76 protein-coding genes, 1 tRNA gene, 2 pseudogenes and 1 riboswitch are annotated in these 82896 nt (G+C 58.7%); of the genes and pseudogenes, 43 read left to right on the top strand and 36 right to left on the bottom strand.

Features of this window, described 5'->3' with window-relative positions:
• Positions 1–338, bottom strand: a pseudogene (locus BLR72_RS22625) (hypothetical protein); the annotation flags it as partial.
• Between the two features lie 426 nt (positions 339–764).
• Between BLR72_RS22625 and BLR72_RS18250 the strand changes: the two are divergent.
• The gene (locus BLR72_RS18250) at positions 765–2396 is read left to right on the top strand and encodes an alpha-D-glucose phosphate-specific phosphoglucomutase (protein ID WP_175492402.1); all 1632 of its coding nucleotides are present in this window, start codon (positions 765–767) and stop codon (positions 2394–2396) included.
• On the opposite strand, the gene BLR72_RS18245 is transcribed toward BLR72_RS18250, so the two are convergent.
• From BLR72_RS18245 to BLR72_RS18235, 3 genes are read right to left on the bottom strand one after another with little or no spacing between them, the layout of a single operon-like run.
• The gene (locus BLR72_RS18245; RefSeq protein ID WP_091950806.1) at positions 2397–3158 is read right to left on the bottom strand and encodes an RES family NAD+ phosphorylase; all 762 of its coding nucleotides are present in this window, start codon (positions 3156–3158) and stop codon (positions 2397–2399) included.
• Positions 3118–3501, bottom strand: a complete 384-nt coding sequence (locus tag BLR72_RS18240) for an MbcA/ParS/Xre antitoxin family protein (protein ID WP_091950804.1) — start codon at positions 3499–3501, stop codon at positions 3118–3120. The genes BLR72_RS18245 and BLR72_RS18240 overlap by 41 nt, the downstream gene beginning before the upstream one ends.
• A 53-nt stretch (positions 3502–3554) precedes the next feature.
• Positions 3555–4934 carry a cytochrome P450 gene (locus tag BLR72_RS18235; RefSeq protein ID WP_091950802.1) on the bottom strand — a complete coding sequence of 460 codons (1380 nt, stop codon included), beginning with the start codon at positions 4932–4934 and terminating at the stop codon, positions 3555–3557.
• Between the two features lie 218 nt (positions 4935–5152).
• On the opposite strand from BLR72_RS18235, the gene BLR72_RS18230 reads away from it, so the two are divergent.
• The 3 genes from BLR72_RS18230 to gyrB all read left to right on the top strand — a co-directional run bounded on the left by BLR72_RS18230 (position 5153) and on the right by gyrB (position 10030).
• A complete protein-coding gene (locus tag BLR72_RS18230; RefSeq protein WP_091950801.1) occupies positions 5153–6910 on the top strand; it encodes a S10 family serine carboxypeptidase-like protein in 1758 nt (585 codons plus the stop codon).
• Entirely contained in the window at positions 6907–7329 is a 423-nt protein-coding gene (locus tag BLR72_RS18225; RefSeq protein WP_091950798.1) for a hypothetical protein, read from the top strand. Before BLR72_RS18230 ends, BLR72_RS18225 begins: the two co-directional genes overlap by 4 nt.
• A gap of 259 nt (positions 7330–7588) precedes the next feature.
• On the top strand, positions 7589–10030 hold the full coding sequence (gyrB, locus tag BLR72_RS18220) for a DNA topoisomerase (ATP-hydrolyzing) subunit B (protein WP_036813457.1): 2442 nt from the start codon (positions 7589–7591) through the stop codon (positions 10028–10030).
• Here the strand turns inward: gyrB and BLR72_RS18215 are convergent, their stop codons facing one another.
• Together BLR72_RS18215 and BLR72_RS18210 are read right to left on the bottom strand one after the other, a co-directional pair.
• Positions 10031–10459, bottom strand: coding sequence for a type II toxin-antitoxin system VapC family toxin (locus BLR72_RS18215; RefSeq protein ID WP_091950796.1), 429 nt, complete (start codon positions 10457–10459; stop codon positions 10031–10033).
• Positions 10456–10695, bottom strand: coding sequence for a FitA-like ribbon-helix-helix domain-containing protein (locus BLR72_RS18210; RefSeq protein WP_027230583.1), 240 nt, complete (start codon positions 10693–10695; stop codon positions 10456–10458). Before BLR72_RS18210 ends, BLR72_RS18215 begins: the two co-directional genes overlap by 4 nt.
• Before the next feature lie 283 nt (positions 10696–10978).
• Between BLR72_RS18210 and BLR72_RS18205 the strand changes: the two genes are divergently transcribed.
• The 11 genes from BLR72_RS18205 (at position 10979) to thiD (ending at position 21855) form a co-directional block, all read left to right on the top strand.
• Positions 10979–12034: a dipeptidase gene (locus BLR72_RS18205; RefSeq protein ID WP_091950794.1), complete on the top strand. Its 1056-nt coding sequence runs from the start codon at positions 10979–10981 to the stop codon at positions 12032–12034.
• Positions 12035–12069: 35 nt separating this feature from the next.
• A complete protein-coding gene (locus BLR72_RS18200; protein ID WP_162737145.1) occupies positions 12070–13680 on the top strand; it encodes an ABC transporter substrate-binding protein in 1611 nt (536 codons plus the stop codon).
• Positions 13681–13702: 22 nt separating this feature from the next.
• On the top strand, positions 13703–14770 hold the full coding sequence (locus BLR72_RS18195) for an ABC transporter permease (protein ID WP_027230580.1): 1068 nt from the start codon (positions 13703–13705) through the stop codon (positions 14768–14770).
• Positions 14767–15699, top strand: coding sequence for a nickel transporter permease (nikC, locus tag BLR72_RS18190; protein WP_091950792.1), 933 nt, complete (start codon positions 14767–14769; stop codon positions 15697–15699). Before BLR72_RS18195 ends, nikC begins: the two co-directional genes overlap by 4 nt.
• Positions 15696–16529, top strand: a complete 834-nt coding sequence (locus BLR72_RS18185) for an ABC transporter ATP-binding protein (protein ID WP_091950790.1) — start codon at positions 15696–15698, stop codon at positions 16527–16529. The genes nikC and BLR72_RS18185 overlap by 4 nt, the downstream gene beginning before the upstream one ends.
• The gene (locus tag BLR72_RS18180; RefSeq protein ID WP_091950788.1) at positions 16526–17287 is read left to right on the top strand and encodes an ABC transporter ATP-binding protein; all 762 of its coding nucleotides are present in this window, start codon (positions 16526–16528) and stop codon (positions 17285–17287) included. The genes BLR72_RS18185 and BLR72_RS18180 overlap by 4 nt, the downstream gene beginning before the upstream one ends.
• A gap of 147 nt (positions 17288–17434) precedes the next feature.
• Positions 17435–18394, top strand: a complete 960-nt coding sequence (locus BLR72_RS18175; RefSeq protein ID WP_175492399.1) for a TadE/TadG family type IV pilus assembly protein — start codon at positions 17435–17437, stop codon at positions 18392–18394.
• 48 nt (positions 18395–18442) lie between these two features.
• Positions 18443–18545: riboswitch (TPP riboswitch) on the top strand.
• Between the two features lie 103 nt (positions 18546–18648).
• A complete protein-coding gene (locus BLR72_RS18170; protein ID WP_175492398.1) occupies positions 18649–19392 on the top strand; it encodes an ABC transporter permease in 744 nt (247 codons plus the stop codon).
• 32 nt (positions 19393–19424) lie between these two features.
• On the top strand, positions 19425–20387 hold the full coding sequence (locus BLR72_RS18165; RefSeq protein ID WP_091950784.1) for an ABC transporter substrate-binding protein: 963 nt from the start codon (positions 19425–19427) through the stop codon (positions 20385–20387).
• A 14-nt stretch (positions 20388–20401) separates the two neighbouring features.
• Positions 20402–21064, top strand: a complete 663-nt coding sequence (gene thiE / locus BLR72_RS18160) for a thiamine phosphate synthase (RefSeq protein WP_091950861.1) — start codon at positions 20402–20404, stop codon at positions 21062–21064.
• The gene (gene thiD / locus BLR72_RS18155; RefSeq protein WP_091950782.1) at positions 21061–21855 is read left to right on the top strand and encodes a bifunctional hydroxymethylpyrimidine kinase/phosphomethylpyrimidine kinase; all 795 of its coding nucleotides are present in this window, start codon (positions 21061–21063) and stop codon (positions 21853–21855) included. Before thiE ends, thiD begins: the two co-directional genes overlap by 4 nt.
• Before the next feature lie 202 nt (positions 21856–22057).
• Here the strand turns inward: thiD and BLR72_RS22745 are convergent.
• Positions 22058–22396, bottom strand: a pseudogene (locus BLR72_RS22745) (lytic transglycosylase domain-containing protein); the annotation flags it as partial.
• 379 nt (positions 22397–22775) lie between these two features.
• On the opposite strand from BLR72_RS22745, the gene BLR72_RS18145 reads away from it, so the two are divergent.
• From BLR72_RS18145 to BLR72_RS18115, 7 genes are all read left to right on the top strand, one after another.
• A complete protein-coding gene (locus tag BLR72_RS18145) occupies positions 22776–23528 on the top strand; it encodes a FadR/GntR family transcriptional regulator (RefSeq protein ID WP_091950778.1) in 753 nt (250 codons plus the stop codon).
• Positions 23529–23551: 23 nt separating this feature from the next.
• A complete protein-coding gene (locus BLR72_RS18140) occupies positions 23552–24529 on the top strand; it encodes a sialic acid TRAP transporter substrate-binding protein SiaP (RefSeq protein ID WP_027230570.1) in 978 nt (325 codons plus the stop codon).
• A 70-nt stretch (positions 24530–24599) separates the two neighbouring features.
• Positions 24600–25172 (top strand): TRAP transporter small permease, encoded by a 573-nt coding sequence (locus tag BLR72_RS18135; protein WP_091920240.1) that lies wholly within the window; start codon positions 24600–24602, stop codon positions 25170–25172.
• Between the two features lie 3 nt (positions 25173–25175).
• Positions 25176–26582 carry a TRAP transporter large permease gene (locus tag BLR72_RS18130; protein ID WP_091950776.1) on the top strand — a complete coding sequence of 469 codons (1407 nt, stop codon included), beginning with the start codon at positions 25176–25178 and terminating at the stop codon, positions 26580–26582.
• Positions 26579–27625, top strand: coding sequence for an L-idonate 5-dehydrogenase (locus tag BLR72_RS18125; protein WP_091950774.1), 1047 nt, complete (start codon positions 26579–26581; stop codon positions 27623–27625). Before BLR72_RS18130 ends, BLR72_RS18125 begins: the two co-directional genes overlap by 4 nt.
• A gap of 192 nt (positions 27626–27817) precedes the next feature.
• Positions 27818–28645, top strand: coding sequence for a D-alanyl-D-alanine carboxypeptidase family protein (locus BLR72_RS18120; RefSeq protein WP_051614826.1), 828 nt, complete (start codon positions 27818–27820; stop codon positions 28643–28645).
• Between the two features lie 286 nt (positions 28646–28931).
• Positions 28932–31871: a glycoside hydrolase family 2 protein gene (locus tag BLR72_RS18115; RefSeq protein WP_091950772.1), complete on the top strand. Its 2940-nt coding sequence runs from the start codon at positions 28932–28934 to the stop codon at positions 31869–31871.
• A gap of 95 nt (positions 31872–31966) precedes the next feature.
• Here the strand turns inward: BLR72_RS18115 and BLR72_RS18110 are convergent, their stop codons facing one another.
• Positions 31967–32791, bottom strand: a complete 825-nt coding sequence (locus tag BLR72_RS18110; RefSeq protein ID WP_091950771.1) for an aldo/keto reductase — start codon at positions 32789–32791, stop codon at positions 31967–31969.
• Between the two features lie 15 nt (positions 32792–32806).
• Positions 32807–33991 (bottom strand): MFS transporter, encoded by a 1185-nt coding sequence (locus tag BLR72_RS18105; RefSeq protein WP_027230565.1) that lies wholly within the window; start codon positions 33989–33991, stop codon positions 32807–32809.
• Positions 33992–34153: 162 nt separating this feature from the next.
• Between BLR72_RS18105 and BLR72_RS18100 the strand changes: the two genes are divergently transcribed.
• On the top strand, positions 34154–35092 hold the full coding sequence (locus BLR72_RS18100) for a LysR family transcriptional regulator (protein WP_091921482.1): 939 nt from the start codon (positions 34154–34156) through the stop codon (positions 35090–35092).
• Positions 35093–35106: 14 nt separating this feature from the next.
• Positions 35107–35973 carry a protein-L-isoaspartate O-methyltransferase family protein gene (locus BLR72_RS18095; protein WP_175492397.1) on the top strand — a complete coding sequence of 289 codons (867 nt, stop codon included), beginning with the start codon at positions 35107–35109 and terminating at the stop codon, positions 35971–35973.
• Here BLR72_RS18095 and BLR72_RS18090 read toward each other — a convergent pair.
• Entirely contained in the window at positions 35964–36851 is an 888-nt protein-coding gene (locus BLR72_RS18090; protein WP_091950767.1) for a DMT family transporter, read from the bottom strand. The genes BLR72_RS18095 and BLR72_RS18090 overlap by 10 nt on opposite strands.
• 6 nt (positions 36852–36857) lie before the next feature.
• Positions 36858–37274: a VOC family protein gene (locus tag BLR72_RS18085; protein WP_027230562.1), complete on the bottom strand. Its 417-nt coding sequence runs from the start codon at positions 37272–37274 to the stop codon at positions 36858–36860.
• Between the two features lie 164 nt (positions 37275–37438).
• On the opposite strand from BLR72_RS18085, the gene BLR72_RS18080 reads away from it, so the two are divergent.
• The gene (locus tag BLR72_RS18080; protein ID WP_091920228.1) at positions 37439–37600 is read left to right on the top strand and encodes a Thivi_2564 family membrane protein; all 162 of its coding nucleotides are present in this window, start codon (positions 37439–37441) and stop codon (positions 37598–37600) included.
• Here BLR72_RS18080 and BLR72_RS18075 read toward each other — a convergent pair.
• Positions 37597–38490, bottom strand: a complete 894-nt coding sequence (locus BLR72_RS18075) for a LysR substrate-binding domain-containing protein (RefSeq protein ID WP_091950766.1) — start codon at positions 38488–38490, stop codon at positions 37597–37599. The genes BLR72_RS18080 and BLR72_RS18075 overlap by 4 nt on opposite strands.
• Positions 38491–38612: 122 nt before the next feature.
• Between BLR72_RS18075 and BLR72_RS18070 the strand changes: the two genes are divergently transcribed.
• Positions 38613–38855: a hypothetical protein gene (locus BLR72_RS18070; protein WP_091950764.1), complete on the top strand. Its 243-nt coding sequence runs from the start codon at positions 38613–38615 to the stop codon at positions 38853–38855.
• Positions 38856–38858: 3 nt separating this feature from the next.
• Here BLR72_RS18070 and BLR72_RS18065 read toward each other — a convergent pair whose 3' ends face one another.
• The 3 genes from BLR72_RS18065 to BLR72_RS18055 are packed head-to-tail and all read right to left on the bottom strand — an operon-like array spanning position 38859 to position 39865.
• Positions 38859–39047 carry a hypothetical protein gene (locus BLR72_RS18065; protein ID WP_027230559.1) on the bottom strand — a complete coding sequence of 63 codons (189 nt, stop codon included), beginning with the start codon at positions 39045–39047 and terminating at the stop codon, positions 38859–38861.
• 45 nt (positions 39048–39092) lie between these two features.
• Entirely contained in the window at positions 39093–39494 is a 402-nt protein-coding gene (locus BLR72_RS18060; protein ID WP_027230558.1) for a (R)-mandelonitrile lyase, read from the bottom strand.
• Positions 39494–39865, bottom strand: a complete 372-nt coding sequence (locus BLR72_RS18055) for an ArsR/SmtB family transcription factor (RefSeq protein ID WP_051614635.1) — start codon at positions 39863–39865, stop codon at positions 39494–39496. The genes BLR72_RS18060 and BLR72_RS18055 overlap by 1 nt, the downstream gene beginning before the upstream one ends.
• A 121-nt stretch (positions 39866–39986) precedes the next feature.
• Here BLR72_RS18055 and BLR72_RS18050 point away from each other — a divergent pair, with 121 nt between their 5' ends.
• On the top strand, positions 39987–41171 hold the full coding sequence (locus BLR72_RS18050) for an MFS transporter (protein WP_091950762.1): 1185 nt from the start codon (positions 39987–39989) through the stop codon (positions 41169–41171).
• Positions 41172–41186: 15 nt separating this feature from the next.
• Here BLR72_RS18050 and BLR72_RS18045 read toward each other — a convergent pair whose 3' ends face one another.
• Positions 41187–41954 (bottom strand): helix-turn-helix domain-containing protein, encoded by a 768-nt coding sequence (locus BLR72_RS18045; RefSeq protein ID WP_162737147.1) that lies wholly within the window; start codon positions 41952–41954, stop codon positions 41187–41189.
• Positions 41955–42432: 478 nt separating this feature from the next.
• Here BLR72_RS18045 and BLR72_RS18040 point away from each other — a divergent pair, with 478 nt between their 5' ends.
• From BLR72_RS18040 to BLR72_RS18025, 4 genes are read left to right on the top strand one after another with little or no spacing between them, the layout of a single operon-like run.
• A complete protein-coding gene (locus BLR72_RS18040) occupies positions 42433–43605 on the top strand; it encodes an MraY family glycosyltransferase (protein WP_139202552.1) in 1173 nt (390 codons plus the stop codon).
• Between the two features lie 43 nt (positions 43606–43648).
• On the top strand, positions 43649–44461 hold the full coding sequence (locus BLR72_RS18035) for a glycosyltransferase (RefSeq protein WP_091950859.1): 813 nt from the start codon (positions 43649–43651) through the stop codon (positions 44459–44461).
• Positions 44458–45129, top strand: coding sequence for a YdcF family protein (locus BLR72_RS18030; RefSeq protein ID WP_175492396.1), 672 nt, complete (start codon positions 44458–44460; stop codon positions 45127–45129). The genes BLR72_RS18035 and BLR72_RS18030 overlap by 4 nt, the downstream gene beginning before the upstream one ends.
• Positions 45130–45189: 60 nt before the next feature.
• On the top strand, positions 45190–45780 hold the full coding sequence (locus BLR72_RS18025; protein ID WP_091950754.1) for an LbetaH domain-containing protein: 591 nt from the start codon (positions 45190–45192) through the stop codon (positions 45778–45780).
• A 25-nt stretch (positions 45781–45805) separates the two neighbouring features.
• On the opposite strand, the gene BLR72_RS18020 is transcribed toward BLR72_RS18025, so the two are convergent.
• The 3 genes from BLR72_RS18020 to BLR72_RS18010 are packed head-to-tail and all read right to left on the bottom strand — an operon-like array spanning position 45806 to position 49523.
• Positions 45806–47014, bottom strand: coding sequence for a glycosyltransferase (locus BLR72_RS18020; protein ID WP_091950752.1), 1209 nt, complete (start codon positions 47012–47014; stop codon positions 45806–45808).
• Positions 47011–48267 carry a glycosyltransferase family 4 protein gene (locus BLR72_RS18015; RefSeq protein WP_091950750.1) on the bottom strand — a complete coding sequence of 419 codons (1257 nt, stop codon included), beginning with the start codon at positions 48265–48267 and terminating at the stop codon, positions 47011–47013. The genes BLR72_RS18020 and BLR72_RS18015 overlap by 4 nt, the downstream gene beginning before the upstream one ends.
• On the bottom strand, positions 48264–49523 hold the full coding sequence (locus BLR72_RS18010; RefSeq protein ID WP_027230554.1) for a glycosyltransferase family 4 protein: 1260 nt from the start codon (positions 49521–49523) through the stop codon (positions 48264–48266). Before BLR72_RS18010 ends, BLR72_RS18015 begins: the two co-directional genes overlap by 4 nt.
• A gap of 371 nt (positions 49524–49894) precedes the next feature.
• On the opposite strand from BLR72_RS18010, the gene gmd reads away from it, so the two are divergent.
• Positions 49895–50965, top strand: coding sequence for a GDP-mannose 4,6-dehydratase (gene gmd / locus BLR72_RS18005; RefSeq protein ID WP_091950748.1), 1071 nt, complete (start codon positions 49895–49897; stop codon positions 50963–50965).
• Entirely contained in the window at positions 50958–51947 is a 990-nt protein-coding gene (locus BLR72_RS18000; RefSeq protein WP_091950746.1) for a GDP-L-fucose synthase family protein, read from the top strand. The genes gmd and BLR72_RS18000 overlap by 8 nt, the downstream gene beginning before the upstream one ends.
• A gap of 125 nt (positions 51948–52072) precedes the next feature.
• Here BLR72_RS18000 and BLR72_RS17995 read toward each other — a convergent pair whose 3' ends face one another.
• The 6 genes from BLR72_RS17995 to BLR72_RS17970 form a co-directional block, all read right to left on the bottom strand.
• On the bottom strand, positions 52073–53335 hold the full coding sequence (locus BLR72_RS17995) for a polysaccharide biosynthesis/export family protein (protein ID WP_091950745.1): 1263 nt from the start codon (positions 53333–53335) through the stop codon (positions 52073–52075).
• Positions 53336–53343: 8 nt separating this feature from the next.
• Positions 53344–55548, bottom strand: coding sequence for a GumC family protein (locus BLR72_RS17990; protein ID WP_091950744.1), 2205 nt, complete (start codon positions 55546–55548; stop codon positions 53344–53346).
• A 49-nt stretch (positions 55549–55597) separates the two neighbouring features.
• Positions 55598–56077: a response regulator transcription factor gene (locus BLR72_RS22740; RefSeq protein WP_228017261.1), complete on the bottom strand. Its 480-nt coding sequence runs from the start codon at positions 56075–56077 to the stop codon at positions 55598–55600.
• Between the two features lie 682 nt (positions 56078–56759).
• On the bottom strand, positions 56760–57419 hold the full coding sequence (locus BLR72_RS17980; RefSeq protein WP_091950742.1) for a PIG-L deacetylase family protein: 660 nt from the start codon (positions 57417–57419) through the stop codon (positions 56760–56762).
• Positions 57416–58228 (bottom strand): sugar phosphate nucleotidyltransferase, encoded by an 813-nt coding sequence (locus BLR72_RS17975; protein ID WP_091950741.1) that lies wholly within the window; start codon positions 58226–58228, stop codon positions 57416–57418. Before BLR72_RS17975 ends, BLR72_RS17980 begins: the two co-directional genes overlap by 4 nt.
• Complete coding sequence (locus BLR72_RS17970; protein ID WP_091950739.1) at positions 58225–59520, bottom strand: class I SAM-dependent methyltransferase; 1296 nt, start codon at positions 59518–59520, stop codon at positions 58225–58227. The genes BLR72_RS17975 and BLR72_RS17970 overlap by 4 nt, the downstream gene beginning before the upstream one ends.
• Positions 59521–59850: 330 nt before the next feature.
• On the opposite strand from BLR72_RS17970, the gene rfbC (BLR72_RS17965) reads away from it, so the two are divergent.
• Positions 59851–60390, top strand: a complete 540-nt coding sequence (gene rfbC / locus BLR72_RS17965) for a dTDP-4-dehydrorhamnose 3,5-epimerase (RefSeq protein ID WP_027230546.1) — start codon at positions 59851–59853, stop codon at positions 60388–60390.
• Positions 60391–60395: 5 nt separating this feature from the next.
• Here rfbC (BLR72_RS17965) and BLR72_RS17960 read toward each other — a convergent pair whose 3' ends face one another.
• The 5 genes from BLR72_RS17960 to BLR72_RS17940 all read right to left on the bottom strand — a co-directional run bounded on the left by BLR72_RS17960 (position 60396) and on the right by BLR72_RS17940 (position 66988).
• Complete coding sequence (locus BLR72_RS17960) at positions 60396–61697, bottom strand: DUF4910 domain-containing protein (protein WP_175492401.1); 1302 nt, start codon at positions 61695–61697, stop codon at positions 60396–60398.
• Positions 61698–61743: 46 nt separating this feature from the next.
• Positions 61744–62814: an NAD-dependent epimerase/dehydratase family protein gene (locus tag BLR72_RS17955; protein ID WP_027230544.1), complete on the bottom strand. Its 1071-nt coding sequence runs from the start codon at positions 62812–62814 to the stop codon at positions 61744–61746.
• A gap of 161 nt (positions 62815–62975) precedes the next feature.
• Complete coding sequence (locus BLR72_RS17950) at positions 62976–64304, bottom strand: glycoside hydrolase family 140 protein (RefSeq protein ID WP_175492395.1); 1329 nt, start codon at positions 64302–64304, stop codon at positions 62976–62978.
• Positions 64297–65667 (bottom strand): glutamate-1-semialdehyde 2,1-aminomutase, encoded by a 1371-nt coding sequence (locus tag BLR72_RS17945; RefSeq protein WP_091950733.1) that lies wholly within the window; start codon positions 65665–65667, stop codon positions 64297–64299. The genes BLR72_RS17950 and BLR72_RS17945 overlap by 8 nt, the downstream gene beginning before the upstream one ends.
• A 124-nt stretch (positions 65668–65791) precedes the next feature.
• On the bottom strand, positions 65792–66988 hold the full coding sequence (locus BLR72_RS17940; RefSeq protein ID WP_091950731.1) for a glycosyltransferase family 4 protein: 1197 nt from the start codon (positions 66986–66988) through the stop codon (positions 65792–65794).
• Positions 66989–67293: 305 nt separating this feature from the next.
• Here BLR72_RS17940 and BLR72_RS17935 point away from each other — a divergent pair, with 305 nt between their 5' ends.
• Positions 67294–68499 carry a polysaccharide pyruvyl transferase family protein gene (locus tag BLR72_RS17935; protein WP_091950729.1) on the top strand — a complete coding sequence of 402 codons (1206 nt, stop codon included), beginning with the start codon at positions 67294–67296 and terminating at the stop codon, positions 68497–68499.
• A 23-nt stretch (positions 68500–68522) separates the two neighbouring features.
• Here the strand turns inward: BLR72_RS17935 and BLR72_RS17930 are convergent, their stop codons facing one another.
• Both BLR72_RS17930 and BLR72_RS17925 read right to left on the bottom strand, forming a co-directional pair.
• A complete protein-coding gene (locus tag BLR72_RS17930; protein ID WP_091950727.1) occupies positions 68523–69518 on the bottom strand; it encodes a glycosyltransferase family A protein in 996 nt (331 codons plus the stop codon).
• A gap of 37 nt (positions 69519–69555) precedes the next feature.
• Positions 69556–71001 (bottom strand): oligosaccharide flippase family protein, encoded by a 1446-nt coding sequence (locus BLR72_RS17925; protein WP_280140139.1) that lies wholly within the window; start codon positions 70999–71001, stop codon positions 69556–69558.
• A 426-nt stretch (positions 71002–71427) separates the two neighbouring features.
• On the opposite strand from BLR72_RS17925, the gene BLR72_RS17920 reads away from it, so the two are divergent.
• Together BLR72_RS17920 and BLR72_RS17915 are read left to right on the top strand one after the other, a co-directional pair.
• Positions 71428–71727 (top strand): hypothetical protein, encoded by a 300-nt coding sequence (locus tag BLR72_RS17920; protein ID WP_027230538.1) that lies wholly within the window; start codon positions 71428–71430, stop codon positions 71725–71727.
• Positions 71728–71733: 6 nt separating this feature from the next.
• Positions 71734–72849 (top strand): NAD(P)/FAD-dependent oxidoreductase, encoded by a 1116-nt coding sequence (locus BLR72_RS17915; RefSeq protein ID WP_091950724.1) that lies wholly within the window; start codon positions 71734–71736, stop codon positions 72847–72849.
• Positions 72850–73463: 614 nt separating this feature from the next.
• On the opposite strand, the gene BLR72_RS17905 is transcribed toward BLR72_RS17915, so the two are convergent.
• Positions 73464–73537: transfer RNA gene (locus tag BLR72_RS17905), tRNA-Gln, on the bottom strand.
• 240 nt (positions 73538–73777) lie between these two features.
• On the opposite strand from BLR72_RS17905, the gene BLR72_RS17900 reads away from it, so the two are divergent.
• Entirely contained in the window at positions 73778–74692 is a 915-nt protein-coding gene (locus tag BLR72_RS17900) for a glycosyltransferase family 2 protein (protein WP_244506744.1), read from the top strand.
• Between the two features lie 17 nt (positions 74693–74709).
• Here BLR72_RS17900 and BLR72_RS17895 read toward each other — a convergent pair whose 3' ends face one another.
• Positions 74710–75456 carry an ABC transporter ATP-binding protein gene (locus tag BLR72_RS17895; protein ID WP_091950858.1) on the bottom strand — a complete coding sequence of 249 codons (747 nt, stop codon included), beginning with the start codon at positions 75454–75456 and terminating at the stop codon, positions 74710–74712.
• A 35-nt stretch (positions 75457–75491) separates the two neighbouring features.
• Entirely contained in the window at positions 75492–76301 is an 810-nt protein-coding gene (locus BLR72_RS17890) for an ABC transporter permease (protein WP_210183739.1), read from the bottom strand.
• Positions 76302–76558: 257 nt separating this feature from the next.
• Here BLR72_RS17890 and rfbA point away from each other — a divergent pair, with 257 nt between their 5' ends.
• The 5 genes from rfbA to BLR72_RS17865 all read left to right on the top strand — a co-directional run bounded on the left by rfbA (position 76559) and on the right by BLR72_RS17865 (position 81484).
• A complete protein-coding gene (rfbA, locus tag BLR72_RS17885) occupies positions 76559–77443 on the top strand; it encodes a glucose-1-phosphate thymidylyltransferase RfbA (RefSeq protein ID WP_027230532.1) in 885 nt (294 codons plus the stop codon).
• Positions 77436–77993, top strand: coding sequence for a dTDP-4-dehydrorhamnose 3,5-epimerase (gene rfbC / locus BLR72_RS17880; protein ID WP_091950718.1), 558 nt, complete (start codon positions 77436–77438; stop codon positions 77991–77993). Before rfbA ends, rfbC (BLR72_RS17880) begins: the two co-directional genes overlap by 8 nt.
• A gap of 13 nt (positions 77994–78006) precedes the next feature.
• Positions 78007–79077 (top strand): dTDP-glucose 4,6-dehydratase, encoded by a 1071-nt coding sequence (gene rfbB, locus BLR72_RS17875; RefSeq protein ID WP_091950716.1) that lies wholly within the window; start codon positions 78007–78009, stop codon positions 79075–79077.
• Positions 79074–79979, top strand: a complete 906-nt coding sequence (gene rfbD / locus BLR72_RS17870) for a dTDP-4-dehydrorhamnose reductase (protein WP_091950714.1) — start codon at positions 79074–79076, stop codon at positions 79977–79979. Before rfbB ends, rfbD begins: the two co-directional genes overlap by 4 nt.
• A 92-nt stretch (positions 79980–80071) precedes the next feature.
• Entirely contained in the window at positions 80072–81484 is a 1413-nt protein-coding gene (locus BLR72_RS17865) for a phosphomannomutase (RefSeq protein WP_091950712.1), read from the top strand.
• Positions 81485–81491: 7 nt separating this feature from the next.
• On the opposite strand, the gene BLR72_RS17860 is transcribed toward BLR72_RS17865, so the two are convergent.
• Positions 81492–82751 carry a hypothetical protein gene (locus BLR72_RS17860; protein ID WP_091950711.1) on the bottom strand — a complete coding sequence of 420 codons (1260 nt, stop codon included), beginning with the start codon at positions 82749–82751 and terminating at the stop codon, positions 81492–81494.
• Positions 82752–82896 lie beyond the last annotated feature (145 nt).

Genomic DNA, 82896 nt, shown 5'->3' with positions numbered 1-82896 from the left:
ATCAGGAAGTTCATGGAAAATTTGAGTTCGAAGATTCCCATGTTTAAGGAGAAAATATCATCGATCCTTTCTCTCTGGAGTCCTTCGGGCAATTGACCCTCAACCTCGTCCCAAATAATGCCCCCGGCCGGTCTGCCTAGCCCTGTCGATTTGGGATGACAGGCAGGCGGTTCATCACCTGATCCTGTTGCCGATTTCAGGAACGCCGCCGCACAGGGATCGCGTTGCCGTTGAAATCCCGGCGCTCGAACTTCGCCGCGCCGGGCTTGCGCGATCACAAACGCGGCTGGATCGCGCTTGACGAATATAACTACGACATAGTCGAGCGTTCGTTTCATTTCGATCCAGCGCAAAAGTCGCGCGGGCGGTTAGGCGAGAAATTCATGCGCGAGGTGCGCAGCGCCGTAAGAACCATGTTCGAGCAGAAGACCGGCCGGATCGATCGCACGCGCTAGCGCGCTTCGATAAAATTCGCTTCTCTTTGGAGATCGCCCCGGCACCCCGCGGGCGGCATCGAGCCGCCCCGCGCGGTGGTTGCTGCGAGGCACTCGACCGAAAAACGCTCCTGTCGCCGCTATCTTTTCACGTGGCCGGACGGACACGCTTAGCCAGTTTACCTCCCCGTTTGCGAAAATCGCCAAGCGCGCATGGCCTGTCAATTCAACGAAGGTCGTAAACATGCTCGGCTCATCTGAAAATCGTCATGTTGACCTGCTACGTCCCGCCCCAATAGATTGGGGCAGATGCGCAGAAACTGGAAGGTCATTATGTTCAAAACCATTGCCACCACACCATTCGACGACCAGAAGCCCGGAACGTCCGGCTTGCGCAAGAAAGTCCCGGTCTTCCAGCAGAAGAACTATGTTGAGAACTTCATCCAGTCGGTGTTCGATTCGCTTGAAGGATATAAGGGTGAGACGCTCGTCATTGGCGGCGACGGCCGCTACTACAACCGCGACGTGGTGCAGATTGCCTTGAAGATGGCGGCCGCCAATGGCTTTGGCCGCGTGCTCGTCGGGCAGGGCGGTATCCTCTCGACGCCCGCAGCATCGAACGTGATCCGTAAGTACAAGGCTTTTGGTGGCCTGGTTCTTTCGGCCAGCCACAATCCCGGAGGCCCGAACGAGGATTTCGGCATCAAGTACAATATAGGCAATGGCGGGCCGGCGCCGGAGAAGATCACCGAGGCGATTTTCGCGCGTTCGAAGGCGATCAATCAATATGTCATCGCGGAAGCTGCAGATATTGATATCGATACGATCGGCAAGCGCGAAATCGCCGGCATGCAGGTCGAAATCATCGATTCGGTTGCCGACTATGCGGCGCTTATGGAACAGTTGTTCGACTTTGATGCGATACGCGACCTCATCAAATCCGGTTTCACCTTCCGCTTCGATTCGATGCATGCGGTAACAGGCCCCTACGGCAAGGAGATTCTCGAGAAGCGCCTTGGCGCGCCGGAAGGCACATGCGTCAACTTCGTACCGCTGCCCGATTTCGGCGGGCATCATCCCGATCCCAATCTCGTCTACGCCAAGGATCTCTACGACCTTTTAATGTCGCCGGACGGCCCGGATTTCGGCGCCGCGTCCGACGGTGACGGCGACCGCAACCTGATCATCGGCAAGGGCATCTTCATCACTCCATCCGATTCGCTTGCGATGCTTGCGGCCAATGCTCACCTGGCCCCCGGTTACAAGGCCGGTCTCAAGGGCATCGCACGCTCGATGCCGACCAGCGGTGCCGCGGACCGCGTCGCCGAAAAGCTCGGCATCGGCATGTACGAAACGCCGACGGGCTGGAAGTTCTTCGGCAATCTGCTCGACGCCGATATGGCGACGATCTGCGGCGAGGAAAGCGCCGGCACTGGCTCGAACCATGTGCGCGAGAAGGACGGACTTTGGGCCGTGCTCCTCTGGCTCAACATACTTGCCGTGCGCCGCATGAGCGTCATTGACATTGCCCGCGAACATTGGGCGACCTACGGGCGCAATTATTATTCGCGTCACGACTATGAAGGCGTCGATACGGCTGGCGCCAACAAGATGATGGACGGTCTGCGCGGCAAACTCGCTTCGCTTCCCGGCACGAAGGTCCAGGGTCTGACAATCGCAACAGCCGACGACTTTGCCTATCACGACCCGGTCGACAAGTCGGTGAGCGTAAACCAGGGCATACGCGTACTCTTCGAAGGCGGCTCGCGCGTTGTCTTTCGCCTGTCAGGCACCGGCACGTCGGGCGCGACGGTCCGTGTCTACGTGGAACGCTATGAGCCAGATCCGAAGCGCCATGATCTTGAGACACAGAGCGCACTTGCCGACCTTATCCGCGCTGCGGAGGATCTTGCCGGGATCAAGGCTCACACGGGTCGCGACAAGCCGAGTGTGATCACTTGATTATTGCCACGCCGCGCCTTTAACGCGCGGATCGTCGCCAAAAGTCGCGAGAGTGAAGCCCAGCCGCAGGTCCGGCATGTCGCATATGGCATTTACGCCGTAGTCGGAGAAATGCAGCCGCCATGTCGTCTTGCGCACGGGGTTGGGCAGGGCGAAGCAGGCACAGGAGAGCAGGGCGAGATTGGCGCCGCCTTGCGGATCGCGGACGGACTGGTAGCGAATGAGATCGATGCCCGCCGCAAGCGCCGCATCGGCAAGGTCGAGGCAGGCGGAATAGTCGGTTGGATGCGTCCAGCGGCTTCGATGTTCGGCAAAGGGCGCGACCGTCAGATCGATGGCGTGGGTCGTGGCGTAGCGCGCTTCGAACGCGGTGAATTCGAGCGCATTGCGCGGCCAGGGTGTGCCCGGACTTTCGATGAAAAACAGCAGGCGGTAAAAAGCGGTTTCGGCAACCGCCGTTTCAACCATCTCGCTCGAATAGAAAACGCCCGGCGAATAGCCTTCGCGGCGAAAGCGAGAATTGCCTGGATAGCGCCCGTAGCGAAACGGGGTCGCAAGCAGATAGTCGAGATGAATGCAGGCGGGCGGCAGCGGCGGCTTGGTGGCTTCGAGTTCATCTTCAAGCAGGGCCTGCTCGTCGAGCGTATCGACAAGTTTCATCGTTGAAACGCGATGTTGCGCTTCGACCAGACGCCAGCAGCCGCCATGGCTGTCCCTAGCTTCAGATCGGAGCGCGTCGGGCGTCCAGATAGGCGAGGACATGGGTGAGGCCGTCAATGGTTTTGATCCGGTTGAGCGGCTTGCCGCCGAGCATCGTGTTGTCAGTTCGCATCCATGTGCGCGCCACCGCATCGTCGCCGCCGACGATAGCGTCGAGCGAACGGTAGAGGCGGATGAAAAGCAGCGCGAGTTCGTAACTCTTGCCGGTGAGCGGCGCGCCATCGAGGCTACGCTTCAAGCGCGATATGCTTGGCTCCGAAAGCCCGACAATATGGGCGAGTTCCTTTGCGGTGAGGCCCAGCAGTTCCGATGACCGCAACAGCGCCTTGGAAACGACGGCGGTTCGATCCGGGATTTCTGATAGCGGCTGAGCAGCGATTCCCATGAATATTCCTTTCAATGGAAAGAAATATATAGAATATTTCCTAGGAAATCAAGTTAGCGCCGCGCCTGCACTGTCATTGGCAACCCGCCATCGGGTTGCGTCGTCAATTTCTGCACGGGCCACGGCTTGTAGGCGCCGGCGACATCGAATCTGAAGCGGTGGAGCAGCGTCGCCAGCGCGATGATCGCCTCCTGCAGAGCGAAACTCGCGCCGATGCACACGCGCGGCCCGGCGCCGAACGGCAAATACTGGAAACGGTCGATCCTGTCGCGATTTTCCGGGTGAAAACGCGACGGCATGAACGCATCGGGATTATCCCAATAGAGCCGATGGCGATGGACCGTCCATGGCATAACCAGTACGGCTGCCCCCTTGGGCAGTTTCAGGTCCATATATTGATCGTCTTCGATTGGTTCGCGGTTGATCGAGGGAGCCGGGGGATAAAGCCGCATTGCTTCTTCGAAAGCGGCGCGGGTGAGCGGCAATGCATCGAGCCAGGCATGCGGCGGCGGCACGTCCGCCTGCGCCATAAAGGCGTCGATCTCGGATTCGATCAGATCGCGTTCCCACGGCGCCTTGGCGAGGAGATAGAGCGTCCAGCCCAGTGCGCGCGCCGTGGTTTCGTGCCCGGCGCCTATGAACGTAATGATATTGTCCTCGATCTCGGCGCGCGAAAGCCCCTTCGGGCCTTCTGCCCTCAGCAGCAGGGTCAGAAAATCGTTGGGAACCTTGTCGCCTTCCCGGTCCATGCGCTTGCGACGCATTTCCATGGTGTTGGCAACGATCTGCCGGAAAAAGGCGAGGGCGCGCCTGCCCCGGATTTGGGTGAAACGTGGCATCCAGTTCGGCGCCCCAAGCAGGTCGAGCGGATCGACGCGGCCCATGGTTTCAAACAGGCGGTCGACCTCGTGCGAAAACTGGTCCGGATCGCCCGCAATCTCGCCGGAGAACAGCGTCTCGGCCAAAATGTCATAGGTCAGCATGGTCATGTCGCGCGACACGTCCGTAGGACCGGAAAGGTTGTCGTAGCGCTTGGCGAAAGCCTCGCTCGTCCGCCTCATAGCCTCGGCAAAACCATTGATGTGGCGAGGCGTAAATACCGGTGCCATGGCCTTGCGAGAACGGCGCCACGTTTCGCCTTCCGCCGTCAGGAGACCATCGCGCAAGATGGGGCGGAGGATCCGCTGGCGAACCGCCGCCATCTTGTAGTTCTTGGCATTGTCGACGAGGACGTGGCGGATGAGGCCAGGATCATTGGCGATAATCGTGTGGGCGAAGGACCAGTCGATCGACACCCACGGCTCGTTATAGGAAGGCTCGCCCCACAGTTCGAGCGGGTTGCGATAAATCGTGCGAATAAGGCGCAAGGTGCCGACCGGCCCGGTACGCGGGACGGGCGCTGGCGGAACAAAGGCGCTGTGAACAGTATCCATATTAGCAGGCTCCTGCCGACCATGTGGGGATGTGGGTGCAGAAATGCCAATGGTTTCTTTTGGGGCGGCGCCAGCCATTTTGTGCTTGACGGCGCAAACTGGATAAGGTGTGCTCCGCCTCGAGCTTGCGACGTGATTTTAAATTCCGATTTCTACTACCTCTTTTTTTACCCGCCTGCACTGATATCGTTCCGGTCCATATTGTGAGGTTTTTGATTATGAATTTTCGCCTTTGCTGGCTTTTGCTGGCTGTTTTCCTGGCATCGTGCGACGGAGGTTCGGATTCCGACAGCGCCGATGTGACGCCGACCTTTAATCAACCTCAGCCGGTCAGGCCTCAGCAGGCGCCGATTGTTCCGACATCTCCGCCCCCATCTGTTTCCGTTAAACCGATAACGGCGGCAGATTATGGCCCCGATGGAAGAGTGGATGATTCGGGCGCTCGCGAGGTCTCAGCCAGCAGACCGCACACGATCGCCTTCAAGGGAACCTCCATTCCCTTCACGGCAACCGCCGGTCAGCTGATTGCATCCAAGCCTGGCTCGGGCCTGTTCAATGCTGAAGCGGTGATTTCCTATACGGCCTATACACGTGACGACCAAGCGCGGGATGCGCGCCCGATAACCTTCGTGTTCAACGGAGGGCCGGGCGGCTCATCCGCCGATCTGGATATTGGCTTCCTTGGGCCTATGCAAGAAGACGGGCCGGCCCCATCGGAGGACGTCATTGGGCCATTGAAGGACAATCCCAACACGATTTTGGACAAGACGGACCTCGTCTTCGTCGATCCGGTCGGGACCGGCAATTCCCTCGCCATCTGGCCGAACAGAAACAGTGACTTTTGGGGCGCCGATAGCGATGCCAAAGTCTTGCGGGATTTCATCACGCGCTATGTGAACGTGTACAACCGCCAGAACTCGCCCAAATATATTTACGGCGTCTCTTATGGCGGATTTCGGGCGCCAATCATGGCACGTCTGCTGCTGGAGAGCGGCACCAGCCAATACACGACCTTCACGACGAACAAAAATGTCCTTTCCGGGCTCGTCCTGAATTCCCCGAGTTTGAATCAAACGAGCGGTTGCTACCGGTTCTACACAAGCTGCGGCGGGGCGATCCCGACCTATGCGATGGTGGCGGACTTCCACAAGAAGTCTACAGCTCGTGGAAATCAGGGACTTGAGGTGTTTGCCACAAATGCGCGCGCCTTCGGATCCGAGTTCAGTAATCTTTACTACGAAGTCTTCAGCGGAACCGACGCGAAAGTGCCGGATAGAAAGCCTTGGGAAGACTACATCAAAAAGCCTGAGGGGATCAAATTCCTCGACAAACTATTCACCTATACCGGTGTGGGTAAAATGTACCAACCTGGCGACAGTTCAAAGAACAATCCTTGGATTGCGACGCCAAATATGGACCCGGACGAATTTACGCATAAATTTGCGCCCGAGACGGGAGACCTTTTGCTCGGCGATGGACGCTACTTTGATGAGCCGGAAGCCGTAGATCCGGCCTTTGATCGCACGAGCGATTACTTCGCCTGGCGAAAAGATTACCACGCCAAGTTCATCGGCTACGAATCTCAATCGCCTTATGTTGGCTTCAACGGTAAGATCATCGACATCTGGGATTATCGACCCGATCCTCAAACGATCGGAGACAACAAGGAACGGGCAGGTAATAGCGTTCCGGATTTGACATTCAGCATGACGCTCAATCCAGACTTGAAAGTCATGGTTCAGCACGGCTACTACGATCTGATTACGCCATTCAATCGGTCGGAAGTTGACCTTCAAATAGGCGGCCTCACCTACAAGGTGCCGGTCAAGGTTTACGAGGGTGGCCACGGAGTAGCGCCTTTTTACACCCGCTCTTATGCCACCCTGATGCAAGATCTGGACGCCTTCTACGATGGGCCGTCGGCGACAATGTTTGCCGCATCCAACCCGCCCGCATTTGAACAGGTGAAACAATGAAACGACATCATATCTGTGCGTCAATCCTGATTGGCGTCATTTGCAGCGCCTCGCTCGCCAGTGCGGGTGATTTCGACAGCGAGTCGCGGCAGCAGCGCGGCCTCATGAGAATGCAGCGTGGCTTCGCGCCGCGTAAGGCGCCATCGCGGATGGCAGCGGTCCCGTTGACCCGAGCAAGGGTCGCGACCGAAGTCGACCAGCGCACAGCCTCGCTCTTCGACCGGGCTGCTGATCCCGCGACCCACCTTGTCACGCAGGAATCCGCTTCAAACTCCGGGCTCGGCTTTTTTGTCGATCACTTCGCCGAGATTGACCGCGACCGGGACGGCAGCTTGAAGTTCAGCGAAGTCAAGAGCTTCCTCGATGCCCGTTCGCCTGTCGCAAAACCTGCGTCGGGATCGGTCCAGATCATCGAGTAGCGCGCATTGCGGCCTTAACTCTGTCTGGCGGATTGTTCTCAGCCCGCCGGATCAGGCGCACGCCCGGGTGCGGACCTCCGGTCGTATTTCTCGCCGGGATGAGCCAATTTGGCCATGATCCGTGGATATTCACACCCCTTAGAATTGGAAAAACGTGCGATAAGCACTATATCTAGGCCAAGGACCGGGCATGATTCGCCCGGTTCTGCTATAAATACGGCGCGCCGATCCTGGCGACCCGAGAAAAGATTGAATCTACATGAGCGATACACCGGAACTGACAGTTGAAACCTCGCCAGAATACGGTGCGGAGTCCATCAAGGTTCTCAAGGGATTGGATGCGGTTCGCAAGCGCCCGGGCATGTATATCGGCGATACGGACGACGGTTCCGGCCTTCACCACATGGTATACGAAGTCGTCGATAATGCCATCGACGAGGCACTTGCCGGCCACGCGACACGCGTCACCGTCACGCTCAATCCCGACGGTTCATGCACGGTGACGGATAATGGCCGTGGCATTCCGACGGACATGCACTCCGAGGGCGTCTCCGCCGCCGAAGTCATCATGACCCAGTTGCATGCCGGCGGCAAATTCGACCAGAATTCCTATAAGGTTTCGGGCGGTCTGCACGGCGTCGGCGTTTCGGTGGTCAATGCGCTTTCCGTCTGGCTGAAACTCAAGATTCGCCGCCAGGGCAAGATCCATGAAATGAGCTTCACCCATGGCGTGGCCGACGCCCCGCTCGTGGTGACAGGCGATGCCGGCGATGCTACCGGTACGGAAGTGACCTTCCTGCCGTCGACGGACACGTTCTCGATGGTCGAGTTCGATTTCAAGACGCTTGAGCATCGTTTGCGCGAGCTCGCTTTCCTGAATTCGGGCGTGCGCATTCTGCTCGCCGACCGCCGGCATGCAGATCCGGTCGAGCTCGAGCTCTTCTACGAAGGCGGACTTACCGCCTATGTGCGCTATCTCGACCGCACCAAGAAGGAACTTGTCGCAGATCCGATTTACATTCGCGGTGAGAAGGACGGTACGACGGTCGAAGTCGCCATGTGGTGGAACGACAGCTACCATGAGAATGTGCTGTGCTTCACCAACAATATTCCACAGCGCGATGGCGGCACGCATCTTGCCGGTTTCCGTGGTGCCCTGACCCGCCAGATGACCGGTTATGCCGACGCCTCGGGCCAGACCAAGAAGTCGAAGGTCACGCTGACCGGCGATGACTGCCGCGAAGGCCTGACCGCGGTCCTGTCGGTCAAGGTCCCCGATCCCAAGTTTTCGTCGCAGACCAAGGACAAGCTCGTCTCGTCAGAAGTGCGCCCGGTCGTTGAAAGTCTCGTCAACGAGGCGCTGTCGAACTGGCTTGAAGAGCACCCGGCCGAGGGCAAGGTGCTCGTCGAGAAGGTGATCCAGGCGGCTTCCGCACGCGAGGCGGCCCGCAAGGCCCGCGATATCACCCGCAAAAACTCCCTGAGCATCAGTTCGCTGCCCGGCAAGCTCGCCGATTGCCAGGAGCGCGACCCGGCCAAGTCCGAAATCTTCATCGTCGAGGGTGATTCCGCGGGCGGATCGGCCAAGGGCGGGCGGTCGCGCCAGAACCAGGCGATCCTGCCGCTGCGTGGCAAGATCCTGAATGTCGAGCGCGTGAAACTCGATCGGATGCTCTCTTCCGACCAGATCGGCACGCTGATCCTTGCGCTCGGCACCAGCATCGGCAAAGACGAGTTCAATCCGGACAAGCTGCGCTATCACAAGATCATCATCATGACCGACGCCGACGTCGATGGCGCCCACATCCGTACGCTGCTTTTGACATTCTTCTTCCGCCAGATGCCGGAACTGATCGAGCGGGGCCACGTCTATATCGCCCAGCCGCCGCTTTACAAGGTGACGCGCGGCAAGTCATCGCAATACATCAAGAACGAAACCGCCTTCGAGGAATATCTAATCGACTCGGGGCTCGACGAAACCTCGTTGGAGCTGGTTTCAGGGGAAGTGCGCACCACCAACGACCTGCGCGTTGTCATCAATGACGCGCTGGCAGTTCGCCATCTCTTGCAGGGTCTGAACACGCGTTACGACCGTGCGGTCGTCGAACAGGCAACCATCGCCGGCGCGCTCAATCCCGAAGCGATCTCCGATACCGTCAAGGCGCAGGAACTGGTCGCCGAAGTTGCCGCCCGGCTCGACCTCATCGCCGAGGAAACCGAAAAGGGCTGGACCGGCCGCCTTGCCACCCCTGATGATGGCGTTGACGGCTTCGTCTTCGAGCGGTCATTGCGCGGTGTCAAGGAAACCGTGACCCTCGATATGGCCCTGCTCGGCTCGGCCGATGCGCGCCAGCTCGATCGTTACGCCGCCCGCCTCCATGATATCTATTCGCAGCCGCCGGTGCTTCGCCGCAAGGAAAAGGCCGACGCGGTTGCCGGGCCGATGGCTCTCCTCGACGCCGTTTTCGCGGCCGGGCGCAAGGGCCTCTCGCTGCAGCGCTACAAGGGTCTTGGCGAAATGAACGCCGAGCAGCTCTGGGAGACGACGCTCGATCCGAACGCGCGCTCCCTGCTGCAGGTCAAGGTCAATGACGCCACCGACGCGGATAGCCTGTTCTCGCGGCTCATGGGCGATGATGTCGAGCCGCGGCGCGAATTCATTCAGGACAATGCGCTAAGTGTGGCGAACCTCGACGTCTAGTTAGGGCGTTTCTTTTTGCCATGGATTGATCACCGTGAGCCCGGCCGCGGTGAATGGCATTGTGTCTCTCGAGGCGATGGAATATCCGCGGCTCTTTGCGACCGCAGCTATTTGCCCGTCTGCGATTGAGATCGTCCGTCCGGTCGAACGCGCCTGGCGCACCAACGGGGCGTAGACCAAGGCCGCTTGCCGGTCAAAATCGAGGATCCGATCGCCGAAGAGGTACGAAATGAGTTCGCTCAGCGCGCGATCAAGGCCTTGTTTTCGCTTGCCTTTGGGCAAGAACTCAATCCCGAGGAGAAGCTCCGACAGGCTTGTTGTGGTGAGAAACAGCGTTTCGGCCCCTTGTTGGTCGAGCCATGACAATACCCCCGGGTCCGGGCTCCGTTTCAGCGGCTCGGAAATAACATTCGTTTCAAGGATGATCATTCAAAATCCGCAGGTTCTGCGGGTGTCTGATCCCGACCGGGTTCAAGGTCAAGCCCGCCATGGCGGCGGCCGAAAGCGGCAAGTTCCGAGCCTATCTTCAAGCGATCCTTCGGGCGTGTCGCCTCCTCCAGAATTTCGCGAATTTCGGCCTCCGTGCTCCGGCCATGTTTGGCGGCACGCAATTTGAGCGCACGATGCGTTTCTTCCGGCAAATTCCTGATGGTTACGGCAGCCATGATTTCTCCACTATGAGGCCAGGTGGATGATATCATATCGGGTGGGATGATAGCAAACGGCCGCCGGTGTGAATTCCGGGGGGGCGGCAATCGTCCACAACTTAACAGTGTGCAACAGGCGATCAGTTGTGAAGCGACTAAAGTCTTTTATACTTTTGTACAACAACGCTATTGCCTGTTCGCTGGCGTCATGATTTTTTGTCACTCGGCGACGTCGGTTCGGGATGGCGGGATGCTTGCCCGACGGAAATGTCGCTGTTTGCCAACCTGATCGGGAATTGAAATGCAGCCTGTCTTCGATGGTCACAACGATGTGCTTTACCGGTTGTGGAAACATTCGAGAGACGGCGCCGATCCCGTGGAAGAATTCATCAAGGGGACGACCTCCGGACACATCGACAAGCTAAGGGCACAGAAGGGCGGGCTCGCCGGCGGACTCTGCGCCATCTATGTTCCCTCGGGCGATCTCGCATTCAAGGCCCCCGATGCCAATGGGCATTACGCGACGCCCTTGGCCGCGCCGCTCGAGCGGGCTCCTTCATTGGATGTCGCGCTTGAAATGGCGTCCATCGCTTTGCGCCTGGAGCGTGGCGGCGGCTGGAAACTCTGCCGCACGACGGCCGAAATCGAAGCGTGCATGCGCGACGGCACCTTTGCTGCGGTCCTGCACATGGAAGGCTGCGAGGCGATAGGCGCTGATCTGGCGGCGCTTGACGTTTTCTATGCGGCGGGGCTGCGCACCCTTGGTCCGGTCTGGAGCCGCAACAATATCTTTGCCCATGGCGTGCCCTTCGCTTATCCGATGTCGCCAGACACCGGCCCCGGCCTTACCGCCGAGGGTGAGGCGTTGGTCCTGGCCTGCAACAGACTGGGTATTCTCATCGACCTTGCCCACATCACCGAAAAAGGCTTCTGGGATGTCGCTCGGATCAGCGATCAGCCGCTCGTTGCGAGCCATTCCAACGTGCATGCGCTGACCCCGGTCGCGCGCAATCTGACCGACAGGCAACTCGACGCTATTCGCGAGAGCAAGGGGCTGGTGGGCCTGAATTATGCGGTCGCCATGTTGCGGCCTGACGCGCGCGAAAATGCCGATACCCCACTTTCCGATATGATCCGCCACATCGATTACATGGTGAACCGCATGAGCATCGATTGCGTGGCGCTGGGCTCCGATTTTGACGGCGCCAAGATCCCCGGCGAGATCGGCGATGCGAGCGGCAACCAGAACCTCGTTGCTGCCCTGCGCGATGCCGGCTACGCAGGCGAGGATCTTGCCAAGATATGCCGCGACAACTGGCTGCGCGTGCTGCGTTCCGCCTGGCATGAAGAACAATAACAAGACGACATCGCTCTAGAACAGGGAACTGACCAATGCTGATGAATAAGATCGACTCCAAATTCCGCCTTCTGCTCGGGGGCGCTGCACTTTCCGCGATCCTGGTGTCCGGCGTGCCGGCATTTGCCGCAACGCCCGCCGATACGCTTGTCGAAGCATTCGCCATCGACGACGTGATCACACTCGATCCGGCTGAAGCCTTCGAGCTCACCACCGGCGAAATCAATGGCAATACCTATGACAAGCTCGTTCGGCTCGACATCAACGACCCTTCGAAGATCGTCGCCGATATTGCCGCAAGTTGGACAGTATCCGATGATGGCCTGACCTATACGTTCAAGATCAAGCCGGATCTGAAATTTGCCTCGGGCAATCCGATCACCGCCGAGGATGTCGCCTGGTCGTTCGAGCGCGCCGTCAAGCTCGACAAGAGCCCAGCGTTTATCCTTACGCAGTTTGGCCTGAAGCCGGACAATATCACGGAAAAAGCCAAGGCAACCGACCCGTCGACCTTCGTGTTCACGGTGGATCAGGCATATGCACCGAGCTTCGTTCTTAACTGTCTGACGGCCACGGTCGCTTCGGTGGTGGACAAGAAGCTCGTCTCCGAACATGTCGTCAATGACGATTTCGGCTATGCCTGGTTGAAGACCGCTTACGCTGGTTCCGGTCCGATGAAGATTCGCGACTGGCGCGCCAACGAAATCATCGTCCTCGAGCGCAATGACAATTATTACGGTACCAAGGCGCCGCTGAACCGCGTCATTTATCGTCACGTGAAGGAAAGCGCCGCGCAGCGCCTGTTGCTCGAAAAGGGTGATATCGACGTTGCTCGCAACCTCGAGCCGAACGATCTTGAACAGGTCGTCAAGAACGGCGAGATCACCACGACGAGCGCCCCGAAGGGCACGATCTATTACTTCAGCCTCAATCAGAAGAATCCGAACCTCGCCAAGCCGGAAGTGCTCGAAGCCCTGAAATATCTCGTAGATTACGATGCGATCGGCGAAAAGCTGATCAAGGGCATCGGCGAGATTCATCAGACCTTCCTGCCCAAGGGCATTCTCGGCGAACTCGACGAGAACCCCTACAAGCTCGACGTCGCCAAGGCCAAGGAGCTTCTGGAAAAGGCCGGGCTGAAGGACGGTTTCTCCTTCACAATGGATGTTCGCAACAACCAGCCGGTGACGGGCATCGCCGAATCCATTCAGCAGACGATGGCGCAGGCCGGCGTAAAGATGGAAATCATACCGGGTGACGGTAAGCAGACGCTTACAAAGTATCGCGCTCGTACCCACGACTCTTATATCGGTCAATGGGGCGTCGATTACTGGGATCCGAATTCGAATGCCGACACCTTCACCAACAACCCGAACAATTCGGATGAAGGCACCAACAAGACCCTCGCGTGGCGCAATGCCTGGGATGTGCCGGATCTGACCAAGGAAACCAAAGCTGCCCTGCTCGAACGCGACAATGCCAAGCGCGCTGCCATGTATCAGGATCTGCAGAAGAAAGTGCTGGCGACCAGCCCGTTCGTCCTGATCTTCCAGCAGACAGAAGTCTCGGCCCTGCGCTCGAACCTCAAAGGCTTCAAGCTCGGACCGTCGTTCGACACCAACTACGTCTTCAACGTATCAAAGTGATCGGGCCCCAAGGGCTGATGCAATGAGCAGTACCGACACACAAATGGAGTCCAGGCGTTCCGGCGCCTGGGCTGGTAATTTTCTCTGGGCAGTAGGACGTTTCCTGCTGATCGGAGTCATCACGTTTTTGGGCCTCCTTGCAGTCACCTTCTTTATTGGGCGGGTAATACCGATCGACCCGGCGCTGGCAATCGTCGGCGACCGTGCCCCCGCGCATGTGGTGGAACGGGTGCGGGAGGAGCTCGGGCTGAACCTACCGCTCTATGAGCAGTTCTTTCTCTACATAAAGGGCATATTGCAGGGCGATTTCGGCAATTCTGTCCTGACGACCAACCCCGTCATGACCGATATCAGGCGGGTTTTTCCGGCAACGATGGAACTTGCAACAATGGGCACGCTCATCGGTGCATGTATCGGCGTTCCGCTCGGCGTACTCGCCGCCGTCAAGCGTGGCAGCCTGATTGACCAGTTCGTCCGCATCATTGGCCTGATCGGCTATTCCGTGCCGATCTTCTGGCTCGGCCTTCTCGCATTGCTGGTTTTCTATGCCAAGCTTGGCTGGACCTCGGGTCCCGGCCGTATCGACGTGGTTTATGAATATACCTTCACGCCCATTACCGGCTTCTATCTGCTCGATGCAGTGATCCAGGGCAATTGGGAAGCCTTCCGCAACATCTTCAGTTTCATCATCCTGCCGGCATCCTTGCTCGGATATTTTTCGCTGGCCTATATCAGCCGCATGACCCGCAGCTTCATGCTGAATGAACTCGAGCAGGAATACATTGTTGCCGCACGCGCAAAAGGCCTTTCCGAAACGCGCATCATCTGGGGCCACGCCCTGCGCAATGCCGCCGTTCCGCTCGTCACCGTCATTGCGCTTTCGTATGCCGGCCTGCTCGAAGGCTCTGTCCTAACCGAGACCGTTTTCTCATGGCCGGGGCTCGGCATGTACATCACCAACTCCCTGCAGAACGCCGATATGAATGCGGTGCTCGGCGGAACCATCGTCATCGGCACGGTCTTCGTTGCCATCAATCTCCTGTCCGATCTGCTCTATCGGGCCCTCGACCCACGGACGCGCGCACGATGACAGACGCAATCAACACGTCGCGGCCCCTGACGCGCCGCGAATGGCTGATGAGCGACCGCCCGCAATCGCGGACGCAGGCGCGACTTGGCCGCGCCTATCTGGTCTGGAGCCGTTTCGCCAGCAACCGCCTTGCCGTTGTCGGGCTCGCCATCATCATCGCCTTGCTGCTGGTTGCTGCCTTTGCGCCGCTGCTGGCGCCGCATTCGCCCGTTGCCGGCGACCTGCGCAATGCGCGCCTGCTGCCGCCCGGTGGTGACTATCTGCTTGGTACTGACGATCAGGGCCGCGATATCCTCTCAAGGCTCATCTATGGCTCGCGCCTGACGCTTTATGTCGTCATTCTCGTTGCGATCATCGCGGCGCCAATTGGGCTGCTCGTCGGTACGATCGCCGGTTACGCCGGCGGTTGGGTCGATGCCGTGTTGATGCGCATTACCGATATTTTCCTAGCCTTCCCCAAGCTCATCCTGGCCCTGGCGTTCGTCGCTGCCCTCGGGCCGGGCATTGAGAATGCCGTTATCGCCATAGCGATAACCTCGTGGCCGCCCTATGCGCGCATTGCCCGCGCCGAGACGCTGACGGTGCGCAACTCCGATTACATCGCCGCCGTCCGGCTGATGGGAGCATCGCCGACGCGCATCGTGCTCCGGCACATCATGCCGCTCTGCCTGTCGTCGCTTATCGTCCGTGTGACGCTCGACATGGCAGGTATCATCCTGACCGCTGCTGGCCTCGGCTTTCTTGGGCTTGGCGCACAGCCGCCCTTGCCCGAGTGGGGTGCCATGATCGCATCGGGAAGGCGTTTTATCATGGACCAATGGTGGGTCGCCGCCATGCCGGGCTTTGCCATCCTCATCGTCAGCCTTGGTTTCAATCTTCTTGGCGACGGGCTGCGCGACGCGCTTGATCCGCGAGGCAACAACCAATGAGCACCATGCTGACGGTTGACGACCTCCGCGTCACGTTTCCGACCCGCACGGGCGCCGTCAACGCGGTGCGTGGCGTGTCCTTCACGCTTGGGCGCGAACGCCTCGGCATTGTCGGTGAATCAGGCTCCGGCAAGTCGCAGACCGGCCGCGCCATCATGGGCCTCACTCCTCCGCATGCAACCATCACCGCAAAGACGCTGAACTTCGACGGCATCGATCTGCTGGAGACGTCCGTCAAGGAACGGCGGGCGCTGCGCGGCAATCGTATCTCCATGATCTTGCAGGATCCGAAATATTCGCTCAATCCGGTCATGAGCATCGGCAGGCAAATCGTCGAAACGCTCCGGACCCACGAGAAGGTCAGCAAGCGCGAGGCGCGCCGACGCGCGCTCGATATGCTGGCCGCCGTCCAGATACGCGACCCCGAGCGCGTCTACGATCTCCATCCGCACGAAGTATCGGGCGGCATGGGGCAACGCGCGATGATCGCCATGATGCTGATCACCGGACCGGAACTGCTGATTGCGGACGAGCCGACCTCCGCGCTCGATGTTACGGTCCAGCTCGACGTGCTGGGCATTCTCGACAATCTGGTGCGCGACAGGGGCATGGGCCTCGTTTTCATCTCGCACGATCTGCGGCTGGTTTCGTCGTTCTGCGACAGGGTCATCGTCATGTATGCTGGCCGCATCGTCGAAGAAATTGCCGCGACGGACCTGCGCAATGCCAAGCACCCCTATACGCAGGGACTGCTGAACTGCATGCCTGAAATAGGTGCCGACCGGCATCCACTGCCGACGCTCGACCGCAAACCGGAGTGGGCAGCATGACGCCGGCGCTGAAGATCGACAATCTCGAAGTGATGTTCAATCGCTTTCGCGCGCTGCGCGGCGTCAGCCTCGAGGTGGTGCCCGGCGAGTCCTTCGGTCTCGTCGGCGAATCCGGTTCGGGCAAATCGACGCTGCTGCGCGCCGTGGCGGGTCTGGCACCCGTGACCGCGGGGACTATCGAGGTCAATGGCAATTTGCTTGGCGCATCGCGCACAAAGGCCTTTTACCGCGAAGTGCAAATGGTGTTCCAGGACCCCTATGGTTCGCTGCATCCGCGTCAGACCGTGGACCGATTGCTCCTTGAGCCGCTGGCCGTACATGGATTCGGCGATATCGAGCGGCGCATCTTGCGGGCGCTTGACGAGGTCGGGCTCGGTTCCAGTTTTCGTTTCCGCTACTCGCACCAGCTGTCAGGCGGCCAGCGCCAGCGTGTCGCCATCGCCCGCGCTCTGATTCTCGAACCATCGATCCTGTTGCTGGACGAGCCAACCTCTGCGCTCGACGCATCGGTGCAGGCGGAGGTGCTGAATCTTCTCGAGCAGATCCGCCGCGACCGCAAGCTGACATTCGTCATGGTCAGCCATGATCTCGCAGTCGTAACGCACATGTGCGACCGGCTGATGGTAATGCAGCACGGCGCGGAGGTTGAACGGCTCACCGCGTCGGAACTTGCCCGCCGCCATGTAACGCGGGACTACACGCGCAACCTCCTTGTCGCGAGCCAAGGTTTTGTCCGCCCTGTCGTTCAAAACGCCTAATGCAGCTTCATCGAACATTTACCATTTGCAGACGCATTTCTTCCCCGACGCCGGTTCCAGGGCAGATCGTGAAAATCTGAACGAATTTCATAAGCCGTCATTTACGCCGGACAACTGATGGTTGCGCTCATCGACTGGAGTGGGGCCATGAAGTATCTACGTCAATTCATAAAAGACCGCCGCGGCGCAACCGCGATTACATTCGGCTTGCTGCTTGTACCGCTCCTGGGGTTTGCCGGGCTCGCCGTGGATTATAGCCGCGCCAGCAATGACCGTTCGCGGCTGCAGAATGCGGCCGACGCCGCGGCGCTTGCGGCAGCCTCGGTTTTCACCGGGTCCAACAAAGCGGCCGCCGAGGCGAGGGCACGTGCCTTCCTCCAGGCCAATCTCGGCCTGCGCGCCGAAGATATCAATTTGAACTTCAGTACCGAAAATCAAAAGGTTTCCATCACCCTTGGCGGCCAGACCAGCACCCTGTTCATGCATGTTCTCAACAAGGACAACATGCCGATCAACGTCAACGCCACGGCGCTGGCGCCATTGAAGCCGACGACGGCCAAGATCACGATCGACAAGGTTACGGGCTACTGGTTCAAGAAAGTTTCGATCATCGTCGTGCGCAATGGCAAGGACGTTGTCGTCGGCACCATCAAATACACCGCGACCGACCATAACCTCTACAACGGTAACGGCGGCGGTAAAACAGACCCGGATATCAATGTTCCGATCACGTTCGACCTCGGTGATTACACCAAGCTGTACCTCAAGATGGAAATCAAGAATGATGGTTGCGACATCGGCTACAAGGACAAGAACGGCGGGAAATCGCGATACGTCGATTGCATTGCCACAAGCGAGTCCGGCTATTCGAAATACAATTCCACGCTGAAGACCGACGACCCGAACACGGTCAACCATCTGTTCGTGGACGGCGTGCAACTGCCGTTGGGATCGAAGCCCCCACTCGATGATCTGATGAATTGTGACAACACGCCCCATAGCCATGCGTGGGAAGACGGCGGCGGCTGGGCCAACCAGGACTTCTACTACAAGATCACGGCCGCCTGTAAATCGGTCGACGGCGAGAACGTTCGCCTGACCCACTAGGACCTGACGCGGCGCGATTGACTTTAATCTCGCGCCGCTCCATCATCGCTTCATTCCGAGGGGGGCACTGTACAGTGCTGAGATAGCGTCGAGCTGGACCCTTGAACCTGATCCGGGTCATGCCGGCGTAGGAACGGGAATTGAGCAAAGTTCGCGCCTTTTCAGCTTCACCTTCGCGCATGACCGGATCTCCAAAAGCAATGGAGTCCAGAGCGTGCCCTACATCCTGACATCTGAACTGCGGCGGTAGCTGCATGCGCCTCGTTATTCGCATGGTCGCGGCGCTTGCCGCCGTCTTTGCTTGCTGGCAAGTGGCGGTCTGGCTGTTCCAGCCTCCGCGATTCATTCTGCCTGGGCCAATTGCGGTGGTGTCGGCGCTTGTCGAACAGCGGCAATATCTTGGCGTCAACGCATCGATCACGCTCATCGAGGTCCTGCTTGGACTGGCATTCGGCGCGCTCGCCGGCATTATTATCGCGCTGCTTGTCGCCGCCATTCCCGCCTTTCGCCATGTCGTCTGGCCGCTTCTTCTTGTCTTGCAGGTATTCCCGGTATTCGCCATCGCGCCGCTGCTTGTCCTGTGGTTCGGCTTTGGACTTGCCTCCAAGGTGGTGATGGCAAGCCTCATCATCTTCTTTCCCGTCGCATCGGCCTTTGCCGATGGCCTGCAGCGAACCAACCGCGACCTCCTCGATGCGGCTTCGCTCACGCAAGCGACGCCGCTCGCAACCCTGCTTCTCGTTCGGGTTCCTAGCGCCTTGCCCTCGCTCGGATCGGGCCTGCGGGTCGCCGCCGTCTTTGCCCCGATCGGCGCCGTGATTGGCGAATGGGTCGGCTCGTCGCGCGGGCTCGGCTTTGTCATGCTGCAAGCCAATGCCCGCATGCAGACCGAAACCATGTTCGCGGCACTGATGATCCTCGCCGCCCTCACCGTGATCCTGCGCTTTCTCGTCGACGCCCTGACCCGCCGCCTTACCCCTTGGGCGCCGCAAACATGAGCAACTCCCATCATCGCAACAAAGGACGACTGATGTTCCGCACACGCTTATCGATCCTCGCCATATGCCTTGCGCTCTGCGCCGCAACCGCGCCCGCCAGTGCCGCCGACAAGTTGACGGTACTGCTCGAATGGTTCGTCAATCCGGACCACGCCCCTCTTATCATCGCCCGCGAGAAGGGATTCTTTGCCGATGCCGGCCTTGATGTGAATCTCATGCCGCCAGCAGACCCGGCCGCACCGCCACGCCTCGTTGCGGCAAAGCAAGCAGAGGTCGCCATCCACTACCAGCCTAATCTCTACCTCGACCATGACACCGGCCTGCCGCTGGTGCGCTTCGGGACGCTGGTGGAAACGCCACTCAACACGGTGATGACGCTGGCCGATGGTCCGATCAAAAGCCTCAAGGATTTGAAGGGCAAGAAAGTCGGCTTCTCGGTCTCCGGGTTCGAGGATGCGATGCTCGGCGCCATGCTCAAGTCCGAAGGCATGTCCATCAAGGACGTGGAACTGATCAACGTCAATTTCGCCCTGTCAGCCTCGCTGATCGCGGGGCAGGTCGATGCGACGGTCGGAGCCTACCGCAACTTCGAACTGACCCAGATGGCACAGGAGGGTCACAGCGGCCGCGCCTTCTTTCCCGAGGAGCACGGCGTGCCGGTCTATGACGAACTCATCTTCGTCACGCACCGGGATCTCGTCACCGACAATCGCCTGCCGCGCTTTCTCGGCGCTGTCGAAAAGGGGGCAATCTATCTGACCAATCACCCGGACGAGAGCTGGCAGATTTTCATCAAGGCCTACCCGGATCTCGACAATCCGCTGAACAGGCAGGCGTGGACGGACACGCTGCCACGCTTCGCCAAACGGCCGGCGGCTCTCGATCGCGGCCGCTACGAACGCCTCGGTGTCTTCCTGCACGAAGCAGGGCTGATCAAATCGATCCCCGCCGTCGGCGACCTCGCCGTCGAACTCTCCCAACCTCCTTCGCTCTGATGAAAGAGAAGATCATGCCAAAAGTAGATTTCCGGCTGAATGCCATTGTCGATGTCGACGCTATTGGCGGCGAGCAAGACCTTGGTGCTCTAGCGCTCGCTGCGGCGCGAGGCGGCGCCACGATCATCCAATATCGCGACAAGAATTCGCCAACACGAAAGATGGTGGAACGTGCCCATGCGATCCGGGCAGCGCTGGGCGGCAGCGGCGTTCCTTTCGTCGTCAACGACCGGGTCGACGTGGCGCTTGCCACGGGTGCCGACGGGGTCCATGTCGGGCGCGAGGACATGCTGGTCGCCGACGTCCGTCGTCTGCTTGGCCCGGATGCGATCATCGGTTTGACGGTGAAGAACGAATCCGATGCCGAAGCCGCCATCGCTGGCGATATCGACTATGCTTGCATCGGCGGGCTGTTCGAAACGCCGGCCAAGCACAATCCCGACGGTCCCATCGGCTTTGACGGCTATCAACGTCTGGCGCAGATCATTCGGGCGAAGAAGCCCGACCTGCCGATCGGCGCTATTGCCGGCCTCGATCTCGCGCGCGCTGCACCGGCCATCAAAGCCGGAGCCGATGGCATAGCGGTCATTTCGGCCATTTTTCGGCAGGTCGACCCGAAGGCCGCTGCGCAAATACTGCGCGAGGCAGTGGACAAGGCGCTCGAGGCACGGCGATGACCGCGATCGCATTGACCATTGCCGGTTCCGATAGCGGCGGCGGCGCAGGTGTCCAGGCGGACCTGAAGACCTTCTCGGCGCTTGGCGTCTACGGCGCGAGCGTCATCACAGCCATCACCGCCCAGAACACAAAGGGCGTGACAGCAATCGAAAATCTCTCGCCTTCGATCATAAGCGCGCAGATCGATGCCGTTCTGTCAGACATTGACGTGGCCGCGATCAAGATCGGCATGGTCTCCGCAGTGGCAGCGATCGAGAGCATTGTCAACGGCCTGCGCGGCTGGCACCGGGCGCTCGTTATCGACCCGGTGATGGTCGCGACCTCAGGTGATCGGCTACTCGAACCCGGAGCCATCGATGCGTTGCGGCAGGTGCTTCTCCCCAAGGCAACCCTCGTCACACCCAACCTTGCGGAATCAGCCCTGCTGACCGGGCGGCCCGTCGCAGGCGATGCGGCTGAAATGGTGCGCCAGGCCGAGCTTCTGCTGGCTGTCGGTGCTTCAACAGTCTTGATCAAGGGCGGCCATGGCAGCGGATCGGAAAGCAGCGATCTTCTGTGCGACGGAAAAACGCAAGAATGGTTTTCCAGCCCCCGCATTGCCACGGACAACGACCATGGAACCGGCTGCACGCTTGCCTCGGCCATCACGGCTGAACTGGCCAAGGGCGAGATTCTGGCCGATGCCGTGGCGCACGCCAAGGATTACGTGACGTCAGCGATGCTCGCGGGCAGTGAGCTCAAAGTGGGGCGGGGGCGCGGACCCGTGCACCATTTCCACCGGTGGTGGTAGGCACGATCGTGGAGGCCAGCAAATCCTGCCGCTCGAAGGGCAGCGGGATCACCGCCGGAAACACCACCTTGCCGTCGGCATAGGCAAGTTCCGTCGGCGTCATGAGGGCGCTCGTCGCCTGCGCGGCGGGGGCCGTGCTTGCTTCCGATGACGTCGCAACAAGAGCGGTCTGTACGGGCTCCGCCGAAGGTTCGAGCACGTCGAGCATGCCCTTCTGCTTGGCCTGATAGTAATACCCGCGTGAATAGAGGCGGACTGCCTGGTCCGGATTGCTGTCCGCCACCTTATAGGCGCCAGCGAGATACTTCACCCCGTATTTGAGGTTGGTCTCCGCATCGAGCAGATCCTTGGCGTTGCCATCATGGCCGAGGCCGCGTGCAGTCGCTGGGAGCAATTGCATAAGCCCCCAATAGGGCCCGTTGCGTGCCTGGGGGTTAAAACGGCTTTCACGCTTCACGACACGGCGAACAAGGGATTCCGGCACAGCATAGGCAACCGAGTATTTTGTGATCAGGCCATCGACGGATTTGTCGGATGTCTTGGCTGCAGGCCGTGAGTCAGTTGCGGCCACGCGTGGCGCAGCCTCTGGAACCGGGATCGATGCCGCGCTCGGCAGCTTGGGATCGGTTGTCGAGCAAGCACCCAGAACCAAGGTAAGGCTCAGGGCGGCGAAGGCGCGCGGCAATCGGTTTTGAGGCAGCATTGGTCACCGGTCGAAGAAGTCTGAGTATCGAGATTTCTCTTAGCTTGTTCGCGTGTGCCGACGGCAATCACTTTCCGATACAATGTGTAACAATTGCCTGAGATCGAGGCGCGAGTTGTGCCGGGTTGACTCCAACATATATATCAATGTATCAGTTAATGATTGGTAAGGCCAGTTTACCAGTCATGCGCGGAGAGGAGCCGTGCGGGGAGGTCCAATGTTCGCAGCGATCCAGCCGCGCCGCCTGTATCAGCAGGTCGCGGAACAGATCCGTGATTTGATCGAGTGCGGTTCGTTCGCAGTTGGCGAACGATTGCCCGGCGAACGCGAACTTGCCGAGGAACTTGGTGTTTCCCGCCCGACAATCCGCGAAGCGCTCATTGCGCTGGAAGTCGAAGGACTGATCCATATCCGCATGGGTTCGGGCGTTTACGTCACCAATCAACGCAAAGAAAAGCCTGTGCTCGCCCCCTCGGACGACCTCGAAGGTCCGTTCGAACTGCTGCGTGCGCGCTCGCTCATCGAATGTGCGATCGTCGAGGAAGCCGCCAAAGTGGTGACGCCGGTTCAGGTCGAAGCCATGGATGCCGTGCTGACCAGGATGGCGAAAACCTTCAATAATCCGCATGCTTCGATTGCGCTCGACCGGACGTTTCACACCACCATCGCCGGCATCATAGAGAATGCCGTGCTCGAGCGGTTCGTCGGACAGCTCTTCGATCAGCGCATGACACCGTTTTTTGAGCGGCTTGCGAGCTACTTCGAGAGCGCGGTTTCCTGGCGCGAGGCATTTGCCGAACACCGGGCAATTCGTGATGCGATCGCTTCGGGCGATCCTGCTCGCGCCAAGGCGGCGATGCAGTTCCATCTGCAACAATCACAATCGAGATTTTCCAGGAGCTTCGAGGACGAACTCGAAAGCGAGAAAGGTCATCCGCCGAAAGGCTCGACACGAAACACCACGATCTGATTTCAATCTGGGAGGAGAAGGACATGAAGATCAAGCTTATGGCCATTATGGGAGCGGTGGCCGCGCTCGCACTTTCGGCTGCTGCGGCACAGGCCCAGACCGCTCTGAAATGGGCGCACGTCTATGAAACTTCGGAGCCGTTCCACACGGAATCCGTCTGGGCCGCCGAAGAAATCAACAAGCGCACCAATGGGCGCTACAAGATCGATGTTTTCCCGGCTTCACAGCTCGGCAAGGAAGCGGACATCAACCAGGGCCTGAAGCTCGGCACCGTCGATATCATCATTTCGGGATCGAGCTTCGCAGCGCGCGATTTCAAGCCGATCGGCGTGACCTATTTCCCCTATATTTTCCGCGGTCCCGAGCATTTGATCGCCTATACGAAAAGTGACGTCTTCAAACGTCTCGCCGCTGGCTATGAGGAAAAGACCGGCAACCACATCGCCGCCGTCAGCTATTACGGCACCCGCCAGACCACGTCCAACAAGCCCATCAGCAAGTGTTCGGACATGCAGGGCCTGAAGATCCGCGTGCCGGACGTTCCCGCCTATCTTGCCATGCCGCGCGCCTGCGGCGCCAACACGACGCCGATCGCCTTCGCCGAAGTCTATCTCGCTCTGCAGAATGGCACGGTCGAGGCCCAGGAAAATCCGCTGACAACGATCGAAGCCAAGAAGTTCTACGAAGTGCAGAAGAATATCGTTCTGACCGGCCATATTGTCGACCATCTCAATACGGTCGTCTCAAAGCAGCTCTGGTCGAGCCTGTCCGACGAGGACAAGAAGATCTTCGGCGAGGTCATGCAGGAAGCGGCCGAGCGTACGACCAAGAATATCGAGGAGAAGGAAAAGGCGCTCGTTGCGACATTCAAGGAAAAGGGCATCAACGTGACCGAGGTCGACAAGGCCGACTTCGAAAAGACGGTGATGGAGAAGGTGAAGTTTGAGGACTTCGGCTACGAGAAGTCCGACTGGGAGGCCATTCGCGCCATCAAGGAATAATCCGCGGGGGGGCCGGGCGGCTGGTCCGCCCGGCATTCCATCACTTGGATGCGAAGACCGGAGAATGCCCATGGCAAAGGAAGTCCACACACAGGTTACGGCCGAGGAGATCGCCCATTCCTTCGAGGATGCGGCGCCGGTGGCCGACGTTTCGGATTATGCGATCGAAGACTGGCTGACGCTCGCCGTATTCTGGCTCATGACAGGCTGCGTGTTTCTGCAGTTCTTCACCCGCTACGTCCTTAACAACAGCTATGCCTGGACCGAGGAGATAGCCACCAACTGTCTCATCGCGGTCGTCTTCCTCGGCTCTGTCATGTGCGTGCGCCTGTCCCGCCACATCCAGGTCGACGTCCTCTATCACTATCTCCCGGCTTCCGTTGCCCGGGCCCTGTCGACTTTCGTCGACATCGTCCGCATCGGCTTTTTCGCCTATGCCGTGTGGCTGATGTGGCGTTACACGCAGATCGTTGCCGAGGAACGTATGGTCACCGTCGACCTGCCGCGCAATATGGTCTTTTACGCCGTATTCGTCGCATTCGTACTGATGCTCTTCCGCTCGGTTCAGGTTTTCATCGCCAATATGCGCCGCGGCTATTCGGTGCTCGAGCGGCCCGAGGAATTTCACAAGGTAGAGGATTGATCCATGTTGTTGCTCGTCGGAACCTTTCTCTTCCTTATGCTCGTCGGCGTGCCGGTGGCGATCTCCATGGCGGTCGCCTCGGTGCTTTATCTCGTCTTCTTTGGCGTGGCGCCCGACATCATCGTTGCGCAGCGCATGATTGCCGGCGTCGAGAGCTTTCCCTTGCTCGCCGTGCCGTTTTTCATCCTCGCAGGCAATCTGATGAATTCGGCAGGCGTTACCGGACGCATCTACTCTTTTGCGGTCGCGCTTGTCGGCTGGATGAAGGGAGGCCTGGCGCAGGTCAATATCATCGGCTCGGTCATTTTCTCAGGCATGTCCGGTACGGCTCTTGCCGACGCTGCGGGCATTGGCACCATCGAGATCAAGGCGATGAAGGATCACGGTTATCCGATTGAAGCGGCTGTCGGCGTGACCGCCGCCTCTGCGACCCTTGGCCCGATCTTTCCGCCGTCGCTGCCCTTCGTCATCTACGGCATGATGGCCAATGTGTCGATCGGCGCGCTGTTCATGGCCGGCATCGTGCCCGGCGTCGTCATGACAGTGCTGATGATGCTCACGGTCGCCATCTTCGCCTATGTCAAGCGCTGGGGCTCTGACGCGCCCTTCGAAATCAAGCAGCTTCTCGAAGCTTCGCTTGAGATCGTCGTCGTCTTCAGCGTACCGCTTGTCATCTATCTCCTGACCCTGACCGGGCTATCGGTCAACGTCTCCGTCGGCATCGCTCTCGTGCTGCTTCTAGCCGCCGACTGGTATTTCGACTTCTCGGCGGTCATGGCCCTGATGACCCCGGTCATCCTGATCGGCGGCATGACCATGGGCTGGTTCACGCCCACTGAGGCGGCTGTCGCTGCAGTGCTCTGGTCGCTGTTCCTCGGGCTCGTCCGCTACCGCACCATGACCCTGTCGAGCCTTGCCAAGGCAAGCTTCGACACCATCGAGACAACGGCATCGGTGCTCTTCATCGTTACGGCGGCGTCGGTATTCGCGTGGCTGTTGACCGTGAGCCAGGCAGCGCAGCTCCTGTCGACGGCGATCCTTTCCATCACGGAAAACAAGTGGGTGTTCCTCATCCTCGTCAACCTGTTGATGCTCTTCGTCGGGTGTTTCCTTGATACGATCGCAGCGATCACGATCCTTGTACCGATCCTTTTGCCGCTCGTTCTCAAGTTCGGAATCGACCCCGTGCATTTCGGCCTGATCATGACGCTCAACCTGATGATCGGACTTCTGCATCCGCCGCTCGGCATGGTATTGTTTGTCCTGTCGCGGGTAGCAAAACTTTCCGTCGAACGCACCACCATGGCGATACTGCCCTGGCTCGTGCCGCTCTTTATCGCCTTGATCGCCATAACCTTCATCCCGGCGATTACACTTTGGCTGCCAACACAATTGGGTCTGATCAGATGAGTATGAAAGGCATAGCTGCAACACTCTTCGGCGCGGAGGATCTTCGCGTCGTCGATATCGATCTTGGCGAGCTCGCACCGAACATGGTCCGGGTCAAGTTCGGCGCCGGCGGTATCTGCGGTTCGGACATGCACTATTACCGACACGCGCGGACCGGCGATTTCATCGTTACTTCGCCCCTGATCCTTGGCCATGAGATCGCCGGCGAAGTGATCGCCGTTGGCAGCGGTGTTGCTTCGGTGGCTGTCGGCGATCACGTCGCAGTCAACCCGTCGCGCTGGTGCGAGAAATGCGTCTACTGCCATGAGGGCCGACCCAACCTGTGCGAAAATATCTACTTCATGGGCTCGGCTTCGAAAACCCCGCACATGCAGGGTGGATTTGCCAGCGTTTTCGATGCGACGGCGGCACAATGCGTCAAGGTGCCAGCCGATTTGCCGTTTGAGGCCGGCGCCCTCGCGGAGCCGCTCGCCGTGTGCCTGCACGCGGTGCGGCGCGCCGGCCACGTCAAGGGTTTCTCGACCATCGTCTTTGGGGCAGGGCCGATCGGACTTCTGACAATGCTCGCCCTGAAACATGCCGAGGCGGGGTCGGTGACGATGGTCGATGTCGCGGCAGCGCCGCTGAAATTTGCCGAAAAACTCGGCGCCGACCAGATCGTCGACCTGTCGAAGGGCGAAGAACAGTTGGCGGCGCTGGCCAAGGCGACACCGTTCGATATCGCCTTCGAAATCTCCGGGACCGCCGCAGGGCTGGCCTCGGCGATCCGCACCGTGCGGCGCGGCGGAACCGTGGTCCAGGTCGGCAATCTTGCAGGCGGCACCATCCCCGTGCCTGCCAACGCGGTCATGGCCAAGGAACTTGATCTCGTCGGCACCTTCCGCTTCGGCGAAGAGTTCTTCGAGGCGGTCGAACTGATTGTCGAGGGCAAGATAGACGTGCTGCGGCTGGTGACGGCTCAATATCCGCTCAGCGGTGCTCCGGAGGCGTTTCTGACCGCGCTCGACCGCTCGCGCAGCGTGAAGGTCGTTTTGACCGCGTAGGCGGCAGCGGCGATTTGTGCCCATTGCGGCGCTTGGCGAAGCCGATGAAATCGGTTACCAAGCGCCGGTAACGCCGATTTATTAACGATCCCGCGATAGAATTCTGCTTCTGTCGCGAGTGGAACGATCCGGAAGACAAACGTGGGGCGAGTTCTTAGGGCTTTGTATTCGTTTTCGAAATCCGTGGCTTTGATGGGTGTGATCCTCGGTGTCGCAAGTGGTTGCACCACGGCAGCGACGCTTGATCCGACGCCATCCGCAGTGGCGGTCCTGCCGCTGAATTCCGAGAAATATGCTTCTGTCGTCGTCGATGGCAGTACCGGGGTCGTGCTTTATTCGGCGAACGCCGATCTGCCGCGCATTCCGGCATCATTGACCAAGATGATGACGCTCTACCTCACATTCGAAGCCCTGCAGTCCGGCCGCATCACGAAGTCGACGCTTATTCCGATGTCGGCTCATGCCGCCTCGCAGGCGCCCAGCAAGCTCGGCGTCCGCCCGGGTCAGGCCATCGATGTCGATACGGCGATCAAGGCGATCGTGGTAAAATCGGCCAACGACGTCGCGGTCGCGCTCGCCGAATATCTCGGCGGCAGCGAAGAGCAGTTTGCGGCGCTGATGACCGAGAAGGCGCGCCGCCTCGGCATGAAGGGCACCAACTTCCACAACGCCTCCGGCCTGCCTGATCCGCAGCAGATCACCACGGCGCGCGACATGGCCCTCCTCGGCCTTGCCTTGCGACGGCACTATCCGGGCCAGTACTATTACTTTGCCGTGCATGAATTCGCCTTCAACGGCAAACTGATCCGCGGGCACAACCGCGTCCTCGATCAGGTCAACGGCGCCGACGGCATCAAGACCGGCTATGTACGGGCTTCCGGCTTCAACATCGTCACCTCGGTCAGCGACAATGGGCGACAGCTCGTTGCCGTCGTGATGGGCGGCGATACGGCGCGAAGCCGCGACGCGCAGGTCGTGAACCTCGTGAACCAATACCTTCCCCAGGTGGCATCGCGATAAAATCGAGAGGTTAGCCGCCGCGACGAGACGGGATGGTCGCGAAATTCGAAATGGTGCTTTGCAATATATACCGGCAGTGAAAACCCAATGCATTAGTATTTTTCGAAACTGAACGCCATATTGCGTCGCAATATTATCTACCGTAAGATACAGCCAATAGAAATTGGTATTACTTTGAAATTTTGATACTTTAGTTTATTAGACTAAGTGTTTAATACATCAACATAGACTTGTGTATTTCTGCGTGACATCTTCTAAATCGATTAGATTTGGGAGGATTTTAGTCATGGATACGACCCGTAGACGTTTTTTGACGCAAGGCGCCATTCTGGTCGCCGGCGGTATTGTCAGTGCCTGCGATAAGGACAATGCCAAGCCCGTGGCAGAGACCACGTTCGAAACGCCAGCGGCGCCGCCGACCACGCCGCCTGTCACCCCAACTGTCGAATTGCCTATTGAGCTGCCACCTGTCGTGCCCGAGGCGCCGATGAAGTCCATGGCAGGCACGCGGGTTCTCAACGGGGGCTGGACTTTCCAGGATGCGAAGAATGTACCCGAGATCATCCCTGCGGGCGATATTTCAAAAGAGGACTATTCAGCGGAGAAATGGCAAACTGCGGCCGTGCCCGGGACAGTTCTCACCAGCATGGTGAACAATGGCGTCTATCCTGAGCCGCTCTATCGCCAGATCGTCACCAAGCTCATTCCAGATACGCTGAAAGACAGCGATTACTGGTATCGGGCCGCAATCGAAATTCCCGTTTTGGAAGCGGGTCAACGCTTCTGGCTACGGTTCGACGGGATCAACTATTTGGCCGACATCTGGCTCAACGGTCAAAGCGTGGGCCGTATCGAGGGCGCGTTCAAGCGCGGCTACTTCGATGTGACCGACATCATCAAGGACAAGCCGGGGCAGAACGCTTTTCTCGCTGTCAAAGTCTACAAGCTCGAGTTCACCGAAGGGCCATCGCTTCCGAGCTTCAAGAGCGGCGTGACCCGTGGCGGCCGCAATGGCGGCAGGACCGGAACAACCCTACGCAACGGGCCCACATTCTTCTGCGTCGCCGGATGGGATTGGGTGCCGACTATCCCCGATCGTTGCATAGGCATCTGGCAGCCCGTCTATAGTTTCACAACCGGCGCTTTGAGGATCACCGACGTGCGCATTGATCCGGTGATCGCTGATGACTTGACGATCGCCGATCTGGCTATAGACGTCACCTTAGTCAATCACGGCGGCTCGGAAAAAGCTGGCGTAATCGCGGGCAGGATAGGGGACATTGAGTTCAAACATGCGATCGAATTGCCCGCTGATGGGCAGGCAAAGACCGTAACCTTGACGTCGACCGATCTGCCGCAACTACTGCTCAAGAACCCAAAGCTCTGGTGGCCGAACGGCTATGGCGACCCCTATCTCTACCCTGTGTCGATCAGGGTGGATGTCGGCGACACAACCTCAGACGTCCGCGAGCTCAAGTACGGAATACGCAAGATTCAATACGTGCGTCCAAGAGGAGCCAACAACGATCTCGGGATCACGATCAACAACCTGCCAATTCTTGTCATGGGCGGCAATTGGGGTCTCGACGAGGCATTGAAGCGCGTACCGCGGGAGCGCGTATTCAACGCGGTCCGGCTGCACCGGGATGCAAACTTGAACCTGATCCGCAACTGGAACGGTCAAAGCACGAGTAAGGACTTCTTCGAGGCGTGCGACGAGTACGGAATACTCGTCTGGCAGGATTTCTTCTACTCGACGGAAGGCTATGGTTCTTCAGGCACATACAATGTCGATCGATATCTGGACAATGTCCGCGATGTCATTACCAATTACCGCAATCACGCCTCGATCCTGCTGTGGTGTGGCGGCAATGAAGGCAAGCCGGAAAATCAAAAGCTCGTCGATGGCCTGGACAAGCTCGTTGCCGAGCTTGACCCCAAGCGCGAATGCCTGACAAGTTCTGCAGGAGACACCAACGAACAATACGCAGGGTCCAAGCTGGATGGCTACAGTTCGGGTGGACCCTATCACTGGGTTGCTCCGAAATCGCACTTCAGTACGGTCACCAGCGATTCCTCCATGCCGTTTCACAATGAGATGGGCTCTTATTCCATCCCGACGCTCGAATTTGTCCAGTCGATGTTGCCCGAGCAATCCTGGCAATGCCCCGACGATTACTGGGCTGACCGGGACATCAATGCAAATGGCGGCAACGGTAACGGCTCGTCCGGAGGGGGAATCTTCGGTGCCACGGCGGGCCGCTATGGCAAGCTTGCAAACCTTGCCGACTTTGTCCGCAAGGCGCAATTGATGAACTACGAATGCATCAAGGCGATTTACGAAGCGCATGCCGTCAATTTCGGACCGATAACGCCGACCGTGACCTCTACGTCGATGGGCGTCATCAAGTGGATGAGTCACCCCGCCCAGCCAAGTTTCGTCTGGCAGATGTATAGCTACGATATGGAGCAGCATTCCTCCTTCTTTGCCGTTAAAAACGGCTCGAAGCGGGTCAATGTCGTCATGAATGCTTTGACGAGGATAGTCAACGTGGTCAACCAAAGCGCAGAGCGGGTGAAGGGCAGCGTCGATATCAGCGTATACAATCTCGATGGCAGTCTGGTGGTTCGCACTGTTCAAAACGTCAGTCCAGTTGCTGCCGCATCTGCGGCGAAGATTATCGATATCAGTGCCAAGATCGCAGCGGCCACCTCAGCTGTGTGTTTCGTATCACTGAAATTCTCAAATTCCGTTGGCCAGGTACTGGCGGAAAATTTCTACTGGTATCAAAAAAACAATGCCGACAAAGATTATACCAGCATGGAAACCATCCCGCTGGCGGCGCCCTCCATTGCTGCACGAAGGGTGGAGGAAAAGGATGGTAAGGCCAAGATAGCGGTTGCGGTCGAGAATGCCGGTACGGCCATTGCAGTCATGGTGCACTTGCAACTCTTTGACAGGAAAACCAACAAGCGCATTCTTCCGGCCTTTTTCAGCGATAACTACCTCAATCTTCTCCCTGGCGTGAAGCGTGAGGTGACAATCGAGGTGCCGCTGCAGGAGGGGGTTACGTACGACTTTGGCGTCCGTGTAGATGGGTTCAACTTTGGTCCCGATGCCAAGCTTGATGCGAGCGGTAGCGTTCCGGTGGTTCGCAATGAGAATGCGCTGGCAATCGCGCCTAGCCCGGGCATCACGTTCAACAACTGCGCGGCGCCTCAGTAACTACGGGCAGCCTGTACCTCAGACGCGAATGGCGGTCCCTTAGGGGCCGCCATTGGCTTATCCAAAGCATGAATGGGCGCAAAATGCGCGCCCGATCAATCCCATTTCGGCGCAAGATGACCGGGATTGACGATCCGCCCGTTCGGACGGGCCAGGGCATGCAGCGCTTGCATCTCGTCGTTTGAAAGCTCGAAGTCGAAGATGTCGAAATTGGCCTTTGCGCGTTCCGCGCTCACCGTTTTCGACAGTGCAACCACGCCTTGCTGCTGCACCAGCCAACGCAGCACCACCTGTGCCGCGCTCTTGCCGTGGGCGGCCGCGATCGCCTTGATTGCCGGGTCGTCGATGACCTTGCCGTCCGCCATGGCATAATAGGCGGTGATGCTCATGCCGGCCTTGCGCGCCGCGTCGAGCACGGCGCTTTGGTCGAGATAGGGATGGTATTCGACCTGGTTGGTGACGATCGGAGCCTTGCTGAGCTTGACTGCTTCAGCCATCAGCGCCGTGTTGAAATTGCTGACGCCGATGTGGCGAACCTTGCCCGCATCGCGCACTTCGTTGAGCGCGCCGATGCGCTCGGCAAGGGGCACATCGCTTTGCGGCCAGTGCAGGAGAAGAAGATCGACATAGTCAGTCTTCAGCTTCTTGAGGCTCTCATCCACCGACCTGACGAAGGCGTCGTGACGATACTTGTCCACCCACACCTTCGTGGTAAGGAACACATCGCCGCGAGCGACGTCCGAATTGGCAATGGCTTCGCCAACTTCGGCCTCGTTGCCGTAGATCTGTGCGGTATCGACGTGGCGGTAGCCGAGCTTCAATGCGGCCGGCACCATGCGCAGCACATCGCTGCCCGGCATGCGGAAGGTGCCGAAGCCGATTGCGGGGATTTCTGCGCCATTGGTATTAACGTTAAACATGGTTTTTCCTTTGACTTAGCAGGTGGCCAGTACTGCGGCCGAAGCGCGCCTATCGAGCATCTGGCTCCAGAGCGTCAGGCCGAGGGCTCCGACGACGAGAAGAGCACCGACCCATGGCGTTGCGCCAAGGCCGAGCGGGGAGGCGACAATGATGCCACCAAGGAATGCCCCGCCAGCTATGCCGAGGTTGAAGGCGGCAATATTGAGCGCCGAGGCGACATCGACTGTATCGGGCGTGTGGACCTTTGCAAGCTGTACTACGTAGAGTTGCAACCCCGGAACATTGGAGAAGGAGAGCGCGCCAAGGGCGGCGAGCGTCACCAGCGACCAGACCGGCGATACGGCAGTGATGGTGAAAAGGGCAAGCACGGCAGCCTGCAGGCCGAACATGACCACAAGCGCGCCGACTGGATTGCCATCGGCAATACGCCCGCCCACCATATTGCCCACCGCGATCGCGAGGCCATAGAGCACGAGAATGAGGCTAACAGTGGATTCGCCGAAGCCCGTGATCTGCTGCAGCACTGGAGCGAGAAATGTGAACATGACGAAGGTGCCACCATAGCCGAGTGCGGTCATGCCGAAGGCGAGCAGTAGACGGCCGTTCGCAAGAACACGCACCTGGTCGATCAGGCGGGCAGGTGCCGCCTTGGCGATCTGCGAAGGCAAGAGGATGGCAATCGCCGCGAAAGCGATGACGCCGAGGCCAGATACGGCCCAGAATGTGGCGCGCCAGCCAAGCTGCTGGCCGATGAAGGTGCCGAGCGGCACGCCGGTGACGATCGCGACGGTAAGGCCGAGAAACATCATGGCGATGGCAGAGGCGCGACGGTTGGGGGCAACGAGATCGGCGGCAATCGTCGCTCCTACGGAGAAGAAAACCCCGTGGGCAAAAGCGCTGAGCACGCGCGCGACGAGAAGCAGCTCATAGCTTGGCGCAAGTGCCGCAGCCGTGTTGCCGATGATGAAGAGCACCATCAGCCCGAGCAACAGCGGCTTACGCTCGATGCGGCCGGTAAGAGCGGTGAGGATCGGCGCGCCAAAGGTCACGCCGAGCGCGTAGACGCTGACAATAAGCCCCGCGAGCGGCAGGGAGATGTTGAGATCGTTGGCGACCGTGGGTAGTAGGCCAACGATGACGAACTCCGTCGTCCCGATGGCATAGGCGCTGATTGTCAACGCCAGAAGAGCAAGAGGCATTGTGCTGTCCTTTTCAAAACGGCGATCTTGGGAACCGGCCGCAAATTGAGTATGTCGAACCTGGAGTCCGTTGCGGTGAATATGGCTTGCGGCGATTACCTTGATAATCGGGGTGCAACGCGCAATACTTGTGACGCGGGTTCACAAATGGCGCGTTTCGAGATGGATAACCGGGCTGGAGAAATGGACGTGTTCGTTCAAGCCGTGGAGCTCAACAGCTTTTCTGCGGCGGGGCGACGCCTTGGTCTGTCACCGTCTGCCGTCAGCAAGATGATCAGCCGCATCGAGGAGAGGCTTGGCACGCGGCTTCTCGTCCGCTCGACACGCACCTTGCAACTCACGCCTGAAGGCGAGGTCTATCATCAGCGTGCCATGCGCATCGTCGCCGAGATCGAGGAGGCCGAGCGGGCGGTCGCCCATGGTGCATCGGCCAAGCCGCGCGGCCTGCTGCGCGTCAACTCGTCTGTGCCTGTTGGTGTCACCTGCGTTTTGCCGCTCGTGCCGAAGTTTCTCGAGCAATATCCCGATGTCAGGCTGGATGTTTCGCTGAGCGACGGCGTTGTCGACCTTATCGAGGAGCGGGCTGACATAGCGATCCGCGTCGGCCCCATGCGCAATTCGGCATTGAAGGCGCGCAAACTCTTCGAAAGCCGCGTCGTCGTTATCGCATCGCCGGATTATCTCGACAGGCATGGAGTGCCGGAGCGTCCAAGTGACCTGCAGCACCACAATTGCCTGAATTTCAACTTTCGCCGCACCTTGAACGAGTGGCCTTTTCGTAATCTGCAATCAAAGGAAACAGAACTCCTGGCCGTTTCTGGCAATTTCATCTCCAATAACGGTGAAACCGCCCAGCAGATGTGTGTCGCTGGACTTGGAATTGCGCGGCTCGGCCTGTTTCATGTGATCGATGACCTTCGAGCAGGCCGTCTGAAAGTGCTTCTCGAGCCATATAATCCCGGCGACCTTGAACTCATCCATGCGGTCTTCGTCGGCCATGAATATCTGGCGGCAAGAGTCCGCAGTTTCGTCGATTTTCTGGTAGAGAATATTGGACCGTGCGATGAACTCTCGGTTCCTGAAGCAGCGAAAGCTGGCTGATCGAAATCATGCCCATGACTGATTCCGAAGACTTGAAGCGCATAAGGCGAGCCTATGCCAGCAAGGTGCTGGCAAGCGTTGGCGTGGACAACGCGCGCATCGAGCGGGCCTTTGCCGAAGTGCCGCGGGAGGACTTTCTCGGTCCGGGTCCATGGCCGATCATCAGGTATGGACTGGGGTTTGGTCTCAGCCCCGATGACGATCCGGTTCACCTCTATACGGATGATCTCGTTGGCATAGCGCCAGAGCGGCACATCAACAATGGCGAACCGTCATTGCATGCCCACCTCCTCTGGCACGCAAACATCGCCGAAGGCGAGCGTGTCGTTCATATCGGCACCGGCACGGGCTATTATACCGCGATCATGGCGCATCTCGGGGGACCTTCAGGACATGTTCTCGGCATTGAGATCGAAGCGGATCTTGCGGTGCGCGCGAAGCAATATCTCGCCGGTTATCGCAATGTCGAAATCGTTCAGGGGGATGGCACGAAACGATCGTTCGAGCCCGCCGATGTGATCTACATCAATGCCGGCGCAACCAGGCTCGATGATGGCTGGCTCGATCGTCTCAACGACGGCGGCCGGCTTCTTCTGCCGCTCACGACCGACGATGGCTTCACGCTGATCGGCTGTGGCTCGCGTCCCCGCGGCGCCGTATTCCTTATTACCCGCCAGGGCGATGCGTACACTGCGCGGGCAATCTCGGGCGTAGCGATTTATCCCTGCGCAGGAATGCGGGACCCAGAGTCCGAAAGAGCCCTGGCCATCGCATTCGGCAATGGCGAGCTTAAGCGCGTGACGCGCCTCTACCGTTCAAACGATATACCCCCCGAGCGTTGCTGGCTCGAGGGAAAGGGCTGGTGTCTCTCCTATGATTGAGACAGTGAAACGGCATCCTTGTTGCGGACAGACGTTCGGTTCTTGAGATTGAGAAGATTGCCGCTGAGGATGAGGACTGCGCCGAGTGCGGTGAACATATCCACGCGCTCCGCATAGATCAGCCAGCCGAGAACGGCCATCAGGGGTACCCGCAGGAAGTCCATCGGTATCACCACCGTTGCGTCGGCATATTGCAGCGCCTTCGCCATGCAGAAGTGCGAAAACGTGCCGGTAAAGGCGATGATGACCACCCACGGCAGAACGTGCAAGGACGGCCACTGCCACACGTGCAGGGCGGGCAGGAGGCCGATCGCCGATTGGATGATCAGCATCCAGAAAATAATCTTCACGACGCTGTCCGTTCGCGTCAGTGATTTGACCATTGTAAAGGAAATGCCGAAGGTGAAAGCCGCGCCAAGCACGATCAGCTGTCCGGTTTCGACCGAACCGATGCCTGGGCGGACGATGATGACCACGCCGACGATGCCGAGGATGATGGTGAGGATGCGCCAAATATTGAGGCGCTCGCCGAGGAAGGCAACCGCCATCAGCGCGGTCCAGGCCGGCGTCGTGAACTCTATAGCGATGACCTGCGCCAGCGGAATCATCGACAGGGCCTGGAGCCAGGCGAATTGTCCGGCATAATGCGCGGCGTTGCGGCCGAGATGCTGCCAGATGCGGCTCGTCTTCATGGACCTGACGCCGCCCGAAGAACGGACGAGCGGATAAAGCATTGCAAGACCGATCAGCGAGCGCATCTCCATGATCTGGAAGACATTGAGCTCGCGAGAGGCTTCGCGGCCGGATATAGCCATCATGAGGATCGCCGTAAGCGATCCCATCATCCAGAGGGCAGCCTTCAGTGTGGATTGCGGCATGATGAATTATTGCTTGGCGTAAATTCCGGCGAAATCCGCAAAACCTTTGACTTCGATCGGATTGCCCGAAGGATCGCGGAAGAACATGGTCCATTGCTCACCCGACTCGCCCTTGAAGCGCACGGTCGGCGGCATAACGAACTCCACGTCGGCCTTGGCGAGGCGCGCGGCCAGATCGTTCCAGACATCAAGCGGCAGAATGACGCCGAGATGCGGCATCGGCACCATGTGGTCGCCTACCTTGCCCGTATTGGTGGTTTCGAACGGCTTGCCGAGGTGCAGCGAAATCTGATGGCCGAAAAAATCGAAATCGACCCACGTGTCAGTGCTTCGTCCTTCCTCGCAACCGAGGATTGATCCGTAAAAACGCCTCGCCTCGTCGAGATCGGTGACGTGGTAGGCAAGGTGAAACAACGAGCGCATGGGAAATCCTGATCAATGGCGGGGTGCGGCGGACGCTAACAGCAAAAAAGCAGCCAAACAAACCTATTCCGCTGCCAAGTCATGGATTTCATGGAACCAATATAGAAAGCAAGGAGTTATCTGAGGCTACACTCATATGGTTCCCCAAAAACAGGAAGTTTATAATGTCGATTTTGATCAGTCTCTTGATCACCGTTCTGGTGATCTTCCTCGTTCTTTACCTCATCCAGATGCTGCCGCTTGACGGGCGCGCGAAGCAGATCGCCCAGGTCATCGTCATTGTGATCGGCATCATTTCGCTGCTGAAGTATCTCGCGGTCTTCTAAGCCTCTTCAGCAACAGGCTCCAACTGGCCGAGAAGCCAGTCCCGGAAGGCGCGGATTTTGGGCACGTTGCGCCGCGCCTCCGGATAAACAAGCCAGTAATAGTGGTCGGCAGTGCCGACAATATTGAACGGCTGGATAAGCAGGCCTTGTGCAAGCTCGGTTTCGTAGAAGGCCGGGGTAAGAATGCCGACCCCTTGGCCGGCAATGACCGCTTTGCCTTCAAGGTGCTGATCGCCGAAACGGCTGCGGGGGTCGCCGCGCAGGTCGGGATTGGCAATTCCGGCGGCATTGAACCACAGGCGCCACCACGGATCGCCGGGATCGACGATCGTCAGCCTCAGAAGGTCCTCGGGTGATTTCACGCCCCCAATCGACGCGGCAAGCTTGGGACTGAGCATCGGCGTAAAATCGGCATCGAAAATACGGTGCGCGACGAGGCCCGGCCATTTTCCGCTGCCCGAACGTATGCCGATGTCGGCGTCTTGTCTTGAAAAATCAATGATTTCCCGGTTCGCCTGCAGGCGCACCGCCAGGTTTGGTTGCGCGAGTTGGAATGATCCAAGCCGTGGCACGAGCCAGTTCGCAGCGAATGTCGGGATCGTGCTGATGGTCAATACGCCGTCGGCATTCTTGCGCGTCGCGGCTATGGCCGCCCGCATCATGTCGAACGCGTCGCTGATGACCGGCGACAAGCGGGCGCCGACCTCTGTCAGGGTGACTTGGCGCGGGCGGCGAAGGAACAATTGCGCGCCGATGCGCTCTTCAAGGAGCTTGATCTGATAGCTGACCGCAGCTTGGGTCATGCCGAGTTCTTCCGCGGCCTTGGTGAAACTGCCGTGGCGGGCGGCGGCTTCAAACACCCGGATGGAGGCAAGCGGAGGTAGGTTCATTCACGTCTCACATAAGCACTGCTTATGCATGCTACTTGGCGTTTTGTTGGAAAACAAGGCGGAACGGGCGCATGTTCGTACCACCCAACTAAAATCGCCAGGATTGAATTGGAGTTGAGACCATGAACACTATCACAACCCACGCCGCTCGTACCGTCGGCCACTTGACGCTTCGCGGCCTTCTGAGCAAGCCCGGACGCCAAAACCCGGTCGAACGCCGCCCCGTCAGAATCGACGCCGAAGAGTTTTCCGATCACATGCTGCGCGATATCGGCGTGATTGACGGCCGTCCGGCCCGCGGCGAGCGCGCGGGCGAGGATGATCTTGGCGCGTTGCTGCGCGACGGGCCGAAGCGGTTTCTATAGAGTCTAGGAGTCGAAATCGGTTTCGAGCTGCTTTTCCAGTGCAACAAGGTCATCGGGCAAGGGCATGCCCATAGCCCGGAGCTCGTTGAGCTTTTCACGCAGGTTCTCGTGAATTTCATGGGCATCGGTGGGCCGCTGGACCATCGCTTCGAGCAAGAGGGCAATTTGCGCCTTGATGTCTTCGAATGCCATGTTGTGTCCTTTCACGCCGTACACTGAGTAGTTTATGATAACAGATTATTCCTGGCCGGAGTATTGGCTGTCGGAGACCTTTTCCATCCACTCCGCAGCCTTGCCTTCAAGCCTCTCCTGCATGGCAAGGTGCGCCATATAGGTATCGGGCGCGGCGCCATGCCAATGTTTTTCGGCCGGCGGAATCCACACCGTATCGCCGGCCCGGATTTCGCGGATCGGTTCGCCCCACACCTGTACGAGCCCTTTTCCCGAAACCACGTGCAGCGTTTGTCCTAGCGGATGGGTGTGCCAGGCGGTCCTGGCTCCGGGCTCGAAGCGCACAAGAACGGCCTGAAGCCGCGCTGGGGCGGGCGTCTCGATGATAGGGTCCTGCCAGACCGTTCCGGTGAAATATTCCTCCGGGGCACGACGCGAAGCGACCGAGCCAATTGCTTTGATTTCCATCACATACCTCGCGCAGTTTCCGGTGCTGCCGGATAGTCCAAAACCTCATGCGTTTGCATTGCCGCAGCCGACGTGACCACCGAATCCAGAAATCCCGGGAACCGGTGCTCAAGATCATCGCGGCGCAATGTCAGGAGGCGGCGCGTGCCGTCCGGGCGAACGTGTATAATGCCGGCCTCGCGCAGCTTTGCCACATGATAGCTGATGGCCGTCTTGGAGCCCAGCTGGAGAAACTGCCCGCAAGTCATCGCTTTTTCGCCGTTACGGGCAAGAATGGCGATGATGGCAAGGCGGGTTTCGTCGCCAAGCGCAGTCAGGACGGCCGGCAGCGCGATGTCTTCGGCCGTGGGGTGATCGAGATATTCTGTCATACGAATTTAATAGCAATTGGCAGGAGAGTTTTCAATGTTCAATATTTGTTGAACTTTAGGCTTGACTCCTGCAAGGCCCAGGCGTTAGTTCAACGTTCATTGAACATTTAGGTGAACTCCCATGGATATTCGTCTTTTCGGATTAGCGCTTGGTGCATTCGCCATCGGTATCGAAGCATTCGTGGCGGCAAGTCTTCTGCCGCAGATCGCCGGCGATACGGGGGTCACTTTGGTCCAGGCCGGCTATCTTGTCGTGGCCTATGCGTTTGCCTATGCGATTGGAGCCCCGGTTGTTGCCGCGCTCACCGGCTCGCTCGACCGCCGCACGATTCTGGCCGGCAGCGCGACGGTTTTCGTAGTTGGCGCGCTGTGCGCCGCCGTTGCGCCGACATATCTGCTTCTCCTGCTTGCTCGCCTCCTGATTGCGGTGACCGCAGGTCTATACGCGGCGACGGCGCAGGCAACAGCGGTCGCCATTTCGGAAGCCCATCATCGTGCCCGCGCGGTTGCTGCCGTCGTCGGTGGCACCACGCTTGCTGTCGCGTTCGGCGCACCGCTTGGCGCTGCTATCAGCGCTTTTGCCGGATGGCGCGGCACCTATGCCTTCATCGCGCTGATCGGTCTGATTGCAGCGGTTGTCGTCTGGTCGCTTTTGCCGCGTGGACTTTACGCAGACCGACTTACTCTGTCCCAGCGCCTTTCAGTGATCCGCCACCCCGGCCTCATGCCGGCGCTGCTGACCACGCTGCTCTACATGACCGGCGCTTTTGCGGTTTACACCTATATTGCAGCGATTGCCGTTGACGGCGTAGGCCTTGGCAAGTCGATGCTGCCCGTGGTTCTCCTATCGTTCGGTATCGGCGCGGCCATCGGTAATTTTTTGGGAGGCCAGTTGGCTGACCGGCTCGGTGCGACCCGCACTGTCGTCGCTGCCTCGGTCCTCAATGCCGTGGTGCTGGCGACCGTAAGCTGGATCATGCAATTGCCGCACGAAATCGCCGGTCCCGTTCTCATCGCGCACATGTTCGTCTGGGGCGTGATCGCCTGGATGTTCCCGCCGGCGCAGGCGAGCCGGATCCTGACCATCGCGCCGGAAAGCGCGCCATTGGCGCTCTCGCTTAACTTCTCCGCGCTCTACCTCGGCGTTGCTTTCGGATCGATGATAGGCGGCCAGATCCTTTCCCATGTCGGGCTGATCCATCTTGGATGGCTGGGCGCGCTCTTCCCGGTGCTGGGGCTCGCAGTGCTCCGATTTGCGGGCGCAACGTCCCGCAAGGAGAAATTGTCGATGGCTCGATTTGGCTAGTGCCGTCCTCGTTCTCTAGTGAACGACCGTCGTATCGAAGGGCTTCAGACCGTGGTGCTCCATGCTGTCGCGATAGATCGCCGTCGCCTGGGTGCGGTTGTGCGCGCGCAATTTGCGGATGAGATTGTGAACATGCACCTTGACCGTATGCACCGAAAGGGCAAGGCGGTCGGCAATGATCTTGTTCTGCAAGCCCTCGGAGAGAAGTTGCAAAATCTCATGTTCGCGCAGGGTCAATGTCTTTACCGGCCAGGCATTCATTGATGTATGCTTCGGCTGGGCGCTGAACGGCGTCTGAGCCTTGACCTGTGTGCCGTTTGCAGCCTTTGCCATCGAGCGAACAATCGTTGACGGATAATATTCGCCGCCGTTGAGCATCAGCCAGACGACCGCCAGCCACGCATCAAGCTTCAGGCTGAAAGGCAGGAGGCCCTGCACCAGATTATTGTCGAAGAGCGTGTTGAATTCCGGAATGGACGCACTCGTGTCATCGATCATCAATGTCACGTAAGCATCGGGAAAGCGTATTTTGCAGCGCGCGATACAGTCGATGAGGTCGGAGACAAAATCGGCGTGGATCATGACCAGGCCGATTGCGTCGTCGTTTTCGCCGGAGTCGGCAAGCTTGTTTGAAAGGTCGACCTTGAGATCGGGAAACGTTCGTTCGAGTGATTGCACAAGGCCCTGGAAAACGACTCCAGCCTCGGCATAGATGAGGATGCCGCTCTTGAAATTCGCTCCGCCCTCGTTCGGGGAGCCGTTTTGGATTTGGTCAGTCCTCATACGCGCCACCGTCACACTCATGATCCTACCCTACGCCATTTGATGAGAAAAAAGCCGCCAGATTTTGTTATGATTCGATTGGAATCGCCCCCGTCCCAAGGCCGATTCGTTGCGGCTAACCCCTTGTATTTCATGTTAATCGGCAAGGGTAATGGACCAAACGTGACGCGGGCGTGACGCGAAGGTGCGATGTACGCGCGCGCGAGGCCGGACACGTCTATTCCGATCATTTCGGGGTTGACGCGTTCGGCTAACAGGTCACGGGAAGCGCTTGTTTTCCCACGAGCGACGTTCTTTCACTCCACCAAAGGGACACACAAGTTCGAGCCGGGTTCATCCATCAGGTGGAACCTCTTCTCACTTCTCCTAAATGGCGCGCAATCACTCCCGCCGGTACTGTTTTCCAAAATCCACTCGGTTTGGCCGTGACAGGTGAACACACCTTGCATGGCGAGTGTTCAATTCGCGGGGGTGCGCCTTGTTTGCATGGATCACCAATTGTTTTGCAGCATTGATTGTAAGTGCTGCGCTGGTCGTAATATTGAAACGGGTGTCGCCTGTGTTCGCCCTCGTCGATCATCCCGACCGGCGCAAATTGCACGATGGCGTCGTTCCGCTCTGCGGCGGCATTGCTATCTTTGCAACCTTTGCGCTCGTCATGATGTTGCACGACCACGCGCCGTCGCTTCCCGTCAATTTTTGGGCAGGTCTTTTCGTAACTTTGGTGGTCGGCATAACCGATGACCGCGTCGATCTGCCGGCCGTGCGTCGCCTGGCTGCGCAGTTTCTGGTTGCCCTGACGCTGGTCAATCCTTTTTCCGGAGCTACTATTGTCACCGGCATTGCCCTGCCGCCAGCGCTGCTGGCCATATCGTTTCCGCTTCTGACCATCGTCGCGATTCTCTTCGTCATAGGTCTTATCAATGCCTGGAACATGATCGACGGCGTCGATGGCCTTGCTGGCGGCTGCGCCGCAGTCGCCCTGTTATGGCTGTCGGTTATTGCTGGCTTTAAGGGCGTGACGGAGCTGATCCTGCCAATGCTGGTGCTTCTTGCGGCTGTGGGAGGGTTTCTTGCCTTCAACATGCGCAGCCCATGGCTCGCGCGCGCCAAGATATTTCTCGGCGATGCCGGAAGCACCGCGCTTGGTGCGGTCATTGCCTATTTCATCATAACCCTGTCCATCCACGCCAACATAGCTTTCACCGTGCTGCTCTGGATCGTCATTGTTCCGGTCATCGATACGTTGAGCCTGATCGTGCGCAGGGTCCATGCCGGCCGCAGCCCGCTTGCTGCTGATCGCTGGCATCTCCACCACCTCCTGCTCGACCGCGCGATCCCGCCCGCGAAAACCACACTGACGATCGTTGCGGCTTCGGCGGTGTGCGGAGGCATAGGGTGCCTCGGCATCATTCTCGGCATCTCGAACCTTGCCATGACACTGGCGCTGGTGGTGCCGTTCCTCGTGCACAGCGCCTTCGTCTACGCAACGCTGTCGGGGCGCTCGACGACAGTTCAGCGCCCGCTGGCGCCGGTGCAGAAAATGTCGGCCGTTTCGGCAAGCGCTATTCGGCCCGACCTCAATTTAACCCACACGTCCGTGCAACCGGCCAAGCCCACCCGGCCTGGCATCCTTTCGGACGCAGTTTGACGACCCAAGAAACCGGAGCGAGACAGTGATTTCTGCATTGATCATGACCCTCAACGAAGAAGAGTGCCTGCCGGCCTGCCTGGCATCCCTCAGCTGGTGTGACGATATCGTCGTGCTGGATTCGTTCAGCACCGACCGCACCGTCGAGATCGCCAAGGCCGCCGGGGCCCGCGTCTATCAGCACAAATATGAAACCGAAACCAAGCAGCGCATGTATGGGCTGAAGGAGATCGAGTTCAAGCACGAATGGGTCTATATGCCCGATGCCGACGAGATAACGCCTGACGATTTGCGCGACGAGATGCTGGCGATCGCCGCTGATCCGAACCGTCCTGAGGCGATGTTCAGCGCCCGCTACAAGAACATGTTCATGGGACGCTGGGTCAAGCACTCGAGCCTCTACCCGACCTGGATCACGCGGCTTGCACGTCCTGAACGCATCCAATATGAGCGCGAGTGCCACTCCCGACCCGTTGGCGATGGTCCGACAGGCCGCCTGAAGTCGCATTTCATCCACTACAGCTTCAACAAGGGCATGGCGGCTTGGTTCGATAAGCACAACCGCTATTCCGGCTTTGAAGCGCGCGAATCGCTGCAGATCCTGCGCAGCAAAAGCATCCCCTGGCACAGCTTCTTCAGCGCCACGCCGGAAGCAAGGCGCAGGGCGCTCAAGGAATTCTCCTATCGTCTTCCTTTCCGGCCGCTGGCACGATTTGCCTACATGTACTTCCTTCGCGGCGGATTTCTCGACGGATGGCAGGGCTATCATTACTGCCGCCTCATTGCGTCCTACGAATATATGATCGTTATCAAGATGCGGGAACTGCAGCGGCGAGAGCTTGGCCTTTCGATATGACCGCAGTCAACGCGCATTCTGTGACGGTATCGGACGAGCGCGTGCGACGCCTGCCGTTACGGGAGTACGTCTTTCCGGCCATCGGACTTGTTGCGGTCCTGACAGTTCTTTCCGTGCTGTCGCTTCCGCTCCTCGCGCAGAGGTTCCTGACCATTCAGGACCAGCCGGCCAAAGTCGATGTGATCGTCGTCCTTGGCGGCGACGGCCCGGCGCGCGCCAAGCTTGCGGCCAGTCTGTGGCTTGGCAAGTTTGCGCCGCGCGTCCTTATCAGCGGCGATGGCGATTGCTACTGGATCAAGACCGCAATGGTCGAGCGCGGCGTCGATGAAAAGGCCATCGACGTTGAGTGTCAGTCCGGCACGACATGGGAAAACGCGCTCTATTCGGCTCCCTACGTGAAGCGAATGGGCGCTCGCAGCGGCATCGTGGTGACAAGCTGGTATGCTTCGCGGCGAGCGATCACAAGTTTCGACGCCGCGTCGCCGGACATTCACTGGCTGTCCGTCCCGGTGACAAATCAGCAGCCCATGTGGAAACTGGCAATCGGCACCGACACCTACCTGCAAAAGGAATTCCCGAAATTGATTTGGTATACCGTGCGCGGTTGGCTGGGGCTTAATTCGACATTCGTGCCGGCGCCGTTCCCATCGCGGGAGGTCCGGGCATGAACGTGACTCGGCAAACGTGGCACATGGCATCAAACAGAACTGGTAAGGCGGGGTAAGACAATGCGCTCACGTTACAACGATCCGGCATTCGACGCAGCGAGCGCGCCTTTGCCGCGTCTCGGCGGAGCGACATTTGCTCTTAGGTTCCGCCTCATGCGCCTCCTTTGGATGGTATCGTGGACGCTCCTTGCATCGTGGACGCCTTCGCCGCTCAGTCCATGGCGGGGTTGGCTGCTGCGCAAATTCGGCGCCCGGATCGACCCTTCGGCCATTGTCAGGAGCAGCGTGAAGATCTGGTGGCCCGGCAACCTCATCATGGGCAAGCATGCATCCATGGGGCCGGGCGTGATCTGCTACAACGTCGCCGAGATCACGATCGAGGATTTCGCCATCGTCTCGCAGCGCACACATCTCTGCACCGGAACGCACGACGTGGACGATGCGGATTTTCCGCTGAAGAGCCGGCCGATCACAATCAAGACCAACGCCTGGATCGCGTCCGAAGCATTTGTCGGCCCCGGCGTCGTCGTCGGCGAAGGTGCTGTCCTCGGTGCGCGGGGCGTTGCCATGCGCAAACTCGATCCATGGATGATCTATGTCGGCAATCCGGCGCAGCCGGTCAGGGCGCGCAAACAACCAGCCAACGGCTGAGTGTCAGCCCTGCATATCCAAGCGGCTATGAATGGTCGGGAGCGACGCGGAGATTTGCTGAACCGGTCGCTGCGCTGAGGCTCGGCGATGCGTAGCCCTGGAGCGTCAGTTCCGCAACGCGCGGCCACGTATAATTCTCACGCACGAGACGCTTGCCGTTCTCGCCCATGATCGCGGCCATACCCGGATTGTCGAGGATATCGCCGATCGCTGCGGCAACATTCGCGGGCTCGAGCGAAACGACTGCGCCGGCGTGGGCCGTCCTGACTTCTGGAAAATGACAAGGCTCGCTGATCACCACCGGCAGGCCGCAGGCAAGGGCTTCGGTAATGGCGACGCTAAAGCCTTCCTGGCGGCTCGGCAGGCAGAAGCACGCCGCATCCATGAGCGCCCGTAACTTTTCCGCGCCATAGATCGGTCCGGTGAGATGAACCCGGTCCGTAATTCCGAGGTCCTTGACGAGGCTAACGAAACCATCCTTCGCACCGCCGTCCGGTCCCGCAACGGCAAGATCGACGTCAGGGTGGGATCTGGCCACCATCGAAAACGCCGCGGCCAGGATATCGAGCCCCTTTTTCGTATGAAGGCGCGACAGGAACAATACGACCCGCTTGCCTTGCAACTGCGGAACGCGCTCGGCAAAATATCCCTTGCCTGGCAAATCGGCGAATTCTTCGAGGAATATGCCGTTCGGAATGACCAGCCGTGGCGGGGTCAGTCCCAACGGGTCAAGCAGGTTTGCTTCGTCCGTGTTGAGCGTGTGGATGAACTTTGCCCCATTCAACATCTTGCGGTAGCCAAGCAGCAGCGCCACACGCTTCTTCAGGCGCTTCTGCCGCATGCTCCAGACATCGAGCATCCCATGCGGTTGAACGCAATATGGTACCTTCAAACTCCGGGCAATGCGCGCGGCATGCTTCAGGATGGGTTCCCAAACGCCATGAATGTGGACGAAAGACGCGTCCTTCAATACGTTCCGAAGCGCTCTTGCTGCGCTGAGCCCGAGAACGCGCTCGATTCTGTCCGGGTCGGCCAGAAGGTGCCAGCGGACTTTTGCAAGGTGCGGCACGTCGTGTGCCGCGCTTAATGCGCGTTGCCGGATATCGCTCCCGCCATAGCTGATGATCTCGACCTCGTGGCCGAGGGCTGCCTGTGCTGCGGCGAGGCGTAAGCAGCCGGCTTGGGGTCCGCCCTGCGCTGGATCGATCGAACTGACGACGTGATATATTTTCATGAAAGCGCGGCCTGGTTGACTGTCTGCTGTTGCGATGGAAGCAGGGAAAGTGCTTCGAGCAAGCGCTCGCCATAGCGCTTGACCGTAAACTCTGCGGCCCGTGTCACCGCGCTTTCGGACATCGCCGCTCGCGTGCCGGGGTGTTCGCTAAGATCAGTCACCGCTTTGGCGATGGCTTCACTGTCACGTATAGGCACGATGAAGCCGTCCACGCCGTCCCGCACGACGCTGCCGGCATTTTCGGTACAGATGACCGGCAGACCTGCGGCGAGCGCCTCATAGATGGCGGTAGCCGAACCTTCGCATATGGATGGCAGGAGGAACACGTCAGCCCATTCATATTCCTTGGCCATTTCAGCGCGGGGCACGATACCGCGCAGTTCGACGGATCGGCCGATCTCGGCCTTGACTTCCGGTGACAATCTGCTTGGGCCAGCCATTCTAAAGGTAGCGGATTTGCCAAGCATACGTGCAGCCTCGGCGACGTAGGGCGAACCTTTGCGCAGGCCGACTTCGCCCACGGTCAGGACCCGCAAGGGACCGCCGATACGGATAATGTCCTGCGCCGGAAATTGCGGATCAATCCCATATGGCACGACGACGCAGCGTTCCGCGCTGCCACCGCGCGCAATGACGTTGCGCCGTACAAATTCCGAAGGGCAGACGATCACGTCGGCAAGCGCCCATTCGGCTTTTTCCCGTTCGGCAAATACCCGCGCATATTGATTCTCGCTATAGGGACCGGCCCAATCGGGAAAACGCGCGTGTTCGCCGGCGACGAGTTCTTCGACAGTGTCCCAAGGCGCGATCATCTGCTCGACCGCGGTCCACATTCCCTGCCGTTTGGCGGCCTGCATTTGCTCCAATGCATCGCCGGCAAAGGCATAGAGGCCGTCGGCGCCGTGGAAGCCGCTCGACGCCACCAGGCGCGAAAACTCCGAACCGGCCCAGATCGTATGGGCCATGTGCTCGATACTGTTCTTTTGCCGCAACCGGCGGATCGCCGACCGGGCGCCGAAGTTCGGGAAGGTCGAGATGAGTTCGGCCGGAACGCCTTTCGGGATCCGCCCTGTCAGGCGCTTGACGGATGACGGAAGCAGACGCCGTGGCAGCTTGTTGACGAGTCGGGGCCATCCCTGAGTAGCACAGATATCCGTATAGAAATGTGCCAGCCGCCCCTCCGAGGCGAAGATGCGTGGCACTGCGTAATGCATGCGCGCACCGAGCTGACTGACGACGACGCTACCGCTCATTCTGCTGGTCCGAAAACTGAGGTTTGCGATGAAGCCGCCGATTGCTGGCGGAACTGGTGCATGACGTCGGACCAGGCTCCAACCGCCCGGTCGCGCGAAAATACGGTGTCGAGCGTGTGCCTGGCATTGATCCCCATCTGCGCGCGGTGCGCGGGCTCGTTCTTCAATCTGAGAATATGATCGGCGAGCCTTTGGCCCTCACCGATCCTGACCGCTGCGCCGCAATCTGCCGAAGCAACGACGCGCGCAACCTCGCCATTACCGTCGCCGATGAACAGCGTCGGACGGCCGGCAGCAAGGACGCCGTAGAACTTGCTTGGAACGATACAATGTTCGAGCCTTGGAATGAGCGAGACGATATGCGCGTCGGCCGTGCTGAGGCTTTCAGCGATGTGTTCGGACGGCTGGAGCGGTTTGAACGTTACGTTCTTGAGGTCGCGGTTGCGGACGATTTCTTCGACATGGGCGCGTTGCTGGCCGCCACCGATCAGGAGGAACCGTATGTCGTCATGGTCGCTGAGAAGCACGGCGGCTTCGATCAGGGTCGAAAAGTCATGGGCACGGCCGAAATTGCCTGAGTAGCCGACGACGAACTTTTCCTGGAGTCCCCAGCGCGTACGCAGAGTGTTGTCGGCGGGAAAGACCGGATAGATTTCTTCCCCGTCGGACCAGTGATGCATGACGCTTAGCCGGTCTTCGTCAAGCCCGTGTTCGGCAAGGTAGGACGCCATCGAAGCGGTGGGACAGACGATCATCGTGGATTTGCGCATCGACCAGTCGCGCGCAACCTTGCTCAGCCTGCCGGCAATGCTCTTTTCGGACAGCATGCCGAGCTCCATCGCCACTTCCGGAAACAGATCCATGACCCAGTTGACCATGCGTGCGCCGCGCCAGCGGATCGGCAGCGCTGTCGTCACGGAAAGGAGTGGCGGGTCAGTGCAGACGACGCAAATATCTCCCTTTTCCAGATTGGCGAGACACCAGAAGAACGCGGAAACATGGAAGGTGAGGTAGTCGATTGCCCGGCCAAGAATGTTGCTGCGCCCAAATCGCGTTGCCCAGAGGCGTTTAACGGTAACCCCACCGACCACCTCATCGGCGGGAAGCTCGATATTGGGATTGTCGTGCATGGTGCGGCTGGCGATGGCGGCAACGTCGAAGCCGCGTCGTCGCAACGCAAACGCGAGCCCTGAAACCATGCGGCTCGTCGCCGATTGATCGGGTGAGAAGTAGCGATTTGCAAAAACGATCTTCATGTGGACCTGCCTCGAGCCATGGCTGTGCCCAGCCCTGAAAACTTGGCTGCGATTGTTGCAGTTCGCAGCGAGCACGGACAGTTCAACAAAGGCACTACGAATGTCGGTGCCCCGTTTCCCGGATCTACCACTTCCGTAGAAGCCATCATCCATAGTCGCCCCTTTTATCGACCGGAATCAGCCCGCTACGCCTTATGTTCCATCGCCCTAGATGCCGCGCCTATCCCTATTGCCGAAGTGTCTCCCGGCCCGCGGTCTCTATAGTGAAACGAGGATTCTTCACTGTTTTCGGTTGCCGTTTCCATTCGGGGAAGCCGGTCCGGAGGCCAAAATGAAAAGAAGCTCTGAGAGCACGAGACCGGGGATAAGATATGACCGCGAAGACCGCTTTGATCATTGGCGTAACAGGCCAGGACGGCGCCTATCTGAGTGAATTCCTGCTCAAGAAGGGCTATATCGTTCACGGCCTGAAGAGGCGCTCCTCCTCGTTCAATACTGCGCGTATCGATCATCTCTACCAGGACCCGCATGAGGAAGACATTCGCTTTCGTCTGCATTTCGGCGACCTGACGGATGCAACGAACCTCTGCCGTGTTGTCCAGGAAATCCAGCCGGACGAAGTCTACAATCTCGGTGCGCAAAGCCACGTTCAGGTCAGTTTCGAAACCCCAGAATACACCGCCAATTCGGATGCGCTGGGCACCTTGCGCCTGCTCGAAGCCATGCGCATCATGAAGATCGAAAAGACCTGCCGGTTCTACCAGGCTTCAACTTCCGAGCTGTTCGGCAAGAGCAAAGAGGCGCCGCAAAACGAACAAACGCCTTTCTATCCGCGTAGCCCCTACGCTGCAGCCAAGCTTTACGCCTACTGGATAACCGTCAATTACCGTGAAGCCTACGGCATGCATGCGTCCAACGGCATCCTTTTCAACCATGAAAGCCCGCTGCGCGGCGAAACCTTCGTCACCCGCAAGATCACGCGCGCTGTTGCCGCAATAGAGCGCGGCCTCCAGGAGAAGCTCCGCCTCGGCAATCTCGAAGCCAAGCGCGACTGGGGTCACGCGCGGGACTATGTCGATGGCATGTGGCGCATCCTGCAGCAGGACCAGCCCGATGACTATGTTCTCGCAACCGGCGAAACCCACACCGTGCGCGAATTCGTCGAAAAGGCCTTTGGCGCCGTCGGCAAGGAAATCGAGTGGGCGGGTTCAGGCGTCGACGAGATCGGTTATGACCGCAAGTCGGGCAAGGAACTCATCGAAATCGATCCGCGCTATTTCCGACCGACCGAAGTCGAACTGCTCCTCGGCAATCCTGCGAAGGCGCGGGAAAAACTCGGCTGGACGCATACGGTCTCGTTCGACTCGCTGGTGACGGAAATGGTAGAATCAGATCTCAGGAACATCATGCGCGAAGAAGGGCGGAACGATTTCTATGGCTGAGACCGGCGATCATCATTTTGACCTGTGCGGCAAGCGCGTCTGGGTGGCAGGGCACACGGGTATGGTGGGCTCCGCGCTGGTGCGGCGCCTGCAGAACGAGGGATGCGACCTCCTGCAGGTCTCGCATGACGAGCTCGACCTCACGCGCCAGGCCGATACCGAGGCCTGGATGGCCAGAGCCCGCCCGGATGCGATTTTCATTGCCGCGGCAATGGTTGGCGGCATTATCGCCAACTCCACCTATCCGGCCAATTTCCTGTACGACAATGCCATGATTGCCATGAACATCATGCACACCGCGCATCAGCTCGGTGTGCAGAAGCTGTTGTGGCTTGGCTCGAGCTGCGTCTATCCGAAATTTGCGGAGCAACCGATCAGCGAAGACTCGCTGCTCACCGGTGCGCTTGAGCCAACCAACGAGGCTTACGCAGTCGCAAAAATCGCCGGTCTAAAGCTTGCCGAGGCTTATGCGCGCCAATATGGCCAGCGATTCATAACGGCGATGCCGACCAATCTCTACGGTCCGAACGACAATTTCGACCTGCAGAACGCACATGTGCTGCCGGCATTGATTCGCAAGATGCATGAGGCGAAGATCGCGGGAAGTTCCAAGGCAATCGTATGGGGTACCGGAACGCCGAAGCGTGAATTCCTCCACGTCGATGATCTCGCCGACGCCTGCGTGTTCATCATGAAAAACCATGCCGGTCCTGAGATCATCAATATCGGCTCTGGCCGCGAGGTCTCGATCGGCGAACTCGCAAAGCTCATAGCCGGGATAGTGGGATACGAAGGCACGATTGTCTTCGATACGACCAAGCCCGATGGAACCCCGCGCAAATTGGTCGATCCGGCGCGACTCGAGAGCATGGGCTGGCGCCCGAGCGTGGCGCTCGAGGCCGGCATTAGCGACCTCTATCTGCGCTGGCAGCAATCCATGCACGTATCTCTCAGCGAAAAGCGCATCGTTACTGCCGCCTAATACCAAAATTCGATCAACCCGCCTGCGCTTCCGGCGCTGGCGGGTTGATCTTTTGCAATCTGGACCCAACGAAGAAGCCCGCCGGGGTTAAAACCGCCGGCGGGCTTCTTCGATTTAATTACTTGCTAATTGATTTTCTTTTCGACCTGGCCCGGCATGGTCAGTTGCGCGCGCAGAATATCGCCCGCCTTGATCGGGTCATGCTCGGAAAGTTCGGTTTCCTTGTAATCGCCATTCACATTGCGAAGCACACTGAACGTGAGTTTGATCGATTCCTCGCGGGTGCTTGCACGCTGCGCGCTTGCACCGATTTCAGACATGGTCTGCACGATGAAGGAGAGCTTCTTGCGCAACCTCATAATGTCGAGGTCGATGTCCCGCAACTGACTGGCTGCGTCGTTCGAGCGCTGCTCGCGCAATGCAAGCAGGTTCTGCTGGATGGCATTCTCATTCTGCTTTGCCCGGGCGAGGAACGAACCAAACTCCAGCGAGTCGCGGCGCATTGCCGAAAGCTGGCGTTGGGTGTCGCGCAGCGTCGACTGCGACGTAAGGCCCTTGTCGACCAGAGTTTGCGAGGCGTTGACATTCTTCTCCAGGAGCGAAATTTCGTCGTTGCGCAGCCGTGTGCTTTCTTCGAGCGTCTGGATCTCCTCGCGGTAGTTCTGCGTCTGGGCTTTCAACGCCTGTTCCTGGCTCGCGAGTGTTGCGAGCCGCAGGTCGAATAACCTGCGTTCGGAATCGACCACGCCCTGGCGCGCATCCGTGTCCTCGGTTGGCGTATCGCTCGAAAGCACATATTCGAAAGGCTTGTCGTCGAGCTCCGCTTTCAGCCGCGCCTCCCTGACTTCTTGGGCGAAGAGCTGGAGGCTGGTGTCCGAATAATCCTGGCGGGCCGCCACGAGCTGCACGCCAGCAGCGTCGATCTTGCCCGCATCCTGTTTCAACCCCCCGCTCAAGGCGAAGAGCTCGAGCGCGATCATGCCGGGACGATACTCATACTTTCCCGGCTTCTGCACGTCGCCGATAACGAATACCGGAGCATATTCCTTGACCGCCACCGAGACCGAAAGGCCTGGTATGTGTTGCAGGAGCGCCTGGCTGATGCTGCCGGTAACTTCCGGGATGCTGTGATCGGCGACCGCAATGTTGCCGAGGATCGGATAGCCGATCGTTCCGTCGACACCGACCGGGAATACCCCGGAGAGGCCGGCGTCGCCATAGACAGTGATCTGCAGCACATCTCCGGACGCAATCTTGTAAGGCTCTTCAGCCCAGGCGGGGGACACCGTCGATGAAAGCAGCAACAGTGACGAAAAAGTCCAGGCTGCCACTGTGCGATTGATGCGAAAGCCGATGCCGTTACTTTTGTTCTTTTGTTTGATTGACATGGTTCACCTCATGCCTTCGCTGTGAAGGAGCGGGATTTTTTGACATGCCCGGCGATCTTCTTGATCACCTGAGGCGATGCAAGCTTGATCTTCGGGAGGGAGGTATCGATATGGCCAACCTTGCCTTTCCGGCGATCACTGTTGAGCACGATGCCACTGATCTTGCGGCCATCCGCACGCAGCCTGTTAACGGCGGCAACCACCATATCGGTTCTTGCAGTGTCGCGCCGTACGACCACGATTGTCGTATCGACCAGCGCCGAGACGCGGATCGCGTCTGCGCCGTTATTGAGGGCAGGCGTATCGATCAGCACGATGTCATACTGACGCTTCAACTGGGCGATCATCTTGGCGAATTGTTCGTGGCCCAGCAGATATTCAGCTGGAACTTCGCAGCTTTGCGAAGCGACGAAATCGATGGTCGACGCGAGATCGTGTTGAACCGCAGCTTCCAACGTCTGCCTGCCGCGGATCACCTCTTCGAGATAGGGGCCGAACTGGTCGCCAAATTCCTGCGCAACCATCGGGTTACGGAAATTGGCGTCAACAACGACAGTCCGGATACCCGTCGCAGACAGGGACCGGGCCAGGCCGGCGACGATCAGCGTCTTGCCTTCCTGATCGCCGGCCGAGGTGATTGCGATGGCACGCGATGCCTTCGGCGAAGACGACAGTAGCAAGTGGGCCTGAAGATCAGCGATGGCTCGTCCGAAACTCGAGTGGCCATCCCTTACCATGCGGGCGACTTCCTGGCGCTCGCGATTCGTGAGCTCGGGAATACGGCCAATGATCGGCAGGCGGGTGATCGTTTCGAGCGATTCAGGCGAGCGGATCGACCGGTCGAACCATTCGATAAGGAATGCTCCGAGGAAGCCCAGACCCGTGCCGGCAATGATGCCGAGCAGGAGCCAGCTTTTGAGGCGCGGGCTCGATTTGGACGATGCCGGCTGCGCGCGCGAGATCATGCGGGCGTCAGCCGAGGCAATGCCATCCTGCTCGATCGTCTGCTTGTAGCGTGTCAGGTAGCTTTCATAGATGGCGCGATTGGCGGCCGCCTCGCGGTCGAGTTGGTCTGCGTGTACCAGCGCCTGGTTGGCCGTGGACATGCTGTCCTGAATCTCTTTGAGGTTGGCTTCCACCGCCGCCTGTTGGCGGTGCGTGACATCAATCTCGCTTCGAAGGCTGTTGATGATCTGCTGGATCCCTTCATTAATCTGAACGTTCAGTGAATCCAGCTGAGAGTTCAGTTGCGGCAGCTGTGCGCTTTGCGTGGCGCCGCTTTGCTTGATTTCCAGAATGGCGCGTTCGACGCGGGACTGCTCGGTTCGCAACGCCAGGATTGCCGGGGAATTCAGGACTTCGGTCAATGCGACGCCAGCCTTGTTGTTTGCCGCGTCGATCGCCGTGGCAAGCCGGGCTTCCGTCCCTGCAAGCTTTGCCCGAAGATTGGCCAATTCGCCATTGAGTGCAGCGATCTGCTGGGACTGCAATGTCATGCCATTGGCCTTCACAAGGCCCGACTTCTCACGAAAATCGGCGGCGGCCCGTTCGGACTGTTCAAGCGTTGCACGCAGGCTGACGATCTTGCCGCCAAGCCAGTCGCCGACGCGCCGCGTAGCCGATGTCTGAACATCGACCTGGTAGTCGAGATAGGCCTCGCCGAAGGCGTTGGCCACTGCTGCGGAATAGACAGGGTTATCGGAGCGGTAGCTTATATAGATTGTGTAGGAACGGCCGTCATTGGCAACATTCACATCCGACAGAAGCCTGTCGATGCGATCGCGGTTCTGATCCTCCAGCGTCGCCGCATTGGCGCTGTCCGGAACTGGCGGTTCCACTCGCGATGCGGCTCGCTCCGCCTCGGGAACGAGCCTCCCGTTGGCGTTGAAGCCCTCTCGATCGAGCCGGGCCAGGACGTTCTCTGCCATCGTTCGCGAGGTTATGATGTCGAGTTCCGTCCGCAGCACCGGACTTTCCTGCGGCAGGGGGGAAACCACGGACTCCGTCGGCAATGCTTGGAGTTTACGTACATTGAGGGCGAGGATCGCTTCGGAACTATACTGTGCCGGTGTGAGCATATAGCCGACGAGCGCCACGCCAACGGCTGTTGCAACTCCCGCCAGAACAACGAGCTTTCGGCGCCACAGTAGCGAGGCGATGCGAGGCAGCGCCATGCCGCTGCCGTGGGTGGACGGTACTTCGGATACGATCATGATTGACCCCCCTGCAAGTTCAGATTTCGGTTAACTGGCCCAGGTCAGGTCAGAATCTGGTCTCATGCGGGATCATGTCGCTAATCTTGTAGGCAACCTCGGTCCGGTTCGTCGCGCCGAGCTTCTTCATGATATTGCGGATGTGCACCTTGACAGTGCTTTCGCACAAGTTCAGCTCGTAGGCGATGATCTTGTTGGCCTTGCCGCGGCGCAGACCCTCGGCGACGGCCGACTGACGAGCCGTGAACGAGGTTGCGATGTGGCGGAATTCGTCGTTCCGGTTGCCGAGCATCTTGCGCAGTGCGAGGACGCTGCTTGCCGGTACGAACTTGCCGCCGGCAATGGCAAGCTCGATGGCCTGCATGCAGATCTCGATGCCGCACGTTGTCGGAATATAGCCGCGAACACCGATTTCGAGCGCCTTCAGAACATAGTTGAGATCATCATTTTCGGCGACGACGACGACAGCTGCGCTCTCGAATGTTGCAACGAGTTCGCTGATTTCCGCCGTCAGATCGGTATCATCCATGTTGCGGTTGCCGGCGTTTACCAGGACAGCGCGAAGATGGGAAACACTTCGCTTTGACGCGCGCCATTCTTCGAGGCTACCGAATGTATATACTTTAAGACCGATGTGATGATTGTGAAGAGCCTGAGCAAGACATTCGCGTTCAAGGGCGCGTTTGTCGACGATTGCGAGATAATCTTCAGGCTGATACTTTTGGAAATGGCGATCGTTGCTATATACTGCGTGATGGTGCTGATTGTTGTTTACAACGATTTCGCGGGTAAAGGATTCATTCTCGAGTTTCCCCATAAGGGACGGATGCGTATTCTCCATTTTACTACCCCAGTTTTTATATTTGTTGCGAGTTGATATATTGAACGTGTTAACCACGCCCAGCCGCACTTCTTTTCACGGTTTTCAATTTACGCCGATTATTTCGGGGTGTCTTTAATCCTCGAATAATTCATTCGATTGGGGCAAACGGGCCGATGTAGGCAGCGCCCAGATCTAAGCCTAGTCAGGATTAGTTCGACTTAGGCGGTGTCTAGTCATAAAACTGCGAAGAATCGGACGGGCTAAATACTTAATTACACGGTTTATACTTAGGGATGATCAATTTACGCACAGCAGAGGCGTGCGGGAAGGGCGATTCGGTCGCGAAAGGCCTCCGAATCGTGGGCTTGCTGTTTGCAAGAGTGAAAGCTCACTTGAATGTGATCGCGAGCTTGCGAACGGTGAAGCCCTCGGCAAAGCGATCGGAGGCCCGGCATTCCATGCCGCGCAGCCTTGCGAGCCCCTTGAAGGTCAGTTCATCGAACCAGTCCTTGGAGCGCTGCGTGCCGAAATGCTTCATCAGCAGCTCCACCTTGCGATCCATGATGTTCGAGGTCAGGGGCACATAGGTGTTAGGTTGTCCGACATCGCCATCCCATTTAGGGATCTCGTACTCCAGCACGAGATGATCGCGGAAGACGTTGGTGGTGAGGCGATTGACTTCGCGATGATCCTGATGCGCGTCGTCGCGCGCATGCGTAAAGATCACATCGGGTGAAACACGGTCGCGCAGCGCCGTCAGCCACTGCTTGATCTCCCGGCTCTGGTTGGGAAAGTAACTGTCCTCGAACTGGCCGAGGTCGATCATGTAGGATGCAGCGCCCTGGAGGAACGACACAGCCGAATCATTGGCCTCGCGTGCCCGGACCCCGGATGCGCTCAGCACGCACCAGTGAACATCAACGAGCACCCCATCCGCGATCAGGCTCAGGATAGTGCCTCCGGCGCCGATCTCGATGTCATCGGAATGGGCGCCGAGGCAGAGTATCGACAGGCGTTCACCGCGTTTTGCCAGAGGCAGTTGCTTCATAGTGCCTTGACCACTCGGATATTCGTTCCGTCTCGCGCAGCACCATGGGCCGTCCAAGGCATGTCGCCCCGTTCCACCATCTCCTGGAGCGACTGCCAGTCGCGCAGAGTGTCCATGGATCGCCAGAAGCCTTCATGCTTATAGGCCATCAGCTTGTCCTCGGCGATGAGGCGGGTAAAGGGCTCAAGGACGAGTTCTTCACCTTCGCGCATATAGTCAAAGATCTCGTTGCGGAAGAGGAAATAGCCGCCGTTGATCCAGATGTCCGAGCGGTCGGATGAACGGAATTCGCGCACGCGCCCGTCTTCGGCAATGTCTGCAAGATGATAGGTGAGGGGTGGCCGTACAGCGAGGAAGCAGCCAATCTTGCCGCTTGCCTCAAACTTGGCGATCATGTCGTCGAGATCGACATTGGAAAGGCCGTCGCTGTAATTGGCGAGAAAGATGGGCTCGCTCTTCACCTGGTCGCGCACGGCCCACAGGCGCTCGCCGATATTGCGCCAGATGCCGGTATCGATCAGCGAGATACGCCAATCCTTCTGCGACTCGCCCAGGAGTTCGACATTGCCGTTGCCGGAGACCACGCAGTCCGAGAAGGTCTGCGGCCGGACGTTGAGGAAAAAGTCCTTGACGACATTGGCCTTGTAGCCAAGGCACAGGACGAAGTCGTCATGCCCGTAATCGGCATAGTACTGCATCACATGCCGAAGGATCGGTTGCGAGCCCAGCGGAATCATCGGTTTAGGCACGTTCTCGGAGTATTCGCGGATGCGCGTTCCCATACCGCCGCAGAAAAGGACGACTTTCATGGCTGCAACTCCTTCGGATCGATGATGCTGACGCCGGGGATCGGGACGATGAACTTCGCGCCCCATTCGGCGACATGGCGCATTTGATTGACGATCTCTTTTTTGAGGTTCCAAGGCAGGATCAGGATGTAGTCTGGCTGCATCAGGTCGATGGCTTCGACAGGTTCGATCGGGATATGCATGCCTGGGGTATAGCGCCCATGCTTGTACGGGTTCCTGTCGACGGTGAAGTCGAGGAAATCGGTGCCAATGCCGCAATAGTTGAGCAGCGTGTTGCCCTTGCCCGGTGCGCCGTAGCCGCAGATCGACTTGCCTTCTTCCTTGGCCTTGATCAGGAAGGAGAGAAGTTCGCGCTTTACCTTGCGCGCCCGCTCGACAAACGACGTGTAGACTTTGAGCGTGTCGAGGCCTGCCTTCAGTTCGTTGTCGCGGACGCGCGCTACGCTCGGCTGTATCTCGCGTGCACTGTCTTCGTGAGCGAAATGGATGCGCAGCGAGCCGCCGTGGGTGACAAGTTCTTCGACATCGATGACCTTGAGGCCATGGCGCGTGGCCATGTGCTCGATGGTCAGCAGCGAGAAATAGGAGAAGTGTTCGTGGTAGATCGTATCGAACTGGTTTTCGGCGATCAGCTTTTCGATATGCGGAAACTCGAGCGTAATGACGCCTTCGGGCTTCAGCAGGACCTTCATGCCGGCGACGAAGTCATTTAGGTCTGGAACCTGCGCGAGGACGTTGTTGCCGACGATGAGATCGGCACGCAGGCCCTCGGCAACGAGTTCACGTGCATAGTTCTCGCCAAAGAATTCGACCCGCGTCGGTACGCCCTTTTCGATCGCGACCTTGGCGACGTTGGCTGCGGGTTCGACGCCGAGCACTGGAATGTCGAGCGGCAGAAAATGTTGCAGCAGGTAGCCGTCATTGCTGGCCAGTTCCACGACCAGGCTATTGCGATTGAGGTCGAGCTGCCGTGCCATCTGGTGGCAGTACTTCTTGGCGTGAGCGACCCAGCTTGTCGAGTAGGAGGAGAAATATGCGTATTCCTCGAAGATCGCCTGGGGGCTGACATATTCAGCAAGCTGGACCAGGAAACATTCCTCGCAAACGAAGACGTGCAGCGGATAGTAGGCCTCCATCGAGTCGATGTGTTCGCGCGGCACGAAGCTTTCGCAGGGCGGCTGCATGCCGAGATCGATGAAGGTGTGCTTCAAACCGGTGCCGCACAGGCGACAATGGTGAACTTTGTCACTCGGGCGGTTTGCCAACAAAAGCGTGCTGGTTTGAATGTTCATGCGGTCGCTCCCGGTCACTGGCCACGATCCGCGCAAAGGAGACGTTCCCGGCGGACCGATCATTGCTGTTCATGGCTAGAAGGTACGGCGTCGGCGCTTCAGGGGCGATATGACTATGCGACCAGTGGGGTCATCCGAAGGTGGAACGTAGGCGGATCAGGTCGTTCAAACGGAGGCAGCATCTGACGGAAAACGGCCGTAAACTGGCGGTTGGAGAGCCTTGTCGGCGCCAGAGCCGACGGCAAATTCTACCCCTATTTGTGAGTTTCGCGCGGGCAAAGAGTTTGACAGAATTGGCCTTGCGGAACGTAACCGATGCGAGGCTTGAGCATGCGATTCACCGAGACAGAACTGAATGGCGCCTGGCTGATCGAGGCTTTGCCGATATCCGACGAGCGCGGCTCGTTTGCCCGGACGTTCTGCGCCGCGGAATATGCCGAGCATGGCCTTGAAACCAATTTCGTTCAGCACAGCGTCTCGCATTCGGTCAAGAAGCACACGCTGCGGGGCATGCACTTCCAGAGCGCGCCGCACGCCGAAGTAAAGGTTGTGTCATGTATTGGCGGCGCGATCCTCGATGTGATTGTCGATCTGCGTCCGAACTCGCCGACATATCGCCGCTGGACCGCCTGTGAGCTCACGGCGAGCAATAATCGCCGGTTCTATATCCCCAAGGGATTTGCCCATGGATTTCAGACCCTCACCGAGGACGCTGTTGTCGCCTACCTGATCTCGGAATTTTATAATCCGCAGGCCTCGACCGGCGTCCGCTGGAACGATCCTGCCTTCGCTATCGCCTGGCCAGCTGAACCGACTGTGCTGTCGGAGAAGGATCAGGCCTGGCCGCTCCTCGATAAATTGCCTGCCTGACCGGATCAGGCAGCTTCAGCGAGAAGGTCGTTCTCCCTCAGCAGCTGCGCTGCGCGCACGATATCGCTGAAGGCCATCCCTGAGCGTTCGGCTATATCGAGCAGCGAGTGCTGACCATCGGCGAGGTTGAGAACCCAGAGATAGGCCATGGCTGTTTCGCCTGCGGATTTGTCGCCGCCGAGCGCCGAATAGAGGCCGCGGCGTCCGAGCTGCGGCTCGCCCTTGGGAAAGAGATTGAGCGGCGTCCAGTTCAGTTCGAGGATATCGATTGCCTCCATGATCATCCTGTACGACGAGGCAAGGTGCTCAGGCGCGATAAAATCGAGATTGTCCGCGGACGTGTGATATTGCGGAAACGTGCCGAACGCGCTGCGCTGGAACAAGCCGACAGGAAGATTATAGCCTGGCGAACAATATTGCCGCTCATCATAGCCGTAAGGGCTGAAATCCTTGATCGTGCCCTTGCGATCTTCCCGGTTGAGCACATATTCCATCGCCTTGTCGATCGTGGCATCGCCGCGCCGGCTGCGTTTGTAGTTCGGTCCGCCGCCGTCACCCACGCAGGAGACGATGAGGCCATGATCGATCCGGGCCGCATTTGCCTCATTATGGGCTAGCCAGGTAAGCGCCCCGATCGTGCCGGGGGCAAAGAGGAAGCGGTAGTTATAGCGGGTCTTGCGCCCGCGCATCGCCTTGGCCAAGCAGGCAAGCAGCGCGAGGCCGGAGCAATTGTCGTTGGCGAGCGAGGGATGGCAGATATGCGCCGATAGCAGCACGTCCCGGTCAGTCTCTCCCTTATGGACATATTCGCCATAGGTGAGATGTCCGTCCGCCTTTTGCGAATCGATCATGACCTCATATTCGCCGTCCTCCATGGCGAGGAAGCGGTTATGCGTCATGCAGAACCCCCACTGTTCGCTGTAATACGAGGTGCGGTAGGGGATGAGATCAGGCTGATCTGGCAAAGTGTAGATATGCGCCTTGAGTTCGCTTAGCGGCATCGTCCGATGTACCGGCGCGCTGTATCCGAGGACATGGAGATTATGGTCGGCAAAATCGACGACCTTTCGCCCCGAGGCGTCCTTGATATAACCGCCCCGGATGTTCCATTCCTGCGGCACCGTCCAGTCCAGCGCCGGGGTTCCTGTCGGAACCTCGTGCTGGGTCAGGTCGATCTGCTGGCCAAGGACCTGCAATGTCTTGCGAACGCCCTCGCCCGTTATGCTGCGGCAGATCGGGTAGAGGCGAGCCGCCAGCGCGTAGATGCGGATACCCACATCCACTTCCGCGTCGGCCGCCGGCCGCATGTTTTCGAACGAGACCATAAATGTGTTCATGTCATGCGCTTTGCGTTTAGACGACAGCATCTGCCAGGGCAGGATGTCGGCTCGAGGACGGAACGCGGCGCAGGCTCTCGTTGAGCGTACCTTCCTCTAGTGACTTGCGGATATTGGCGATGCGCTGGTAGCGCGGTCCCTCGAACTCCTGCAACGTCAGGCCGGAAGTCGCATAGGCCGCGTGCAACTGCTCGGCGCCCGCGCGGGCATCCCAGACCGGCTTGAAAGCCGGGAGAACGCGCGCAATCTTTTCGAAGCTGACGCGATAGGAGCGTGTGTCCGGCCCGGCGTCGGCGGCAAATTCGAGCTTGCAGCCCGGAACGACCTCTGAAACGATCTCAGCGATTTCACGGATGCGATAGTTGTGGGCCGACTGGCCGACATTGAACGCTTCGTTGTGCACCTTGTCCTTCGGCGCTTCCATGGCGGCGAGGAAGGCACGCGAAATATCCTCGATATGAACGATCGGACGCCATGGCGAACCATCAGACTTCAGGAGGATAACGCCTTCGGTCACTGCCCATGCAACAAGGTTGTTAAGGACGATATCGAAGCGCAGCATCGGCGATAGGCCATAGGCGGTCGCCGGGCGCAGATAAGTCGGGGTGAAATTGTCATCGGCAAGCTTGGCTATGTCCTTTTCCGCAAGCACCTTGGACGAACCATAGGCTGTTACCGGATTGAGTTCGCCCGTCTCGTCGATCATGCCCTCGCCGGACTTGCCGTAATTGCTGCAGGAAGACGCAAAGAGGAAGCGTGAAACGCCTGCCTTCTTGGCGGTCTCGGCAAATTTGACGCTACCACGGTGATTGATCTCGTAGGTGATATCCGGATTGAGGTTGCTCAAGGGATCGTTCGACAACGCAGCAAGATGGATGACCGCATCGAACCCCTTCAGGTCGCTTACCTCGACGTCGCGCACGTCCTTGCAGAGCCCCGGAACATCCTTGATCGAGCCGCCCGGCGCATAGCCACAGCTGCGATAGAGTTCGGCGTCATAGCCATGAACGTCGTGGCCAGCCTTCATCAGGAAAGGCACCATGACCGTTCCGATGTAACCCCGATGCCCTGTCACGAGTACTTTCATGTCCCAATCCTTTTGAAATTTACGTTCGATTTGTAAAAACGGTACTTCCGGGCGCGTTCGACAGCGAGAGAGGAGTTCGGTGGATCAGGGTGTAACAAGGGCTACACTTTGGGGAGGTTCTCTACGCCTTTTGCCCGATTGCACTTTCACCGAACCGGACTCTAGCCGCGATCCTCGAACACGAGGAGCCAATCCGTATAACCGGCGGCATTTTGCGCAGCCGGAACTTCAAATGTTACCGTTTCCCGCCGCTGGGTTTTCTGCTCGGCGGCATCCGTATATTTGCCGGATGCGGGATCATACCAGCGGGCGCGTTTGGCATGGGGCGCAAGTACCGCCGAATTGATGGCGACGTCGCTGCGCCCTGAAACATAGATCACGGCAAGGCTACCGTCCTTCGACATGCTTCCAAACGCGGTGCCTGGAAACAGCGTGTCCGGATCCACCAGAAGCCTTCCCTGTTCGGGCTCGAGTTTCCACCATGGCAACGCGTCAAAGAACTGCTTCAAATAGCTAATGCTTTGTGCTCCCCGGCTTCCAAGGGCCGCTTCCCAACTGTCCTTGGCATCGAAAAGTCCAGGCCCGGAAAAATGCCAGATGGGGTTATTGCCGAATATCTGGCCGCAGGCGCCGCCCAGAAGGGCACCGTATGCGATCTCGCGAAGGCTCTGCTCGGTCGAATCGTGTTCTCCCTCATAGGCGCCTTCGATGAACAGGAATGGGGTTTTTGCGTTGTAAGTGTAGCGTTCGAGCGCTTTGTCTTCCACCTCGTCATACGTGTAAAGTGTATCGAAACTGAGCCATTTCGCCTCCGCCCACATTCGCTGAATATCGGTATCCGGACTTCCGTGAACGGTTTGGAGAGCTTCTGAATTTGTTTCGGCCAGCCCCTCCGCGACCGCATTGACCAGTACGTGGTCTGGCGGGTTATAGTCTCCACCCTGAACCCAAACGATGTTTTTGTACTTTCGAAAACGCTGGCCGAGATAGCGCCCGTACGATTTGAGGGCTGCCGGTCCTGCAGCCTCCATTTCCTTGTACCAGCCTTCGTCACCGCCGCCTGCTCCGAGATAGGACGGCACGAGAAGTACAAGAAAACCGCGCTCCTGCGCTTTCTGCAGGATAAAGTCGGCATCGTCGAAATAGGCGTCATTTGGCCGGCTGAAGTCGCCCTTTGCGAGAAACGGATCGCGGTCATAGAAATTGCGCGGTGCGTTGCGACTGAAGCGGTGTTCAATCAACGATACGAGGATCGTGTTGAAGCCACGCTTTTGCCGGTCAGCGAGATACTTGTCCGCCTCTTCGCGCGACAGTTCGCCAATCAGCGACCAGGCGGCATCTCCGGTGACGAGGAATGGCTTGCCGGAGGCATCCTCCAGATAGCGGTGATTTTCTGAAACGCGCAGCGGAAATGCCACCGGATCTGCATGGCTAGTAAATGGAAAAAGCACCAGCAACAGGCATGCCCATCGCCGGATATATTCAGCCATTCGATGCACGTTCCAGTTGACGGTGCGCCACGGGCCCCCTGTTGAACCGACGGAAGACGACGTCTGACGGGCGTCCGACGAGATAGTTCTCGACGCCGTTTTCGAGCGCCTGCTTGTAGACGCCCAATGCCCCGTCAACTGCATCGATCGTGCGGGCCACGTCTTCTTCGCTATGGGTGTAGCTCACCACCAGTGACGGCATGAGGATGCCGCGCTTGATGGTTTCCTGAAGGAACAGGGTGCGGAATGCCTGCGAAGGGGCTCGATCCTGATCAAGCGTCGCATAGGCCAGACAGCAGGCGCGGCCGGTTACCTTGACGTAGGCGCTGAGACCATGACGCGTCGTTGCCTGCGCGATCCCGGCGCGCAAGGCCTGGCCCTGATCGTAGAGATGTTCGATAACCGGTTCGTTCCGATAGATGCGCATCGTGGCGATCGCCGCCGCTAAGGCGTGCGTTTCCGCCCCATGCGTGGTCGACAGAAGGAATACCCGCGGCTTGCCCGTCTCTTCCAGCCCGCCGAGACGCATGAATTCGCGCTTGCCGGCAAGTGCGGAGACGGAGAAGCCGTTGCCGAGTGCCTTGCCGAAGCAGGAGAGGTCGGGCTCGATACGATAGAACTGTTGAGCGCCGCCGACATGCCAACGAAAACCGGTGATCATCTCGTCGAGAATGAAGAGCGCGCCGTTGCGGTGGCAAAGATTGCGCGTTTCATGCAGGAAATTGTTTTCCGGATCGTCCCCGCGCGATGCCTCGAGAATCAATCCGGCGATCTTTCCCGGATGGTTCGCAAACAGGGCCTTGACGCTTGCGATGTCATTATACTTGAACCCGAGTGTCAGTTCCTGAACGGCTCGCGGTATGCCGGCATTCATTTCCGTCGTACCGATGAACCAGTCGTCGGTCGAAAAGAACGGATGGTCACTGCAGCGGGCAATATAGTCCCGGCCCGTGACTGCTCGTGCCAGACGGACCGCGCCTGACGTTGCGTGCGATCCGTCCTTACAGAACTTGACCATCTCGGCCGTCGGGATTGTTTCAAGGAAGGTCTCGGCACATTCGACTTCGATATCTGCCGGACGGACGAAGTTGCAGCCGCGCTGTAACTGCCGGGTGACCGCTTCGAGCACCGGGGCGTATGCATGGCCAAGCCCGACGGCTCGGTTGCCCATGCCATATTCGATATATTCGTTGCCGTCGACGTCCCAGATATGGCTACCGAGCCCGCGTGCTATGAAGCCAGGCGATAGCACCGGATATTGATCATCGCCCTTTGCGTAGGTGTGGGCGCCGCCCGGGATAAGGTGATGCGCCGGCCCGCGCAACTGGTCCGATTTTTCGAAGCTCTCGATCAATGTCGACATTTGCTAACCTCATAACCACGACGCGGGCGTTTTCTCCCACGATCAAATATGACGGCGGCGCCGGGAAAATTCACTTCGGCAATTCAGTCAGCAGCAAGCGTCAAAAGGGGTAGGGACCTAAACTTCAAGTTCTTTCCCGCATGACGCGCAGCCAGTTCTTGATCGGAGTCGGGATATAGGTGCGCAGGCCCGGACGAAGCCCTTTCGGGAACGACCAGTCGGCAAAGCTGAGCGGAGGCGCGATTTCGGGGGGCGCGGCCGTGACGTTCCGGATGACTTCGGCATAGCGACGCGCCATTGCATCAAGGGTGAAGACGTGTTCCGCTTTGTCTCGCGCGGCACTGGAAAGGAGCTGCGCCGCCTCCGGATTTGCCGCAATGCCGGTAATGATCCGAGCGGCCTCCGCGCTGTTGCCGATCTGGAAGAGAAAACCATTGATGCCGTCGTCAATGATCGTGTCGGTTACGCCCCGGATCCGCGAAACGACGGGAACGCAGCCGACTGCCATCGCCTCTGTCAGCGTAAGGCCAAAGCCCTCAAACCGCGACGGCATGATCATCACATCCTGATGGAGCAGGACCCTGTGAACCTCTTTCGGGTGTACGGCTCCGAGAAAGGTGACACGCTTGCCATGGCGGGCAAGCTTGAGCTTCAGCGCCTGTAGGTCTGGGCCATCCCCCGCGATGGTCAGGTGAATGGAGGCGTCGAGATGGTCGAGAATGTCGGCGAGCCAGAATACGCCTTTGGAAGCGTCCTCGACGCGGCCGAGGAACACGAGGCGAAGCGGTTCCGTAGCTCGCGGCGTACGATTGAGCAGTCTCGACAATCGGGTCTCGGCCGCGTGCGGAATGGCGAACGTATGGTCTGCATCAAAACCCATGGTCCTGACGAGATCGGACTGGATCCGATCCGAAACGCCGATTGCGGCATGCACATGATCACGCACGGCGACCGCAGCTGCATAGGTGCCGGCGGTGATGTTGTGCACGATCATGATACGCGTGATCGCTTCCGGCAGGTAGCGCGCGATGTTGGTCTGGATTCGGTCGCTGAGAACGTTGATGAACACGCCGTCGAAGCCGCCTGCTTCAATCGCGGCCGCGAGAGCCCGGGCTTGATCGCGCTCGTTCGCCAGTCCATCCGTACTGACTGACGTGCCAAGCGCAAATTCCGGGAACCATTCCGGGTCTTTCAGCGCTTCGGTTTGGCCCATCGACATCCAGCAGACCTCGATGCCGTAGGGCGCAAGCCCCTCGCGCAACTGCTTGAAGACTGTGTAGGTTCCGCCGATATGCGGGCGTACAAAATAGGCGAACTTCATTCCGCTTGATCCTGCTGGGGTCCGCGCCACATCGCCCGGCCACATTGCAATAATAGTGGCAATTGGGCCCACGACTGTACCTGCCGCGATGGGCAGATGCCGTAGCCTTTTGGGGGAACACCTTCATCGTTCGGGTGCCCCCGGTGTTCCAAGAGCCATGTGTTTTTTTGCATCGCAGCGCAGCAAGATCAAATCCGGTGCCCAATCGACCGCGCTTGTTCGAACAGCGGCACGCAACAAAATTGGGGTCAGGTGTTGAGTATGCGTCGATCGGTGGTCCGAGCAATGTACAATTGAGGGCTTGAATGAAAATCGGCTTGCTAGGTCAGTTTGGCAGCGGGAACACCGGCAATGACGGTTCGCTCGAAGCCATGCTCGATTTCCTGCGTGCTTCCAAACAGGAGGCCACGCTGCTTTGCGTCTGTTCCAATCCGGCTGCGGTCACGGAACGCTACAAGGTCGATGCAATCAGCATCGGCGGCGTCAAGCTTGAAGGCAATTGGTCCAACAGGCTCAATCGGTTGCTCGCGGATTTTCCCCGCAGGCTGGGCAGCCTATATGCCGTCATCAGTGGACTGCGCGGCGTGAGTGTCCTGATCATCCCCGGCACGGGGATTCTCGACGACTTTCAGGAGACCGCGTTCGGTTGGCCTTTCGTTGTATTTCGCTGGTGCCTGGCTGCGCGTCTGCAAAATGCGCGCATCGCCTTCGTCAGTATTGGAGCGGGTCCCATTGAAAACCCCTTGAGTCGCTGGTTTTTGAAATCCGCGGCGAGAATGGCGCAATACCGGTCGTATCGCGATGATTTCTCACTGGAATACATGAAGGGGATTGGGCTCGATGTGACGCCGGACCTGCGCTATCCGGACATCGCCTTTCGGCTTCCCTTGCCTGCCTCGGTACCCGCGAAAGACACGGCGCGCACGACCGTCGGGGTCGGTGTGATGGATTACCATGGATGGAAGAAAGCGAATGCAGACAATGCGGAAGGCGAACGAATTCACAACAACTATATTGCGAAACTGACCCAATATATTTGCTGGCTGATTGACGAAGGACATAACGCACGCCTTCTGACCGGCGATCTGCGCGATGGCAGAGCCGTAAAGCAGTTGATGAAGTCAATTTCCTCGACACGGCCCGATATTCCCATGGAGCGCATCGCGGTCGGTCACGGGGGGTCGTTGCACGAGCTGATGAGCGAAATCGCACAGACGGACATTGTCGTTGTCTCACGTTATCACAACGTGGTCTGTGCGCTGAAATCGGGCCGGCCGACAATTTCGTTGAGCTATAATTTAAAGAACGACTATCTGCTGTCCCAGTTCAGGCAGGCTCACTACTGCCAACACATCGAAACCTTTGATGTCGAAAAGCTCAAACAGCAGACGAACCAGGTGCTTGGCAACATGGATGCCGTCAAGCAAGAGATAGCGGGGGTCAATCGTTCGCTTCAAGAAAAGCTGGCTGAACAGGAAGCCGTCCTGCTACATCGCGTCATCGCCGGGTGATCGGCGCGTAGCCCGCCAGAGCTTCAATCTGCAATCGCAGTTCCAGTCATCCGCCGCGTTAGCGATGCAATACTGGCTTTGGCCAAGGACCAGGCGCCAGCACGCTTCCACAGATATCCCACGGGTGGCAACAATGCAGCGGCCGGATGCAAGTGCAAGGCCCTGGCAAAAAGTTGGCGTCCGCCGGGTTCGCCACGGCATATCAGAGCGATGGCCGACCAGTAGGCCCGGTCGCTGAGCGCAAGACGCGCCGTGCGCAACAGTTCCTCGGAATTGTCGAGGTGCGCGCCGACACCATTGAAGAACGCGTTGTAAGCATCCTCAAACTCAATGCTCCATTGGCGAATGTTTCCAACGGTCGCTGACTGGTTGTTCGAATGGACCCGCGCGATGGCCTGAACCGCCGCGGTGGATGCAATCGAGCCACGCAATGCAAATCTCATCCACATTTCCATATCGTCGGTGTGGCTCAATTCTGGGTTGTAGTATCCGACTTGCTTCTGGACAGACGTGCGGACTACGACGGTCGGCCCGCTCACGTAGTTGAGGCCGGCGCGGCAAATGTCTTTCAGAAAAGTCGGGCCATCCTTGATCGTCCACTGCGCCCTCGCGCCAATGTTCGGCGCGGTATCGCTGCCTCTGCCCTCGACCTGGAAGAACGTTGCACCATGCGTCAGGTGGACGTTCGGGTTCGCCTCCATACAACCGACCGCGTCTTCGAGGGTCCCGGGGGCAAGGAGATCGTCCGAGCAGAGGATGAGGAAATAGTCCGACTGGGCCCACTCGATTCCATCATTGAATGATGCGTGAGGTCCCATGTTCTTTTCGCGAAGCAGGAGTTCGACGCGTGGATCTTGCGCTGCGATATCGCGCGCTATCTGCTGGCTGCCGTCTGTCGAAGCATTGTCGATGATCAACACACGGATTGCATCGACATTCTGGTTCAAGGCACTTTCGACACAACCTCGCAGGTAGCGGGCATAATTATAGTTCGGTATGACGACATCGACCGATTTCATCGATTGAACCCATGAAACTGATGTCGGTACCAGGTGATCATTCGGCGGGGACCCCCGGCCTGTTTGCGAGCAGCCGGGGCATGAACAGCTCGACCATGTGGATGATTTCGTCAAGGAGAGGATGTTTCGTCAGGACGAGTGCCGTTAGCCACCCGGCCGCAGAAAGGAGGGTCGCGACGAGCGCAAGGCCGATCGACAGGTCGAATGCGAAACCATGGGCCGCCAATACGCCGAGTGGCCCTATGACAGCCCCGAAGGTGACAAGTGCGCTGTTGCAAAGTATCGCAGCGAACTCAGTCCATGCGAACGGTACATGCCGGCGCACATAGATCAATGAAGTCGCCATTTGGAAGGGGAGGACGATGAACTGGCTGAAGACGAGTGCGTAAAGGCCATAGAAGCTCGCGACGCAGATAACCACCATCGCCAGACCTCGACCGATGAAGTTCGCCTCGAACGCCTCCCTGTTGGCGCCCAAGGCAACAAGAACCGGGAACGTCAGAATATTCGGAAACCAGAATATCGCGGCCAGCGACAGGAGCTGGACGAGCGGTACTGCTCCATCCCACGCCGGTCCGAGAGCGATGTGGACAATGGGGTAGGCCAGTATCGCGAGGACAAGCTGGGCCGGCCAGTAAAGGGCGGTGATATAGCTGATCAACCTGAGATAGGCTTCCTTTACGCTGCGATTTTGTCGAACCTCAGCGGCAAAGGCCGGAAAGGCAATGGAGAACAGCGCCGACAGCATGAACTTGTCGGGGAGCCCGCACACGAGATTGGCGCGGTTGAACAGGCCGACTGCGGTGAGCGGCATGAAGTGTCCGAGAACGAGTTGAGGCAACGCTTCGTAGGTTCGGTCGAGGACGGTCGAGGCCCCCTTGTATCCGCCGAAGACGAAGAAGGACCGCCAACCTTTAAGGCATGGGCGATACATCCAGAGAATGGGGCGTGCGTGAAACGCAAGCACCATCCGCACCAAGGCGGAAACCAGCGTACCCCAGGCATAGCTCATGAAGCCGAAATCGAACCAGGCCAGCGTGACCGTGACGGCGGCATTGGTGATGACGCCGAGGGCGTTGATCCGGGTCATCGCTCCAAACTGCATATCCCGCTTCAGCAAGGCGGCGATGGTGCTGACGGACGAATCGATAACGCCGGAGAATGCCAGAATAATGATGAACATCTTCAGGGCCGGCTGAGAGTAGAACTCCGCGATCCAGGGGGCAAAGGCAGACAGGCCGCAGCAGATAAGAAGCGATGTGCCGAACATCAGCGTAAAAGCGGTACGGATATCCTCACGCGAAACGTCGATGCGCTGAATGAGATACTCCGAGGTGGCAAACTCGCGGATATTGAACGCAATCGTACCAATTCCGAGGCCTATGACCGCAATACCGATTGCTGTCGTGTCCAACAGACGCGAAAGAACGGCGATCATTGCCAAGCTTACGATCACTTGGGAATATTGCTCCAAGGTCGCCATGAAAAATGCCCGGCGTACTGTGCCCAATTGATGCGCTCCCGTATGTCGCTTCGATGCCGCATGTGCGAAGGGCATTGATTGTTGATTGTTTTGCGATCGCACAGCAATAGGAGATGATTTGCCTCCCGTGATCCAACGAAGGTAACTGCAGGAGGGACGGCATTTAAGATGCCTAATGAGATAGCGCACGCTAAGCCGTTTGAGGTAAGCCGTGCGAAATCTGGCTGACCGCGCGATCAATCGGATGTAGCGCGACGCCACTTGACATCGGTCGAACGTGCACCGCGGCTATAATACTGCCGTGGCGGGCATGCAGACAGTCCGCTTTTGGATGCGTCCTCTATCCGTCAAGCCGAATTATCAATCAATAACAAAAAGGTCTTTAGTTAGATGGCTTTAAACCCTTGCGGCGGGATCTGAATTTTCATGATCGAAGACGAACAAATACGCATCGAACTTATGGCCACCCAGTTCTGGCTGCGTGCACTTTTCATGCATGTGGCAACGGGCACGCCGCCGAGCTCCTTTTCAGTCCAGGAATACCTTACAGAACTCAAGAACTCCGCGCCCCAGGATTGCTGCCCCCACGGCCTGTCGCCTGCCGATTGGGACAACGAGCATCTTTTGCATTATCCATGTTATGAACGGGTCGGGCTGCAGATCATGGAAACACTGCAAAGCCTCGAACGCAAGCTTGCTCCGCTCGCAACGCACGGAAGGCACTGAAAAACGTTGGAACGCGTCGAATGCGTCATTGCTGGCGGGGGCGTCATCGGCCTGGCGATTGCCCGGGAACTTGCGCTGCGCGGCATCGAGACGCTCGTTGTCGAGGCAGCGGAAACCATCGGTACCGGGACTAGTTCGCGCAATTCCGAGGTCATCCATGCGGGTATCTATTACCCGCAAAACAGCCTCAAGGCGCGGTTTTGCGTTGCGGGGAGAAGGGCTCTGTATGCTTTCGCCGAAAGTCATGGCGTTGCCTACAAGCGCTGCGGCAAGCTGATCGTCGCAACCAACGAGGACCAGATCGGGACTTTGGCGACGATAGCCTCGCGCGCTCGCGCCAACGGGGTTGACGATCTTGTCGAACTGTCGGCAGCGGAGGCCAAAAGCCGGGAGCCGGACCTTTCCTGCAATGGCGCGTTGCTTTCGCCGTCGACGGGCATCATCGACAGCCATGGACTGATGCTCGCGCTGCTTGGCGACGCGCAGGACCACGGTGCAGCGATTGCCTTTGGCACAAGAGTAGTGGGCGGTGAGGTCGATGATAAGGGGCTGCGGCTCGAGACCATCGGCGTCGAGAACGACCGGCGCTACGAATTGCACACGACGATCTTCGTCAACGCCTGCGGCCTCGACGCACCGACCGTGGCCTCAACGATTGCCGGTCTGTCGCCGAGGTTCGTTCCGCGCGCCCGCTATGCCAAGGGAAACTATTTTTCGGCACCCGGCAGGACGCCCTTCAAGCATTTGATCTATCCGATGCCGGAGGAGGGAGGGCTTGGCGTGCATCTTACCCTTGATCTCGACGGGCGCATGCGATTTGGCCCGGACGTCGAATGGGTCGAAGGGATAGATTATTCCGTCGACCCGCAGCGCGCCGATCGCTTCTACGCCGAAATCCGCAAATATTGGCCGGACCTTGCGGACGAAGCCTTGCAGCCGGCCTATTGCGGCATACGGCCGAAGCTGATGATCGATGGTGAGCCCGCTGCAGACTTCGTCATTGAAGGTCCAGAAACGCACGGCGTGAACGGCCTCGTCAACCTCTTCGGCATTGAAAGCCCCGGCCTCACATCCTGCCTTGCCATCGCGAGGCATGTCTCGAAGATGATAGAAATTTCCTGAAATTTGCTGGCTGGGAAGCCGGATACGCCCGGCGGACCCGTCAAGCGTATTTGCAGCAAGGCAACAGCGCTCGCCCTTATCGAGGCCACGCTCGCCATTTTACCGTCAACGGTTATCGGAGCGGTGGCAAAAACCTTGCTGTCCATCGCCGTTGCGGCGGGTGCAGGAATCGGGTGGCACGCTGCTTGAGCGAGTGCAACGGTAAAGCATATACAAGCTGGGGCGGAGACCCATGGAGAACCTGTTGACCGGCATGCACGCAATCGCTGCGCGGCGCGGCGCAGCGATGGCCTCCTGCCCGAGCTGGCAAGAGTAATAAGCATGCGTAGCGCCAATAACGACGGCAACGCTCGCTCGCCTGTGTACGGTTCGACTATTGACTTACGGCAGGCTTCCGACGCGCCGATAGGGTCAACTTCGTTGAGACAGGCGAAAGGCTAACCAGTTGTCTAGTTTCCAATAAATGTGGGAACAGTGGATCGCCGATGCCCGTGCCGCCGCCGTTCGGTCACGCCTGTCCATGGCGCGCTCACTCAGGGGCGATCGCACAGACGTGGTGCGCGAGCAGTGCAGAGCCTGGCGATGCAATTATCAGAAAATGTGTTGAAATCAGTTGGCTGGGGAACCTGGATTCGAACCAGGACTAACGGAGTCAGAGTCCGTGGGTCTACCGTTAACCTATTCCCCAACAGCCGACCGGCAGCGGCCGGTGCGGGTCGTCATATAGTTGAATTCTTGGAGGATGCAAACCCCCGATCGCATGTTTTTGGCATTTGTTTTGCCGAATGCCGGGAACAGGCGGCGGGGCGAGGAGGGGCGATCGCGATTTTGGGCTATGCGCGACGGAAAAAAGCTGTATCTGCATGAGACAGCCAGAACATTCTTCAGCAGGGATTTTAACGCATTGCCAGGCGCCCCATCCACCGGAGTGGTTTCAATCCTCCTTGCAACCTATAACGGCGCCAAGTTTCTGGACGAGCAACTGGCCTCGATCGAAAACCAGACCTACCCCGCGATTGATATATGGGTTTCGGACGACGGATCGACCGACGCTACCCTGGAGGTGCTGGACGTGTGGCGCAGCAAGTGGTCGAAGGGCAGGTTCACTATCCTGCCTGGACCGTGCAAGGGCTACGCGGAGAACTTCCGCTCCCTGATCGTCAATCCCGATATCATCTCCAACTATTACGGATTTTCCGATCAGGACGACATCTGGGAGCCCGACAAGATAGCCAAGTCAGTTGCTTCGATCGAGAAAATCCCCTTGTCTACGCCCGGCTTGTTCTGCTCGCGAACCCTCGCGATAACCGAAGACGGCGAAACCATCGCGCCTTCAGCGCTGTTCAGGCGCTCACCCAGCTTTAGAAATGCGCTGGCGCAGAGTCTAGCGGGCGGCAACACCATGCTCTTCAATCATGCAGCGCGTGTCTTGCTTGCCGACGCTTCGCGCCGTACCGGCTTCGTCAGCCATGATTGGTGGATCTACCTGATCGTTTCGGGGGCCGGCGGCGAGGTTCGCTATTCCCCAGAAATGCTCATTCGCTACCGCCAGCATGTGCGCAATCAGTTCGGAACCAATATAGGCGTTATGGCGGCCATGCAGCGGTTGCGCCTGCTCTTCAAGGGACGTCTTTCCGAGTGGACCGACCTCAATCTGCAGGGGCTTGAGCGAAGCCGTGACCTGCTTACGGCAGAATCGCGCGGTATCCTCGCCGAGTTCAGCAAAGCCCGAGGACGCGGGCCCTTGCGACGGCTCTACTATTTCGTTCGATCCGGTGTCTATCGGCAGACTGCGCTCGGGCAGCTTGGCCTCTATGTGGCAGCGATTCTCGGCAAGATCTGATCGAAGGTATGCGGCGGTCAGTGATGGCCGAAATAGGCGTTGGCCACGGTCTCGGCATCGCCGTCCATCTTGACCCGCCCATGTTCGAGCCAGACAATGCGTGTGCAGTTCTTCACGAGCAGGTCTCTTGAATGGCTGGCAATGATCAGGATTTTGGTCTTGTTGACGAGATCGTGCAGGCGCTCATTGGCCTTGTGCTGGAACCCTTCGTCGCCTGTCGCCAACCATTCGTCCATGATCAGGATCTCCGGCTGAATTACTGTCGAGATTGAGAAGGCAAGGCGTAGCTGCATGCCGGTTGAATACGTACGCACCGGCATGTCGAGGAAGTTGCCAAGCTCCGAGAATTCCTCGATTTCCGCCAAGCGTTCTGCGAGTTCCTTTTTCTTGAATCCGAGGAGCGCGCCGCGAATTCCGATATTTTCCCGGCCTGTCGCCTCGGGGTCGATGCCGAGCGAAATATTGATGAGCGACGTGCACTTGCCATTGATGGTGATATTGCCGCCGGACGGGTAGTAGACGCCGCTCATGACGCGCAGGAGCGTCGTCTTGCCCGATCCATTATGGCCGATCAGCCCGAGCCGCTCACCCTCCTTGAGGCTGAGCGTGACGTTCTCGAGCCCGCGAATGACGACATGACCTTCCGGGTTCGAGCCGATGGTGCCACCCGTCGCCAGACTCATGACCTGGTTCTTCAGCGATCTGCTGCGCGTGTTGTAGATCGGAAAATCCACGGTCACATTTTCAAGGTGCAACGACGTCATGTCTGCCTGCGCAAATTGGAGCGGGGATGTAATGTTCATAGCCAATAAGTAATCCGGGTGCGGTAGCGATTAAGAAACAGGAGTGCGACGACCCAACCGATAAGGGCCATGCCGATGGAGACGACCCAGTTGAGCGGTGTTGCCACGCCGCCGAGCAGGGGTTCGCGCACGATGCTGATGAGATGATAGAACGGATTGTAGTCGAGCATGAGCTGCGAGCGCGCGCCGCCCGGGAGGTTTTTCGGCATCCACATGATCGGCGTCACATACATGCCGACCTGCATGATATTCTGGACGATCTGCGTCAAATCGCGATAGCGCGTGCACAGAACCGCCAGAATGACCATCACCCAAAGCAGATTGACCGACACCAGGATGAAGCCGGGAATGGCCAATAGCGCGTCGAAATTGACGAACTTGCCGAAGATCAAGAGGACCAGAGGGAAGATGATGATGTTGTGGGCGAGGATGATGGTATTGCGCCACCAGGTCCGCAGGATATAGGTGAAAAACGGGATCGGAAGCTGCAGCATCGTCTCGGTATTGGCAACGAAGCTGCCGCAACCCTCGGTCACGAGGCTCGAGAAATAACCCCACATGATCAGGCCGACGCATATGAACGGCAGGAACTCCGACATGGGCGTGTTGAAGATCGTGCCGAAAACCAATCCGAGCGCGCCGATAAGCACACCCATGTTGATCGTGAGCCAGAAAGCGCCGACGCTCGATCTGCGATAGCGCTGGGCAACGTCCTGCCATCCGAGCAGCGCCGCCAGTCGAAAATTGGCAAGGGACGCGGAAATATCTTGCCATGCCGTCATCTTTTGCGAGGTCGCTGTGGCCATCGAATTGCAGTCTCTCTTCTGTCGTCCTTTTGCAGAGCCTCGCGGTTAGCACATTAGATTGGGACTTAATAGTGACTGCCTGTCGCAATTCGGAAGCGAGAAATGGCGACGGTCGGGCGGCGCGGTCGATTTCATGCCGCTTTTCCCCATTAAGCGGCAAACCTCCTCTGGCGGGAGATCGCCCATTGAGGAGTTGTCCTATCCAAGCGGATAGGATAACGGTTCCAAGCTATCGATAACGTAGGAATTTGGCTTACATGAAGGGTATTATTTTAGCTGGCGGCAGCGGAACGCGGCTTTATCCACTGACAATTGCGGTGTCAAAGCAGATCTTGCCGATTTACGACAAGCCGATGATCTTCTACCCGCTGAGCGTACTCATGCTCGCAGGTATCCGGGACATTCTGATCATATCGACACCGCGCGATCTGCCGGTATTCCGCGACCTATTCGGGGATGGCAGCGATTTCGGCCTCAATTTGACATTTGCCGAGCAGCCGCAGCCCAACGGCCTCGCGGAAGCCTTCATCATCGGGCGCGAATTCATCGGCAACGACCCTGTCGCCATGGTGCTCGGTGACAATATTTATTACGGCGACGGCCTGTCGCGATTGTGCAAGGAAGCCGCCGACCGCAAAAAGGGCGCTTCGGTTTTCGCTTATCATGTCGAGGACCCCGAACGCTATGGCGTGGTCGAGTTTGATCGCGCAACCAAGCGGGCTATCTCGATTGAGGAAAAGCCGCAGAAGCCGAAATCCAATTGGGCGGTCACCGGCCTTTATTTCTACGACAACGACGTTGTCGACATTGCTGCCAACATCAAGCCGTCGGCGCGCGGCGAACTGGAGATCACCGCCGTCAACAATATTTACCTCGAGCGCGGCGATCTGCACGTGCAAAGGTTGGGGCGCGGCTATGCCTGGCTGGACACCGGTACCCACGACAGCCTGCACGAGGCGTCATCCTTCGTCAGGACGATCGAGCACCGCCAGGGCGTCATGATCGCCTGCCCGGAGGAGATTGCCTATCAGAACCGTTGGATCAACGATGAGCAGGTTCTGGCTCGGGCCGCGCAGCTTGGAAAGACCGGCTATGCCGCCTATCTGCGCCGGCGTATTGCGGAGCTTGCGACAGATGCTTGATATCCGTCCCCTCGGCCTCGACGGCGTCCTCGAGATCGCGCCGAAGCGTTTCGGCGACGACCGCGGCTTCTTTTCGGAAACCTATAACGCGTCCCTGTTCAAGGATGCCGGAATCGACCTCGTCTTCGTGCAGGACAATCACTCGCTTTCGGTTGCCAAGGGCGTGCTGCGCGGGCTGCATTACCAATTGCCGCCGAAGGCGCAGGACAAGCTGGTGCGCGTCGTTCGCGGCTCGATCATCGACGTTGCGGTCGACATCCGTAAAGGCTCGCCGACCTTCGGCAAGTGGGTTGCGCTTGAACTTTCCGCTGCGAAATGGAACCAGATTCTCGTTCCCAAGGGCTTCGCCCACGGGTTCATGACGCTCGAGGAAAATACCGAGGTCGTCTACAAGGTTACCGATTATTATTCGCCGGCACATGACCGTTCGATGCGCTTCGATGATCCGGAGATCGGCATCGACTGGCCTATCGCCACCGATATGATCCAGCTTTCGGACAAGGACCGCGCGGCGCCGCGGCTCGCCGACGCTGAAACCTTCATTTATTGACGGAGTTTATTTGATGCGGATTCTCGTTACTGGGGGTGCTGGATTTATCGGCTCGGCGGTTTGTCGCCAGCTTGCAGCCAATCCGGGCAATCATGTGGTCAACGTCGATAAGCTGACCTATGCCGGCAATCTCACATCGCTGCGCCAGATCGAAAACTATCCGAACTACCGCTTCGTGCAGGCCGATATTTGCGACGATGCGACGATGCTGGACCTGCTGCGGAGCGAGAACATCGACGCTGTCATGCATCTTGCAGCGGAGAGCCATGTCGATCGCTCCATCGATGGCCCGGGCGCTTTCATCGAGACGAACATCGTCGGCACATTCCGCCTGCTCAATGCCGCACTGGCCTATTGGCGCGAATTGCCGGCCGACGCAAAGAGCGCCTTCCGCTTTCACCACATCTCTACGGACGAGGTATTCGGCGACCTACCCTTCGACAGCGGCATCTTCACCGAAGAGACGCCCTATGCACCGTCTTCCCCCTATTCGGCATCGAAGGCAGCATCTGACCATCTGGTGCGCGCCTGGCACGAGACCTATGGCCTGCCAGTGGTGCTATCCAACTGCTCGAACAATTACGGGCCGTTCCATTTTCCGGAGAAATTGATTCCTCTCGTTATCCTGAACGCCCTCGATGGCAAGCCATTGCCCGTCTACGGCAAGGGCGCCAATGTCCGCGACTGGCTCTATGTCGAGGATCACGCGCGCGCGCTCGAGACCGTCGTTACCAAGGGCGCCGTCGGCGAGAGTTATAATATCGGCGGCCACAACGAAAAGACCAACCTGAACGTCGTCGAAACGATCTGCGATATTCTGGATCAGAAGCGGCCGCGTAAGGGTGGCGGGCGCTACCGCGACCTGATCACCTTCGTATCCGACCGGCCCGGCCATGATCGCCGCTATGCCATCGATGCCTCGAAGATCGAGCGCGACCTCGGCTGGACCCCGCAGGAATCGTTCGAGACGGGTCTTGCCAAGACGATCGACTGGTACCTCGCCAATGAATGGTGGTGGGAGCCGATCCGCAGCGGCCGGTATGCAGGCGAGCGTCTCGGCGCGGACATCAAGGCGAGCGCATGAGGATCGTTGCCACCGGCACCGAGGGGCAGGTCGTACGCAGCCTCGTCGAGCGTGCTGCGGGCCATAGCGATATCGAAATCATTGCCCTCGGACGCCCTGGTCTCGACCTTGCCGTGCCGTCAACCGTGGCCACAGCCATTGCCGAGGCGAAGCCGGATATTGTCGTTTCGGCTGCCGCCTACACGGCGGTCGATCAGGCAGAAGACGAGCCTGATCTCGCCCACGCAATCAATGCCCTTGGCGCCGGTGCTGTAGCGCGGGCCGCTGCCGACCTCGGCGTTCCGGTTATCCATCTTTCAACCGACTATGTTTTCGCGGGCGACGGTGAAGCGCCCTACACCGAGACGGACGCGACAGGTCCGCAGGGCGTCTATGGCAGGACCAAGCTTGATGGCGAGGCTGCGGTAATCGCCGCCAATCCGCGGCACATCATCCTGCGCACGGCCTGGGTCTACAGCCCTTTCGGCAAGAACTTCGTCAAGACAATGCTGCGCCTTGCCGAAACGCGCGACCAGGTCTCGGTCGTCAGCGATCAATGGGGCAACCCCACCTCGGCAATCGATATTGCCGACGCGATCATCGAGACGGCCAGGCGCATCGACGTTGAACCGTCGTTTACTGGCTATGGCATCTATCATCTCGCGGGGACCGGCAATATCAATTGGAGCGGCTTTGCCCGGGCAATCTTTGCATCGAGCCGCAACAATGGCGGACCTTTTGCCGAGGTCGCCGACATTGCCAGTGCCGATTATCCGACCAAGGCCAAGCGACCCTTCAATTCGCGGCTTTCTACGGACAAGTTTTTCAAGGTTTTCGGTTGGCGCGCGCCGGATTGGCAGGTTTCAACCGAAGCCACCGTGTCGCGGCTCCTGGCGGAAGTAAAGGACCGGGACGCTTCTTAGGCCGTCGCAGACGCACGTCTGGGTGTCCAAGGGAGAAAATGCTGCATATAGTAGCGTTTCCAAAGTCGCCCTCTTCCCTAACGTGAAAAACCATGAGCAGTCTCAAATTTGGAACGAGCGGTCTGCGCGGACTGGTAACGGATCTGACCGATTCAGTTTGCATGGCCTATACGCGCGCCTTCCTGCAACACATGCAGGGCACATTCGGCACGGCTACCGATGCCACCGTTCTTGTCGGATATGATCTGCGCTCAAGCAGCCGGCGTATCGCCGGCGCCTGCATGGCGGCCATAACGGATACTGGCATGAAAGCCGAAAACTGCGGACCGCTGCCAACCCCCGCGCTGGCGCTTCGCGCGATGAGGGTTGGAGTCCCCGCCATCATGGTGACGGGTAGCCACATACCCGACGACCGCAATGGTTTGAAATTCTATCGCCCGGACGGCGAAATCGACAAGGCCGACGAAGCGGGTATCCTCGCGGTCCTCGACGTCGACCAGACAGCCACTCCGGGTCCGGCGGACATCCCTGCTATTTCACCGGAAGCGCTGCAGAACTATTTGGCGCGGGGCCGTGCCATCCTCAGAAAAGGAAGCCTGGCGGGCAAGCGTATCGGCGTCTATCAGCATAGTTCGGTTGCGCGCGATGTGCTCGTCGATCTGCTCGCGCATGCAGGCGCCACGGTCGTTGCGATAGGACGCTCTAACGTTTTCATTCCCGTGGATACGGAGGCGCTGCGTCCTGAGGATGTGGACCTTGCTGCCGCAGCAACGAAAGAAAATTCGCTCGATGCTCTGGTATCGACGGATGGCGACGCCGACCGCCCGCTTATTGCCGACGAGCGCGGCAATTTTTTGCGTGGCGACAGTGTTGGATTGCTGACCGCGCATTTCCTCGGCGCGGATGCGGTCGTTACGCCTGTTACGTCGAACACGGCGATCGAGCTTTGTGGCTTGTTCAAGCGGGTCTACCGGACGAAGGTCGGCTCGCCCTACGTCATTGAGGGCATGCAGCGGGCGCTCAAGGACGGTTACCATAGCGTCGTGGGCTTTGAGGCGAATGGCGGTGTGCTCCTCGGCTCTCCGGCAGACCTCGATGGCCACAGGCTCGACGCGCTCCCGACCCGCGATGCGGTGCTCCCGGTCATGAGCGTTCTCGGCATGGCGGCACGAACCGGATCGACGATATCGCAGCTTCTGGGTGGCCTGCCTTCGCGTTTCACGCGCAGCGGGCGGCTTGAACATGTTTCCGCAACCGCCAGCGGTCCGTTCCTCCAGGGTCTCCTCGATGGCGAGGCCCGCGAGCGGTTCTTTGCCGAAGTCGGGACCATTCGGGAATGCGATTCGATCGATGGCGTTCGCGTCGTCCTCGCGAGCGGTGAGGTCATCCATTTTCGTGCGTCAGGCAATGCGCCGGAATTGCGCTGTTATGCCGAAGCGTCCTCCGACGTGCGCGCGGAGGAACTTTTGGCCTGGGGACTGAGGAGCGCGGTCACTGCCTTATAGGGTAAGACTACCCGCCGGGGTTCACCGCGAACTTGGAGAACGGCGCATTGGGAATGCGCGCGTAGTAGAGCGCCGGCCCGAGGAAAATAGCCATATGGACCCATGCGATGACGATCTCGTTGGTGAAGTGCGTGATGACGAGAATCGATTGCACTGCCGAGAGCATGTAGATTGTCTGGGCGGTAGTGTTGCCTTTCATAGCCGACATATAGAGCCGCGCCATGAGATAGGCGACCAGGAAGAATTTCAGGCATCCGAACCACCAGAATGATGCAAAGGCGTCCGCCATGCCCGTGGGCGTTTCGCCGACGCCCGGCGTATAGCGCCCGAACATGGAGTCCTGCGGGATCATCAGCGATTTCTTGAACTCGGGCCCAAAGATCTGTGCCGGAACGAAGGTGAAGACCATGCTGTTCCAGTGTTCGATGCCGTAGTCGAATTCATGCGTCTCATCGATGTAGTTGATGGCTATCAAGGCGTTGGTCATTTCCGGTCCGCCCTCCTTGAGGAGACGGTTCCAGTTTTCCGCAAGATTGATATCGGCCACCGCGCTCCAGTCGCGCGTTGCCCCGTAATAGGTCGCCTGCCGGTATTCGGCGGCGCCAAGCATGCCGACGATAGCGAAGAACAGGCCGGCGACGACAGCGATACGCGGCACCACCCAACGCTTCTGGAACCAGAAGGCCAGCGCGATCATAAGGCAAAATTCAGCCGTTTCGCCGCGTCGCCCCGCAATGACGATGCGGTCTAGGTAAAAGATCGTGTCGAAGAGTATGATGCCAAGCGCGAGCGGCGAACTGCGCCGCGCGTAGCAGACCAGCGCTATTGCGAGGCCGTAGGTGAGAAGCCGCGCAAAGAACAGGTAGGCGACGGGGAGACCCGTAAGCTGGCCCTTCAGCCGAAGATCATCGGGAAGGTGACCGAACTTATAGAAGAAATAGGCGCCGATCACCGAGAGGACTGCGGCAGCCTTCAAAAGATGGTCTTCGCTGTAAACGTGGTCCTTCATTGGCCTGGCGCGCATGCCATAGCGCCAGCCTATGCCGCACATGGCAAGGCAGAGCGTCGAGAACAGGAGGGTTTTTGTCAGTGCCTCGTCCGAAATGAAGCGGCTATTGGCAAGCCCGGGCAATTGCGGAAGGATGAAGCTGAGGAAGATGCCAGCTGCGAAAAATGGAAAATGATAGAACCGCCCTGGCACCAGCAGGCCGTAAACCAGCATTCCAAAACAAAGAAGAGTGAGAATCCAGAGCGCCGACCAGTCCATATTTCCAATCTCGGTTGCAGCGTTGAATCAACCGCAGCCGGGCGCTGGAATCAATTTGTCCATAAGGGGTAACGGAAACCGAAAGACCGCCTTCTGCGCCGGAAGGCCAGGTGATCGGACCGCAATCTCAGCCGAATGGGTGAAG

The organism is Phyllobacterium sp. YR620, assembly GCF_900104165.1.
Lineage (GTDB): Bacteria > Pseudomonadota > Alphaproteobacteria > Rhizobiales > Rhizobiaceae > Phyllobacterium > Phyllobacterium pellucidum.
This window is presented reverse-complemented; position numbering and strand designations above follow the sequence as displayed.

Coding starts and splice junctions, on each gene's coding strand:
- BLR72_RS18245 (WP_091950806.1), bottom strand. CDS start 3,158: ATGTCCTCGCCTATCTGGACGCCCGACGCGCTCCGATCTGAAGCTAGG.
- BLR72_RS18240 (WP_091950804.1), bottom strand. CDS start 3,501: ATGGGAATCGCTGCTCAGCCGCTATCAGAAATCCCGGATCGAACCGCC.
- BLR72_RS18235 (WP_091950802.1), bottom strand. CDS start 4,934: ATGGATACTGTTCACAGCGCCTTTGTTCCGCCAGCGCCCGTCCCGCGT.
- BLR72_RS18230 (WP_091950801.1), top strand. CDS start 5,153: ATGAATTTTCGCCTTTGCTGGCTTTTGCTGGCTGTTTTCCTGGCATCG.
- BLR72_RS18225 (WP_091950798.1), top strand. CDS start 6,907: ATGAAACGACATCATATCTGTGCGTCAATCCTGATTGGCGTCATTTGC.
- gyrB (WP_036813457.1), top strand. CDS start 7,589: ATGAGCGATACACCGGAACTGACAGTTGAAACCTCGCCAGAATACGGT.
- BLR72_RS18215 (WP_091950796.1), bottom strand. CDS start 10,459: ATGATCATCCTTGAAACGAATGTTATTTCCGAGCCGCTGAAACGGAGC.
- BLR72_RS18210 (WP_027230583.1), bottom strand. CDS start 10,695: ATGGCTGCCGTAACCATCAGGAATTTGCCGGAAGAAACGCATCGTGCG.
- BLR72_RS18205 (WP_091950794.1), top strand. CDS start 10,979: ATGCAGCCTGTCTTCGATGGTCACAACGATGTGCTTTACCGGTTGTGG.
- BLR72_RS18200 (WP_162737145.1), top strand. CDS start 12,070: ATGCTGATGAATAAGATCGACTCCAAATTCCGCCTTCTGCTCGGGGGC.
- BLR72_RS18195 (WP_027230580.1), top strand. CDS start 13,703: ATGAGCAGTACCGACACACAAATGGAGTCCAGGCGTTCCGGCGCCTGG.
- nikC (WP_091950792.1), top strand. CDS start 14,767: ATGACAGACGCAATCAACACGTCGCGGCCCCTGACGCGCCGCGAATGG.
- BLR72_RS18185 (WP_091950790.1), top strand. CDS start 15,696: ATGAGCACCATGCTGACGGTTGACGACCTCCGCGTCACGTTTCCGACC.
- BLR72_RS18180 (WP_091950788.1), top strand. CDS start 16,526: ATGACGCCGGCGCTGAAGATCGACAATCTCGAAGTGATGTTCAATCGC.
- BLR72_RS18175 (WP_175492399.1), top strand. CDS start 17,435: ATGAAGTATCTACGTCAATTCATAAAAGACCGCCGCGGCGCAACCGCG.
- BLR72_RS18170 (WP_175492398.1), top strand. CDS start 18,649: ATGCGCCTCGTTATTCGCATGGTCGCGGCGCTTGCCGCCGTCTTTGCT.
- BLR72_RS18165 (WP_091950784.1), top strand. CDS start 19,425: ATGTTCCGCACACGCTTATCGATCCTCGCCATATGCCTTGCGCTCTGC.
- thiE (WP_091950861.1), top strand. CDS start 20,402: ATGCCAAAAGTAGATTTCCGGCTGAATGCCATTGTCGATGTCGACGCT.
- thiD (WP_091950782.1), top strand. CDS start 21,061: ATGACCGCGATCGCATTGACCATTGCCGGTTCCGATAGCGGCGGCGGC.
- BLR72_RS18145 (WP_091950778.1), top strand. CDS start 22,776: ATGTTCGCAGCGATCCAGCCGCGCCGCCTGTATCAGCAGGTCGCGGAA.
- BLR72_RS18140 (WP_027230570.1), top strand. CDS start 23,552: ATGAAGATCAAGCTTATGGCCATTATGGGAGCGGTGGCCGCGCTCGCA.
- BLR72_RS18135 (WP_091920240.1), top strand. CDS start 24,600: ATGGCAAAGGAAGTCCACACACAGGTTACGGCCGAGGAGATCGCCCAT.
- BLR72_RS18130 (WP_091950776.1), top strand. CDS start 25,176: ATGTTGTTGCTCGTCGGAACCTTTCTCTTCCTTATGCTCGTCGGCGTG.
- BLR72_RS18125 (WP_091950774.1), top strand. CDS start 26,579: ATGAGTATGAAAGGCATAGCTGCAACACTCTTCGGCGCGGAGGATCTT.
- BLR72_RS18120 (WP_051614826.1), top strand. CDS start 27,818: ATGGGTGTGATCCTCGGTGTCGCAAGTGGTTGCACCACGGCAGCGACG.
- BLR72_RS18115 (WP_091950772.1), top strand. CDS start 28,932: ATGGATACGACCCGTAGACGTTTTTTGACGCAAGGCGCCATTCTGGTC.
- BLR72_RS18110 (WP_091950771.1), bottom strand. CDS start 32,791: ATGTTTAACGTTAATACCAATGGCGCAGAAATCCCCGCAATCGGCTTC.
- BLR72_RS18105 (WP_027230565.1), bottom strand. CDS start 33,991: ATGCCTCTTGCTCTTCTGGCGTTGACAATCAGCGCCTATGCCATCGGG.
- BLR72_RS18100 (WP_091921482.1), top strand. CDS start 34,154: ATGGATAACCGGGCTGGAGAAATGGACGTGTTCGTTCAAGCCGTGGAG.
- BLR72_RS18095 (WP_175492397.1), top strand. CDS start 35,107: ATGACTGATTCCGAAGACTTGAAGCGCATAAGGCGAGCCTATGCCAGC.
- BLR72_RS18090 (WP_091950767.1), bottom strand. CDS start 36,851: ATGCCGCAATCCACACTGAAGGCTGCCCTCTGGATGATGGGATCGCTT.
- BLR72_RS18085 (WP_027230562.1), bottom strand. CDS start 37,274: ATGCGCTCGTTGTTTCACCTTGCCTACCACGTCACCGATCTCGACGAG.
- BLR72_RS18080 (WP_091920228.1), top strand. CDS start 37,439: ATGTCGATTTTGATCAGTCTCTTGATCACCGTTCTGGTGATCTTCCTC.
- BLR72_RS18075 (WP_091950766.1), bottom strand. CDS start 38,490: ATGAACCTACCTCCGCTTGCCTCCATCCGGGTGTTTGAAGCCGCCGCC.
- BLR72_RS18070 (WP_091950764.1), top strand. CDS start 38,613: ATGAACACTATCACAACCCACGCCGCTCGTACCGTCGGCCACTTGACG.
- BLR72_RS18065 (WP_027230559.1), bottom strand. CDS start 39,047: ATGGCATTCGAAGACATCAAGGCGCAAATTGCCCTCTTGCTCGAAGCG.
- BLR72_RS18060 (WP_027230558.1), bottom strand. CDS start 39,494: ATGGAAATCAAAGCAATTGGCTCGGTCGCTTCGCGTCGTGCCCCGGAG.
- BLR72_RS18055 (WP_051614635.1), bottom strand. CDS start 39,865: ATGACAGAATATCTCGATCACCCCACGGCCGAAGACATCGCGCTGCCG.
- BLR72_RS18050 (WP_091950762.1), top strand. CDS start 39,987: ATGGATATTCGTCTTTTCGGATTAGCGCTTGGTGCATTCGCCATCGGT.
- BLR72_RS18045 (WP_162737147.1), bottom strand. CDS start 41,954: ATGAGGACTGACCAAATCCAAAACGGCTCCCCGAACGAGGGCGGAGCG.
- BLR72_RS18035 (WP_091950859.1), top strand. CDS start 43,649: ATGACCCTCAACGAAGAAGAGTGCCTGCCGGCCTGCCTGGCATCCCTC.
- BLR72_RS18030 (WP_175492396.1), top strand. CDS start 44,458: ATGACCGCAGTCAACGCGCATTCTGTGACGGTATCGGACGAGCGCGTG.
- BLR72_RS18025 (WP_091950754.1), top strand. CDS start 45,190: ATGCGCTCACGTTACAACGATCCGGCATTCGACGCAGCGAGCGCGCCT.
- BLR72_RS18020 (WP_091950752.1), bottom strand. CDS start 47,014: ATGAAAATATATCACGTCGTCAGTTCGATCGATCCAGCGCAGGGCGGA.
- BLR72_RS18015 (WP_091950750.1), bottom strand. CDS start 48,267: ATGAGCGGTAGCGTCGTCGTCAGTCAGCTCGGTGCGCGCATGCATTAC.
- BLR72_RS18010 (WP_027230554.1), bottom strand. CDS start 49,523: ATGAAGATCGTTTTTGCAAATCGCTACTTCTCACCCGATCAATCGGCG.
- gmd (WP_091950748.1), top strand. CDS start 49,895: ATGACCGCGAAGACCGCTTTGATCATTGGCGTAACAGGCCAGGACGGC.
- BLR72_RS18000 (WP_091950746.1), top strand. CDS start 50,958: ATGGCTGAGACCGGCGATCATCATTTTGACCTGTGCGGCAAGCGCGTC.
- BLR72_RS17995 (WP_091950745.1), bottom strand. CDS start 53,335: ATGTCAATCAAACAAAAGAACAAAAGTAACGGCATCGGCTTTCGCATC.
- BLR72_RS17990 (WP_091950744.1), bottom strand. CDS start 55,548: ATGATCGTATCCGAAGTACCGTCCACCCACGGCAGCGGCATGGCGCTG.
- BLR72_RS22740 (WP_228017261.1), bottom strand. CDS start 56,077: ATGGATGATACCGATCTGACGGCGGAAATCAGCGAACTCGTTGCAACA.
- BLR72_RS17980 (WP_091950742.1), bottom strand. CDS start 57,419: ATGAAGCAACTGCCTCTGGCAAAACGCGGTGAACGCCTGTCGATACTC.
- BLR72_RS17975 (WP_091950741.1), bottom strand. CDS start 58,228: ATGAAAGTCGTCCTTTTCTGCGGCGGTATGGGAACGCGCATCCGCGAA.
- BLR72_RS17970 (WP_091950739.1), bottom strand. CDS start 59,520: ATGAACATTCAAACCAGCACGCTTTTGTTGGCAAACCGCCCGAGTGAC.
- rfbC (WP_027230546.1), top strand. CDS start 59,851: ATGCGATTCACCGAGACAGAACTGAATGGCGCCTGGCTGATCGAGGCT.
- BLR72_RS17960 (WP_175492401.1), bottom strand. CDS start 61,697: ATGCGGCCGGCGGCCGACGCGGAAGTGGATGTGGGTATCCGCATCTAC.
- BLR72_RS17955 (WP_027230544.1), bottom strand. CDS start 62,814: ATGAAAGTACTCGTGACAGGGCATCGGGGTTACATCGGAACGGTCATG.
- BLR72_RS17950 (WP_175492395.1), bottom strand. CDS start 64,304: ATGGCTGAATATATCCGGCGATGGGCATGCCTGTTGCTGGTGCTTTTT.
- BLR72_RS17945 (WP_091950733.1), bottom strand. CDS start 65,667: ATGTCGACATTGATCGAGAGCTTCGAAAAATCGGACCAGTTGCGCGGG.
- BLR72_RS17940 (WP_091950731.1), bottom strand. CDS start 66,988: ATGAAGTTCGCCTATTTTGTACGCCCGCATATCGGCGGAACCTACACA.
- BLR72_RS17935 (WP_091950729.1), top strand. CDS start 67,294: ATGAAAATCGGCTTGCTAGGTCAGTTTGGCAGCGGGAACACCGGCAAT.
- BLR72_RS17930 (WP_091950727.1), bottom strand. CDS start 69,518: ATGAAATCGGTCGATGTCGTCATACCGAACTATAATTATGCCCGCTAC.
- BLR72_RS17925 (WP_280140139.1), bottom strand. CDS start 71,001: ATGGCGACCTTGGAGCAATATTCCCAAGTGATCGTAAGCTTGGCAATG.
- BLR72_RS17920 (WP_027230538.1), top strand. CDS start 71,428: ATGATCGAAGACGAACAAATACGCATCGAACTTATGGCCACCCAGTTC.
- BLR72_RS17895 (WP_091950858.1), bottom strand. CDS start 75,456: ATGACGTCGTTGCACCTTGAAAATGTGACCGTGGATTTTCCGATCTAC.
- BLR72_RS17890 (WP_210183739.1), bottom strand. CDS start 76,301: ATGGCCACAGCGACCTCGCAAAAGATGACGGCATGGCAAGATATTTCC.
- rfbA (WP_027230532.1), top strand. CDS start 76,559: ATGAAGGGTATTATTTTAGCTGGCGGCAGCGGAACGCGGCTTTATCCA.
- rfbC (WP_091950718.1), top strand. CDS start 77,436: ATGCTTGATATCCGTCCCCTCGGCCTCGACGGCGTCCTCGAGATCGCG.
- rfbB (WP_091950716.1), top strand. CDS start 78,007: ATGCGGATTCTCGTTACTGGGGGTGCTGGATTTATCGGCTCGGCGGTT.
- rfbD (WP_091950714.1), top strand. CDS start 79,074: ATGAGGATCGTTGCCACCGGCACCGAGGGGCAGGTCGTACGCAGCCTC.
- BLR72_RS17865 (WP_091950712.1), top strand. CDS start 80,072: ATGAGCAGTCTCAAATTTGGAACGAGCGGTCTGCGCGGACTGGTAACG.
- BLR72_RS17860 (WP_091950711.1), bottom strand. CDS start 82,751: ATGGACTGGTCGGCGCTCTGGATTCTCACTCTTCTTTGTTTTGGAATG.